97 protein-coding genes, 3 tRNA genes and 1 pseudogene (2 of these 101 cut by a window edge) are annotated in these 115,343 nt (G+C 70.7%); 48 read left to right on the forward strand and 53 right to left on the reverse strand.

Annotated elements, in window-relative coordinates:
* The 3 genes from EV375_RS17505 to EV375_RS17515 all read left to right on the forward strand — a co-directional run.
* Window positions 1–171, forward strand: partial view of a response regulator transcription factor gene (locus EV375_RS17505; RefSeq protein ID WP_130300257.1) — the final stretch only. Its footprint begins 681 nt before the window's first position; the window shows 171 of its 852 coding nt (coding positions 682–852); the start codon falls outside the window, past its left edge; its stop codon occupies window positions 169–171.
* A gap of 121 nt (window positions 172–292) precedes the next feature.
* Complete coding sequence (locus EV375_RS17510) at window positions 293–1,843, forward strand: sensor histidine kinase (RefSeq protein WP_130301922.1); 1,551 nt, start codon at window positions 293–295, stop codon at window positions 1,841–1,843.
* Between the two features lie 60 nt (window positions 1,844–1,903).
* Window positions 1,904–2,428 carry a hypothetical protein gene (locus tag EV375_RS17515; protein ID WP_207228151.1) on the forward strand — a complete coding sequence of 175 codons (525 nt, stop codon included), beginning with the start codon at window positions 1,904–1,906 and terminating at the stop codon, window positions 2,426–2,428.
* A 235-nt stretch (window positions 2,429–2,663) separates the two neighbouring features.
* Here EV375_RS17515 and EV375_RS17520 read toward each other — a convergent pair whose 3' ends face one another.
* On the reverse strand, window positions 2,664–5,009 hold the full coding sequence (locus EV375_RS17520; protein ID WP_130301923.1) for a terpene synthase family protein: 2,346 nt from the start codon (window positions 5,007–5,009) through the stop codon (window positions 2,664–2,666).
* A gap of 442 nt (window positions 5,010–5,451) precedes the next feature.
* On the opposite strand from EV375_RS17520, the gene EV375_RS17525 reads away from it, so the two are divergent.
* The 5 genes from EV375_RS17525 to EV375_RS17545 all read left to right on the forward strand — a co-directional run bounded on the left by EV375_RS17525 (window position 5,452) and on the right by EV375_RS17545 (window position 11,499).
* Window positions 5,452–6,546, forward strand: coding sequence for a tetratricopeptide repeat protein (locus EV375_RS17525; protein ID WP_130300258.1), 1,095 nt, complete (start codon window positions 5,452–5,454; stop codon window positions 6,544–6,546).
* 402 nt (window positions 6,547–6,948) lie between these two features.
* The gene (locus tag EV375_RS17530) at window positions 6,949–8,130 is read left to right on the forward strand and encodes an acyltransferase family protein (protein ID WP_130300259.1); all 1,182 of its coding nucleotides are present in this window, start codon (window positions 6,949–6,951) and stop codon (window positions 8,128–8,130) included.
* A gap of 412 nt (window positions 8,131–8,542) precedes the next feature.
* Complete coding sequence (locus EV375_RS17535; RefSeq protein ID WP_486588543.1) at window positions 8,543–10,144, forward strand: M28 family metallopeptidase; 1,602 nt, start codon at window positions 8,543–8,545, stop codon at window positions 10,142–10,144.
* Window positions 10,145–10,428: 284 nt separating this feature from the next.
* Window positions 10,429–10,725 (forward strand): type II toxin-antitoxin system VapB family antitoxin, encoded by a 297-nt coding sequence (locus EV375_RS17540; protein WP_031508611.1) that lies wholly within the window; start codon window positions 10,429–10,431, stop codon window positions 10,723–10,725.
* A gap of 96 nt (window positions 10,726–10,821) precedes the next feature.
* Window positions 10,822–11,499, forward strand: coding sequence for a LytR C-terminal domain-containing protein (locus tag EV375_RS17545; RefSeq protein WP_130300261.1), 678 nt, complete (start codon window positions 10,822–10,824; stop codon window positions 11,497–11,499).
* 173 nt (window positions 11,500–11,672) lie between these two features.
* Here EV375_RS17545 and upp read toward each other — a convergent pair whose 3' ends face one another.
* On the reverse strand, window positions 11,673–12,308 hold the full coding sequence (upp, locus tag EV375_RS17550; RefSeq protein ID WP_130300262.1) for a uracil phosphoribosyltransferase: 636 nt from the start codon (window positions 12,306–12,308) through the stop codon (window positions 11,673–11,675).
* Window positions 12,309–12,400: 92 nt separating this feature from the next.
* Between upp and EV375_RS17555 the strand changes: the two genes are divergently transcribed.
* The 4 genes from EV375_RS17555 (at window position 12,401) to EV375_RS17570 (ending at window position 14,269) form a co-directional block, all read left to right on the forward strand.
* Window positions 12,401–12,691: a hypothetical protein gene (locus tag EV375_RS17555; RefSeq protein WP_486588544.1), complete on the forward strand. Its 291-nt coding sequence runs from the start codon at window positions 12,401–12,403 to the stop codon at window positions 12,689–12,691.
* Window positions 12,692–12,937: 246 nt separating this feature from the next.
* Window positions 12,938–13,483, forward strand: coding sequence for a tRNA adenosine deaminase-associated protein (locus EV375_RS17560; protein WP_130300263.1), 546 nt, complete (start codon window positions 12,938–12,940; stop codon window positions 13,481–13,483).
* A gap of 34 nt (window positions 13,484–13,517) precedes the next feature.
* Window positions 13,518–14,015, forward strand: a complete 498-nt coding sequence (tadA, locus tag EV375_RS17565; protein ID WP_130300264.1) for a tRNA adenosine(34) deaminase TadA — start codon at window positions 13,518–13,520, stop codon at window positions 14,013–14,015.
* Window positions 14,016–14,184: 169 nt separating this feature from the next.
* Window positions 14,185–14,269 (forward strand) — tRNA-Ser (locus tag EV375_RS17570).
* Between the two features lie 96 nt (window positions 14,270–14,365).
* Here the strand turns inward: EV375_RS17570 and EV375_RS17575 are convergent.
* Window positions 14,366–15,184 (reverse strand): SigB/SigF/SigG family RNA polymerase sigma factor, encoded by an 819-nt coding sequence (locus EV375_RS17575; RefSeq protein WP_130300265.1) that lies wholly within the window; start codon window positions 15,182–15,184, stop codon window positions 14,366–14,368.
* Between the two features lie 506 nt (window positions 15,185–15,690).
* Here EV375_RS17575 and EV375_RS17580 point away from each other — a divergent pair.
* Window positions 15,691–16,317 carry a hemerythrin domain-containing protein gene (locus EV375_RS17580; protein ID WP_130300266.1) on the forward strand — a complete coding sequence of 209 codons (627 nt, stop codon included), beginning with the start codon at window positions 15,691–15,693 and terminating at the stop codon, window positions 16,315–16,317.
* Between the two features lie 225 nt (window positions 16,318–16,542).
* Window positions 16,543–17,412, forward strand: a complete 870-nt coding sequence (locus EV375_RS17585; protein ID WP_130300267.1) for an MBL fold metallo-hydrolase — start codon at window positions 16,543–16,545, stop codon at window positions 17,410–17,412.
* 100 nt (window positions 17,413–17,512) lie between these two features.
* Here the strand turns inward: EV375_RS17585 and EV375_RS17590 are convergent, their stop codons facing one another.
* From EV375_RS17590 to EV375_RS17625, 8 genes are all read right to left on the reverse strand, one after another.
* A complete protein-coding gene (locus EV375_RS17590) occupies window positions 17,513–18,559 on the reverse strand; it encodes an iron-containing redox enzyme family protein (protein WP_130300268.1) in 1,047 nt (348 codons plus the stop codon).
* Entirely contained in the window at window positions 18,556–20,004 is a 1,449-nt protein-coding gene (locus EV375_RS17595; RefSeq protein WP_165434763.1) for a glutamate--cysteine ligase, read from the reverse strand. The genes EV375_RS17590 and EV375_RS17595 overlap by 4 nt, the downstream gene beginning before the upstream one ends.
* 148 nt (window positions 20,005–20,152) lie before the next feature.
* Window positions 20,153–20,791, reverse strand: a complete 639-nt coding sequence (locus EV375_RS17600) for a class I SAM-dependent methyltransferase (protein WP_486588545.1) — start codon at window positions 20,789–20,791, stop codon at window positions 20,153–20,155.
* A 400-nt stretch (window positions 20,792–21,191) separates the two neighbouring features.
* Window positions 21,192–21,581 carry a TraR/DksA C4-type zinc finger protein gene (locus EV375_RS17605; protein WP_130300271.1) on the reverse strand — a complete coding sequence of 130 codons (390 nt, stop codon included), beginning with the start codon at window positions 21,579–21,581 and terminating at the stop codon, window positions 21,192–21,194.
* The gene (locus EV375_RS17610) at window positions 21,568–22,218 is read right to left on the reverse strand and encodes a DUF6098 family protein (RefSeq protein ID WP_486588546.1); all 651 of its coding nucleotides are present in this window, start codon (window positions 22,216–22,218) and stop codon (window positions 21,568–21,570) included. Before EV375_RS17610 ends, EV375_RS17605 begins: the two co-directional genes overlap by 14 nt.
* Before the next feature lie 305 nt (window positions 22,219–22,523).
* Window positions 22,524–22,805, reverse strand: coding sequence for a DUF6510 family protein (locus tag EV375_RS17615; protein WP_130300272.1), 282 nt, complete (start codon window positions 22,803–22,805; stop codon window positions 22,524–22,526).
* 1 nt (window position 22,806) lies between these two features.
* Window positions 22,807–23,586 (reverse strand): ferredoxin reductase, encoded by a 780-nt coding sequence (locus tag EV375_RS17620; protein ID WP_130300273.1) that lies wholly within the window; start codon window positions 23,584–23,586, stop codon window positions 22,807–22,809.
* Window positions 23,556–24,155, reverse strand: a complete 600-nt coding sequence (locus EV375_RS17625; RefSeq protein WP_130300274.1) for a sulfite oxidase-like oxidoreductase — start codon at window positions 24,153–24,155, stop codon at window positions 23,556–23,558. The genes EV375_RS17620 and EV375_RS17625 overlap by 31 nt, the downstream gene beginning before the upstream one ends.
* Window positions 24,156–24,571: 416 nt before the next feature.
* On the opposite strand from EV375_RS17625, the gene EV375_RS17630 reads away from it, so the two are divergent.
* The 4 genes from EV375_RS17630 to EV375_RS17640 all read left to right on the forward strand — a co-directional run bounded on the left by EV375_RS17630 (window position 24,572) and on the right by EV375_RS17640 (window position 27,921).
* On the forward strand, window positions 24,572–25,162 hold the full coding sequence (locus EV375_RS17630; protein WP_130300275.1) for a hemerythrin domain-containing protein: 591 nt from the start codon (window positions 24,572–24,574) through the stop codon (window positions 25,160–25,162).
* Between the two features lie 311 nt (window positions 25,163–25,473).
* Window positions 25,474–25,638, forward strand: coding sequence for a hypothetical protein (locus EV375_RS29185; RefSeq protein WP_165434764.1), 165 nt, complete (start codon window positions 25,474–25,476; stop codon window positions 25,636–25,638).
* 399 nt (window positions 25,639–26,037) lie between these two features.
* Window positions 26,038–26,829, forward strand: a complete 792-nt coding sequence (locus tag EV375_RS17635; RefSeq protein ID WP_130300276.1) for an RNA polymerase sigma factor SigF — start codon at window positions 26,038–26,040, stop codon at window positions 26,827–26,829.
* A 198-nt stretch (window positions 26,830–27,027) separates the two neighbouring features.
* Window positions 27,028–27,921 carry an RNA polymerase sigma factor SigF gene (locus EV375_RS17640; RefSeq protein WP_130300277.1) on the forward strand — a complete coding sequence of 298 codons (894 nt, stop codon included), beginning with the start codon at window positions 27,028–27,030 and terminating at the stop codon, window positions 27,919–27,921.
* Window positions 27,922–28,198: 277 nt separating this feature from the next.
* On the opposite strand, the gene EV375_RS17645 is transcribed toward EV375_RS17640, so the two are convergent.
* A complete protein-coding gene (locus EV375_RS17645; RefSeq protein WP_055484565.1) occupies window positions 28,199–28,423 on the reverse strand; it encodes a hypothetical protein in 225 nt (74 codons plus the stop codon).
* A 925-nt stretch (window positions 28,424–29,348) separates the two neighbouring features.
* On the opposite strand from EV375_RS17645, the gene EV375_RS17650 reads away from it, so the two are divergent.
* Both EV375_RS17650 and EV375_RS17655 read left to right on the forward strand, forming a co-directional pair.
* The gene (locus tag EV375_RS17650) at window positions 29,349–31,769 is read left to right on the forward strand and encodes an MFS transporter (RefSeq protein ID WP_130301925.1); all 2,421 of its coding nucleotides are present in this window, start codon (window positions 29,349–29,351) and stop codon (window positions 31,767–31,769) included.
* A 271-nt stretch (window positions 31,770–32,040) separates the two neighbouring features.
* Window positions 32,041–32,871 carry a YceI family protein gene (locus tag EV375_RS17655; protein ID WP_130300278.1) on the forward strand — a complete coding sequence of 277 codons (831 nt, stop codon included), beginning with the start codon at window positions 32,041–32,043 and terminating at the stop codon, window positions 32,869–32,871.
* Window positions 32,872–33,136: 265 nt separating this feature from the next.
* Here the strand turns inward: EV375_RS17655 and EV375_RS17660 are convergent.
* Window positions 33,137–34,213, reverse strand: a pseudogene (locus EV375_RS17660) (N-acetylmuramoyl-L-alanine amidase); the annotation flags it as partial.
* Between the two features lie 277 nt (window positions 34,214–34,490).
* Window positions 34,491–35,012, reverse strand: coding sequence for a M23 family metallopeptidase (locus EV375_RS17665; RefSeq protein WP_130300280.1), 522 nt, complete (start codon window positions 35,010–35,012; stop codon window positions 34,491–34,493).
* 420 nt (window positions 35,013–35,432) lie between these two features.
* On the opposite strand from EV375_RS17665, the gene EV375_RS17670 reads away from it, so the two are divergent.
* Complete coding sequence (locus tag EV375_RS17670; RefSeq protein WP_130300281.1) at window positions 35,433–36,086, forward strand: class I SAM-dependent methyltransferase; 654 nt, start codon at window positions 35,433–35,435, stop codon at window positions 36,084–36,086.
* Between the two features lie 99 nt (window positions 36,087–36,185).
* Here EV375_RS17670 and EV375_RS17675 read toward each other — a convergent pair whose 3' ends face one another.
* The 6 genes from EV375_RS17675 to EV375_RS17700 all read right to left on the reverse strand — a co-directional run bounded on the left by EV375_RS17675 (window position 36,186) and on the right by EV375_RS17700 (window position 41,438).
* A complete protein-coding gene (locus tag EV375_RS17675; RefSeq protein ID WP_486588547.1) occupies window positions 36,186–37,199 on the reverse strand; it encodes a quinone oxidoreductase family protein in 1,014 nt (337 codons plus the stop codon).
* 7 nt (window positions 37,200–37,206) lie between these two features.
* Complete coding sequence (locus EV375_RS17680; RefSeq protein WP_130300282.1) at window positions 37,207–37,566, reverse strand: hypothetical protein; 360 nt, start codon at window positions 37,564–37,566, stop codon at window positions 37,207–37,209.
* Complete coding sequence (locus EV375_RS17685) at window positions 37,563–38,426, reverse strand: DODA-type extradiol aromatic ring-opening family dioxygenase (RefSeq protein ID WP_130300283.1); 864 nt, start codon at window positions 38,424–38,426, stop codon at window positions 37,563–37,565. The genes EV375_RS17680 and EV375_RS17685 overlap by 4 nt, the downstream gene beginning before the upstream one ends.
* Window positions 38,427–38,445: 19 nt before the next feature.
* Complete coding sequence (locus EV375_RS17690) at window positions 38,446–39,267, reverse strand: citryl-CoA lyase (protein WP_130300284.1); 822 nt, start codon at window positions 39,265–39,267, stop codon at window positions 38,446–38,448.
* Window positions 39,268–39,302: 35 nt separating this feature from the next.
* Window positions 39,303–40,478 carry a CaiB/BaiF CoA transferase family protein gene (locus EV375_RS17695; RefSeq protein ID WP_486588747.1) on the reverse strand — a complete coding sequence of 392 codons (1,176 nt, stop codon included), beginning with the start codon at window positions 40,476–40,478 and terminating at the stop codon, window positions 39,303–39,305.
* A 147-nt stretch (window positions 40,479–40,625) separates the two neighbouring features.
* Window positions 40,626–41,438: an IclR family transcriptional regulator domain-containing protein gene (locus tag EV375_RS17700; protein ID WP_130300286.1), complete on the reverse strand. Its 813-nt coding sequence runs from the start codon at window positions 41,436–41,438 to the stop codon at window positions 40,626–40,628.
* A 195-nt stretch (window positions 41,439–41,633) separates the two neighbouring features.
* Between EV375_RS17700 and EV375_RS17705 the strand changes: the two genes are divergently transcribed.
* Window positions 41,634–42,899: an MFS transporter gene (locus tag EV375_RS17705; RefSeq protein WP_130300287.1), complete on the forward strand. Its 1,266-nt coding sequence runs from the start codon at window positions 41,634–41,636 to the stop codon at window positions 42,897–42,899.
* Window positions 42,900–42,934: 35 nt separating this feature from the next.
* Window positions 42,935–44,401, forward strand: coding sequence for an amidohydrolase family protein (locus tag EV375_RS17710; RefSeq protein ID WP_207228157.1), 1,467 nt, complete (start codon window positions 42,935–42,937; stop codon window positions 44,399–44,401).
* Between the two features lie 82 nt (window positions 44,402–44,483).
* On the opposite strand, the gene EV375_RS17715 is transcribed toward EV375_RS17710, so the two are convergent.
* Window positions 44,484–45,230, reverse strand: a complete 747-nt coding sequence (locus EV375_RS17715) for an alpha/beta hydrolase family protein (RefSeq protein ID WP_130300288.1) — start codon at window positions 45,228–45,230, stop codon at window positions 44,484–44,486.
* Between the two features lie 418 nt (window positions 45,231–45,648).
* On the opposite strand from EV375_RS17715, the gene EV375_RS17720 reads away from it, so the two are divergent.
* Complete coding sequence (locus tag EV375_RS17720) at window positions 45,649–46,293, forward strand: dihydrofolate reductase family protein (protein ID WP_130300289.1); 645 nt, start codon at window positions 45,649–45,651, stop codon at window positions 46,291–46,293.
* Between the two features lie 127 nt (window positions 46,294–46,420).
* On the opposite strand, the gene EV375_RS17725 is transcribed toward EV375_RS17720, so the two are convergent.
* The 3 genes from EV375_RS17725 to EV375_RS17735 all read right to left on the reverse strand — a co-directional run bounded on the left by EV375_RS17725 (window position 46,421) and on the right by EV375_RS17735 (window position 49,484).
* On the reverse strand, window positions 46,421–47,458 hold the full coding sequence (locus EV375_RS17725) for a uroporphyrinogen decarboxylase family protein (RefSeq protein WP_130300290.1): 1,038 nt from the start codon (window positions 47,456–47,458) through the stop codon (window positions 46,421–46,423).
* Window positions 47,459–47,672: 214 nt separating this feature from the next.
* Window positions 47,673–48,422, reverse strand: a complete 750-nt coding sequence (locus EV375_RS17730; protein ID WP_130300291.1) for an SDR family oxidoreductase — start codon at window positions 48,420–48,422, stop codon at window positions 47,673–47,675.
* A 156-nt stretch (window positions 48,423–48,578) separates the two neighbouring features.
* Complete coding sequence (locus EV375_RS17735) at window positions 48,579–49,484, reverse strand: AraC family transcriptional regulator (RefSeq protein ID WP_130300292.1); 906 nt, start codon at window positions 49,482–49,484, stop codon at window positions 48,579–48,581.
* 464 nt (window positions 49,485–49,948) lie between these two features.
* Here EV375_RS17735 and EV375_RS17740 point away from each other — a divergent pair, with 464 nt between their 5' ends.
* From EV375_RS17740 to EV375_RS17765, 6 genes are all read left to right on the forward strand, one after another.
* The gene (locus EV375_RS17740) at window positions 49,949–50,518 is read left to right on the forward strand and encodes a 2Fe-2S iron-sulfur cluster-binding protein (RefSeq protein ID WP_130300293.1); all 570 of its coding nucleotides are present in this window, start codon (window positions 49,949–49,951) and stop codon (window positions 50,516–50,518) included.
* Window positions 50,515–51,513: an FAD binding domain-containing protein gene (locus EV375_RS17745; protein WP_130300294.1), complete on the forward strand. Its 999-nt coding sequence runs from the start codon at window positions 50,515–50,517 to the stop codon at window positions 51,511–51,513. Before EV375_RS17740 ends, EV375_RS17745 begins: the two co-directional genes overlap by 4 nt.
* Window positions 51,510–53,738, forward strand: a complete 2,229-nt coding sequence (locus EV375_RS17750) for a xanthine dehydrogenase family protein molybdopterin-binding subunit (RefSeq protein WP_130300295.1) — start codon at window positions 51,510–51,512, stop codon at window positions 53,736–53,738. The genes EV375_RS17745 and EV375_RS17750 overlap by 4 nt, the downstream gene beginning before the upstream one ends.
* 290 nt (window positions 53,739–54,028) lie before the next feature.
* A complete protein-coding gene (locus EV375_RS17755) occupies window positions 54,029–55,024 on the forward strand; it encodes a hypothetical protein (protein ID WP_486588548.1) in 996 nt (331 codons plus the stop codon).
* Between the two features lie 316 nt (window positions 55,025–55,340).
* Window positions 55,341–55,676: an STAS domain-containing protein gene (locus EV375_RS17760; RefSeq protein WP_130300296.1), complete on the forward strand. Its 336-nt coding sequence runs from the start codon at window positions 55,341–55,343 to the stop codon at window positions 55,674–55,676.
* Between the two features lie 219 nt (window positions 55,677–55,895).
* Window positions 55,896–56,996, forward strand: coding sequence for a cation diffusion facilitator family transporter (locus EV375_RS17765; protein ID WP_130300297.1), 1,101 nt, complete (start codon window positions 55,896–55,898; stop codon window positions 56,994–56,996).
* Window positions 56,997–57,288: 292 nt separating this feature from the next.
* Here EV375_RS17765 and EV375_RS17770 read toward each other — a convergent pair.
* Together EV375_RS17770 and EV375_RS17775 are read right to left on the reverse strand one after the other, a co-directional pair.
* Window positions 57,289–57,361, reverse strand: a tRNA-Arg gene (locus tag EV375_RS17770).
* Between the two features lie 264 nt (window positions 57,362–57,625).
* A tRNA-Ser gene (locus tag EV375_RS17775) sits at window positions 57,626–57,716 on the reverse strand.
* A gap of 510 nt (window positions 57,717–58,226) precedes the next feature.
* Here EV375_RS17775 and EV375_RS17780 point away from each other — a divergent pair.
* Window positions 58,227–62,018, forward strand: a complete 3,792-nt coding sequence (locus EV375_RS17780) for a PAS domain-containing protein (RefSeq protein ID WP_130300298.1) — start codon at window positions 58,227–58,229, stop codon at window positions 62,016–62,018.
* Window positions 62,019–62,150: 132 nt separating this feature from the next.
* Here the strand turns inward: EV375_RS17780 and EV375_RS17785 are convergent, their stop codons facing one another.
* From EV375_RS17785 to EV375_RS17795, 3 genes are all read right to left on the reverse strand, one after another.
* Entirely contained in the window at window positions 62,151–63,803 is a 1,653-nt protein-coding gene (locus tag EV375_RS17785) for a long-chain fatty acid--CoA ligase (protein ID WP_130300299.1), read from the reverse strand.
* Between the two features lie 223 nt (window positions 63,804–64,026).
* Window positions 64,027–64,638 carry a SigE family RNA polymerase sigma factor gene (locus tag EV375_RS17790; RefSeq protein ID WP_130300300.1) on the reverse strand — a complete coding sequence of 204 codons (612 nt, stop codon included), beginning with the start codon at window positions 64,636–64,638 and terminating at the stop codon, window positions 64,027–64,029.
* 214 nt (window positions 64,639–64,852) lie between these two features.
* Window positions 64,853–65,518 carry a DUF1906 domain-containing protein gene (locus tag EV375_RS17795; RefSeq protein ID WP_486588549.1) on the reverse strand — a complete coding sequence of 222 codons (666 nt, stop codon included), beginning with the start codon at window positions 65,516–65,518 and terminating at the stop codon, window positions 64,853–64,855.
* Between EV375_RS17795 and EV375_RS29740 the strand changes: the two genes are divergently transcribed.
* Complete coding sequence (locus EV375_RS29740; RefSeq protein ID WP_486588550.1) at window positions 65,517–65,843, forward strand: hypothetical protein; 327 nt, start codon at window positions 65,517–65,519, stop codon at window positions 65,841–65,843. The two genes, EV375_RS17795 and EV375_RS29740, sit on opposite strands and share 2 nt — an antisense overlap.
* 378 nt (window positions 65,844–66,221) lie before the next feature.
* On the opposite strand, the gene EV375_RS17800 is transcribed toward EV375_RS29740, so the two are convergent.
* Entirely contained in the window at window positions 66,222–67,325 is a 1,104-nt protein-coding gene (locus EV375_RS17800) for a LacI family DNA-binding transcriptional regulator (protein ID WP_486588551.1), read from the reverse strand.
* A gap of 672 nt (window positions 67,326–67,997) precedes the next feature.
* Between EV375_RS17800 and EV375_RS17805 the strand changes: the two genes are divergently transcribed.
* The 5 genes from EV375_RS17805 (at window position 67,998) to EV375_RS17825 (ending at window position 74,762) form a co-directional block, all read left to right on the forward strand.
* Window positions 67,998–69,302, forward strand: a complete 1,305-nt coding sequence (locus tag EV375_RS17805; protein WP_486588552.1) for an ABC transporter substrate-binding protein — start codon at window positions 67,998–68,000, stop codon at window positions 69,300–69,302.
* A 14-nt stretch (window positions 69,303–69,316) separates the two neighbouring features.
* Window positions 69,317–70,390, forward strand: a complete 1,074-nt coding sequence (locus EV375_RS17810) for a carbohydrate ABC transporter permease (protein ID WP_207228159.1) — start codon at window positions 69,317–69,319, stop codon at window positions 70,388–70,390.
* A complete protein-coding gene (locus EV375_RS17815) occupies window positions 70,387–71,220 on the forward strand; it encodes a carbohydrate ABC transporter permease (RefSeq protein WP_130300302.1) in 834 nt (277 codons plus the stop codon). Before EV375_RS17810 ends, EV375_RS17815 begins: the two co-directional genes overlap by 4 nt.
* A 46-nt stretch (window positions 71,221–71,266) precedes the next feature.
* Window positions 71,267–72,907: a glycoside hydrolase family 13 protein gene (locus EV375_RS17820; protein WP_130300303.1), complete on the forward strand. Its 1,641-nt coding sequence runs from the start codon at window positions 71,267–71,269 to the stop codon at window positions 72,905–72,907.
* Between the two features lie 169 nt (window positions 72,908–73,076).
* On the forward strand, window positions 73,077–74,762 hold the full coding sequence (locus EV375_RS17825; protein WP_130300304.1) for a glycoside hydrolase family 13 protein: 1,686 nt from the start codon (window positions 73,077–73,079) through the stop codon (window positions 74,760–74,762).
* 656 nt (window positions 74,763–75,418) lie between these two features.
* Here the strand turns inward: EV375_RS17825 and EV375_RS17830 are convergent.
* From EV375_RS17830 to EV375_RS17855, 6 genes are all read right to left on the reverse strand, one after another.
* Window positions 75,419–76,441 carry a Gfo/Idh/MocA family protein gene (locus EV375_RS17830; protein WP_130300305.1) on the reverse strand — a complete coding sequence of 341 codons (1,023 nt, stop codon included), beginning with the start codon at window positions 76,439–76,441 and terminating at the stop codon, window positions 75,419–75,421.
* On the reverse strand, window positions 76,438–77,550 hold the full coding sequence (locus EV375_RS17835) for a Gfo/Idh/MocA family protein (RefSeq protein ID WP_130300306.1): 1,113 nt from the start codon (window positions 77,548–77,550) through the stop codon (window positions 76,438–76,440). The genes EV375_RS17830 and EV375_RS17835 overlap by 4 nt, the downstream gene beginning before the upstream one ends.
* A gap of 141 nt (window positions 77,551–77,691) precedes the next feature.
* Window positions 77,692–78,609, reverse strand: a complete 918-nt coding sequence (locus EV375_RS17840) for a carbohydrate ABC transporter permease (RefSeq protein ID WP_130300307.1) — start codon at window positions 78,607–78,609, stop codon at window positions 77,692–77,694.
* The gene (locus EV375_RS17845; protein ID WP_130300308.1) at window positions 78,602–79,612 is read right to left on the reverse strand and encodes a carbohydrate ABC transporter permease; all 1,011 of its coding nucleotides are present in this window, start codon (window positions 79,610–79,612) and stop codon (window positions 78,602–78,604) included. The genes EV375_RS17840 and EV375_RS17845 overlap by 8 nt, the downstream gene beginning before the upstream one ends.
* A 4-nt stretch (window positions 79,613–79,616) precedes the next feature.
* Window positions 79,617–80,885 carry an ABC transporter substrate-binding protein gene (locus EV375_RS17850; protein WP_130300309.1) on the reverse strand — a complete coding sequence of 423 codons (1,269 nt, stop codon included), beginning with the start codon at window positions 80,883–80,885 and terminating at the stop codon, window positions 79,617–79,619.
* Between the two features lie 121 nt (window positions 80,886–81,006).
* A complete protein-coding gene (locus EV375_RS17855; protein ID WP_130300310.1) occupies window positions 81,007–82,296 on the reverse strand; it encodes an ROK family transcriptional regulator in 1,290 nt (429 codons plus the stop codon).
* A 214-nt stretch (window positions 82,297–82,510) separates the two neighbouring features.
* Between EV375_RS17855 and EV375_RS17860 the strand changes: the two genes are divergently transcribed.
* Window positions 82,511–83,710, forward strand: a complete 1,200-nt coding sequence (locus tag EV375_RS17860) for a Gfo/Idh/MocA family protein (RefSeq protein ID WP_130300311.1) — start codon at window positions 82,511–82,513, stop codon at window positions 83,708–83,710.
* Between the two features lie 77 nt (window positions 83,711–83,787).
* Entirely contained in the window at window positions 83,788–84,378 is a 591-nt protein-coding gene (locus tag EV375_RS17865) for a GNAT family N-acetyltransferase (RefSeq protein WP_130300312.1), read from the forward strand.
* Window positions 84,379–84,556: 178 nt separating this feature from the next.
* On the opposite strand, the gene EV375_RS17870 is transcribed toward EV375_RS17865, so the two are convergent.
* The 5 genes from EV375_RS17870 to EV375_RS17890 all read right to left on the reverse strand — a co-directional run bounded on the left by EV375_RS17870 (window position 84,557) and on the right by EV375_RS17890 (window position 91,586).
* Window positions 84,557–85,864: a hydroxyacid-oxoacid transhydrogenase gene (locus tag EV375_RS17870; RefSeq protein WP_130300313.1), complete on the reverse strand. Its 1,308-nt coding sequence runs from the start codon at window positions 85,862–85,864 to the stop codon at window positions 84,557–84,559.
* 302 nt (window positions 85,865–86,166) lie between these two features.
* Window positions 86,167–86,781, reverse strand: a complete 615-nt coding sequence (locus EV375_RS17875) for a dihydrofolate reductase family protein (RefSeq protein ID WP_130300314.1) — start codon at window positions 86,779–86,781, stop codon at window positions 86,167–86,169.
* Between the two features lie 233 nt (window positions 86,782–87,014).
* The gene (locus tag EV375_RS17880; protein WP_130300315.1) at window positions 87,015–89,447 is read right to left on the reverse strand and encodes a SpoIIE family protein phosphatase; all 2,433 of its coding nucleotides are present in this window, start codon (window positions 89,445–89,447) and stop codon (window positions 87,015–87,017) included.
* A 435-nt stretch (window positions 89,448–89,882) separates the two neighbouring features.
* Entirely contained in the window at window positions 89,883–90,272 is a 390-nt protein-coding gene (locus EV375_RS17885) for a TraR/DksA family transcriptional regulator (RefSeq protein WP_486588553.1), read from the reverse strand.
* 408 nt (window positions 90,273–90,680) lie between these two features.
* Window positions 90,681–91,586 (reverse strand): SCO1860 family LAETG-anchored protein, encoded by a 906-nt coding sequence (locus EV375_RS17890; protein WP_130300317.1) that lies wholly within the window; start codon window positions 91,584–91,586, stop codon window positions 90,681–90,683.
* A 678-nt stretch (window positions 91,587–92,264) separates the two neighbouring features.
* Here EV375_RS17890 and EV375_RS17895 point away from each other — a divergent pair.
* Window positions 92,265–92,903, forward strand: a complete 639-nt coding sequence (locus tag EV375_RS17895) for a DUF4142 domain-containing protein (RefSeq protein ID WP_130300318.1) — start codon at window positions 92,265–92,267, stop codon at window positions 92,901–92,903.
* 60 nt (window positions 92,904–92,963) lie between these two features.
* On the opposite strand, the gene EV375_RS17900 is transcribed toward EV375_RS17895, so the two are convergent.
* Window positions 92,964–93,278, reverse strand: coding sequence for a hypothetical protein (locus EV375_RS17900; protein ID WP_130300319.1), 315 nt, complete (start codon window positions 93,276–93,278; stop codon window positions 92,964–92,966).
* 554 nt (window positions 93,279–93,832) lie between these two features.
* Window positions 93,833–94,213, reverse strand: a complete 381-nt coding sequence (locus EV375_RS17905; RefSeq protein ID WP_130300320.1) for a DUF6223 family protein — start codon at window positions 94,211–94,213, stop codon at window positions 93,833–93,835.
* Between the two features lie 218 nt (window positions 94,214–94,431).
* Between EV375_RS17905 and EV375_RS17910 the strand changes: the two genes are divergently transcribed.
* The 4 genes from EV375_RS17910 (at window position 94,432) to EV375_RS17925 (ending at window position 97,504) form a co-directional block, all read left to right on the forward strand.
* The gene (locus tag EV375_RS17910) at window positions 94,432–95,559 is read left to right on the forward strand and encodes a histidine kinase (protein WP_130300321.1); all 1,128 of its coding nucleotides are present in this window, start codon (window positions 94,432–94,434) and stop codon (window positions 95,557–95,559) included.
* On the forward strand, window positions 95,556–96,218 hold the full coding sequence (locus EV375_RS17915) for a response regulator transcription factor (protein ID WP_130300322.1): 663 nt from the start codon (window positions 95,556–95,558) through the stop codon (window positions 96,216–96,218). The genes EV375_RS17910 and EV375_RS17915 overlap by 4 nt, the downstream gene beginning before the upstream one ends.
* 111 nt (window positions 96,219–96,329) lie before the next feature.
* Window positions 96,330–96,635: a hypothetical protein gene (locus EV375_RS17920; RefSeq protein ID WP_130300323.1), complete on the forward strand. Its 306-nt coding sequence runs from the start codon at window positions 96,330–96,332 to the stop codon at window positions 96,633–96,635.
* A 203-nt stretch (window positions 96,636–96,838) separates the two neighbouring features.
* Complete coding sequence (locus EV375_RS17925) at window positions 96,839–97,504, forward strand: class I SAM-dependent methyltransferase (protein WP_130300324.1); 666 nt, start codon at window positions 96,839–96,841, stop codon at window positions 97,502–97,504.
* A 178-nt stretch (window positions 97,505–97,682) separates the two neighbouring features.
* On the opposite strand, the gene EV375_RS17930 is transcribed toward EV375_RS17925, so the two are convergent.
* Window positions 97,683–98,270 (reverse strand): DM13 domain-containing protein, encoded by a 588-nt coding sequence (locus EV375_RS17930; protein ID WP_130300325.1) that lies wholly within the window; start codon window positions 98,268–98,270, stop codon window positions 97,683–97,685.
* Here EV375_RS17930 and EV375_RS17935 point away from each other — a divergent pair.
* The gene (locus EV375_RS17935; RefSeq protein ID WP_165434765.1) at window positions 98,246–99,001 is read left to right on the forward strand and encodes an FAD-dependent oxidoreductase; all 756 of its coding nucleotides are present in this window, start codon (window positions 98,246–98,248) and stop codon (window positions 98,999–99,001) included. The two genes, EV375_RS17930 and EV375_RS17935, sit on opposite strands and share 25 nt — an antisense overlap.
* Before the next feature lie 82 nt (window positions 99,002–99,083).
* On the opposite strand, the gene EV375_RS17940 is transcribed toward EV375_RS17935, so the two are convergent.
* From EV375_RS17940 to cmdF, 4 genes are read right to left on the reverse strand one after another with little or no spacing between them, the layout of a single operon-like run.
* Window positions 99,084–100,127, reverse strand: coding sequence for an alcohol dehydrogenase catalytic domain-containing protein (locus tag EV375_RS17940; protein ID WP_130300327.1), 1,044 nt, complete (start codon window positions 100,125–100,127; stop codon window positions 99,084–99,086).
* A 14-nt stretch (window positions 100,128–100,141) separates the two neighbouring features.
* Window positions 100,142–101,560 carry an aldehyde dehydrogenase family protein gene (locus EV375_RS17945; protein WP_130300328.1) on the reverse strand — a complete coding sequence of 473 codons (1,419 nt, stop codon included), beginning with the start codon at window positions 101,558–101,560 and terminating at the stop codon, window positions 100,142–100,144.
* On the reverse strand, window positions 101,560–102,660 hold the full coding sequence (locus EV375_RS17950; RefSeq protein WP_130300329.1) for an AMP-binding protein: 1,101 nt from the start codon (window positions 102,658–102,660) through the stop codon (window positions 101,560–101,562). The genes EV375_RS17945 and EV375_RS17950 overlap by 1 nt, the downstream gene beginning before the upstream one ends.
* A gap of 49 nt (window positions 102,661–102,709) precedes the next feature.
* Window positions 102,710–104,317: a tyrosine 2,3-aminomutase gene (gene cmdF / locus EV375_RS17955; protein ID WP_130300330.1), complete on the reverse strand. Its 1,608-nt coding sequence runs from the start codon at window positions 104,315–104,317 to the stop codon at window positions 102,710–102,712.
* 546 nt (window positions 104,318–104,863) lie between these two features.
* On the opposite strand from cmdF, the gene EV375_RS17960 reads away from it, so the two are divergent.
* Window positions 104,864–105,766 carry a phytanoyl-CoA dioxygenase family protein gene (locus EV375_RS17960; protein WP_130300331.1) on the forward strand — a complete coding sequence of 301 codons (903 nt, stop codon included), beginning with the start codon at window positions 104,864–104,866 and terminating at the stop codon, window positions 105,764–105,766.
* A gap of 123 nt (window positions 105,767–105,889) precedes the next feature.
* Window positions 105,890–106,888, forward strand: coding sequence for a methyltransferase (locus tag EV375_RS17965; RefSeq protein ID WP_130300332.1), 999 nt, complete (start codon window positions 105,890–105,892; stop codon window positions 106,886–106,888).
* A gap of 533 nt (window positions 106,889–107,421) precedes the next feature.
* On the opposite strand, the gene EV375_RS17970 is transcribed toward EV375_RS17965, so the two are convergent.
* From EV375_RS17970 to EV375_RS17995, 4 genes are all read right to left on the reverse strand, one after another.
* Window positions 107,422–108,057, reverse strand: a complete 636-nt coding sequence (locus EV375_RS17970) for a helix-turn-helix transcriptional regulator (protein WP_486588748.1) — start codon at window positions 108,055–108,057, stop codon at window positions 107,422–107,424.
* Window positions 108,058–109,389: 1,332 nt separating this feature from the next.
* On the reverse strand, window positions 109,390–110,583 hold the full coding sequence (locus tag EV375_RS17975) for a right-handed parallel beta-helix repeat-containing protein (RefSeq protein ID WP_165434767.1): 1,194 nt from the start codon (window positions 110,581–110,583) through the stop codon (window positions 109,390–109,392).
* Window positions 110,584–112,246: 1,663 nt separating this feature from the next.
* Window positions 112,247–112,657, reverse strand: coding sequence for a MerR family transcriptional regulator (locus EV375_RS17990; RefSeq protein WP_130300336.1), 411 nt, complete (start codon window positions 112,655–112,657; stop codon window positions 112,247–112,249).
* Window positions 112,658–112,906: 249 nt separating this feature from the next.
* Complete coding sequence (locus tag EV375_RS17995; protein WP_207228161.1) at window positions 112,907–113,320, reverse strand: MerR family transcriptional regulator; 414 nt, start codon at window positions 113,318–113,320, stop codon at window positions 112,907–112,909.
* Between the two features lie 74 nt (window positions 113,321–113,394).
* Between EV375_RS17995 and EV375_RS18000 the strand changes: the two genes are divergently transcribed.
* Window positions 113,395–113,895, forward strand: coding sequence for a DUF1772 domain-containing protein (locus tag EV375_RS18000; RefSeq protein ID WP_130300337.1), 501 nt, complete (start codon window positions 113,395–113,397; stop codon window positions 113,893–113,895).
* A 1,047-nt stretch (window positions 113,896–114,942) separates the two neighbouring features.
* Here EV375_RS18000 and EV375_RS18010 read toward each other — a convergent pair.
* Window positions 114,943–115,343 carry the 3' portion of a type I restriction-modification system subunit M/S gene (locus EV375_RS18010; RefSeq protein WP_130300338.1) on the reverse strand. It continues 1,918 nt past the right edge of the window, so 401 of the gene's 2,319 nt are visible here — the last part of the coding sequence; its start codon lies beyond the right edge, outside the window; the stop codon is at window positions 114,943–114,945.

Here is a 115,343-nt window from a genome sequence, read left to right on the forward strand (position 1 = left end):
CTGACCAGGGACCAGCTGCTGGAGCGCGTCTGGGGCTACGACTTCGAGGTGCGCACGGACGCCGTCGACACCTTCGTCAGCTATCTGCGCCGCAAGACCGAGAGCGGTGGACGGCCGCGGCTGCTGCAGACCGTGCGGGGCGTCGGCTTCGTACTTCGCGAGGAGAAGTGAGAAGCCGCGAAGCGAAGCAGGAAGCACGCGCGGAGAAGCAGGAAAGCAGGAGCCGGGAAAGAAGGAACAAGGAGCCGGAAAGCAAGAAAGAGGGCAGGAAGCGAGGGGCAGGCCCGTGAAGATGAAGCTCTCCACACGCATCGCGCTGGCGGTCGGCCTGACCGTGCCGCTGCTCGTGCTCGCCTCCGGCTGGCTGCTGTTCGCGCTGGTCTCGCGCGACCTGCACGCCGAACAGGACGCACATCTGCGCGAACGCGCAGCCGTGGTGAAGAAGGACGCCCGGCGGCTGCTGCGCGTGACCGCGTCGGACAAGCCGCGCGCCGCACAGGTCCGGGAACGGCGGCTCTACGCGGCCGCGCTGGACGTGGGCATCCGCGTCGTCGGCCCGCAGAGCACGTTCTCCGGGGGTCCGCAGCCCGATGCCCGTACGCGCCTGCCCAAGGCCGCGCCGCGTCCCGTCACCGTGCGGGAGCGGGGCAGCGGCACGCCGGAGGGCATGCCGGGCAAGCGCAGGGTGGACAGCTGGCGAGTGCTCTCGGTGCCGGTGCAGGGCAGGCGGGCCGGAGTCGACGGGACGCTGTGGCTGTTCTCCCCCGACACCACCGGCAGGGACCGACTCGCCCTCGTGCGGCGGCGGGTGGTGGGCGTCGCGATCGTCGCCGCCCCCGTCTCCGCGCTGCTGGCGTGGGCCGCGGCCTCCCGCGCCAGCCGGCCGCTGCGCAGGCTGCAACGGCGCACCAGCGGACTGGACCCGCGCTCCGACACCTCGCGCCTCGAACACGCCCCGACGGGCATCACCGAGGTCGACGACCTCGCGGAGACGCTGCGCACGGTGCTGGCGCGCTACGACGAGCAAGCAGGACGCACGCAACAGGCCCTGGCCACGGCCCGCTCCTTCTCCTCGGCGGCCGCGCACGAACTGCGCACTCCCCTGATGAGCATGCAGACCAATCTGGAGATCCTCTCCGCACACCCCGAACTGGCGGGCCAGGACCGCGACGAGTTGCTGGAGGACCTGCGACGGGAGCACTCCCGGCTGCTGGGCCTGCTCGTGATGCTGCGGGAGCTGGGGCAGGGCGACCTCGTCGAGGCGGACGCGTTCGGGCCGCTGGACCTGGGCGAGGTGGCAGAGGCGGCCGTCGCGGACGCCCGGCGGCGTGACCGTACGGCGCCGGTGAGCCTCGCCGCCGCCGAACCCGGGCTGACAGTGCACGGGTGGGAGCCCGGTCTGCGCTCACTGCTCGACAACCTCATCGGCAACGCGCTGACGCACGGGCGCCGGCGCCGGGACGGCGGAGCGCCGGGCAGGGTCGAGGTGGCGGTGCGGCCGTACGCCTCGCCGGCCGGCCCCGTCGCGATCCTCACCGTCGACGACGAGGGGCCGGGCATCCCCGAGGAGCAGCGCTCGGCGGTCTTCCAGCGTTTCCGGCGCGGCGCTGACAGCGGCGGTTCGGGGCTCGGCCTGACGCTCGTCGCGCAGCAGGCGGCGCTGCACCGGGCGACGGTCGAAATACGGGAGCGGCCGGACGGCGGGGAGGGCACGCGCGTCGAGGTGCGCATCCCCCTGTCACCTCGCGAGGAGACCGCTGCCGGACCGCGCCTTCCGGAGCAGCGCGACTGGCTGATCGGAACGGCACCCGGATCACAGGGAATTCACAAAGACGGCCTCTAACGTCCGGGACCGCGCGGGCGATCCGCACTCGTGCCGTTCCGACAAGGAGGAGAGTCCGTCATGAGGAAAACGAAGAGCACCGTCGTCGCCCTGTCCACCGTCGCGGCGCTGGTCGCGACGGGCGGCGCCGCCGCGGCCGTCGCCGGCAGCGACGCGAGTCCGGTGTCCGCCGACACCTCGCAGTCGCAGGCACAGACGCAGGCGCAGAGCGCGAAGGACCACAAGGACCGCCACCACAAGGCCAAGAAGCGGCTGGCGAAGCACGCGCCGAAGGGCGACGGGTCGAAGGCCCTGTGCAAGCGCGCCCCGAAGATCGACAAGCGGATCGACCGCGTCCAGAACCGGCTCGACGGGGGTCTGCGCACGCGCGGGTCCATCGACCGCCTGGAGAAGCGCATCGAGAACGCGAAGGCCGCCGGCCACGGCGTCATCGCCGACTTCCTGGGCGACCGGCTCGACGACCGCCGCGAACTCAAGGTCAGGCTGAAGGATCGCGAGGAGGGCCTGAAGAAGGTCCGCGCCTGGTGTGCCACTCAGGACGACGGCAAGAGCGAGAAGAACAGCAGCGGCGAGAGCGACAGCTGACGCCCGGACCGGGGGCAGGCGCCCGTCCACGCCACGGGGGGCGGACGGGCGCCTGCCCCCGGCACCGTCGCGGACGCACGCCAGATTCGTTCTCAGCGCATCTGAGCCGGCCGCAGCCCTTCATGGGTCACGGGGACAACGCTCGGGCCGGGCCCGGGCCTTGTGACGGCGAGGACCCGGATGCTCCGGTACGACAGCGTGGCCGGGCCCGCCGGGCGGGCCTCGGGCGACACGACTAGCGCCCGCGGCGGCCTGCCGCCTGGGGGATGCGCGCCGCCGAGGTGCCGAGCCCCGTCGGGGTGCCCGGGCGGCCCAGCGGTCCGTGGGCCTGCCGGAGGTCCTCCTCGCGGTAGCGGCGGCAGCCCTCGTGCCAGACCTTGATGCCCGACAGCCAGTTCTCCAGGTCCTCCACGTAGGAGGCGAGGGTGCGGCGCGCATCGTCGTCGAGCCCGAAGTCGTCGCAGAGCACGGGAAGTTCATGGGCCACCACGTGCTGGAACTGACGCATCCGCGAGGTCAGCAGATCGTGGACGATGCCGAGTGCCTCCGGGTAACCGCAGTCGAAGAAGTTCTGCACGACGAGGATGCCGTTGTGGATCTCGCCCTCGTACTCGATCTCCTTCTGGTACGAGAAGACGTCGTTGAGCAGGGCCGCGTAGTCGGCCGCGGCGTTCTCCAGGGAACGCATGGGACCGCTGCGGTACACCTCCGGCGGGATGCTCTCGCTGTGCGCCAGGCGGCACAGGCTCATCGTCAGGTCCGAGCCGAAGGTCAGGCGGCGCGTCTCGATGTAGTCGACGGGGTCGGGGATGCGGTTCTGTGCCTGGTTGGCCAGTTCCCACAGCCAGCTTCCCGTCATGTCCTCGACGGCCCGGCGCAGGGTGCGGCGGGCGTCCGGGGCCATCGGTCCTGCCGTACGGGCCCACAGGTCGGCGAGGGCGCGTTCCAGCGCGGTGGCCGGCGGCGGCGTCGCGCACGGGTCGTCGAGCGGCATGAACGCGGCGAGCCGCTCGGTGGCGGCCCTGGCGCCGGCAAGGTCACGGGGGCGTCCGTAGACGACGGGGTAGTAGTCGTCGCCGTACGTGCCCCAGGCCAACCAGGCGGAGCTCAGGTCGAGTTCGTCGGGCGAGGCGTCGGGGTGGATGCCGGCGGCGCACAGCGGCAGATCGATGTCGGTCAGCCGGCGCTGATCCCACACGTGCGAGAAGGGGACTCCGGGCTGCGGCTGGAGGATGCCCGTCCGGTGGGCCCACTCGACGACGTTGTGCCGGGCACGCTCCAGATGCGGGCTGAGCCGTGCCGTGAACGGCATGCAGAACTCCGGCAGTCGGGAGGGCCCCACCCGTTCGTACGGGATGTGGGTGAAGCTGCGGGCGCGGGCCGACTCGGCCCGCGGGGTGGTGCGCACGCTGCTCGCCGTGAGCGGCCCGGCCGCCGAGGTGCCCAGCGGTGGCGCCGCGCCCGGTCCGGACGCCGGCGTGCCCAGCCCGGTCGGCCGCAGCCACGGCTCGGGCAGCGGGCGGGGCGGCCCGGGCAGCAGCGTGCTGCCGCCCGTGGCACTGCCGCCCGCCGCACCGCCGCTGCCCACCGCACCCGTTCCGGCTCCGGCTCCGGCTCCGGCTCCGGCGTCGTTCATGTAGCGGCTGGAGCGCATGTGCCACTCGTGGCCGCCCGACTGCCAGTCCTGAAGCCCCTTGACGTACGCGAGCACACCCGCGCACGCCTGCGGATCGAGCCCCGACTCGGCGCAGAGCGGCGCGAGTTCGGTCAGCGCCGTGTTCTCGAACTGCTGGAGCCGCGAGGTCAGCAGGTCGTTGACGGCGTCGGCCGCCTCCTGCGTGGTGCACCCGAGGAAGCGCTCGAGCACGAGCACGCCGTTGCTGTTCTCCCCCTCGTCCTCGACCTCCCGCTGGTACGAGAAGAGGTCGTTGCGCAGATGGACGGCGTCGGAGAAGGCGTCGCGCAGCACGCGCATCGGCCGTGACGCGGCGATCGCCGCGGGCACTTCGGCGCCCGTCACGTACTCGACGAGCCCGGCGGACCAGGGCGCGCCGCCGACCTTGCGCCGCATCTCGATGTACTCGACGGGGTTGGGTACGCGGTGCGCGCCGATGTTGGACAGCTCCCACAGGGACTCGCGCAGCAGGTTCTCCGTGCTCTCCGCGAACCGTGCCCGCCAGCCGTCCGGCATGCGTGGCACCGTACGGGCCCACAGGTCCGCGAGGCCCGCCTCGACGGGGTTCTCCGGCTCGGGCATCGCGGCGGAGCGGTCCGCGGGCATGAACCGGGCGAGCCTGTCGAGGTGTTGCTTGCCGCCCTCACGGTCGGGGGTCCGCTTGAACTTCTCCAGGAAGTGGTCGTCGAAGAAGAAGACCCACACGTACCAGTCGGTGACGAGGCAGAGGTCTTCGGCGGGGGCGTCGGGATGTGTGCAGGCGCACAGCAGCGCGTAGTCGTGGGCTTCGAGGTCGCGCAGGTCCCAGATGCCGGAGCCCTCCAGCATCCCCATCCCGCGTGCCCACGCGGTGGAGTGCTTCCGTGCGAGGTCCAGATGCGGGTTGAGCCGCGCCGGATACGGCATGTAGAAGTCCGGCAGTTCGAAGGGGTTGCCCGCTGCTGTCACTGATCCGCCCCGGCCTTTCTCACGTGGTCTCCCGCGCCGTACGAGGCTGTACGAGGCGGCACGGCACCCTGCCGGAACGGCACGCCAAAGCCCCTGAGGCCCGGCTGCCGTGCGCCGCCGCGGCCGCCCCCGCCCCCGCCCCCGGTCGGGCTCAGCACTACCCGACGCCCCGGTGCCCTATCCATGACGGAAAACAGTCATATGAGCCCACGTACTGCTGCTGAAGGGAGTGCCAGAGCAGTCGACAGTTCCCGCCTCAACACCCGTGCCCCGCTTCGGAATTCACTTCCGCACCACTCAACCCGTCCGCCCCGCAGCGCGTCTATGCACGCGATGTATACACCCTGTGCATAGCAGGGACCACGATCAGGCCCCGCACGGGACCGTGGAAGGGACGGGCATGTACGGCAAGGCATTCGCGCCCGAGTACCAGGGCACCCTCGAGTCGCTGTCGGTCAACTCCTCGCTCGCGGACGTACTCGTCCGCGCGACCGAGCAGTTGCGCACCGCCGAACGGGAAGGCACCCGGCAGGATGCGGCACGCTGCCGGCTCGCCGTCGCCGAGGCGCACCGGCGGCTCGGCAACACGGTCGAGGCGGACCGGGCGTGGAAGGCGAGCTACCGGACGGCCCGCGGCGCCGGTGACGCGGGCGCGATGGCCTGGGCGGCATGGAGCGGAGGCACCCTCGCCCGCCAGCGCGGCGCGATGCCGCTCGCCCGCAGACTGCTCGCCCTCTCCGCCGAACTGGCCGAGCGCGGCGGCGACTTGCTCGCCCGCGGCTACGCTCTCGCCGGCCTGGCGGAGACCGGCCGCATCCAGGGCGACTACGAGGCCGTCGACGCGCTGCACGAGCAACTGCTAGCCGAGGCACGCGAACGCGGCGAGTCCCGCCACATGGTGTGGGCGCTGGAGGGCATAGCGCAGATGCGGCGCAACACCGGCGCCCACGACTCCGCGCTGGCGATGTTCGAGGAGGCGGCGGCGATCGCCGAGGCGTCGGACGACCGGCGCGGCCGCGCATGGGCGCTCCGCGGCGTCGCCGACATCGTCTCCCTGCGCGACGGCGACACGGAGCGCGCGCTCGCGCTGCTCTCCGAGGCCGCCGGGCTGTGCCGCGCCATGGACCTCGCGAGCGCGCTCGCCTACAACCACAAGATGCGCGGCAACGTCCTCTACCGGGCCCGCCGTTACGCCGAGGCCCGCGTGATGTACGAGCGGGCGCGGTCGGAGTTCCTCGCCATCGGCGAGCCGAGGGGCGAGGCGCTGGCGCGTCTGGGGCTGGTCAAGTCGCTCTCACGGCTCGGCCGTGAGTCCGCCCTCACCTCCGCCGACCTCGACGAGCTGCGACGCGCCCTGGAGGCGATCGGACTGCGTCACGCACGCCGGCTGACGGACGACGCCCGCAGGGAGCTCGGCCTCGCACCCGCCGCGACCGACGGCGCGGCACAGGAGCCGGAGGACGGGAACCCGGCGGACCCGGCGGTGGCCGCCTGAGGCGAACCCCCGAGGAGTGCTTCGGGCCGGGACGTCCGAGCGGTATCCGAGCGGCAAGAGCATCGGCGGGGACGGGGGAGCAAGGGACGGACGGACGCAGCCGCGCAGAACGGGGAGGCACGGAACCGGCGTTCGTGGGAACACGTATTCCATGACTCTGACACGAGTGCGACGAACCCCCGAACTCCGGAAGAGACGCACCCGGCCCGTCCCCGTCCGCCCCTTCCACGATCCGGCCGGCAACGCGAAAACTGACGCGACAGAACCTTCGCCGCGTCAGAATCCGTCCTGGCAGGGCGAATTTGCGAGCTCAGGCAGCACCATTACAGTGAAGCCGATGCTCCTCCGCTCCCCCCTCACCGCTCCGGCCCGCTTTCCCGCACGGCCTCCCAGGGAGGTCCCGTGAGACAGGAACTCCACCCGGGCACCGCTGCCCGAACGCCCCTCCCCCCGGCCGAAGGCGCCGTAACCTCCCGTCCGGAGGGCGGCGAGAAACGGCACGGGCCGGAAGGCGGCCGGCCTCCCCAACCGGCCGCGCCGAAACAGCCGAAGCAGAAGCAGCGCGACCCGTACTTCGACAACGCCAAGTACCTGGCGATCGTGCTCGTCGCGCTCGGCCACTCCTGGGAGCCGCTGCGGGACGGCTCGCGTGCCGCGGGTGCCCTCTACATCTTCGTCTACACCTTCCACATGCCGGCGTTCATGGTGATCTCCGGTTACTTCTCACGCAGCTTCCAGGGCAAACCGCACCAGCTCAAGCGGCTGTTGACGGGCGTGGCCGTGCCGTACGTCCTCTTCGAGGTCGCCTACACCTTCTTCAAGCGCTGGGCGGACGACGACCCCTCGTACCCGATCAGCCTGCTCGACCCCTGGTATCTGACCTGGTTCCTGGGCGCGTTGTTCATCTGGCGCCTGACGACGCCGCTGTGGAAGACGGTGCGCTGGCCCGTCGCGCTCGCCCTTGCGGTCGCCGTCCTCGCGTCCGTCTCGCCCGACATCGGCGACGACATGGACCTTCAACGCGTGCTGCAGTTCCTGCCGTTCTTCGTCATCGGACTCTTCCTCAAGCCCGAGCACTTCGACCTGGTGCGCGGCCGCCGGGCACGACTGCTGTCGCTGCCCGTACTGGCCGTGGCGCTGGTCGTGGCGTACTGGGCGGTCGAGCGCATGAACGCCGCGTGGTTCTACCACTACAACAGCGCCCAGGAGATGGGCGCCCCGTGGTGGATCGGCGTCATCATGACCTTCGCGCTCTTCGGCTGCTCCATGGTGCTCACCGCGTGCTTCCTGGCGTGGGTCCCGCGCCGCAACCTGTGGTTCACGGCCCTGGGCGCCGGCACGCTGTACGGCTACCTGCTCCACGGCTTCGTCGCCAAGGGGTCCCGCTTCGGGGACTGGTACGAAGTCGACTGGGTGCACACGCCGTTGGGCGCGATCGGCGTGACCTGCATCGCGGCCGCGCTGATCACCGCGCTGTGCACACCGCCGGTCCAGCGGGTCTTCCGCTTCGCGATGGAGCCGAAGATGAAGTGGGCCTTCAAGGAGGACGCGGCTGCGGCCGCCCGCACGCGCGCGAAAACCTGACGCGGCGGCGGACGGACACAACCACCCGAGGCCCGTGGAGCGCAGACCGCGCCACGGGCCTCGTCCGTCAGCGGGGGCGCCGGGACGCCGGGAGGCCGGGACGCCGGGACGCCGGGACGCTGCCCGGAGGACCAGGGCCGCACGGCCGTCTGCGGGACGCGTGCGGGACGCGTGCGGGACGCGTCCCGCTGCCGGTGCTGCGGCCCGGAGCAGGAGCGCGGGGCGCGTCCGTCCGGCCCTACGGGCGACGCAGCGGATCAGGGCCAAGTGCCGCACATGCGTTCCCTGTTGGCGCCGCGCCCGCTAGCTTTCGGTACGACACGTCCGCAACCCGGACATGGCGCACATCGGACCGGACGCCTCGGGCCGGGGTGTGCCGCCTGCCGCCGTACGCACCGGAAGGACCCCGACTGTGCACGTACCGCCTCGAACAGCCGGTTCGCCCGCGAGACCCCTCTCCGGGCCGGGCCGACGACTCGGACGCCGCTCCCTCGCCGCACTGGCCGCCACCGCCCTGGCCACGCCGCTGCTGCTGACCGCCGCCGCCTCACCCGCGGCGGCGGACCCGTCCGCGGCGGACGCGGCCGCCTTCGCCGCCGACGGGTCCGCCGCCGCGAAGGCCGCCGCGTCCAAGGAGGGCGACCGCCTGGCGAAGAAGCTCGTCCGCCGGACGGGCGCCAAGGGCGCAATGAAGCACCTCAAGGCCCTCCAGGCCATCGCACGCCACAGCGACGGACACCGCGCCGCCGGTTCGAAGGGGCATGAACTCTCCGCGAAGTACGCCGGCACGCTGCTCAAGGCCGCCGGCTACGAAGTCACCTACCAGAGCCTGGACTTCATCTACCGCGAGACCCTCGCGGAGAAGATGACGGTCACCTCGCCCGACGAGCGCGACGTGCCGGTCAAGCTGATGACGTACACCAAGAGCACCCCCGAGGGCGGCACGGAGGCCGCCGTGGTCCCGGCCCCCGAGGACGAGGACGGGAGCTCGGGCTGCACGGCGGACGACTACGCCTCCGGCGACTTCGACGGCAGGATCGCACTGATCCAGCGCGGCGGCTGCACCTTCGCGGAGAAGCAGAAGGCGGCCGCCGGAGCGGGCGCGGTCGCGGCGGTCATCTACAACAACACCGACGGCGAACTGAACGGCACCCTCGGAGACCCGGCCGAAGGCGTCATCCCGACCGGCGGCATCAGCAAGGAGGACGGCGAGGCGCTCGCCGCCGAGGCCGGCTCGGGCGAGGTCACGGCGAACGTCGAACTGCGTGAGTTCCAGGAGAAGCGCAGCACCCCCAACGTCATCGCGGAGACCCCGGGCGGCGACGAGAACCACGTGGCGATGTTCGGCGCGCACCTCGACTCGGTGAGCGAGGGTCCCGGCATCAACGACAACGCCTCGGGCTCGGCCGGGATCCTGGAGACCGCCCTCCAGTTCGCCGCCGCCGGGGGAACCAGGACCGGAGGCGGTCACGGCCACGAAGGCAACAAGGTGCGGTTCGCGCTGTGGACGGCTGAGGAGGTCGGCCTCCAGGGCGCCGAGCACTACGTCTCCGAACTCTCCGACGCCGAACGCGACAAGATCGCCCTCTACCTGAACTTCGACATGATCGCCTCTCCGAACTACGGCCTGTTCGTCTACGACGGCGACGACTCCGACGGCGAGGGCAGCGGCCCCGGCCCTGAGGGCTCCGGCCAACTGGAGAGCGACATCGTCGACTTCATCGAGTCGCGGGGCGAGGAGGCAAGGGGCGCCGACTTCGACGGCCGCTCCGACTACGGCCCCTTCATCGAGGCGGGCATCGCGGCGGGCGGCTCGAAGACCGGTGCCGAGGGCATCAAGTCCGCGGAGGAGCAGGAACTGTGGGGCGGCGAGGCCGGCGCCGCGTACGACGGCTGCTACCACCAGAAGTGCGACGACCTCGACAACATCGACAAGAAGGCCTTCGACCTGAACATCAAGGTGATCGCCAACGCCGTCGGCCACTACTCACGGGACGTCGGCGACCTGCCCTGACGGAGCTGACACAGAAGCACGGGCGCACCGGGGCCCTTCCCCGGCGCGCCCGTGCACTTCGCGGCCTCCGCCGCCCCGTGCCCGCCCGTGCGATACCTCGTAACCCTTCGCGCGGCGCGGGCACCGGGCGCGTGCGCCCCGCACTGCTCCGGCGCCGCCGCCCGTTCCCGCCCCCGGCAGGCCTCGCGTCACCCCGTACCGGCGCAGCCCACGGCCCCGCCACGTGCACCTGTAAGAACCAGAGGAAGCTGCGCCCGGAGCGGATGGGCCGGTAGGCTTTCCGTGTGATCTTCAAGCGAATCGGAAACGGGCGGCCGTACCCCGACCACGGCCGGGAAAGCACCCGCCAGTGGGCGGACGTCGCCCCACGACCGGTGCGCCTCGACCAGCTCGTCACCACGAAGGGGCAACTCGACCTCGAGACCCTGCTGGCGGAGGATTCGACGTTCTACGGGGATCTCTTCGCGCACGTCGTGAAGTGGAACGGCGATCTCTACCTGGAGGACGGGCTGCACCGCGCGGTCCGCGCCGCCCTGCAACAGCGACAAGTGCTCCACGCCCGCGTGTTGGAACTTGACTGAAACGCGCACCCCCGTCGCTAGCCCTTTCAGGGCCATCACGTCACAACCATTGATCATCTAGTAGGCATCGCCTTCGTCCCGCACTACTCTGCGCCCATGAGCATGCTGACTCCCCCCGGCATGGGCGGAAAGTACCGCATCACGGGAAATCGCTACCCCCGGATGCGCCGCCCCCGAAACCGTCGCAGGATCGTGCTCGCCTCACTCACCTCCGTCTGCGTCCTCTCACTCGGCGGGTGGGGAACGCTTCAACTCATCGACATCTTCTCGGGCGGCGCCTCCGCGAACGCCGCAGGCAGCAGCGGCAAGGGCAAGGAAGGCGCGAACTGCGCCCCCGAAACGAAGGCGGACGGGCAGAGCCCCGAGATCGACGGCAAGAAGGCCGAACTCCCCCAGCCCGGCTCGATCGAGGTCAACGTACTCAACGCCACGGACCGCAGCGGTCTCGCCAAGTCCATCGCCGACGAACTGAAGAAGCGCGGCTTCAAGATCGGCGAGGTGAAGAACGCGCCGGCCGAGTTCGACAAGAAGGTCGAGAACACCGGAATCCTGATGGGGGCCCAGGGGGAGGACGGCGACGCCCGTCTGAAGGTGCTGGGCACCCAGTTCAAGGAGGACCCCGACACCCGGTTCGACGACCGCAAGGGCGAAGCCGTCGACTTCATCATCGGCAAGAAGTACGAAAAGCTCGTCAAGGAGAAGGAAGCCGATGCCGCGCTGACGGCTCTGTACGACCCGAAGCCGTCGCCTTCCCGCAGCCACTGCAAGGACTGACGCCGCGGCCGTCGCACCGGCGGCCCGTCGGCGGAGCCGTCGCCTCGGCGGCCGGCCGGCGGCGGGAGGTGAAGCGTCCGGACGCAGAGCCGAGCCGGGAGGCCGGGCCTCCGGCCGACGCCCGGCCGGGGAACCGAAGCCGCCCCGAGCCTTGCGCGCAGGTCCCGGCAGCGTCAGCCGGCGGTTCCGTACATCCGGTCACCCGCGTCGCCGAGTCCCGGAACGATGTAGCCGTTCTCGTTGAGACGTTCGTCGATCGAGGCCGTCACGACGGTCACGGGAGTCCCCGACAGCTCGCGCTCCATGAGACGGACGCCCTCGGGCGCGGCCAGCAGGCAGATCGCCGTCACGTCGTCGGCGCCGCGCCGGATCAGCTCGTCTATCGCGGCGACGAGCGTCCCGCCGGTCGCCAGCATCGGGTCGAGCACGTACACCTGCCGTCCCGAGAGGTCGTCCGGCATCCGGTTGGCGTAGGTGGACGCCTGAAGGGTCTCCTCGTCGCGGATCATGCCGAGGAAGCCGACCTCGGCGGTCGGCAGCAGCCGCACCATGCCGTCGAGCATCCCCAGACCGGCCCGAAGGATCGGCACGACGAGGGGCCGCGGGTGCGACAGGCGCACACCGGTGGTGGCGGTGACGGGGGTGGTGAGGTCGACCGTCTCGGTGCGCACGTCCCTCGTCGCCTCGTACGCGAGGAGCGTGACCAACTCGTCGGCGAGGCGCCGGAACGTCGGTGAGTCGGTGCGCTCGTCGCGCAGCGTGGAGAGCTTGTGTGCCACCAGCGGGTGGTCGACGGCGTGGATCCGCATGCGCCCGACACTAGCGGAGGCATGAGTACGGCTCGCACTGGCGTACCCCCGTGCGACGGGGGAAAGTGGTCAGGTATGCCGGAGGTGTACAGATGTCCGACTCGCAGAATCCAGGTGGTACCAGCAACTCCCGCCCGACCGGTGACCCCGGGAACGCCCGCGCCCGGAGGGTGAGCGTGGTCCGCAACACGGCCAAGTCCCGCGGCAGCGACGCCGCCGAGGATCCGCCGGCCAAGGAGCCGGACGCGGAGCGGCTGCGCCGCCGGGCCCGCTTCCTGCGCGAACGGAACGAGGCGAAAGAGCTGCGCGACCGCGTGCAGCCGCGCCGCAGCCGCACCGCACGCATGCGCCAGGCAATGCGGATGCGCACGTTCCGTTGGTAGAGCGATGATGTGCAGACCGTGAAACCCCACGGGTACAGACGCGACCAAATCGCAACACCTGGTCCGGAATCGGTCACGCAGGGTTCTCATCACACGGTCCGCACAAGAGATCTGCGCAAACACCCGCACGACGCACTGTCGAAGACCCTTCGCACAGCCGCGGTTTCTGCCACGATGCCGATTGGGGCGGGGCGAAGTCCTCGTCAGCAGCCATCGGGCACCTCAGAAACCAGTGGGAGAGTCACGGTGTATTTCGCCGCACTGCTCGCGCGCACCGAAGACGGGTGGGAAGCGAGCGACACGGAGCTCGACGATGTGGAGACCCTGGCCGACCTGGCCGACCTGGCCCGGGAGGCCGCAACCGACGACGAGCCTGTGCTGGTCTGCATCGAGCAGGAAGGTGCATGGTTCGGAGTCGTAAGAATCGAGGGCGAGGACGACCCGCGCGTCTTCGTCTCCAACGCGGCCGCTGCCATGCGCAGCTCGTACGGCGAGATCCTCCTCTCGGACGAGCTCCTCGGCCGCGAGCCGGAAAACCCCGACGCGCTGGACCAGCTCGTGGACCTGGACGGCACCGAGGACGGTGAACCGGAGACCAAGGACACGGCCGACGGCGACGAGAGCGACCCGGAGGCGTCGGAAGGGACCCCCATCGGTCCGCTGGGCGACACCGGCCTGCTCGCCGACCTCGGAATGGAGGACAAGGCCCTGCTCTCCCTCGCTCCCGAGGACGCACTGAGCGAGATCGCGGACGTGCTGGGCTGCACCGACGTACTGGAGGCAGTGCGGTAGCCCCGGCCTCGCGGGGCGGTAGGAAACTGGCTGCATGACCGACCCCTCTTCCGTGCCCGACCCCGTCCGCGACCGCTGGCGGGAGCCGATGCGCCGCGCCCTCGACGAGGCCGAACGGGCACGGGAGAGCGGCGACGTACCGGTGGGAGCGGTCGTACTCGGCCCCGGCGGCGACGTGATCGGAAGCGGTCACAACGCACGCGAGGCCTGGGGCGACCCCACGGCCCACGCGGAGATCGTCGCGATCCGCGCCGCGGCGGCCACCCTGCACGGCGAATGGCGGCTGGAGGGCTGCACCCTCCTCGTCACGCTGGAGCCGTGCACGATGTGCGCGGGCGCGGCCGTGCTCTCGCGCCTGGAGCGAGTCGTCTACGGCGCGGTGGACCCCAAGGCCGGCGCGGCCGGCTCACTGTGGGACGTCGTACGCGATCGCCGGCTCAATCACCGGCCGGAGGTGATCCACGGCGTGCTGGCCGACGAATGCGCGGCACTGCTCAAGGACTTCTTCCGCGGCTCCCCCGGCCCCTGTTGAGGGCCCGCTGCCCGGCGACCCGGACGGCAAGGCTCTCGGTACCGATCTCGGCACGGATCTCAGCACGGATCTCAGCACGGAAGTCGGCACGGAAGTCGGCATCGACCCCCCGCGCTCCTGTCCCGAACGGATTTCGGCACACGGCCACCATTGGGCTAGAGTGCGTCTCGGTAGCGTGTCCGAGCGGCCGAAGGAGCTCGCCTCGAAAGCGAGTGAGGGGCAACCCTCCGTGGGTTCAAATCCCACCGCTACCGCAGGTCAGAAGGGCCGGATCCCGGTTGGGGTCCGGCCCTTCTGCGTGGGCGCCCGGTTGATGGGCACCCTTCCGTCCCGCGGTTCCCCGCAGGGAGTCAGGCTGCGGCGAGTTCCCGTTCGCGCCGGGGTTCGAGGTCGGCGTCGACCTCCTCACGGAGCCGGCGGCAGGTGCGGCTGAGCAGCCGGGAGACGTGCATCTGTGAGACGCCGAGCTGGTCGGCGATCTTCGTCTGCGTCATGTCGCAGAAGAAGCGCATGTACAGGATGCGGCGCTCCCGTTCGGGCAGCCGCTTCAGCCGTGGCTTGACCGCCTCACGGAAGACGACGCGGTCGAAGCCGGGCTCGGCGCGGCCGAGGGCGTCGGCGAGGGTGTATCCGTCGTCGGAGCCCGGCAGTTCGGCGTCCAGGGAAAGGGTGGAGTAGCTCTCCAGCGCCTCCAGCCCGACCAGTACGTCCTCCTCGGACATGCGGGCGTGCTCGGCGATCTGCGCGACGGTGGGGCTGCGGTCGCCCATCTCCAGGCTCAGCTCGCGGCGGCTCGTACGGACGCGGTTGCGCAACTCCTGTACCCGGCGCGGCACATGCAGCCCCCACGTGTGATCACGGAAGTGACGCTTGAGTTCGCCGACGATGGTGGGGATCGCGAAGCTCTCGAAGGCGCACCCGCGAGCGGGGTCGTAGCGGTCGACGGCCTTGACCAGACCCAGCGAGGCGACCTGTTGCAAGTCCTCCAGTGTCTCACCGCGGTTGCGGAACCGCTGCGCGAGCCGCTCCGCCATCGGCATCCATGCCTCGACCACCTGCTGCTTGAGCCTTACCTTCTCCGGCCCTTCGGGGAGCGCCACGATGCGGCTGAAGTCCGCGGTGGTGTCAGGAGCGTCATGGTGGGGGTGACGGGCTCGCCGAGTGCGCATCTCTACAGGTGACATCGTCCTTGTGTCCTCTTCCCTCCGGTGTACTGCGTCCGAGCGGACACCGCGGGAGAAGGACACGAGCGGGCCGGACCGCTTCACGGTCCGGGACGGGACAGAGTCCCGCTCCCGCGGATGTGCCTTCTTGCCGAAGCACTGCTGGCCGCCGTGTGCCCGGGTCCGTCACCGGCAAACGTCAGCGATTCGAATTCGCGTTGCCGGAACATCTCCCCCTGGTCGGGCGGGTGTTGGGCCCTTGCCTCGTCCTGCACGGTCCTGGACGGGCACTCCACGAGTGCTACGGCGACGACCGGTTCCGCGACTGCCTCCAAGGGCTGGAACCGGCGGTGCGGGGCGGGGATTCGGCCAGATCGCGGTCCGCCGCGCGCGATCGGTTTCCGCTGAGTCGGGTGAGTCACTCGAAGGTTCTCAACCGGCCTGTCGAGGACGGGTGTTGTGCGGTCCCGAAACAGGCCAACAGGCCAACAGGACGAACCAAGGGGGTACTCGTGAGCGACGCGGCCCAGGAACGCGCGGAAGCGGCGCTGCTTCCGGAGGACGACATCATCGGGATTCTGCTGAGCCAGCATGCCCGGATCCGGGACCTGTTCACCGAGGTGCACAGGGCGCAGGGCGAGGCGAAGAAGGCGAAGTTCGACGAGCTGCGGGCGCTGCTGGCCGTCCACGAGACGGCCGAGGAGATGATCCTGCGCCCGGTCGCCGAGATGGAGGCCGGCGAGAAGGAGGCGGACGCCCGCAACGAGGAGGAGGCGGAAGCGAACAGGGTTCTGGCCGAGCTGGAGCGGGTGGACATCGCGGGCCCTCAGTTCGAGTCGAAGCTGGGCGAGTTGGAGAAGTCCGTCGGCGAACACGCCGATCGCGAGGAGCACGAGGAGTTCCCGCCCCTCCGCGCCCGGTGTTCGGCCGAGCAGTTGCGGAGCATGGGCAGGAGGCTGCTGACGGCGGAGAAGGCCGCCCCGACGCACCCGCACCCGGCAGCGGCGGGTTCTCCCGTCGCCCAGTGGACCGTCGGCCCGTTCGCCTCGCTGCTGGACCGGGCCAGGGACGCGCTCTCGTCGCCGGCCGAGGGCCTGATGGGTACGGGCCCGGCCGCGCTCGGCCGGCAGGACCGCTGACCGGCCCACGGGGAACGGCGTGGTCCGGGCCCGGCCCATGAGGAACGCCGTGGGCCGGGCCCGCGAAATCCGTCCCGCGATTGCGCGGGCCCGGGGCCCCGCGCACGCCTGATGCCGGTCTCCCGTGGTACCCGGAGGCTCTCCTGCGGCGCCGAGTCGTGGAGGCAGTCCACCGGCCAGGAGCGGTCCGGGCCGGCGTCCGCGGGCCGGACGAAGGAGGGTGTCATGACAGTGCCCGTGCCGCACGGCGCGGCGGAGATCCACTTCGTGGGCAACGCGACCCTGCTGCTGCGCTACGGACCCTTCACCCTGCTGACCGACCCGAACTTCCTGCACCGCGGGCAGTTCGCCCACCTCGGGTACGGGCTGGTCTCACGGCGCGTGAAGGAACCGGTCGCCCCGGCCGGCGGCATCCCGGCCCGTCCGGATGCCGTCGTCCTCTCCCACCTGCACGGCGACCACTGGGACCGGGTGGCGAGGCGGCGCCTGGACCGCGGCGTCCCCGTCGTCACCACTCCCCACGCCTCACGACGCCTCCAGGGGCTGCACGGCTTCCACCGTGCGGTCGGCCTGGACCAGTGGCAGGGCCACGACCTGCTCAAGGACGGGGCGCTGGTCCGCATCACCGCGGTGCCCGGCATCCACGCGGGAAGTGCTGCGCTGCGGCGGCTGCTTCCGCCCGTCATGGGAAGCATCCTCGAATTCGGCTCCCCCGACGGGGAGATCGGCTTGCGCGTCTACGTGTCGGGGGACACCCTCCCCTTCGACGGACTGCGCGAGATCAGCGAGCGCTACCCCGACATCCACCTCGCCGTCGTCCATCTCGGCGGTACGCAGCTGCCCGGCGGCTTCGTCGTCACCATGGACGGACGGCAGGGCGGCGAACTGCTCGACCTGCTCGACCCCGCTCTGGCCATGCCCGTGCACTACGACGACTACACCGTGATGAAGTCGCCGCTCTCCTCGTTCCTCCGAGAGGCCGACAGGCGGGGGTTCGGCCGCCGGCTGCTGCACTGCCCCCGCGGATCGCATGTCACGGTCGGGCCGGGAGCGCGCGTCGTGGAGGCGGCCGGGAGCGAGCGGTACGCACGCTGAGGTTCCGGGGCCGGTCCGGACGGTTCCCGGGGCGGGTCCGTCCAGCCGGGAGGCCCCGCCCACATGTGTCCTCGGCGGACAGGGGCCTCCCTCACGTCGTTCACCCGTCCAAGGGGCGCAGCAGCGAGGTGGTGTTCCGGTCCCAGGCGGTGTCGAGGTGACGGGCCAGCCGGTCCTCGAGGAGGCCGGTGGCCTGGATGCCCAGGACGACGTCCGGCGCGAGTTCGGGCTCGTCGTCGAGGAGACCGCCGATCACGTCCCGGCGCATCACCTGCTCGTGTACCGCGTCGGCCTCTATGTGCTCGCTGTAGAAGTGGACGCAGGCGGGGTCGGCCCGCATCCTCTCCAGGGCCTGGACCATGCGCCGCGAACTCGGCGCCGTGGTGGTCTCCGCCGCTGCGAAGTGGCCGACGAGGGCGCCCCGCAGCCCGCGGTGCAGACCGAACATCGACATCATGTTGACGATCGCGATCGCCGGCGCCGGAACGTCGTCGAGGTGGTGCAGATAGCCCGGTTCGAGTCCTGCGGCCCTGAGGAGATCGACGAAGAGCTGGGCGTGCACCTGCTCCGCACGCCCGGCGCCGAACTCGTCGTACTCGACGGCGACCAGCGAGGCCTTGGCCCGTCCGTGCAGCCGGGGGATCACCAGGGCGTGGGGGTCGGCTTCCTTGTGGTGGTAGACGGACCGGTGGACGAAGTACTCCCGCATCTGCCACCACTCACCGCGCTCGGCGAGGCGGCGCGAGGTTCCGGTCCCGCCCACGGGTTCGACCAGCAGATCGTCGAGCTCGCGCGGGACGTCGTCCCCTCCGGCGGCGTCCGTGCGCAGCCCGTCCATGAACTCCTGCTCCAACCGGGCGCGCAGCCGCAGCAGTTCGGGGTCCCACTCCCATGCGGTCGCGACGCCGCGCAGTCCTCGGTAGTGCAGCTCGTAGCAGAGGTGCAGGGCGAGGTGCAGATCTTCGCTGTAGGGGCCCACCCCGGCGACCGCCGGCCACTCCTCGGGGTGCGCGGAGCCGGGTGTGCGGCGCAGCGCATCGAGTACGGCCGCGGAGAGCGGGCCCCGCGGCCCGGGCAGGGCTGCGGGCCCGTGCAGTCGGGCGGGCACGTGCAGTCGGGCGGGCTCGGGGACGGCGCATGCGGTCATGAAGTCCTCCGGGTCGTCGCGGAAGTGTCCGGCGACCGGGTCTGTGCGCGGTGCGACCGGACGGCTTCGGGCGGCCGTACGGTCTGCCCGGCGAGATGTCCGAGGACGGCGTCCGTGCCTTCGGCCGTGGCGGCGTGGGCCCGCTGCCGCTGTGCTCCGGTTCCCTGGTTCGCCAGGAGGCGCAACTGATGCCGTACGTACGGCAGGTCGCCGCGCTCCTCCAGGGCCGGGGTCACGTGGCCCAGGAGCTCGTCGACGAGAGCGAGCGCCGGCATCCTGCGTTCCCGCTGCGGATGGACACCGGGGCCGTCGAGTCCGTGGCGGGCCGCCGACCAGACGGCTGCCGCCGCGACCTGGTCCGGCACGTTCACCGCCGTCCTCCCCCGGGCCAGGTCCGTCAGCGCGGTGTGCACCAGCGCGCGCGAGAGCGCGGCCTGCAGGGCGGCCTCGTCCACGGTGGTGGCGGCGTCCGCGACGCGGAACTCCACCGTCGGAAAGGCGGGCGAGGGGCGGGCCAGCCAGAAGCTCTGCCTTCCGTCGGCGAGGGTGCCGCACTCGACGAGCTGCTCGACCTGCTTGCGGCAGGCCGCCGCGGACGGGAAGTACGGCGGCACGCCCGAGCCGGGAAAGCGCGACTGAAGCACCATGCGCCAGCTCGCGTAGCCGGTGTCCCGCCCGGCGTGGAACGGGGAGTTGGCCGACAGGGCGAGCAGGGACGGAAGCCATGGGCGCAGGTGGTTGACCACCGCCACGGCCGTCTCCTCGTCGGGGACGCCCACGTGCACATGGCACCCGCACGCCTCGTAGTCGTTGAGAAGTCCGCCGTACAGGCGCCCGATCTGCTCGTAGCGCTCTCCGGTCGTGAGGGTCGCCCGGTCGCTCTCGTGCACGGGAGTCCCTGCGGAGACGAGCCTTCGGCCGGTACGGCGCGCAGCGTCGGCCAGGAGCCGTCTGCCCGCGCTCAGCTGTTCCGCCAACGCGGGAAGGCCCTCGCAGACGCCGGACGTCAACTCGACCTGGCCGGCGAGCAGTTCGGGCTTGATCCGCGCGCCGTCCGGCAGTGCGGGCCCGTTGCCCGCTTCGGCGATGACTTCGGCGCCGGCGGGCACCGAGCGGCCGGTCACCTCGTCGACGATGAGGAACTCCTCCTCCACACCGATCGTGAGAGCACCCGGCGCGGGAAGGGTCTTCGCGGACGGCGACGGGTTCGCGGGCCGACCGGGGGTGGAACGGTCGCGCTCCCCGCCGGCGTCGCCGTCGCGTGCGGCGCCCTGCCGCTGGTGGGGGCGGCGGCGGTGACTGGTGTCGCACCAGGGGTAGTTGCGGCTGCGCCGGCAGGCGCACAGCGCCACGAGGAAACGGTCCGAGACAGCCGTCCGGCCCTGGCCGAGGTCCACCTCGACGGGCCCCTCGACCAGGACCGGACCGCCCTGGTCGATCACCACGCGCCGCGGCTTCTGCCCGCTGCGGGGAGCGGGCTCGGACTCGGGTCCGGGTTCGGACTGGGGTCCGGGCCCCGGTTCGGACTCGGGTCCGGGCCCGGGACGAGGTTCCGGACGATCTGCCGGATGAGGTGCCGGTGCATGCACGGGATCAGGCTCCGGGTGAGACGAGATCGGCACGTATGACCACCAGTTCCTCTTCTCGCTGACCGGGAGCTGTCAGCCCCCGGTGCTCCAGCCACGGCGCACGCCGGCGCAGGACCGGACCGAACGGCTGGCATCTGCGGGAGACGACGGACGCCTTCAGCCCGGCTTCATGGAGCAGTCCGACCGTCCGTCCGGTGTCGCAGATGTCCGAATGAACCATCAGCAGCACACCGCCCTCGGCCAGCAGGCCGGGCGCAGCGCGGCACAGGCGGTCGATGCAGTCCCGGCCGTCGTCACCGGCGTCCCAGGCACGGTCCTTGCGTTTACCGGGCGGTGCCGTGGAGGCGGTGGGGACGTAGGGCGGATTGGCCGTCACCACGTCGAAACGCCCCTCGGTCCGCTCGAGGAAGTCACCGCGGTGGACGGTGAGGGGAAGCCGACGGATCCGGGCGTTCCACCGGGCGGTCAGCGTCGCGCGGAGCGAAAGGTCCACGGCGTGCACCTCGGACGCACCGAGCCGGACGCCACCGAAGGCCACCACGCCGGTGCCCGTGCACACGTCCAGCATGCGCGCCCCCGGCGGGACGGGAGCATGCTGGAGCGCTTCCAGCAACAGTTCGGAATCGCCCTGCGGGGCGTACACCCCTGGCGGTCTCGGCAACCACACGGCGACCGTGTTTCTCGAACGCCCCGCCCCAAACAGCTCACCCCCGGCGTCCTGGCAGCCCGGAGTGCGCTGAGCAGCGGAAACGGCGCCCCGGTGATACCGGCACCACGGTGGGTGGGGCAACCTGCGCCGAGTGCCGCCGGGCGGCCGCACACGTGCGGTAGCTATCCGGCGTGACAACGCGCGGCGGGCACCCCGGCCCCCGAGCGGCGCGGCACCGGCGTGCCCCGCCGGTCCGGTCCCCCGCTGCGGTCCGGACGCCGGCGCCCGCGGGAGAGCACGCCGCGCGAGCACGTCCACGCCCGTCCGGGAGAGTCCCGGGGTCCCCACTCACGGGCGAGGACCCGAGGATCCGAGGACCCGGTGAACCCGGTGGTCACCCCTCCGGCCGGCCGCCCTCCTCGCTGACGGACTTGCAGGCGACACAGAGTTCTGCCGTCGGGATCGCCGCAAGACGCTCTCTTCCCACAGGGTGTGAGCAGTGCGCGCACACGCCGAAAGAACCATCCGCCAGGCGCGCGAGTGCGCGTTCCGCGCGCACGAGTTGTTGCCGCGCCCGCTCCACCTGCGTTTGGAGCCGGTCCTCGGAGCCCCTCGTGGCGGCGGCGTCCGCGACGTCCAGCTCACAGTCGACGTGAAGGTGCGACCCGGAAGCCTCGCAAGCCGCGATCTCGGCCCGCAGCTCCCGTGCCTGCCGGGTCAGCCTGGCGGTGAGAACCTCCCGCTCGTCGGGCCCTGGCAGCTCACTGCACTCACGGTCCTTCACCGGCGCGCCCCTCGGTCCCTCGGCTGTCCCCTCGGCTGTTCCCTCGGCTGTTCCCTCGGCTGTTCCCTCGGCTGTTCCCTCGGCTGTCCCCTTGCCGCTCTCGTTCCGATGTTCCGGGCGCGGCACCGGGCGGCGCTGTGCCGCTCAGGGTGTTCCCCGGCGCCGTCCGCGGCGGGGAGGCTCCCTCGGAGAAGGCGGACGGCCTTCGCATGGGTCCCCAGCGCCCCTGCTGACGGGCGACCTCGGCCTCGGCGTCGGTGATCACGCTGCCCGCGATCCACGCGACGGGGCGAATGCGCCGCACGAGGGGTTCGTTGTCGGGCCCGCGCCCTGCCTCGTCGCCCACCAGCACCCATGGGCTGATGCCCGGGCCCTTGTCCTGGCGCAGATGGCTGTAGTCGTACAACCGTCGCGCCACCCACAGCGCCGTCGGCCGGTCTCCCCACCAGGGTTCCGGCCACAACGGGTTCGCGGACAGCCCGGGAAGCTCCGTCCCGGTGAGCTCGTCCCTGCTCCCGGAGCTGAGCAGACGGTCCGCGTACGGGCCCCGGGACCAGCGGACGTAGACCGGATCGCCACGTTCGACGAGCTGGACCAGCTGGTCCAGCGAGGTGTAGGTGGGCAGCTCGTCACGCACCCGGCCCGACTACCCCGCCCCGTCCCTCGCAGTCCGATCCCCGTCCTCGCGGGCCGCGGCGACGAGCCGGCGCCGACGGACCGTGCCCCGCGGTCGCGGTCGCGGCCGCGACCGCGCCGGTCCGGCTCAGGGGCGGGGTCTGGGAACGGTTCCCCACGGGACGGCCCGCCGCGTGACGCAACCGGCTCGACGGCGGCGGTGCGGCCGGCCCGATCAGGGCCCGAGGATCGGTGGCCGGTGGCCGAGCATGCTCCGCCGGTGGCCGGTTACCGAGGCGTCGTCGTCGTGCCACGTCACCGGTCCGTTCAGGACGGCAGAGGGATGCGCAGAACCGTGGTGCCGCGCAGGTCGAGCCACGCGTCGTCCGGGGAGCGCATCATGCGGAACACGACGTGGCCGCAGTGGGGGCACCGTCCGACCAGTCCGGGTGCCCGGCTGTAGACGCGCAGCCGGGCCACCGGCTCGGTGGCGCCGCAGTTCGCGCAGCGGCCGAGCGCGCCGGTCATGTCGACGGCGAAGATCTCGGAGAGCGGGCCGGCCAGCGCGTTGCCGTCCTGGTGTTCGTCGCCGTCGGGTTGCTGGTTCATGTCAGCCTCCACTGGGGCCGAATCGTTCGGTGCGGATGCGGTCGGGGTCGTGACCCAGGTCGAGGAGCAGATCCGCCGCGGCCTCGACGAACCCGGTGGGGCCGCAGACGTAGCACATCGGCGACGTCTCCGGCGGCCACGCGAAGGCGCTGATGTCCTCCCTGCCGATCCGGCCGGGCCGGCGTGCCCGTCCGTCCGGAGAGGTCCGTGTGTAGAGGAACTCCGTCTCCAGGCCGGGGTCGCCGCGCGCCAGTTCGGACATGAAGTACCGGTCGTCCGGCCCGCGGACGGAGTGCAGCAGGCGGAACGGCGCCGGGTCGGCGGCCGCACGCCTGGCCCGGATCATGGACATGAGCGGCACGACGCCGGAGCCGCCGCCCAGCAGCAGGACGGACCCGGCCTGCCCGGGGGACCACACGAACCAGCCCCCGACCGGTCCGCGCAGTTCCATCGGGTCACCGACCGCGAGCTGGTCGACCAGGTACGGGGAGACTTCGCCGTCGGCGACCCGCTGCACGGTGATCTCGACATGGCGCCCGCCGGGTGCCGAGGCCAGCGAGTAGCTTCGCTGGGCGCTGTAGCCGTCCTCCGCGGTCAGCCGCACGTCGACGTGCTGTCCGGCGAGGTGACCGGGCCAGTCCGGCACGTCCAGCACCAGCGTGCTCGCCGTCCCGTTCTCCGCCCTACGCTCCAGGAGCGTGGCGACCCGCCAGCGCAGGCGGGTGCCCACGTCCTGTCCCGGGCCCCGTCCTAGTCGCCCTGGTACCGCTGCTCGCGCCATGGGTCTCCGTAGTCGTGGTAGCCGAGGCTCTCCCAGAAACCGGGCTCGTCCTGCGTGAGCAGGCGGATGCCGTCCACCCACTTCGCCGACTTCCAGAAGTACAGGTGGGGGACCAGCAGCCGGGCGGGACCGCCGTGCTCCGGCGGGATGTCGTCGCCCTCGTAGCCGTAGGCGATCCAGGCCCGGCCGTCCAGCAGGTCCTCCAGCGGCAGATCGGCCGTGTAGCCGCCGTAGGAGGTGACCATGGCGAAGTCCGCGGCGGTCTCCACGTCCGCCAGCAGCACGTCCAGGGAGGCGCCCTGCCAAGTCGTGCCGAACTTCGACCACTTCGTCACGCAGTGCAGGTCCACCGTGGGGTTCTCGGCGGGCAGCGCGGTCAGTTCGGCCCAGTTCCAGGAGTGCCGGTCGCCTGTCTCCGTGGTCACGGTGAACTCCCAGTCCTCCTTTGCGATCCGCGGCGTCGGCCCGGCCGAGAGCACGGGAAAGTCGTGCGTCTCGTACTGTCCCGGCGGCAGCCGTCGCGACGACTCGCGCGCCCGGCCCCGGAAACCGGGGGAAACGACGCCCATGCGGACTCCTCCTTCCGTCCCCGGCGAAGCGGGACGCGGCACCGTCGGCGACGGCGTGCTCATCACCGGCGGGGACGAATGATCGAGCTCCCAGGAACGTACGATCCGGCGATCAGTGCCGCGACCGGAGGAGCCGTTCGGCGCAGCCCGGACGAGCGGCCCGGCTCGGCGGGCACGCACGGCGGCGGCGACCCGGCGACCGGCACCCGGGCGGGCGGCGGCGGCGACCGGCGACCGGCACCCGGGCGGGCGGCGGCCTGCCCCGGCCTCCGGCCCCCGGCCCCCGGCCCCCGGCGGTGTTTGCGCGGGCGGGGCGAGGTGACCCGAAACGCGAGCGAGACGATTGCCGCCGCGCGGCACTCCGGCACGGCACGGAACGACGGCGCGAAGCCGGCGGCGGACGGAGGGTGGTCCCCGTGAGCAACGCAGCACTTGAACGCGCAGAGGCGGCGAAGCTCCCGCAGGACGACATCATCGGCATCCTGTTGACCCAACACGCCCGAATCCGGGAGCTGTTGGCAGAGGTGCACGTGACGCTGGGCGACGCGAAGCGAACGAAGTTCGGTGAACTCAGGGCCCTGTTGGCCGTGCACGAGGCGGCCGAGGAGATGATCCTGCGGCCCGTCGCGCGGAGAACCGCGGGGGAGGACGAAGCGGCGGCCCGCAACGCGGAGGAGAGGGAGGCCGAGCGGATCCTCGCCGGGCTGGAGCAGATGAACCCGGGACGTTCCCAATTCGAGGCGAAGCTCACGGAGTTCGAGAAGGCCTTCCGCGATCACGCGGACAGTGAGGAGCTGGAGGAGTTCCCCGCAGTACGCGACGGCTGCTCGCAGGATCAGCGGCAGAAGATGGGCAGGAGGCTGCTGAGGGCGGAGAGGACCGCGCCCACGCATCCGCATCCCGCCACGGCGGGAGCGGCGGCGGCGCAGTGGGCGGCCGCCCCCTTCGAGTCGCTCGTGGACCGGGCCAGGGACGCGCTGAGCGGCAGCCGGCCCCGCCGTCGCTGACACGGGGCGCGCCGGGCCGGCCGCCCCGCCCGGCGGCTCCCCCGCGGGAGGCCAGTGGAGCACCAGACGTGACGCGGGCGGCCGCGGAGACGCACACGGCGCGGAGCCCGTCGGCGCACGTCTCCGGCCCCCCTCGGACGGGCACGGCATGTGAACCCGGTGCAACGATCGGGGAACGACGCGTGCAGCTCTGGTCAAAGAGCCCTGATTACGGCCGCTTTGCCGCCGTACGTATGGATCGTGCCGCCCGCACCGGTGGTTAGACTCACCCGACTGCTAAGAGGGGGACGGGCAGCCCAGGGAGGAGCTGGATGGTGCAGGCGAAGAAGGTCGCGATCTACGTCCTCACCGTGTTCGCTCTGTATACGATCATCACCTCCCCCGCAAGGGCCGCGGATCTCGTCCAGATCGGCTTCGAGGGGATATCCAGCGCCGCTCAGGGAGTGGGCAACTTCATGACCGAGGTGATCAGGTAGCGCCCTGAGGGCGCAACCGCTCCCGTTTCACCGCAGCCCCCAGGTCCCGCAGCCACAGCGGCCCCCCACGGACGGGCATGCCGCCGGCGCAGTGCAGGTGCCCCGCGGGCACGGGCACGCCTGGACGTGCCGACGGCTTTCGGCATTCGGCCCTCGCCCGTCACCGATGCGAGCGCCCATCTCCCCGCGCTCCCGCAGGGCCGGGCGCCGCGCGCCCCCGCGCGCCGTACGCGCATCCGCGCTCGGCAGTCCGTACAGGCACCGGTGAAATTGCTCAACTCCGCACCAACACGGCAATTTACGGTGCTTGCGCACGTTGCACATGTCTTGTGATGCTATGACCGCTTTTGGCCGATGCGTGGATCAAAACAGACCCGGACCCGAAGAGGTGGTGGCTGAGTGGCGGCGACCCAGACCCGCGAGAGTCGCAGCGCGGAGGCCCGGGCGCTGACCCAGGAGCTCTTCGAGCAGCTGGCCGACCAGAAACCCGGCACCGCCGGACACGAACGAGTGCGCACCGCACTCATCGAGGCCAATCTTCCCCTGGTGCGCTACGTCGCGGCACGCTTCCGCAGCCGCAACGAGCCCATGGAGGACGTCGTCCAGGTCGGCACCATCGGACTCATCAACGCCATCGACCGCTTCGACGCCGACCGCGGCGTGCAGTTCCCGACGTTCGCCATGCCGACGATCATCGGGGAGATCCGGCGGTACTTCCGCGACAACGTCCGCACGGTGCACGTGCCGAGACGCCTGCACGAGATGTGGGTGCAGGTCAGCAGCGCCACGGAGGACCTGACCACGGCGATGGGACGCTCGCCCACCACCGCCGAGATCGCGGAGCGCCTGAAGCTCACCGAGGAGGAGGTGCTCGCCTGCATCGAGGCCGGACGCTCCTACCGCGCAACGTCGTTGGAGGCGGCGCAGGAACGTGAGGACGGCCTGCCGGGCCTGCTCGACCGCCTCGGCTACGAGGACCCGGAACTGGACGGTGTCGAACACCGCGACCTCGTACGGCACCTGCTCGTCCAGCTGCCGGAGCGCGAACAGCGCATCCTGCTCCTGCGCTACTACCGGAACCTGACGCAGTCACAGATCAGCGCCGAGTTGGGTGTGTCCCAAATGCACGTGTCGCGACTTCTGTCACGCAGCTTCGCCCGGCTCCGGGCCGCAAATCGAATCGAGGCATAACCGAGCAGAATGAGGCAAGTTGGCGACCCAACTTCCTCAGCTGTGCAGTTTTATCGACATGGGGCTACGTCGCGTTGCCTACTTGTGACATTCTGCAAGAGCTGCGTTTGACGCGACGGCGCTTCCGGTATGCAGGGGGAGGTGCCTCCCTCACACGAGGGCGCCGCTGCGAACCGTCCGCGACCTCAAGGGGGTGGCATGTCCGTAGAACTGGGCAGCTCGAAGGTGCTCACCGAGAACACGACCGACGACGTCGACGCCTTGGGAGCCCCCGAGGCCCCCGCAGACCACGATGCCATCGACACGCGCACCCTCTCGCGCTCGCTCTTCCTGCGGCTCGCCACGCTCTCGAAGGCTTCCCCTGAGCCAGGCGGCTCGGGAGATGCCCCCAGCCTCGAGCGCACGTACGTGCGCGACACGCTCATCGAGCTCAACCTCCCCCTGGTGAGGTATGCCGCGGCGCGCTTCCGCAGCCGCAACGAGCCCATGGAGGACATCGTCCAGGTCGGCACGATCGGCCTGATCAAGGCGATCGACCGCTTCGACGCCGAGCGGGGCGTGGAGTTCCCGACGTTCGCCATGCCGACGGTGGTCGGCGAGATCAAGCGCTTCTTCCGCGACACATCCTGGTCGGTGCGGGTCCCGCGGCGGCTTCAGGAGCTGCGCCTGGCGCTCACGAAGGCGAGCGACGAGCTGTCGCAGACGCTGGACCGCTCCCCGACCGTCCCCGAACTCGCCCACGCCCTCGGGGTGTCGGAGGAGGACGTCGTCGACGGGCTGGCCGTCGGAAACGCCTACACCGCCTCCTCCCTGGACTCCCCCGCACTGGAGGAGGACGGCGGCGAGGGCTCGCTCGCGGACCGGCTCGGCTACGAGGACAGCGCGCTGGAGGGCGTGGAGTACCGCGAGTCGCTCAAGCCGCTGCTCGCCAAACTCCCCCCGCGCGAGCGGCAGATCATCATGCTGCGCTTCTTCGCCAACATGACGCAGTCACAGATCGGCGAGGAGGTCGGCATCTCGCAGATGCACGTCTCGCGGCTGCTGACGCGCACGCTGGCGCAGCTGCGTGAGGGGCTGATCGCGGAGGAGTGAGCGCCGGCGTGTGCGCTCCGCCCGTACGCGCCGGTGACGTACGGGCCTCCCTTCGTGCCACTCGCCGGGTGGAAGGGCCCGGCGTGCGGCACGTCCCGACGACACCGGCCGGCACCGGGTGCGTTCCAGGACGGGTGCCCGGGGCCGGGCCCGCTCCGCACGCGATTGCGGCGCAGGCATGGCGTGGCCGGCGCAAGCATGGCGTGGCCACGGCGCGACTGCGCGAGTACGAAAGGAACGCGCACAAGGGACGCGGGTACGGAAGGAACGGGCTCCGTCAGGCCACGGCCAGGTAGACCGCGGCCGCGACAACCGCGATACCGGCGACGACAGCGAGGACGATGCCCATCCGGGGGCCGGAGGAGGACATCTCCGGTGCGCCGTGTCGCTGTGCGCCCGCGCCGCCGCTCTCCTCGTCGACGAACGCGCGGAACATCTGTGTGCTGCCGGCCGCGTCCTGGGACGGGTCCGGGCCTTGCGGTGCATGCGGGTTGTGAGCCATGGGGCAGGACGATAGCGAACGTCCTGAGGGCGGGGACAGCCCCGGCCCGGCGGTCAGGACCGGAGCCGGGCCGCGGAAACCACGGCTCTTTGCTGATTCTTTGCCTCCGCTTGCGTCCTGATCATTTGCGTACGGCAACTGCCGCAAATTATAGTTGCCCAAAGCAACGAATTGTCGACGACGATGTCCGTACGGGCCGCACCAGCGGATATGAGGGACCGGCCCGGAAACCGGACCGGCGCCGGCTTCGTCCGGCGGAAGCCCGTGCGGGGCCGCCGGACGTCCGACCGGCCGTCCCCGCCGCGGTGTTGACGCATCTTCACACCGGACGAGATGCGTATGGGTCGTCTCGCGGAGCCGATGGCGGTAGACATGTCTGTCACCAGTCGCCACGTCGCACACGGTGGAGCGTGGGTGGAGCGAGCGCGCCCGGCCCGCGGGGACGGACGCGCCCGGCTGCCGCGCCTCACCGAGCGGGGCGCCCGACAACTGGACACGCTCTCCGAGGCCACGACCGGGACCCTGGAGGGCTTCTTCACGACCGGACCGAGGACACCGGGGAGGACATCGCACGCTGAAGGAGATGCCGGGACGCCCGCGGGGAGGCTTCGAAGACCGCCGAGCCCCGGTCGCGACGGGGCGGCACCCGCCGGGCCGGCCGGCCCGGACGACGGAGCCCGGGGACGGCGCGACCGGCCCGGCCCGTACAGCCACCGACCGCAGCGAGCAGAGCGACGGCATCGACCGCAGCTGTCGCGGCGACCACAGCAGACGAAGAGTTACTGCACCGCACTGAGGAAGAGTTAGGGAAAGAATGGCCACGACCACACCATCCGGTGTGCAGGGCGCCGGCTCCGGAGGCGGGGTGGGCGACGCTTCGCAGGACCACGCGTCAGCCTCCTCCGGACCGGGGGGCGCCGTGCCCATGACGCACCGGCAGATCATGGAGGCGCTGTCCGGGCTGCTGCTCGGCATGTTCGTCGCCATCCTGTCCTCGACGATCGTCGCCAACGCCCTCCCCAAGATCGTCTCGGATCTCGGGGGCGGGCAGAGTTCGTACACCTGGGTGGTGACGGCGTCGCTGCTGACCATGACCGCGTCGACCCCGCTGTGGGGCAAGCTCGCGGACCTGTTCAGCAAGAAGGCGCTGATACAGACGGCCATCGTCGTCTTCGTGCTCGCCTCGGCCAGCGCCGGTCTCGCGCAGAACACGGGCATGCTGATCGCCTCGCGTGCCGTGCAGGGCATAGGCATGGGCGGCATCTCCGCCCTGACCCAGACCGTGATCGCCGCGATGATCTCCCCGAGGGAGCGCGGCCGTTACACCGGCTACATCGGTGCGTCCTTCGCCGTCGCGATGGTGAGCGGGCCGCTTCTGGGCGGCGTCATCACCGACACCGACTGGCTGGGCTGGCGCTGGTGCTTCTACGCGGGCATCCCGTTCGCCGTCATCGCGCTGCTGCTGCTGCAGAAGACGCTGCATCTGCCGGTGATCAAGCGCAAGGTGAAGATCGACTGGGGCGGCGCCCTCCTCGTCGCGTCGGCCGCCTCCCTGCTGCTGGTCTGGGTGACATTCGCCGGCGACAAGTACGCCTGGCTGTCGTGGGAGAGCTACGCGATGGTCGGCGGCTCGCTGCTGCTGACCCTGCTGTTCGTCCTCGTCGAGTCCAGGGCGAAGGAACCGATCATCCCGCTCAGGCTCTTCCGCAACCGCACCATCGCACTGACGTCGCTGGCCTCCATGTTCGTCGGCATCGCGATGTTCGGCGCGACGGTCTACCTCAGCCAGTACTTCCAGCTGGCGCGCGGCGAATCGCCCACGATGGCGGGCGTCATGACGATCCCGATGATTCTCGGGATGTTCCTCTCCACGACCCTCTCCGGGCTGGTCATCAGCCGTACGGGCAAGTGGAAGATCTGGCTCTGCTCCGGCGGTGTGCTGCTGACCGCGGGCCTCGGCCTGCTGGGCACGATGCGGCACGACACCGAGTACTGGCATCTGGCGCTCTTCATGGGCGGAGTGGGCGTCGGCGTCGGCATGATGATGCAGAACCTCGTCCTCGCCACCCAGAACCAGGTGGAGGCCACGGACCTGGGCGCGGCCAGCTCGTCGGTGAACTTCTTCCGCTCGCTCGGCGGTGCCGTGGGTGTCTCCGTGCTCGGCGCGGTCCTCGCCCACCGCATCTCGGACTACGTCGACGACGGCCTGGACAAGCTGGGCGTGCAGCACGGCGGCCCGACGGGCGGCGCCGGCAGCGAGATCCCCGACCTCGCGAAGCTTCCCGCACCGGTACGCGACGTCATCGAGTCCGCGTACGGGCACGGCATAGGCGACATCTACCTGTATGCGGCGCCCGTGGCACTGCTGGGCCTGCTGCTGGTGCTGTGCGTGAAGGAGGTGCCGCTCAAGACGAAGCCGGGCATGAGCCAGGGCGACGCCGCCGCGGCCGGACTCCGGCAGCAGGACGACGCGTTCGCGGGCGGAACGGCCCCCCAGGGCGACGCCGGCGACTTCATTCCGCCTGGGTACCAGCCCGCGGAGCCCGGCCCGACCGAGGCCGACGAGCCCCTGGCCGGCACCCGGCACTGCGTGCTCGGCACCGTCCGGAACGCGGAGGGCAACGGGGTGCCGCGTGCCGCCGTGACGCTCATCTCGCTGAGCGGGCGTCAACTCGGCCGGTCGGTGGCACGAGCGGACGGCCGCTACGGCATGGACACCCCCGGGCCCGGGACCTACGTTCTGATCGCCGCCGCCGACGGCCACCAGCCGCAGGCGACGACGCTCACCGTCGGCGACGAGCCGCTCAGCCACGACGTGCTGCTGGCGGCCACCAGCGGACTCGCGGGGCGTGTACGCGGCTCGGGCGACGGGCAGCCGGTGCGCTCGGCGATGGTCGTCGTCACGGACGAGCGCGGCGAGGTGCTGGCCACCGGACGCACCGGTGAGCGCGGCGAGTTCGCCTTCGACGAGCTGGTCACCGGGACGTTCACACTGGCGGTCAACGCGCCCGGTTTCCGGCCCGTCGCACGGCCCGTGGACATCGAGGGGCAGGGCATCACCCGCGTCGACGTCGAGCTGAAGGCGGGCGCCCGCGTGCAGGGCGTCATCCGAGCCGGTGTCGACGCCAGTCCGCTCGCGGACGCGCGGGTGACGCTCGTCGACGCGGCGGGGAACGTGGTCGCCACCGCCACGACCGGTGAGGACGGCGCGTACGGCTTCACGGACCTCGACGCGGGCGAGTACTCGATCATCGCCAGCGGCTACCCGCCGGTGGCCCGCGCGCTGAGCGTCGACAGCAGCGGTCCGGACTCCCACGACATCGAGCTGCACCACCCGGACGAGTGATACCCGTCCCGTCGTCCGGGCGCCCCTGAGCGGTTCGCGGGGTGCCCGGGCGGCCGGAAGCGGCGCGGAAGGGACACAAAGCGGACGCCGCCCGCGCACGGGACCAAGAGGTGCGCGGAGCCGAACCGGAAGATCCCGCAACGCACTTCCCGCGTCGGCGACGCGGAAGGAAGACTGGGCCGGGGCGCCGGGCGGGACGCCCCCGGTTCCCGGGTTCGTCACGGGGCGGGCCGGACAGACCGGGCCCGAGCGAGAAGGAGCGAATCGACAGATGGCAGGCGCAGGCGTACGGGCGCAGATCCACACCCGTGAAGGGTGGCCGGTACAGCACGCCGTGCTGACCGTCACCGACATGACGGGAGTTCAGGTCCTCCGTGTGGAAGCCGACGAGGACGGCCTCGCACAGAGCGAGGAGGCACTGCCCGCGGGCCCGTACACGGTGATCGCCACCGCTCTCGGCTATGCGCCCGCCGCGGCCACGGCGCTCGTCACCGCCTCCGGCAGAGCGGACCTGGGGGTGCTCCTACTCGTACGGCAGGGAGGCACCGAACTGCCGCCGCCCGGCCCGTGGACCGTGGACCCCGTCCACTCGACGGTGGGTGCCACGGCACAGCACCTGGGGATATCCAGCGTGCACGGCCGCTTCACCGACTTCCAGGCCCGCATCGAGATCGACGAGGAGCCCGAGAAGTCCTCGGTGGAGGCCGTCATCCAGGCCGCGAGCATCGATACGGGCAACAGCATCCGCGACGCGCATCTGCGCTCGGAGGACTTCCTGAACGTCGAGCGTCACCCGCAGCTGACCTACCGCAGCCACGCCATCGAGCCGGCGGGCACCGACCGCTGGACGGTGCACGGCTGGCTCGCGATGCACGGAGTCGTACGGGACGTCTCGCTGAACCTGACGTACCTGGGATACGGGCCCGACCCGTGGGGAGGCACACGGGCCGCCTTCCGCGCGACGGCTGAGCTGAAGCGCGAGGAGTTCGCGATGAACTACAACCAGATCCTGGCGGCCGGGATCGCGGCGATCGGCACGAAGCTCAGGATCGAGCTGGACGTGCAGGCGGTGCAGGGCGAGGAGCTGCCGGACCTCGCGTAGGGGCGGGCCACAAGGGCTGAGCTGCTGAGAACGGCCGCGGCCCGAGAACGGCCGCGGCCCAAGAAAGCCGGCGGACCCGGCGACGGTTCAGGCCCGGGAACGAGAACGCCGCGGCCCGGGAACGGCTGAGGGCCCCCGGGCTCCGGGCCCGGCTCCCGGAGTGCCCCCGGGGGCCCTCGTATGGACGACTCGGCGGCCCGGCGGTCGGCCGGGTCACCGAGTCACGGTTCGGCGGCGCCGCGGCGCCGCTCGTCCGTCAGCTGTTCACGTAGCCCATGTACGTGTCCCAGTTCCAGTTGGGACCGGGGTCCGTGTGGTCGTTTCCGGGAACCTCGTTGTGGCCCACGATGTGCGCACGGTCCTTCGGGATGCCGTGCTTGTCGCACAGGTGCTTCGTCAGCGCCGCCGAGGAGCGGTACATGGCGTCGGTGAACCACGACGGGTCGTCGACGAAGCCCTCGTGCTCGATGCCGATGCCGGAGGCGTTGCCGCTCCTGGCGTGCCATGCGGTGTCGGCGTCGCGCACCATCTGCGTGATCTCGCCGTCGGAGGAGCGCACCACGTAGTGTGCGCTGACCTCGGCCTCGGGGTTCTTGAACCAGCTGATCGTGCCGGCGTACGCGCCCTGGGTCACGTGGACGATGACCTGGGAGATCGCGGCGCTCCGGCCGGTGTTGTAGTTCGCCGGGTCGGCCGGGTTCCAGATCGCCGGCGGGTAGTCGTCGCTCTTGGTGCCGGTGCCGGGGGCCGCGGCCTTCGCGAGCTTGCCGCGCTCGGGCGTGACCTTCTCCGCGGACATGCGGACCTCGGTGCCCTTGGCCGGGATGCCCTTGCTGACGAAGTCGTAGGCGGCGTCGGCGTACAGGCGCTTGAGCGAGGCGCTCTCGGCACCGCCGTAGGCCGCGACCGCCGGGTACCAGGCCTCGACGCGCTTGCGGTCGGCGGCCTTCAGGCCGGCCTTGTCGGCCTTGGCGCGGAGGACGGCGGCGCCGCCGCGGATGTTGGCGGCGTCGTTCTTCTTCAGATCGGCCTTCGATTCGCCGGTGACCTCGGCGGCCTGCTCGAGGGTCTTCCGCTCGGGGTTGCTGACCAGGTGCATGACGCCGAAACCGTTGTCCTGGCTGGGCTTGCCCTTGTGACCGTCGAGGTGTGTCTCGGCGTAGCCCACGGAGACGAGGAGGCTGCGCGGCACGTCGAACTCCTCGGCCGCCAGCGTGAACGCCTCGTTCATCGTGGGTTCTTCGGCGGGGGGCGCGGCAGTGGCCTGCTGCGTCGCCACCGCCAGGCTCGCCACGAGCGCGCCGCCGACGGCCGCTGCCAGGACTCTCTTCCGTGTGTTCATCGGCTCTGTTGCCTCTCTGGATCCAACTCCGGCGCGTGGTGGGGGGATTGAAGCTCCTGCCGCCGGCCGGCGCGCCGGGTCCGGCCGGTGACGGGGGGGGTGGCGTGGTACGCCCGTACGCCGTTCACGGCACGCGTGGTGGTGCCGGGAGAGCTTCGGCGTCTTTCCTGGGTGACCGGGGTCCGGGACCGGGGTCCGGGACCGGGGTCCGGGACCGGGGCGGCACGTCGCCGCCGTCGGCCGGAACACCCGGTCAGGACATCGGGGGGTCAGGGCCTCAGGGCTTGCAGGGGAGGGAGACACCGCGCTCGGACATGTACGCGAGCGGGTCGTCGCCGACGCCCGTGCCGCCGTCGAGGTGCACCTCGAAGTGCAGGTGCGGGCCGGTCGACTGGCCCTCGTTGCCGACGGACGCGATCCGGGCGCCGCCCTCCACGGTGTCGCCGACCTGGACGAACCGCTCGTTCATGTGCCCGTATTCGGTGACGGAGCCGTCGGGGTGCTTGATGCGCACCCACTGGCCGTAGCCGGAGGCGGGACCGGACTCGGTGACCTCTCCCGGGCCGGCGGCGAAGATCGGCGTGCCGATCGGGGCGGCGAGGTCCACGCCGTCATGGCCCTCGTGATGCCCCTGGCTTATCTCGGCGTCGACCGGGCAGGAGGCTTGGTAGGCGGCCTTCGCGCCGTCGCTGGTGCCGGCGCTGGCCGGCACGGCCACGAATGTCGCGAGTGCGCAGCCGCCGGCGACGGCGAGTGCGATCAGGGAGCGCTTGTTGCGGCTGCTCCGGGGACGGTGCATGGGGGGTTCCTTCCACGGACGGAGACGGATTCCGTGCGACCGCCAGTAGACGCAGGGGGCCATGTACGCGACAACCCCGTTCGAGCAACACGTGACACTTTCTGTGTCACGTGAAGGAAATCGGGTGTACGTACCGGCCCAACTCCCGTGAATCCGGGCTCGTTCTTCTCCGGTCCGACCTCTGGAAGAAAGTGCCGTCTCACGTTGTGGACGAACTGACCTGTCCCCGCAGGGGTGTTGAGGTACGAAATCCGCAGCGGTACGGGAGCGGTCCGAGGAGAGCCGGCGTTCGCGCTCCGGCTTCGCCCCGGGCGGTGTTCCAACTTCCCTGCAGAACGGGCTGGTTCGTGTCCGTGCCGCGCAGGTCGGCTCAAGGCCGTGTCCTGGTCTGTCAGTTCCCTGGCTTCTAGGGTCGCCCGCATGGCAGAGCCCTCCTTCCTGACCGCCGCGCGCGAGTCGTACGACACGGTCGCCGCTGATTACGTCGAACGCGTCCCGCCTCCCGCCGAGATGGACCCGCTGTCACGCGCGATGCTGGCCGGGTTCGCCGAGCTCGTGCGGACGGCCGGCCTGGGGCCGGTCGCGGACCTGGGGTGCGGCCCCGGCCGGGTGACGGCGCACCTGGCCGGGCTGGGGGTGTCCGCCTTCGGCGTCGATCTGTCGCCGAAGATGATCGCGCTGGCCCGGGCCGCATATCCGAACCTGCACTTCACCGAGGGCTCGATGACCGCGCTGGAGACGAGGGACGACGAACTCGGCGGCGTCCTGGCCTGGTACTCCACCCACCACACGCCCCCGCAGTGGCTGCCGACGGTGTTCGCCGAGTTCCACCGCACACTCGCGCCCGGCGGCTGCCTGCTCTGGGGAGACTACGTCGGCGACGAACGGCTGCAGCCGACCCAGGGCTATGGCCGTCCGGTGTCCTACGAGTCGTACCTCCTGCCTCTGGACCGTACGGCCGGCCTGCTGGAGCAGGCGGGACTCGTCGTCACCGCGAGGCTGGAGCAGGAGCCCGGCGGACGGGCGAACAGACCGCACGCCTGCCTGCTGGCCCGCAAGCCCGAAAGGGCCTGATGGGCTTGTTCCTGCGGCGAGGCCGCTCGTACCGGATCGCCGTCGGTCACGGCGCGGCGCACAGCCGGGCGCCCTCCGGCGGCCCGGTGACGACCCCGCTCACGACCCGCCGGGCCCCCCGTCCCCGTCCTGCGCCGTGAGGTCCACGACGATGCGCCGTTCGGCAAGTCCGTGTGCCTGTCGCTCCCATGCGTCGGGGAGCCGGTCGAGAGGAACGACCTCGTGGTCGACCAGGAGGCGTCCCGCCACGGCGTGCTGGAGCAGGGCCCGCAGCGCCTCGCCCTTCTGCGCTGTGCTGATCTCGTTGTTCGTATAGCCGAGGAGCTGGGCCGAACGGCTGCGGAGGGTGGCGGAGGTGAACGTCGCGCTGTCACCGGCCGAGCTGCCGAGGTTGACGAACCTTCCGCCGGGCGCCAGGAGTTGGAGCGCCGCCGTGGCCGGCACACCGCACAGGGGGTCGATCACGACGTCGGCGTCACCTGCGCACGCGTTGGTGAGGCTCGCGGCCAGCTCGTCGGGCTCGTCGTCGTCGCGCAGCGCCACGACGGCGTCCGCGCCGCACGTCCTCGCCCGCTCCTGCGCGCGGCTCGAACGGGACGCCGCCACGACCCGGCCCGCGCCGGAAAGCCGGGCGGCCTGGATGGCGACCTGGCCGACGACGCTGCCTCCACCGAGGACGAGGACCTTCTCACCGGGCTGCAGCCCGGCCTTCCAGGTCAGGGCCGCCCAGGCGGCGATGGCGGACAGCCCCAGCGCCGCCACCAGCGTGTCCTCGACGCCGTCCGGGAGCGCCACGAGTTCGGCCTCGGGCAGGAGCACCTGCTGGGCCATGCTGCCGTCGCCCGGCGCCATGCCGGCGGACGTGGGGAACCAGACCCGGGTCCCGCCGGGCACGCCCCGGGCGTCCTGGACGACACCGACGCCCTGGACGCCTGGCACGTAGGGAAGCTGTGGCGGGCCGAAGTACGACGTGCCCGTGGCACACAGGACGTCGAGCGGTGTGATCGGAGCCGCCGTCGTGCTGACCAGCGCATGTGCCTCGGCTCCTGCGGGCGGGAGACGTTCCCCGATCGCGGGTGCCGTGCCGTGGCGTTCGATGACGGCTGCTCGCACTGCTGCCTCAGGTCGCGTAGTCGGGGTAGGGCAGCTCGAAGTGCGCCAGCCGGCGGGCGTATTCCTTCTGGAACCCCAGTGGCTCGTGGTCCCGCTCGAACATGGCGATGAACAGGGTGAGCGTGAGGAAGGGATGGGCGCCGAGCTCGAACAGCTTCGGGTAGTCGTGCGCGGCCAGCGCCTCGCGCTCCACGGGCTCGAACTTCAGCCACGTCGTGGTCTCGGCCCGTACGCAGTTGAGAATGCTTCCCGCGTGCTCTGCTTCCCACCACTCGACGGTCCCGCGCGGATCGTCCCGGTAGCGCTCGACCAGTTCGGGATCGCGGTCGACGGTGTAGAGGAACTTGTCGACCAGGTACTTGCTCATGCCGGTGCTCCGTTCGGATACCAGGTGAAGTAGGCCTCCATCGTGTGGAAGAGGTCAAGGCTGTCGACGTGGTCGGCCTTGGCGTTCTCACCGGCGACGCCCATCATCAGCATGAAGTCCATGAATCCGTGAGTGGCGTTCCCGGGAGCGTGCAGGCTCTCGAGGCTCACCTCGCTCAGGCAGCCCTCGAGGTCGCCGTTGGCGATCCAGTCGACGGCCTTCCGGTCGAACTCGGGGTCGGGCCCGTGTTCGCCGAACTGGCGCGGACCTCCCAGCTCCAGTGACAGGTGACCGGTGCCGATGATCGCCACCCGCTGCTGCGAGGGCCAGGACTCCACGATCTCCCTTATTGCCCGGCCCAGTTGGACGAAGCGCTTCGGCTGCGGGAGGGGCGGAGCGAAGATGTTCGTGTATATGGGCACGATCGGCAGGTCCGCCTCGGGCCGCAGCGTGATGATCGGGCACGTGACGCTGTGGTCGATGCGCAGCTCTTCGCTGAAGGCCAGGTCGAATCCGGCGTCCAGTCCCTGCCGGAGGATGTGCCCCGAGAGTTCCCGATGCCCGTCGAGCAGCATCCGGGGCAGCCCGAACTCACGCTCCTCGTTGTAGAAGTTCCCGTCGTAGAAGGGCGCCTTGCCGACGAGGAACTGAGGCATGTTGTCCAGCCACAGCTGATGGAAGTGGTCGCTGCCCACCATGACCAGCACGTCGGGGCGCGCTCGGGTCAGCGTCTCGCGGAAGCGTTCGATCTTCGCCACCCACTCGTCGGCGAAGGGCGGCCGCTCGTCCCCGGTGGACGTGCTCGCCCGGTAGTAGAAGGGGTGATGCGTGGAGGCGATCACCGCGACGACCTCGGCCATGGCTGCTCCTTCGGTTCGGTCAGGCTGTCTCCGGGGGCACGGAGACCGCGTTGCGGTCCACGGACATGTAGATGTCGCCGGCGACGGGCCGGCGGGTCTCCTCAGCCAGCTGCCCGAGCAGCCCGGCGGTGCGGGCGAGGAGCGCGAACCCCCGCAGCAGGCCGACCGGCAGACCCAGGTCGGCCAGCGCCGCACCGCACACGCCGGCGCCGTTGAGCGGCAGGCGCCTGCCCAGTACGTCGGGGTGGACCCGGCCGATGGCCTCGAACAGCCGCAGGTGCGGGCCCTTCAGGCCCTCCTCCGCCGCGATGGCCAGGAGCCTCGCGGTGCGCGGGTCCCGCTCCTTGTGCACGGGATGACCGAGACCGGGAACGATGCTGCGGGCCTCCCGGGCCCTGAGCACCGCGGCCCGCGCCGGCGCGTCCCACCCGGCCTCGTCCTCCGGGTCCTGGGGAAGCCCGTCCCGGTGCTCCTCCAGGGCGCGGGCCAGGAAACCGCCGCAGTCCTCGGTCACGCCGAGGAACCGGGACCCGCCGCCGAGAAGACCCGCCGCCAGCGCGCCCTGCACCGAGTCCGGGGCCGAGAGGTAGGTCAGGCGCGCGGCGATGGCGGTCGGGGTGAATCCGTGGTCGGCGAGCGCCACCAGCACCGCCTCGAAGAGTCGGACCTGGCCGGGCGTCGGCCGCTGCTGCGTCACCAGCCACATGGCCAGCTCGCCGAAGCCGACGCTGCCCATCAGCTCGGTGGCCAGGTCGTGCCCGAGCAGCGAGATCGTCTCGGCGTCCGACGTGCCCAGCGACGTCGGATACGACGGTGTGCCGGGAGGTGAGCCGTTGTCCACTCCGGGAGCTCCTCGAGGGTGTTGGTGTCCTGCTGTCAGCGGCGGGGCCCGGTGAGCCAGGCCCGCAGCTCCGCGCCGTGCTCGTCGAGGGCGGGAGGCGGAAGGTCGTAGCGCGCGGGGCTTTCGGAGAAAGTGACCGGGTTGCGCACGGAGGGGACCGCGCTGTCGCCCTCTCCGACGTGTACGACCGGGTCCAGGCCCAACTGCTCGGCGAACGCGACGCCTTCCTCGACGGAGTTGATGGGCCCGCAGGGGACGCCGGCGTCGAGGAGTTCACGGAACCAGTCCATCCGCCCCCTTGTCCGCAGGCGTTCGACCAGAAGCGGACGGAGTTGGTCGCGGTTGGCGGTGCGTTCCTGGTTGGTGCCGAACCTCGGGTCCTCGGCCAGCTCCGGCACACCCAGCACCTTGCACAGCGTGGCGAACTGCCCGTTGTTGCCTGCCGTGATGATCAGATCGCCGTCGGCCGTGGGCAGGGGCTCGTACGGGAAGAGGCTGGGGTGGGCGTTGCCCATGCGGTGCGGGACGACGCCCCCGGCGACGTAGGCGCTGGTGTGGTTCACCATCCCGGACAGGGCCGTGGCGAGCAGGTTGACCTCGACGTGCTGCCCGCGGCCGGTGTGGTTGCGGTGCTGAAGTGCCGCCAGGACTCCGATCGTCGCCTGCATGCCGGACATCACGTCGAACACGGAGATCCCGGAGCGGAACGGTGGCCCGTCGGGGTCGCCCGTCAGGCTCATCAGGCCCGATATGGCCTGCACGATGAGGTCGTAGCCGGGTAGCGCGGCGCCGCCGCCCGAGCCGAACCCGCTGATGGAGGCGTAGACGACGGCGGGGTTCGCGGCAGCGACGCTGTCGTAGTCCAGGCCGAACTTGACGAGGCCGCCCGGGCGGAAGTTCTCCAGCACGATGTCGGCCCGTGCCGCCAGCTCCTGCGCGAGCGCCCGGTCGTCCGAGTCGCGGAAGTCGAGTGCGATGGACCGCTTGTTCCGGTTCATGCCGAGGTAGTACGTCGCGACGCCGTCGCGCAGCGGGGGCGACCACGTCCGGGTGTCGTCGCCGTCGGGGCCCTCCACCTTGACGACGTCGGCGCCCATGTCGGCCAGCAGCATGCTCGCGTACGGGCCGGCGAGGATGCGCGAGAAGTCGGCGACGAGCAGCCCTGCGAGGGGCCGGTTCCCTCGGCCCTGCTCCGGACGTGCGTCATCCACCGAGACACCCACCGAGACATCCACCAAGAGAGTTCCCTCCCTGCCCGCTCTACGGACAACTGTCCGGACTCGGCTCAGCATCGGCACATGCACTGCCGATGTCAAGAGCGGCAAGAGCGGCAAGAGCGGCCTGCGGGCCGGGAGCGGTCAGGAGACCTCGGACTCGACCACCGTGCGCGGCAGGGCGTCATGCAGCGCCAGCTCGGCGCTCACGGCGCTCGCCGTCTCCCGCAGCAGGGGGAGGTACTCCCCGGTGAGGGTCTCCACCGACGTCTCGGCAGCGTGCACGGTGACGTTCATGGCGGCGACGACCCTGCCGGTGCCGTCACGCAGCGGCGCCGCGATCGACCGGATGCCGGCGGCGAGGTCCTCGTCGGTCAGGGCCCAGCCACGCGCCCGAACCTGGCGCAACGCGGCGTCCAGCTCGGCCCGTTCGGGCTGCCACTTCGCGACGACTCCCGCGCGGCTCGGCTCGGCGAGCGTGCGCTCCAGTTCGTCGTCGCCGAGGTCGGCCAGCAGGATCTTCCCCAGCGACGTGGCGGGCGCCGGGAATCGCGTGCCGATCTGGACGGCAAGCGTGATGATCTTCGGTACGGCGACGCGGCCCACGTAGACGATGTCGGAGCCGTCCAGCTGCGCGATGGAACTCGACTCGTGGGTCTGCGCCACGAGCTTCTCCATGTGGGGGCGCACCACCTCCCACAGCCCCATGCCCTGCACGTACGTCAGCCCGAGTTCGAGAACCCGCGGCGTCAGGGCGAAACCGGCGTCCACCGTACGCACGTAACCGAGCGACTCCAGGGTACGCAGGATCCGCCGAGCCGTCGGACGCGCCAACCGGGCGGCCGCGGCGACCTCGCTCAGCGACATCACCGGCCGGTGCTGGTCGAACGCCTTGATCACGTCGAAGCCCCGAGCGATCGACTCGATGAAGTCGGGGTCAGGGTCGCGGCGGGGCATCGGCACTCCTGCGGCTGGCTGCATCTCCGGACGGCACGTTTCCGGGCTCCGACGCGCGGTCGCGAGCCTCGCGGACCTTTCAGTCAACCACGCGGCACGTCGTCGCAGTGCCGTGACCTTGACACCGTGCGGGCCCGCTCTTACTTTACTGCTCCACGGACGACTGTCCGCACACCGGACACCGAGGAGTACGCCGTGACGAGCGTTCCGCAGCAGCAGGTGGAGACCGGGAACACGCCGGGAGGGTCCGGCAGCGCACGGAGAGTGGTCGTCGTCGGCTTCGGCGTCCTCTGTCTCTCGTACATGCTCAACGCGATGGACCGGCAGATCTTCTATCCGCTGCTGCCCGACATCAGCGGCGAGTTCGGGTTCAGCCTGGAACAGGGCGGCACGCTCGCCACCGGGTTCACGCTGGGTCTGGCGGCCGCCGGCCTCCTCGGCGGCTTCCTCGTGGACCGGCTCTCGCGGCGGAACATCCTCGTGATCGCCGTGCTGATGTACTCGGCCGGCACCGTCGGCGTCCCGCTGGCCGGCGGATTCGTGGACATGAGCGCCTACCGGCTGCTTTCAGGCATCGGAGAGGGCATTCACGCCGCGGCCCTTTACGCGGTCGTCGGGGCGTTCTTCTTCCACAGGCGGGCGGTGGCCGCCGGGGTCGTGGGCGTCTCGTTCGGCCTGGGCATCTTCCTCGGCCCGCTCGTCGGAACGCAGATCGTCTCCGCATGGGGTGACTGGCGCGGGCCGTTCTACGTCTTCGCCGCGATCGGCGTGGTCATGTCGCTGCTCATCGTGGTGTCGGTCTCGAAGAGGCTGACCGAGGCGGTCGGCACACCGGGCGCCGCATCGCAGAGCTACGACCACGTGCCCGCGAACCCGCTCAACCGCAACACCGTGGGACTGGGAGTGGCCTGCGTCGTCTCCGGGCTGGTCTTCTACGGGTTCCTCGGCCTCTACCCCACGTTCCTCGCGAAGGAGCTCGGATTCTCCGCCGGTGAGGCGGCGTTCGCGCTGTCCATGGCCGGCTTCGGCGCCATGATGGCCCTGCCGGCCGGCTGGCTCGGCGACCGCTACGACCAGCGCATGCTGCTGGCCGTCGGTTTCGTCGGAGCCGCCGGCTGCACCTTCCTCGCCTACCAGGTCGTGACCTCACCGGCGGCGCACTACGTGCTGGCCTTCCTCATCGGCACCTTCGCAAGCGGCGTGCTGTTCACGAACTGCACCACCGCCATGCAGCGGGCGGTCCGGCCCGAGCACGTCGGACGCGGGGCCGGGATGTTCATGCTCACCTACTACGTCGGCGCCGCCTTCTCGGGCCTGATCTTCGCCTGGCTGGTCGGCCGGCTCGGATGGCAGGGCGCCGGACTGTGGCAGCTGACGCTGCTGCCCGTCCTCGGGATCGCCGGACTGAGCGTGGTGCGCACGTCGCGGATGCTCGTGCCCTACGCCTCTCCGAAGAAGTAGCCACCCGTACGTGCACAAGAGTGGAGGGGACGAACATGACAATCGGCGGTTCGCCTCAGTGGATGTCCGGGCCGGAACGTGCCGTCGTCCTCCGGAACGGCACCGTTCTCACGATGGACGACCGCAGGTCGGTGCTCACCGACGCGGACGTGCTCGTGACCGGTCAGCGCATCGAGGCCGTCGGAAGGCGCCTGGAAGTCCCCGAGGGCACCGTCGAGATCGACGCCACCGACGGCATCGTGATGCCCGGCATGGTCGACACCCACCGGCACATGTGGCAGACGGCGATGCGCGGGTACGGCGCCGACTGGACGCTGACGCAGTACTTCGTCTGGTACTACCTCGAACACGGCAAACTCTTCCGTCCCGAGGACATCCACGCGGGGAACCTGCTGTCGGCAGTGGAAGCGCTCGACGCCGGGGTGACCACCACCGTCGACTGGTCGCACGGACTGCAGACGACGGACCACGCCGAGGCCGCCGTCGACGCCTTGGAGGCCGTGCCCGGGAGGTTCGTCCTGGCCTACGGCAACATCCAGGCCGCGCCGTGGGAGTGGTCGGCAAGGCCGGAGTTCCGCGCGTTCGTCGAGAGGCGCTTCACGGGCAGCGACATGCTGGGCTTCCAGATGGCCTTCGACGTGACCGGCGATCCGGAGTTCCCCGAGCGGGCCGCGTTCGAGGTGGCGCGCGACCTCGGCGCCCCGGTCACGACGCACGCCGGCGTGTGGGGTGCGACCAACGACGACAGCATCCGCCTGATGCACGACCACGGCTTCATGACGCCCGGGACCGTCTACGTGCACGCGACGACGCTGAACGCCGACTCCTACAACCGCATCGCGGCCACCGGAGGAACGGTGTCGGTGTCGACCGAGAGCGAGCAGAGCTGCGGTCAGGGCTACCCGCCCACGTGGGTGCTGAGGACGCACGGCATACCCGTCGCGCTCTCCATGGACACCAGCGCCTGGTGGAGCGGCGACCTCTTCTCGGCGATGCGCTCGACGCTCGGAGCCGACCGCGCGCGCGAGCACCTGGAAGCGCACGCCGCCGGCGACACGGTGACCCACTGCCGACTGCGTGCCGACCAGGTCGTCGAGTGGGCGACCCGCGGCGGGGCGAAGGCCCTCGGCCTGGACGGCAGGATCGGCAGTCTCGAGGCCGGCAAGAAGGCCGACATCGTGCTGATCAAGAACGACGCCTCGCCCGCGATGTTCCCGGTCCTCAACCCGTACGGGCACGTCGCGTTCCAGGCCCAGCGGGCCGACGTGCACACGGTCATGGTCGACGGCCGGGTGGTCAAGCACGACCACAGGCTCGTCGACGTCGACCTCCCGGCCGTCCGCCGTACCGTCGAGGCCACCGTCGATCACCTGCGCGGGGCCCTCGGGGACGAGGCATGGCGGCAGGGCATGAACCCTGACATCCCCGAGACCGAGGTGCTCGACAACCCGTACACGTACACCGGGTTCCGCACCGCAGCCACGCACAAGGCCGCGGACTGACCGCACCCTGAACTCCGGCCGTGCAGAACGGTGTTCGCCGAACACGCCGGCCGGGAGCGGATCCCGGCCGGCGCCTCGCGCGCTACGGGCGGCGGTCCGTGCCGAGGTGACGGGCGAAGAACCGCAGCGTGCTCTCCAGCTCGAACGGCGGGATGTCCCCGTGCCTGCCGGCATTGGCGTGCAGCGTCTTCTCGGCAGAGGCCAAGGCGTCGAACAGCTCCAGACTCCTCTCACGCGGCACCCGTTCGTCGTCCCACTGCACCAGGAACTCCACCGGGACGGTGATCCGCGCGGCGGCCCCGGCCAGTTCCGGCGCCCCGCCCAGGCCCAGAACCGCCGCACGGACACGGGGTTCGGCGGCGACGAACGGAACGCCGAGGCCGCATCCCAGCGACACGCCCCAGTATCCGACGGGGCCCACGCCGACGTGGCCGACTTGTTGGACCGCGTCCAGGACCGCCCGCCATTCCGGGACGGTCTGCCGAGCCACGCGCGCCTGGAACTCGGCGATCAGCGGGGCGAGTTCCTCTCCTGAATCCGCACGCACCCGGTTCGCGCTCGCGATCCTGTCGTACTCCTCGTCCTTGGGCCGGTCGCCGTGGCCGGGCACGTCGACGGCTACGGCAGCGAAACCGCATTCGGCCACGAACCGGGTGGCACGGGCAACGATGCCGGGCGCCTTCTTGTGCCGGCCGCCGCCGTGTCCCAGCAGGACGAGGGGACGAGTACCGACGGCGCCTTCCGGCGTCCACAGCGCGCCGGGAATCCCGTCAAGGGTGAAGAGCTGTTCGCGGACGCCTTCGGACGACGTCTCAGAGGTGAAGTGCATTGCGTCGCAAGCCTTTCGGGATGCCTACCGCGGGCACTCCCTCAAGTCGTGCGACGGAGGGAGTCCCGACCTGTCAGAGCGTTGATCGGTCTCACCTCCTCGGTCGCAGCAGCGCACGGCGACGCCGAAAGTATCACGAGGACCTCACCCCTGCCGCCGCGCCGAGACGTCCCCGGGCCGAACACCCCGCCCCTCGGCGCCTCTCGAATCCTGGCCGCACAAGGCGGGGAACACGCCCAGGAGTACGCGGCGGGAAACGTATCCGAAGGGAGGCCCCTCCCCGCTCACGCGGCCTGATCAGTCCCTGCGAACCTCCCGTGCGGGCAAAGCAGTTGGCCCGGTTCGGCCGGTCACGGACGCGATGAGTTTCCGCGGCCCGGAGAGTCTCACCACCATTGTCGACTGCACAGGAGGGCAGATGGCTCAGCTGCTGAGGGTCCAGAACTTCAACGTCTCGAGCGACGGAATCGGCGCCGGCGAGGACCAGAGCTTCAAGAGGCCGTTCGGCCTTGACGGTGCCGAGAGGCTGTTCGCCTGGGCCGGCGCCACCGCGAGCTGGCCCAATCGCACGGAACCCGGCGGGAGCCGGGGCCTGGACGACTACTTCACGCGGGACTTCGCGCACAACATCGGCGCTGAGATCATGGGCCGCAACAAGTTCGGGCCCCAGCGCGGGCCGTGGCAGGACCACGACTGGCGCGGCTGGTGGGGAGACGAGCCCCCGTTCCACACCCCGGTCTTCGTCCTGACCCACCACGGGCGCCCGTCGTTCACGCTCTCCGACACCACCTTCCACTTCGTCGGCGGCGACCCCGTCACGGTGCTCGAGCAGGCCCGGGAGGCAGCACAGGGCAAGGACGTCCGGCTCGGCGGCGGGGTCACCACCATCCGGCAGTTCCTCGACGCCGGCCTCGTCGACACCATGCATGTGGCGGTCTCACCGGTGAAGCTCGGGTCCGGACTACGGCTCTGGCAGTCCCCCGACGAGCTGCTCGACCGGTACCACCTCGAGGTCGTGCCCAGCACGAGCGGAGTGACACACCACATCTTCTGGCGCAGGTGACACAGGGGCAGATGGCACAGGGGCCCGCCGGGGGGTGTAAGCCCAGCCGGCGGACCTGCCGCGAACCACGCTGCGCCGCAGCCGCTGCCCCCTCCCACCGACCCGGCGGACCTTCCCGGTCAGAGCGCTATCCGCCGACCTCGGCACGCAGGATTTCCGCGGCCTCGGCCATCGCACGGAGCTTGCCCTCGGCGGACTGCCTGGGCAGATACTTCATGCCGCAGTCCGTCGCGACGACGATGCGCTCCGGGTCCACGTACGGCAGCGCGCGCCTGATCCTGGCCGCCACGGTCCCGGCGGTCTCCACGGCGTGATCGGAGAGGTCGATGACGCCGAGGATCACCGTCTTGCCCGGCAGGTGCTTGAGCACCGAGGTGTCGAGACCGGACTGTGCGGTCTCGATCGAGACCTGATCGCAGGCGCAGTCGGCCAGTTCGGGAAGGAAGGAGTAACCCGAGGGCCGCTCGTGGATGATCGCGGCGTAGCCGAAGCAGATGTGCACCGCGGTGGTTCCCGGAGCCCCCTCCAGCGCCCGGTTCAGCGCCTTCAGGCCGAACTCCCGTGCCGCTTCGGGGCGTGCCTGCATGTAGGGCTCGTCGAGCTGCACGATGTCGGCGCCGGCGGCGAAGAGATCGTGCACCTCGGCGTTGACCGCCTCGGCGTATGCCATCGCCAGAGCCTCGGGGCTGCCGAAGTGGTCGTCCTGCGCCTGCTGCGACATCGTGAACGGGCCGGGCACGGTGACCTTGACGACGCGGTCGGTGTTGGCGCGCAGGAATCTCACGTCGCCGGCCTGGACCGGCTCGGGCCGGCTGATCGGGCCCACGACACGCGGCACGGGGTTCGGGTGGCCGCTCCGGTCCAGCGCCTCACCGGGGTTGTCGATGTCGACGCCTTCCAGCGCGGTGGCGAAGTGGTTGGAGTAGCTCTCCCTGCGCATCTCGCCGTCGGTGACGACGTCGAGTCCCGCTCGCTCCTGCGCCCGGATGGCGAGCAGCGTGGCGTCGTCCTGTGCCTCCGCCAGGTGCTCCTGGTCCGGCCGCCACAGCTCACGCGCGCGGACCCGGGGAGGGAACCGGTCGGCCAGTCTCGCCCGGTCGATGAGCCACTCGGGCTGCGCATAGCTGCCGACCAACGACGCGGGGAAGAGAGGAAGGTTCCGCATGGGGCGAACTGTGCAGGACTTCGCCGGGTCAGGCAATACGCCTCCCACGATGCCGTCTTCCGGTTCGCGAACGGCGGGGCGTCCCCGGCCGGCTCCGTGAAGGCCGAGGCGTCGCAACCCCCAGGGCATCCGGCCCTGGGGGTCCCGGCCGGGTCCCCGCCGTCGATGTTCCCGTCGGTCGATGTTCCCGCCGGTCGATGTTCCCGCCGGTCGATCACTTCGCCTGGGCGAGCCGCACCGCGTCGGGGCCGGCGGGGAATCGAAGCTGGCCCGTCGTGTCGTGCACGGCACGCCACACCGTCTCGGCGACGTCGCTCTCCTTGGTGAACAGATCCTGGTTCATGAATCCGCCCATGGTCTTCTCCGCCCACGCGAGGTAGGGCTCCGGGACCGACTCCTCCAGGGACGGGCCGTCCAGTGCCGTCTCGCCGAAGTTCGTCGTCAGGCAGGCACCCGGTTCGACGGTCTTCGCCCGCACGCCGAAGGGCTCGAGTTCGAGCGCGAGGGAGGCGGTGAATCCCTCGACGGCCATCTTGCTCGCCTTGTAGACGGCCGTGAGCGGCACGTGGCCCAGCACCACGCTGGACGTCACGTTGACCACCACGCCGGAACCGCGCTCGCGGAACTGGGGCAGCACTGCCTGCGTCGTGGCCATCACGCCGAACGTGTTGGTCTCGAAGACCTCTCGTACCCGGGCCATGGGCGTCGCCTCGAACACGCCGATCGAGGGAATGCCCGCGTTGTTGACCAGGGCGTCGAGGTGCCCTGCCGCCTGGATCGCCCCGGTGATGGTCTCGGGCTTGGTCACATCGAGTTCGACGACGCGGAGCCGGTCCGACTCGGGCAGCACGCCGGCACGCGGTGTGCGCATCGTCGCGACGACGTTCCACCCCTGCCCGTGGAAGTGGAGAGCGGTCTCCCGACCGTAGCCGGAGGAGGTGCCGGTGATCAGAACGGTCTTCATGGTGTGATCCTCACGATGTTTCGGGACCCGCGGAGCTATCCGTTTTCCTGCTCCCAGGAGAATTCGTGATTCCATCGAAGCGCTCTGACCTGCATGAACGTTAGATACATCCTCCCCGTGTCTTGCACGATCCTCTCGTTGCCCCGCACCGGCCGGTCAGGTCAGCGCGCCTGCGGGGGTACGCGCGGCGCCGCGCAGACGGACCGCGTGCCGGCTCGGGGGTTCGCCGAACTGGCGGCGGTACTCGCGGCTGAACTGTGAGGCGTTGTCGTAGCCGACACGGTGGCCGACTCCCGTGACGTCGCCCGGGTGGGTGACGAGCAGCAGCCGGGCCTCCTGGAGCCGGATCTGCTTCTGGAACTGGATGGGGCTCATCGCGGTCACCGCCTGGAAGTTGCGGTAGAAGGCGGAGACGCTCATGCCGGACAGTCGTGCCACGTCCTCGACCCGGAAGGGCTCGGCGTAGTGCTCGCGGATCCAGCGCACCGCACGGGAGATGTGGCTGAGGCCGCTGTCGGCGAGGCCGAGCTGCCGCACCGCCGCGCCCTGTTCGCCGCTCATCAGGCGCCACAGGATCTCACGCTTGATCAGAGGCGCCAGTACGGCGCGGTCGCGGGGTTCGTCCAGCAGGCGCAGCAGCCGAACCACCGCGTCGAGCATCGCGGGCGGTGCGTCGCTGACGGCGATCCCCGACGGCGCACCGGTGCCGGTTCGGGGCGCGTCTCCGGGACCGGCCTGAAGCAGCAGCTCGGCGACGGCGGACGGCTCCAGCATCAGGCCGAACCCCAGCGCGGGCTCCTCGGGGTCGGCCCGGGTGAACTGCCCCGTGACGGGCAGGTCGACGGAGGCGACCAGGTACTGCCCGGCGCCGTATTCGTAGACCCGGTCGCCCAGGGCGAGGTGCTTGGCGCCCTGGGCGATGACGGCGAGAACGGTGCCGGACATCGACGGCACGGGGGGATCCGCCCGGTCGACCTTGGAGATCAGGACACCGTCGATGGCAGTGGTCCAGTCGGGGCGGGCATGCCGGGCCAGCAGGGTGCGAAGCTCTTCGAGTGGCATGCGTCCATTGCAGCACGATTCGGCCTCTGCTCCCGGAGCCGAGACGATCGTGCAAGCACCTGCGAGCATTGTTCTAGTGTTTCAGCAGGTCAGCCTGCCAGCTGGTCTCGTTGGAGCTCCTCATTCCATCGACCGGAAAATAGGCGCCGGCGACCGCCGGCCCCTGTCCACGCCGCCCCGGCCGCCGGGTCCGGCATGGCGGCAGCCTCACCGACCCCGTCGCTGACCGGTCCGGACGAAGACCCTCCCGGTGCGGGGGAACACCGCGCCGCTCACCTCGCCCGTCTCACCCACCTCGCCCGACGTTCCGCGTCCGCGCCCGGGCCCGGGCCCGGCTCTCGTCCACGTCACACGCCAGGGCCCCGGAACTCCGTGGAGCACACCGGCACCCCGGTCCTGCTCGGCGTGGCAGCACCGCCGTGGCTCAACCCCCGCCCGATGATCGCCGAGGAAGGTGGGCTGCGATGAACGAATCAGGAACGAACGGCGCGGAGCAGGGCCAGGGCAACGGGGACAGCACCTCCGCGATCAAGCTGAGCGTCAACGACCAGGTGCGGCAGCTCGATGTGGACCCGCGCACGTCGCTCCTGGACGCGCTCCGCGAGCATCTGCGACTGGGCGGGACCAAGAAGGGCTGCGATCACGGACAGTGCGGCGCCTGCACGGTGCTGATCAACGGCCGGCGCGTGTACTCCTGTCTGACGCTGGCCGTGATGCACGAGGACGACGAGATCACCACGATCGAAGGCCTGGACGGCGTCAAGGGCCTGCACCCCATGCAGCGGGCCTTCGTCGAACACGACGGCTTCCAATGCGGGTACTGCACGCCCGGCCAGATCTGCTCTGCAGTCGGCATGCTCTCGGAAGTGGAGGCGGGCTGGCCCAGCCACGCGACCGCTGACGTGGCGTCGCCCCAGGTCGAGCTGAGCGACGAGGAGATCCGGGAGCGCATGAGCGGCAACATCTGCCGGTGCGCCGCCTATCCGAACATCGTCGCGGCCATCCGCGACGCCGCGGAGGGAGGTTCGGCATGAGGTCGTTCACCTACGAAAGAGCGATGACCGCGCAGGCCGCCGTCGACGCGGTCTCCAGGGCCGACGCGAAGTTCATCAGCGGCGGCACCAACCTCCTCGACCTGATGAAGCTCGACATCGAGAAGCCCGGCCACCTCGTCGACATCAGCCGGCTTCCACTGCGGGACGTCGAGGAACTCCCCGACGGCGGACTGCGCGTCGGCGCCCAGACGGCGAATTCCGATCTGGCCGCCCACACCCGGGTGCGCACCCGCTACGAGGTGCTGTCGCAGGCGCTGCTCGCCGGCGCGTCGGGACAGTTGCGGAACAAGGCCTCCACCGGCGGCAACCTGCTGCAGCGCACGCGCTGCCCGTACTTCTACGACACCGCCGCGGACTGCAACAAGAGGAACCCCGGCTCCGGGTGTTCGGCGATCGGCGGGTTCAACCGGATCCACGCGATCCTCGGCGCCGGCAGCTCCTGCATCGCCACCCACCCCTCGGACATGGCCGTCGCGCTGGCCGCGCTCGACGCGGAGGTCGAACTGCTCGACGCCGAGCAGACCGTGCGCCGCGTGCCCGTCACGGACTTCCACAGACTGCCGGGCGACACCCCGCACATCGAGACGGTGCTGCGGCCCGGCGAGATGATCACCGCCGTGCTTCTGCCCCCGCCCCCTCCGGGCCGGCAGATCTACCGCAAGGTGCGCGACCGGGCGTCGTACGAATTCGCGCTGGTCTCCGTGGCGGCCGTCCTCTCCACCGAGAACGGAACGATCAGCCACGCGCGGGTGGCATTCGGCGGCGTGGCCCACAAGCCGTGGCGATCCGTGGAGGCCGAGGACGCGCTGACGGGCCGTCCCGCGACGATGGCCACCTATCGCGCGGCCGCCGAGACGGCGATGCGGGACGCGGTGGGACGGGGACGGAACGACTTCAAGATCGAACTGGCCAGGCGCACGCTGTGCCGCACGCTTGCGCAAGCTGCCCAGGCAGGCGGAGGAGACGCGAGATGATCGGACAGGCCCTGAACCGCGTCGACGGCCCGTTGAAGGTCGCGGGCCGCGCCACGTACGCCTACGAGCACTGGGTGGAGACCCCGCCGCTGTACGGGTTCATCGTCGGGGCGACCATCGGCAAGGGCCGGGTCGCGCGGATCGACGCCGGAGGCGCCGAGGGCGCCCCCGGCGTCCACATGGTGATGACCCATCACAACGCACCGGCCCAGGGCACCCGCGACGAGTCCGATCCTGTCGAGTACTGGCGCGCCAAGCCGGTACTGACCGGTCCGGAGATCCACCACTACGGTGAGCCGGTGGCGCTGGTCGTCGCCGCAACCTTGGAGCAGGCACGGGCGGCGGCCGAGCTGGTCGACGTGGAATACGCCGCCGAGCCGGGACGATTCGACTTCTCCGCCCACAAGGACGAGGGGTACGCCCCGGCATCGGTCCCACCCGGTATCCCCGCCGATACCACCGTCGGTGACTTCGACGCGGCGTTCGACGGTTCGGCCGTGAAGGTCGACGAGGTCTACACGACTCCCTACGAGCTGTCCATGCCGATGGAGCCACACGCGTGTCTGGTCGAGCCGCGCGGCGAGGACCTGACGGTCCACGTCAGTTCCCAGATCGTCGACGCCGCACAGGCCTCGCTCGCCGCCACGCTCGATATCGACCCGGCGCGCATCCACATCGTTGCCCCCTACATCGGCGGAGGATTCGGCTCCAAGCTGAACATCCACTCGGAGACGATCCTGGCGGCGCTCGCCGCTCGCGCCCTGGACCGGCCGGTCAAGGTCGCACAGACGCGGCAGCAGATGTTCCACCTCACCGGCCTTCGCCCCACATCCAGCCAGCGGGTGCGGCTGGGCGCTGCGTACGACGGGCGGCTGGAGGCGATCGCCCACGACGTCACGATGCACACCAGAGCCGACAGGGAGTTCGGGGAGCCGACGGCCGGCACCACCCGCAGCCTCTACGCCGCGCCCAACCGGTCCACGACCCATCGCGTGACGCCGCTCGACCTGCCCCAGGGATCGGACGTCCGCGCTCCGGGCGAAGCCCCGGGTCTGCTCGCGGTGGAGTCCGCGATGGACGAGCTGGCCCACCAGCTCGGGATGGATCCCGTGGAGCTGCGGATCCGCAACGAGCCCACCGTCGATCCCGAGCGGGGCGTGCCGTTCAGCGAACGGCGCTTGGTCGAGTGCCTTCGTGAAGGGGCGCGCCGGTTCGGCTGGGAACGCCGCCCCACGACGCCCGCGAGTGTCCGCGAGGGACGGTGGCTGGTCGGCTATGGCATGGCCGCCGCCATCCGCGGGCACTTCCAGGTACCGACAGCGGTGCGTGCGCGGATGGAGACCGACGGGACCGTCGTCGTGCAGTCGGACATGACCGACCTCGGTACGGGCACCTACACCATCCTCACCCAAGTAGCAGCGGAGGCAATGGGACTGACGCCCGATCAGGTGCGCGTCGAACTCGGGCACTCCGACTTTCCCGTCAGCGCGGGTTCCGGCGGTTCTTGGGGCGCCTCCAATTCGAGCACCGCGCTCCACCGCGCGTGTCAGGCCCTGCGCGAGAAGCTGCTGTCGACGGCGTGCGGCGACGCCCGGTCCCCGCTGGACGGCATGGACCCGGCGGACGCGCTGTTCTCGGACGGTGAGTTGAGGATCGCCGGGCGGTCCGAGCCGATGAGGGAGATCGTCGCGCGCAACCACCCCGACGGCGTGGAGGCAGAGGGCGAGATTCCGTTGATGACCGATGAGCCGAACTACACGGACTACTCGATCCACAGCTACGGTGCCCACTTCGCCGAGGTCGGCGTCGACGCCGACACCGCGGAGATCCGGCTGCGCAGGATGCTGGGCGTCTTCTCCGTGGGCCGCGTCCTCAACGCCAAGACCGTCCGCTCGCAGCTGATCGGCGGCATGATCTGGGGCGTCGGCGCGGCTCTCGAGGAGGACGCCTTCGTGGACCCCCGCTCGGGCGCCATCACCACCCGGGATCTCGCGCAGTACCTCGTGCCGGTCCACGCCGACATTCCCGACGTCGACGTCACCGTGCTCGACGGGTACGACGAGAAGGCCAACGTCCTGGGTGCGAAGGGCGCCGGGGAAGTGGGCATCTGCGGAGCCGGCGCGGCCGTCGCGAACGCGGTCTTCAACGCCACGGGAACACGCGTGCGCGACTTCCCCATCACGCTCGAAAAGGTGCTGCCCGGCCTCCCGCCGATGGAAGCGTGAACGGACGCCGTCCGGTGAGCTCGGCACCATGCCGGGCCGCGGAGTTGAACCGGACGTTCACGCTCCTCTCCCGCGGTGCCGAGGTGCGACGTGTGCACGTGCACGAACTGCGCCGCCCGCCTTGTGCGCCGCCACTCCATGCACAGGCTGTGGACGGCAACGGAGCTCCACGCGGCGGCGCATGACCGGCTCATCGCAGCCGCGTCACCGCCGCCGCGACCCACGCAGGAGTGCTGTCGGAGCCGAGCCGTATGCTGCCCGGGACGTTCGCCCAGGGGGAGGGGAAGCACGTGAGCCAGGTCGACAAGATGCTGCGCGAAATGGCCGCCGCGCCGACCGTGCAGGTCGTCAGCAGGACAGGGAGGGTCACCGGGTTGGCCCGACTGGTGCTGGTCGCCGAGCAGTTCGGCTTCATGTACGGGGACACGCACCAGACCGGTGGGCGGGCGCCCAAGGTGGTGCTGACCATCCACCGCGACCCGGCCCCGGAGGCGCAGCGCCGCGCGGCGGACAACCACGCACGGTTCCCGCAGGCGGGCAACGGCGGCGATCTGCCGGGGATGCAGCCGGGCGGGAAGCTCAATCCGCTTCCGGACGCCGCCCCCCATCTGGAACTCCTCAAGGCCCGGATCAACTTCGACCTCACCGGCAAGAGTGCCGAGAAGCGCATGCTCATGGCCGGGATCGGGCTGACCGCCGGATGCGCCGTCCTGGTGCTGCGCAACCTGTCCGCCGGGACGAGCCCGGTCGTCGGCATCGTGGTCTGCGTACTGCTTCTGCTGACACTCGGCGGCGGCTTCTTGTGGAACCGCAAGCGGAACGCCCGTTTCGAGAACGTCCTCCGCCAGGCCGGCCTCACTCCAGTGCGGGACGAGAACGGCCGCACACGCTATCTGCCGCCCGGCGGCCAACTGCCCGGCCGGCAGAATCAGTTCGGCGGGCAGTTCGGCGGGCAGGGCTTCGGCTTCCCCCAGCAGGCTCCCGGCGCTCCGGCCGCACAGCCGGCGCAGGCCCCTGTAACGGGGGCCGGTCAGCCGCAGCAACCTCCCGCGCCGCACTGGCAGTTCCCGCCTCCGCAGCCGGCAACGCAGGGGCCGTACGGCCACGGTGGACATGCACACCAACAGGCACATCAGCCGCCGCCGGCTCCCCCGGGGCAGGCACCGCCTCAGCAGTACGGGCAGCCGGCTCCGCCCCCGCAGTCCGCTCCCCAGCCCCAGTACGGGCCCCCGCAGCAACCGGGTCCGCCTCCGTACCAGCAGGGTCAGTACGGGCAGCAGGGATAGAGGACGAGGCGGGAAGGGTGACCACGGTGCCGGAGGCGTTCCCGCGGCGCCCGTGGTGGCAGAACCGCTGAAAGTGGCGAACGCAGGGCCGATGGCGATCAGAGGAAGCAGCCCGAGATTGGCCCGGCGGCGAGATCCGCGGCCACGGCGAGCCCTATGGCGATGTACGGCAGCAGGAACAGAACAAGACCGCCGTCGCGCGAAACTACTGAGCCCCTCGTGCCCCGACCGGTACGTATCCTGGATTCAAGGTCTCCTCAGAGACATCCAGATCCTTCAGGCGGTCAGTGCAATGCCGCAAGGAAGTCCCAGCCCAGTGAATCGTCCGACCGAGGACAGTTCACCACTCACCGTCACCGTACTGGCTGGGGTACAGGGCGATGAAGGCATTCTCCTGCTCAAGGGACGACTCGATGTCCGGACCATGTATACGCTCCGTGACTACGTTTGGTACTGCCTCAGTCACAATCAACGCCGTATCCGCTTGGACATGGCCGGCATAAGTCAATGCGAATGCGGCGCGCTGCACGGGGTGGCCGGCCTGCAAGACGGCCTGAGTGCCGCCGGCGGATATCTGCGTATTGCCAGTGCGAGCGAATCCGTGCGCGAAGCACGCAAAGCCGTCAGTCTTCCTCACGACATTTTTGGGTGAGCGGCGCAGTAGCCGACGGGCCGACGTGGCGGTCCAGGCCCGCAGCGAGCCGCCGCTCAGCAGCAAGATCGAACAGGTGGTCACAGAACTCGGGCACACTCCGTCGGCGGTCAAGGCGCACTGATACCCCCCAAGGGTAATTGCGACTGTATCGCAGCTGGTCAAGACGGGTATGACGGCTGTAGCTGCAATGGAATCCCTGTGCCACGGTGGTCTGTCATGGAGGGGAAACAGCACGACCACACCACCGACCACGACAACGATCACGGGCAGGGGCACGGGCACGAGTCCCGAACAGCGGGACTCCGGCATCGGCTCGCGCACCTCGTCACACCGCACAGCCATGAGGCGGGCGACAAGGTGGACGCGGCGATGGAGACCTCCCGGGAGGGGATGCGCACGCTGTGGATCTCCCTCGCCGCCCTCGGTCTCACCACCGTGATTCAAGCGGTCATCGTCGCCCTGTCCGGCTCGGTCGCCCTGCTCGGCGACACGATCCACAACGCCGCGGACGCACTGACCGCCGTGCCGCTGGCGATCGCGTTCATGCTCGGGAGGCGAGCGGCCAACCGCCGCTACACCTACGGCTACGGCCGGGCCGAGGACCTGGCCGGCATCCTCATCGTCGTCACCATCGCCGCCTCGGCGGCCCTCGCCGCATGGGCGGCGCTGGACCGGCTGCTCCACCCTCGCGACATCACCCACCTGTGGGCGGTCGCCGCCGCTGCCGTGACGGGATTCCTGGGCAATGAATGGGTCGCCCGGTACCGCATCCGCACCGGGCGACGGATCGGTTCAGCCGCTCTGGTTGCTGACGGACTGCACGCCCGCACCGACGGCTTCACCTCCCTCGCCGTTCTCTTCGGCGCCGGCGGCGCTGCGCTCGGCTGGCGCTACGCGGACCCGGTCATCGGTCTGCTCATCACCGTGGCCATCCTCTTCGTCCTGAAGGACGCGGCACGTGAGGTGTATCGGCGCCTGATGGACTCCGTCGACCCGCAGTTGGTGGAGCAAGCCGAGGACGCGCTGCGTGACGTCGACGGCGTTCGAGGTGTGGGCCAGGTGCGAATGCGCTGGATCGGTCACGCACTGCGTGCGGAGGCGGACATCATCGTCGACCCGCACCTGACCGTCGTGACCGCGCACCAGCTGGCCGTCGAAGCCGAACACGCCCTGATCCACGCCGTGCCGCGGCTGACCGCCGCGACAGTGCACACCGACCACACCCCAACCGGCACCGACCCGCACGCGCCCCTCAGGCACCACGCTCCCGCTGATCGGCCGGCGGCGACACGGAGAGGTGCTGTCAGTGCCCGATGACACGATCAGCCCGATGAGCCGGTCGCCCGCTGGTCCTGGAGCAGTACACAGCGCCTGAGCCCGGCCTCAGAAAAGCAGGACTTGGCCCCAGACGCCCCATGCGGCTCGATCAAGGTTCAGCCATCACGCTTCGTGTGTACGCACGAGCGACCCTGACCCGCTCCGCCGACATCGCGGACCCCATCGCGCAGCTGCTGAACGACGGTTGCGAGCACGCCTGTTGGCACAGGCGCCACCAAGCACAACGAAAGGGCCCGGTTCCCAGACTTGGGAACCGGGCCCTGACTTGCTGCGCGCTCGGCAGGATTCGAACCTGCAACCTTCTGATCCGTAGTCAGATGCTCTATCCGTTAAGCTACGAGCGCTTGCCGCGTGGGCTGTTGATCAACCCTGCGATGTTGCGGGAACAACATTACATGAACGGCACCCAGAGGCGAAATCGGTAAGCCGTACCCCTTCTGAACTGCGGAAACACCCTCGCGAACGCCTTCTGTCACGCGCTTCGGCGACCTTCTGTGACGCGTCTCGGAAAGCGTGAGCAGACCCGGTGGCGGACACACGAAACCCCGGCCTCGGGAGCCGGGGTTCGGTGATCTTGGAGATCGGCTGCGGCCCCTGGGGACCGGAAGCGGAGGCTGAGGGATTTGAACCCTCGATGGGGGGTTATCCCCAAACCGCATTAGCAGTGCGGCGCCATAGACCAGACTAGGCGAAGCCTCCAGGCACGTCCGCCGTCGCCGACGGGCCGGTGCGTGCTGATGATGGCACAGCCTCACCGGCTGTCTCCAATCGGCCCCTACCGTACTCGGTTCCGATGCCGCCCGGCAAAGCGATTCGCGGCACCTACCGCCGATGACCGGGAACGTTCCGCAGGTTGACGCGGGACGCTGACGGCCGCCGCCCGCGCGGTGCGTTGGAGCAGTGGAACAACCTCCGCGCGGTGCCTCCATGCGACGCCCTCGGCCGCTCCCGGCTCTCGTCACCGGATACACCCGCCCGGGGCCCCGCGGGCGGGCCCCGGGCGACGGTCGCGGCCCGGCGGAGGGCGGGCGGCGGGCCTCGCCGCCGTCTTGTGCACTCCGCACAGCACTGGCCGCCGGAACGGCCTCTGCCCGTAGACTTCCCTCTGGTGGCATGCCCGGGGTCAGCGGCACACTGGCAGCCGTGACCGGACGGACAGGACCGGGCGACCGGTCACCGGCACCGTGTTAGCAGGGAGGAAATTCCGTCGTGAGCAGCCGGCCATCCCGAGGCGCTGCTCGTCTCGCCGCCATACTCGACGCACTGCCTGACGCGCTGCTGCTGGTCAACTGCAACGGCACGGTGGTGAACGCCAACACCATCGCGCTCGAAGCGTTCGAGGCCCCCGGCACCGCGCTGGTGGGGCGAGGGCTGCTCGATCTGCTGCCCGAATTCGACTCGAAACGGATTCCGGGTTCGATGCGCAGGCCGGACGAGGCCGCCGCCGAACTCGAGCAGCGCCAGCGCCCGACGCGCATGGTCGCGAGGCGCACCGACGGCAGCGAGTTCTACGTCGAGGTCACGAGCGCCAACCTGGAGGACGGGCGCACGCCGTACGCCTCCGCCTTCGAGGCGGCCTTCGCCGACCACGGCCCCGGCCACTCGTACACGGGCGACGAGCTGCTGATGCTCGTCGTACGCGATCTCACCGGCACCCTCGACACGGAGGCAGAACTCGCCCGCCAGCAGCGCCAGACGGAGATGATCCTGCGCGCCGCGTCGGAGGGCGTCCTCGGCGTGGACACCGAGGGGCTGATCGTCCTCGTCAATCCTGCGGCGGCGCAGATCCTCGGCTACCGCGCCGGGGACCTCGGCGGTCAGGAGCTGCACTCGCTGCTGCTGCACTCCCGCCCCGACGGCAGTCCGCTGCCGTACGAGGAGACCACTCTCAGCGACACCCTCAAATCGGGGCGCAAGCACCGCGTGCGTGCCGGCACGGTCCTGTGGGCGAAGGACGGGCATGCGGTGCCCGTCGACATCACGACGGCTCCGGTGCGCGACGGGGACCAGCTCGTCGGGGCCGTGGTCACCTTCAGCGACCGCCGCGCCCAGGAGGCGCTGGCCTCCCGGCACGAGCAGCTGCTGGCCGTGCTGCAGGACTCGCTGCGCGGGCCGCTGGACCGGCTGCGGGACGAGCTGTCGGGGCTGGCAGCCGACCCGGCCGGGCAGCTCTGGCCCGAGGCCAACCAGATCCTCCACCACCTCGCGGCCGGTTACGCGCGCATGACGACGCTCGTGGACAACGTGCTCGGCTACCAGCGCCTCGACGCGGGCCGGGAGAAGCTGCGCCGGGAGATGACGTCACTGGACTCGGTCGTGGCGAACGGCGTCGAGGGCGCCGTCGAGCTGATCGGGCCGGGCCGCGCCCAGTTCGCGGTGCACGCGCCGCCGATCGAGGCGGAGGTGGACGGGGAGCGGCTGACGACGGCACTGGCGCATCTGATCGCGGACGTGGCCGGAGTGGACGCGACGGGCAACACCACCGTGGTGACGCCCGGGCTCGACACGACGATCGTGGTCGCCGCGGCGCAGCGTGGGGACGTCGTACGGATCGAGGTGCGCGGGCCCTACGGCGGGGGCAACCCGGTCCATCTGCCCATCGTCCGCGGCACGGTGGAGCGGCACGGCGGTGTGCTGCAGACGCACGAGGTGCCCGGCGCGGGCGGCAGCGCGTATGTGCTGGAAGTGCCTCTCAAGGCGGACGCCGGGGGCGGCGCCGCCGAGACGTCCGCCGGTGGTGACCGGGCCGGTGCCACGGGCGGCGGGTCCGACCGGCGAGGCCGCGACGGGCAAGAGACGACGGTGATGCCGGTGCCCGCGCAGCCCGTGCGCGGCACGGAGGCGCCGGCGGCGGAGCAGGCCGCGGGGGCGTGGACGGGTACGGGGGACGTCTCGGACATGCCGCCGGCCGCGGGCATCCCCGACCAGTTCCAGGCACGGAACGCGCAGGAGCAGCAGCAGGCCTCGGACGGAGGGGCGCCGACCGGCCGTCGCCGTGGCCGCCCCAGCGCGGCCGAGGAGCAGCACCAGCAGCAGGCCGCCGCCGCACCGGGCGGGGCCCTTCCTCAACTGCCTGCCGCCGCCGGTGACTCCGCCGACGCCGCGGAGCAGGCCGGTGTGGCCGTGCCGCAGCAGGCGGGCGCGGGCCGGCGGTCGCGGCGGACGCTCTCGCCGCCGCCACCCGGTACGGACGGCGCCGGCGTGCAGGCTCACGCCGCGGAGGGCGAAGACGCCGCGGGCGCACAGCCGTTGCCCGCGCAGCAGCAGTCTCAGCCGGGCACGGGACGGAGGGGGCGCCGTCCCGTGCAGGAGCAGCCGGGCCAGGCGCCGCCCGCGGAGGCGCAGCCCGTACAGCCGCAGCAGGCTCAGCAGGCACAGCAGGCACAGTCCGGTCAGGGCGACGAAGGCGCCGCCGCGCAGTCCGGGGGCCGCAGGGCGCGCAGGCTGGCGCGGGCGCACACCGACGGCGAAGCGGTCCCGCAGGGCGCGCAGTACGCTGCCGCGCCCGGCCGGCCGCAGCCCGGGAGCAACGGCGCGGGTGCCGTTGTCGAGGAGGCGGTGCCGGCCGGGCAGCAGAACGGTGCCGTGCCGCAGCAGGTGCCCGCCCAACAGGTGCCCGCCCAGCAGGTGCCTGCCCAGCAGGTGCCCGCGCAGCAGAGCGCCCCGCCGCCGGAGCAGGAGCCCGAACAGCCCGAACAGCCCGAACAGCAGCCGGTGGAGCACTCGGTGGTGGCCGCCAGTCCGATCCTCGGCGGCGGCCCGCTCCCGCAGAACATTCCGCAGCAGCCGCGGGGGCTGCCGATGCCCGGCGCCCCGAGCGCCGACGAGCAGGCGTCCTACGAGACCGGCCACCACCGTGTGCAGACGCTCGGCCAGGGTGTCCCCGTCACGCCGGGAATGACGGAGAGGCCCGGCGGGCCGCAGTCCTACGGGCATTCCGTGCCCCGCCCGGTGCCCTCGCCCCACCAGGGGCACACGCCCGCGCCGGGGACGGCCATACCGTCCACTCCGTCGACGCCGCCCGGTTCCGGCAGGCGCCGCAAGCTGGCGGAGCCCGCGCGGGATGGCGGGCAGCAGCCCGCCGGGCGGCCGGGGCAGGGCCGCCGGGGGCCGGCGCCCGGTCGCGGAAACCAGCCTCCGGCGCGCGAGTTCACGATCGGCGCTCCGGCGGCGGGCTCGGCCGAGGGGCCGGAGCCGCTGGACGGGCCGAACAGTCCCGTCGAGATGAGCGACGGGCGTGGTGTTCCCGTTCCCGCCCAGGGCGTGGACGACGAGCTGCCGCCGGAGCCGCTGGACAATCCGCGGCGGCTGCTGGTGTGGCCCGAGCCGGACGCCGCGACTCAGCAGGCGCTCTCCGCGCACGGCTACCGTCCCGTCGTCGTGCATTCGCGCGAGGAGGTCGCGGCGCAGATCGCGGCCCGCCCTGCCGCGCTGTTCGTCGACCCGCTCACCGGCCCGATCACCCGTACCGCGCTCCAGTCGCTGCGTACGGCGGCCGTCGCGGCCGAGGTGCCCGTCATGGTCACCTCGGGCCTCGGGCAGGCGACGCGGGAAGCCGCGTACGGCGCCGACCCGGCGGTGCTGCTGAAGGCCCTCGCCCCGCGCGACAGCGAGCAGCACCCCCCGCGTGTGCTGCTGGTCGAGGAACGCCCGCCGATCGCGGGCGCGTTGGCGGCTTCCCTGGAGAGGCGCGGAATCCAGGTCGCGCACGCGCAGACGGACGAGGTCGCGGTGAACGTGGCGGCGCAGATGCGGCCGAACCTCGTGGTGATGGACGCGATGCAGGTGAGCACGCGGCGTGCCGGGATCATCGACTGGCTGCGCGTGAACGGGCTGCTGAGCCGCACGCCCTTCGTCATCTACACGTCGGCCGACATGAATCCTGCGGACCTGCCGCGGCTGGCCACGGGCGAGACGGTCCTCTTCCTCGCGGAGCGGTCGACGAGCGACGCGGTCCAGCAGCGCATCGTGGACATGCTGAGGAAGATCGGCGCTCAATGAGCGTCCCGCCCGGAGCATGATCTTCGCGCGTCGACCCGGGCGGGCACGGCCACTTCGCCGTGGTGCCCGCCCCGGCGCCGGACCTGGCGGGACGGGGCCGGCCTGCCGCGCCGGCCCCGTTCCGTCCCCTCCTCACATCCGGGTGACGTCCAGCTCTCCCGCCGCGTACTGCCGCCGCAGCACCTTCTTGTCGAACTTGCCGACGCTCGTCTTCGGCACCGCCGGGATGACCGCCCACCGCTCGGGCAGCTGCCACCGCGCGATGCGCTCGGCGAGGAAGTCACGCAGCTGCTCGTAACCCACGCCTTCCACGCCCTCCTTGAGGACGACGGTCGCCAGCGGCCGCTCCCCCCACTTCTCGTCCGGCACCGCCACGACCGCCGCCTCGGCGACGGCCTCGTGCGCCATGAGCGCGTTCTCCAGTTCGACGGAGGAGATCCACTCGCCGCCGGACTTGATGACGTCCTTGGCGCGGTCGGTGAGCGTCAGATAGCCGTTCGGGGTGATCACGCCGACGTCGCCGGTGCGCAGCCAGCCGTCGGGGCTGAACTTGTCCTCGGGGCGCAGGGGTTCGCCGTCGGCGCCGCCGTAGTAGGCGCCGGTGATCCACGGGCCGCGCACCTCCAGTTCGCCCGGCGACCGGCCGTCCCAGGGGGCGAAGGTGCCGTCCGGCGCGGCGAGCCGGGGCTCGACGGAGGCGGGGAAGCGCCCCTGACTGATGCGGTAGGGCCACTCCTCCTCCGCGCTGAGCCCCGCCGGCGGGTGGCCGAAGCTGCCGAGGGGCGAGGTCTCCGTCATGCCCCAGGCGTGGCAGACGCGCACGCCGTGCTCCTCCTCGAAGGCGCGCATCATCGCGGGCGGGCAGGCCGAGCCCCCGATGGTGACCATGCGCAGGCACGAGATGTCCCGCGGTTTCTCGGCGAGTTCGGTGAGCAGTCCCTGCCAGATGGTCGGGACGGCGGCGGCGTACGTGGGTCGTTCGGCGTCGATCATCTCGGCGATCGGGCCGGGCTGGAGAAAGCGGTCCGGCATCAGCATGTTCACGCCGGTCATGAAGGTCGCGTGGGGAAGTCCCCAGGCGTTGACGTGGAACATCGGCACGACCGGCAATGCGGTGTCCGCGTCCGTGAGGCCCATGGACTGCGTCATGTTGACCTGCATGCTGTGCAGGTACATGGAGCGGTGGGAGAAGAGGACGCCCTTCGGATCTCCGGTGGTGCCGGAGGTGTAGCACATGGCGGCGGCCTCGCGCTCGTCCAGCTCGGGCCAGTCGTAGGTGGTGGGGCGGCCCTCCAGAAGCTGCTCGTAGTCGTGCACGGGCTGGCGGCAGCCCTCGAGCACCGAGGTGTCACCGGGCCCCACGACGACGATGTGCTCCACCGTCTCCAGGGAGGGCAGCAGCGGGGCGAGCAGCGGCAGCAGGGAGCCGTTGACCACGATGACGCGGTCAGCGGCGTGGTTGATGATCCACACCAACTGGTCCGCGGGGAGGCGGAGGTTCAGCGTGTGCAGCACCGCCCCCATCGAGGGGACGGCGAAGTACGCCTCCACGTGCTCGGCGTTGTTCCACATGAGGGTGCCTATTCGGTCCTCGCGCACGACGCCCAGTTCGTCGCGGAGCGCGTGGGCGAGCCGGGCGGCGCGCTCACCCGTCTCCCCGAAGCTCTGCCTGCGCGGCTCCCCCTCCCCCGTCCAGGTCGTGATCCGTGATTCGGCGTGAACGGTCGATCCATGACGGAGGATGCGGGAAACGAGCAGGGGTACGTCCTGCATTGTGCTGAGCACCTGGGGCCTCCCCGAGTTACGGACGGGTACTGTGCTGCGATTCTGGACGCATACCGCGCGGTACGTCACTACTCGGAGGCGAGAACTTCAAGGCAGGGCGCGGTCCTTCCGCGGCCGGGGGAGCGCCGCGAGCGTCCCCTCGCCGCCGGCGTGAGCTCCCGCGTCTCCGGTGTGGACGTCCCCGCGTCTCCGGCGTGGGCGGGCTCGCCAAGACCCCTTTCCGTCAGGCCGCCGCGGCGGCCTCCTGGACGGGCTCCGCGGTACGGGCGGGACCGTCGGTCTCTCCGCCCAGGACGTCCGCCGCGAGCTGCGGGTCCTCCCGGAGCTTCGCGAGCGCACGGGAGACGGCGCTCTTGACCGTCCCCACGGAGACTCCGAGCACCGCGGCCGTCTGCACCTCGCTCAGGTCCTCGTAGAAGCGGAGCACGACCATCGCCCGCTGCCGGGCGGGCAGCCTGAGAACGGCGTGCCACAGCGCGTCGCGCACGGCCTGCGCCTCGGCGGGGTCGGGTCCCTGCTGCGGCTCGGGCTCGGGCAGTTCGTCGCAGACGAACTCGTCGACGCGGCGCTTGCGCCACTGCGAGGTGCGCGTGTTCACCAGGGCCCTGCGCACGTAGCCGTCGAGGGCCCGGTGGTCCTCGATCCGCTCCCAGGCCAGGTACGTCTTGGTGAGCGCCGTCTGGAGCAGGTCCTCGGCATCGCAGGGGTTGGCCGTGAGCGAGCGCGCGGTGCGCAGCAGCACCGGCCCGCGGGCACGCACGTACGACGTGAACGTCAGCGGCGTCACGGACGGAGAGTCGCTGCCGGCCCTCCCGGCTGTACCAGGCGTGGTCATGGTCCAAAGCTAGGAGCGGGCGGCCCGCGGCGGATCGCCCCGAGGTCCCGAAGCCGCCTCCCCCTCTGGGGGAGAGGCGGTGCCGGATTCACCTCCGCAGGGTGGACTCGGGAGTACGCGGGGGTCGGGGTGCGTCAGGGGCGCGACTCCGGGTTCCGGGCGCCCCGCCGTCGTGCGGGTTGGGACAGCGGTGCAGGACGGTGTTCAGCCGGGCTCAGGGGACGACGGCGACGGGGGCGTCCACGAGATTGCGGTCGATGCTGAGGCGCCGGCCGCCGTAGGTGCGGGTCACGTTGCCGTCGTGCTGGTGGATGCGGCGGTGCGGGTGCCAGGCTCCCGCGTCGAGGTACTTGTTGTGGCCCACGGACGCCGGTGCCTTCCAGTCCGCGAACCACACTGCCTCCGGAAGGTCCTTCCTGCCTGCTTTGCGCGCTCCGTTCATGTGCGCGATGCCGGAGTTCGCGCTGCTGTAGAAGCCCGGGTGGTAGCCGGCCTTCCGCACCGCACGGTTCCATCCCTGGACGAAGCGGAGCGTGGTGGCCGCGCACCGGGTCGAGGAGTTGTCGTAGGACTCCATGTCGAGGTAGATGGCGCTGTGCCCGGCCATGCCCAGCTTCTTGGCCGCGGCCACCGCGTCGCGTCCCTCGCGTTGTCCGCGCTGTCCGGGCGCCTTGTGGCTCATCGCGTACTGGCGCTTGCGCGCGGCTTCGACGCAGGGCGACTGCGAACCGACGTAGATGGGCAGCACCTTCCAGCCCATGCGGTCCACGGAGCGCACCCAGGAGCTGGTGAGGTTCGGCTGGTCCGGGCATGCGCGGCCACGGCCGCCGATGTAGACGCCGACCGCACCGAACGGGGATGTGCCGTGCCATGCGCGCATGAGGGAGGACGAAGGGGTGTGGCAGGTGTCGAAGGCCTCGCCCTGGAAGATCTCGGCACCTGACAGGCGCGGGTCGCGCCTCAGCCGCCTGTCCGAGCCCGAACCGGTGCGGGTCCCCGGAGTGCCGGTCGCGGTGACCGTCGGGGCGGAGGCGCGGGCCGGAGTGGAGGACGGGACGGAGGCCGAAGCCGAAGTCGAGGCCGGGATCGAGGGCGAGGCAGGCGACTGTCCGCTCGCGGCGTGCGCGGCGGTCTGGTCGGCACCGGCGAGGCCGGTGAGCACGGTGATCGAGGCGAAGGAGACGGCAGCTCTACGAATGATGTGATTTTTATGCCACATGGGCCGAGTGAACGGGCTCCCGTCGGCGGCGCCGGTCAGGCTCGCCGCGTCCGCGGCGGTTTCGCCCGACTGGGCCGCCCCTGGCCGCCGCGGTGCGCGGCCTGCCGCGCGAACGGGCCGGGCGGTCGGGCCCGTTGCCGTCCTCCGGTCTTGCGGGTGCGCTCCGCGTCCGCTCGTACCACTACTGCAACTCCGGTGACTACGAAGGCGGTTCGCTGCACGACCCGTGGACGAGCACTGGGCCGAGGATGCAATACCGGTACACGACCAGCGGTTCCGGCCCGGCCGTCGTCGTACGCGACGTGAACCTGGGCCGGGTCTTCGTGCTCCGCGTTTCGCCTCGCCCCCCTTGGCCGACCAGCCGTCAGGGGCCGTCGTCGGAGTGACCGGGGGACTCCGCGTCAGATGGGTCCGCGCCGCCATGGGGCGACAGCGTCTCCTCGCGCGGCAACGGCGCCGTACTGGCCCGCAGGATCAGACGTGTGGGCAGGACGATGTGCTGGCCCTGGTCGGCATCGGGGTCGTTGACGAGTGAACGAGCCAGTTCGCCGGCGACACGTCCGATGTCCGAGGGCGACTGGGCGATCGTGGACAGGTCCGACCAACGGGCGACATCGTGGTCGTCGAAGCCGAGTACGGACATCTGCTCGGGGACGTCGATGCCGCTCTTGCGCAGGGTCCAGAGGACCGAGACGGCAGCCTGGTCCTGTTCGGCGAAGATCGCGGTGGGCGGCTGCCGCAGGCTGAGCAGCTGCCCGACCGCCTCCACGACTCTTCGCTTGTCGCCGAAGCTGGAGGCGGTGACCACGAGATCGTCGTCCAGGGGGATTCCTGCTTCGGTGAGCGCCTGCCGGTAGCCGGTCAGCCGTTCGTTGGAGCTGAAGCTGAACCCGCTGGGACCCATCGTTTTCACGAAGGCGATACGGCGGTGTCCGAGGTTGAGCAGATACTGGGTCCCTCGACGCCCCCCGGCCACATCGTCGATGTACACGCTCGCTCGTCCCTCGGCGTGCTGGCTCACGTAGATGACCGGAATCTCCAGGTCGTCCAGACGCGCACCCTCCTCCTCGGTGAGGTCGAAGGAGAACACCAGCAGGGCGTCGGCGTTCCGCCGGGCCGGGAGACGTTCGAAGAAGTCGGCGCGTTCGGTCATGTCCGGCGTGACGTAGATGAGCAGATCCATGCCCGCCGCGCGCAGTATCGGCGCCAGGCTGTCCAGCGCCGAGCCCATGAACCACGAATTGAGAACGGGCGTGAGCACGGCCACCACCCCCGTCTTGCCGGTGGCCAGGCTGGCGGCCTGGCGGGAGACCGCGAAGTTCAGTTCGCGGGCTGCCCGTTCGACCCGGACGCGGACTTCGGGCGAGACGGTGGAGAGTCCGCGCAGCGTGCGGGAGACGGTGGAAGGGGAGACCCCGGCCCGTTCGGCGACGTCAACCATTGTGGGGTGCCGTTGTGCTGGTGGCATGACGGGGACGCTAGCACGGGAAGCCCCTTGCAGCGGCAGCTGATGACAGCGCTGCCACGGAAGCCAACGACAGTTCAACCTTTGAATGCTGGGCTTTTCTCACATCAAAACGGACATTTCGTAGCAGAGATCTAAGAGATCCCTGCGTGACACCCATTGACTTCCCGCATATGCATCCATACGTTGAACGCGCTGTCTTGAAGTAGTCAACGCCATGCACGCATGGCGTGCGTCTTCACGGCTTTGACCTGCAGTTCGGTCGTTCAATTCGTCTATGACAGCGCCTCTATCGGGTGTTTGAGCGTCCATGCACACCGTCTGAAAGTGCGGCCGGTGAAGGGATGAGATTCGCATGGCTGCTGCGAGTTCCGAGAAGGTCACCCGGTGCTGTCCCTGGAGTGACCCTTCGGCTGTCGATGGCCGGTATCCGGACGTTGCCGATGGAGAGTTCCTTGCCCAGGCCTACGCCTACGTGACCCGCCGGGGCAACCGTGACGACGGGACAGATGTCGTCATCGCTGCGTCCATCCGCAGAGTTCGCCCCTCCGAGGACCGGCGGACGACTGTGCGCCTTCGTCCCAACGGGGAGTAAGCCCTCGTTCGCCGAAACGGGTCGGCGGCTGCGCGCCGGAACGATTCGCCCGATTCGGTTCCACCGTTAGGAGAGACAACGTGAAGACCAGTGCTACCAGGGCGGTTCAGTGCTCGGCCGTCGTTCTCGCCGGCCTCATGGCCACCGCCTGCGGATCGTCCGGCGGCGATGACGCCGCTCAGAAGAACCCCACGTTCAAGGGCCGCGGCCCCATCAAGTACGTGGCAGGCAAGGACGCCGGCGGGTCCGTTCAGAAGGTGATCGACAAATGGAACAAGGCGCACCCTAAGGAGAAGGTGACCTTCGTCGAACTGCCCACGGACGCCGACGCGCAGCGTCAGCAGATGATCCAGAACGCGCAGACGAAGTCCGACGCGTACACGGTGCTGTCCCTCGACGTCGTGTGGACTTCGGAGTTCGCAGCCCATCAGTGGATCGACCGGCTGCCCGCGGACAAGTTCCCGCTGGACAAGATGATGAAGCCCGTCGTGGAGACGGGGAAGTACCGGGGCGGGCAGTACTCGATCCCGCACGCCTCGGACGGCGGTCTTCTCTACTACCGCGACGACCTGCTGAAGAAGGCCGGCGTCGACAAGGCCCCGACCACCTGGGCGGAGATGAAGGACGCCTGTGACAAGGTCAAGAAGCTCCCCGAGGGGAAGAAAATGTCCTGCTACGCGGGGCAGCACCAGAAGTACGAGGGTCTGACGGTCAACTTCTCCGAGGCCGTGAACTCCGCGGGCGGCGACGTGCTCGACGCGAAGGGCAAGCCGAACCTCGACACCCCCGAGGCGAAGAAGGGCCTGGACTTCCTCGCCGAGTCCGTCAAGGACAAGACGATCCCCAAGGAAGCCACCACCTACCAGGAGGAGGAAGGCCGACAGGCCTTCCAGAGCGGCAAGTTGATCTTCATGCGGAACTGGCCGTACGTGCACTCCCTCGCATCGAAGGACGACGGTTCCAGCAAGGTCGCGGGGAAGTTCGATGTGGCCCCTCTGCCCGGCCTGAAGGGGCCCGGCACCTCCAGCCTCGGCGGCCACAATCTCGCCCTGTCGTCCTCGGCGAAGAACAAGGCCACGGCGATCGACTTCATCAAGTTCTTCACCAGTGAGGAGAAGGCCCGCTTCGCCCTCGAAGAGGCTTCTCTCGCCCCGCCTTACGAGAGCCTCTACACCGACGAGGAGATGGTGAAGAAGTTCCCGTACCTGCCCACGCTCAAGAAGTCGATCCTGACTGCCCAGCCGCGTCCCCGCGTCGTCAACTACGGCGACGCGAGCAGCGCGATGCAGAAGGAGGCCTACGCCGCCATGACGGGCACCAAGAGCAGTGCGGAGGCCCTGAAGGACCTCCAGAAGGCCCTTCAGAAGCCCACGGCGCAGCAGTAAGGAGCGGCGGGCTCATGGTGGAAACGCATAACCCCGGCGGCAGTGCGACAGCCAGTGCGGATCGGTCGTCGCACGACCGCTCGGGCGGCAGTTCGCCCAGCGGGCCGCCGGCGCCGGCCAAGCGCCGGCGCCGGCGGCCCGGGGCGACGTCGGGATCGGCGCGGATGGCCGCGCTGCTGGTCTCCCCCACGCTGCTGGTGCTGGCGATCGTCGTGCTCTACCCCACGATCCTGGCGTTGAGGGACTCGCTCTACGGCACCGCGGGTCTGGACCCGAAGACGGGGTTCGTCAGCAAGACGGAACCGTTCGTGGGCCTGTCCAACTACGCCGACATCTTCGGGGAGGCGGGCTCCCGGTTCTGGAACGCCTTCTGGAACACCTCGTTCTTCACCGTCACCACGGTCATGCTGGAGACGGTGATCGGTGTGGGTATGGCGCTGATCATGCACAAGGCCTTCAAGGGCCGGGCGCTGGTCCGTGCCAGCATCCTGATCCCTTGGGCGATCCCCACCGCCATCTCCGCAATCCTGTGGCGCTGGATATTCAACAGCAACGGCGTGGCCAACAAGATCATCGGCGAACAGGTCCTGTGGACCACGGAGGGATTCCAGTCCCAGGTCGCGGTCATCATCGCCGAGGTGTGGAAGACCGCGCCGTTCATCGGTCTGCTCGTGCTGGCCGGCCTCCAGGTGATCCCCAAGGAGGTCTACGAAGCCGCCCGGATCGACGGCGCCACCGCTCTGCGCCAGTTCTGGAACATCACCCTGCCCCTGGTGAAGCCCGCGCTGCTGGTGGCCGTGCTGTTCCGGACGCTGGACGCACTGCGGATGTTCGAACTTCCCTACGTCCTCATCGGCGCGAAGAAGGCATCGGTGGAGACGTTGTCCATGCTGGCTCAGGACGAGGCGTCGAATGTGCGGTTCGGGCCGGCTGCGGCATACGCGGTGATCCTCTTCATCTATGTCTTCCTGATCGCGCTCGCTTTCGTCCGGTTGCTGGGTACAGATCTCGTCCGTGACGACGACGGCCCCGCCCCCAAGCGCCGCCGCCGGTGGCTGACACGACGTCGCACGGAGGTCTCGGCATGAGTATCCCGGCAAAGATCCGCAGGTGGCTTCCGTATGCGGGTGTCGCCGTCGTGGTCGCCTACTGCCTGGCCCCGTTCTACTGGATGGTGGTCTCCAGCCTGCGTCGTACCTCGGACATCTTCGAGATCTCGGCGCTGCCCAGCCACCCGTCCATCGAGAACTACATCGCGGTCTTCGACCCGTCCCAGGCGTTCACCAGGGCGATGCTCAACAGCATCGTCGTGGCCGGCGTCACCACGTCCGTGGCTCTGGTTCTGGCCACCTTCACCGCCTACGCCATGGCACGGCTCCGGTTCCGCTTCAAGCGCGTCGTGCTCACGGTGATCATCGCGACTTCGATGTTTCCCGTGGTGGCGATCGTGGTCCCGCTGCTGAAGCTGTTCACGGACCTGGGCTGGATCAACACCTATCAGGCGTTGATCGCGCCCAGCTTGTCCTTCGCGCTGCCACTCGCGGTATGGAACCTCACCACCTTCTTCCGGCAGATGCCGGAGGAACTCGAGCACTCGGCCATGGTCGACGGCTGCACGCGAGGCCAGGCGTTCCGCAAGATCATCATTCCGCTGGCCGCGCCCGGCCTGTTCACCACCGCGATCATCGTCTTCATCATCGCCTGGAACGAATTCCTCATCGCCGTGACGATGACGAACAGGGAAGACATGCAGACCGCGCCTGTCTCCGTCTCCAAGTTCACCGGCGCCTCCGAGTTCGAGGTCCCGTTCGGCAGCCAGATGGCGGCGGGCGTTCTCGTCACCATCCCGCTCGTCGTCCTGGTGATCGTCTTCCAGCGTCGCATCGTTTCCGGCCTCACCTCCGGTTCGGCGAAGTAGCCCGGTCCTCTCCGCGAATCACTTACCCGAAGGAGCATGCAGCAGCATGTCAAGCACCGCACCCTGGTGGCGCAGTGCCGTCATCTACCAGGTGTACATCCGCAGCTTCGCCGACGGGAACGGCGACGGAGTCGGAGACATCGCGGGCATTCGCTCTCGCTTGCCGTATCTCAAGTCGCTCGGCGTCGACGCCATTTGGATCAACCCGTGGTACAAGTCGCCGATGGCCGACCACGGCTACGACGTGGCGGACTTCCGTGAGATCGACCCGCAGTTCGGCACCGTGGCCGAGGCCGAGCAACTCATCGAGGAGGCGCACGAGTACGGCCTCCGCGTCATCCCCGACATCGTGCCGAACCACACCTCCGACCAGCACGAGTGGTTCCGGGCCGCGCTGCACGGCCGGCCGGGCGGCCCCGAACGGGAACGCTACATATTCCGGGCCGGCCGCGGCCCCGAAGGCGCCGAGCCGCCCAACGACTGGAGGTCGGTCTTCGGCGGCCCGGCCTGGACCCGGATGCCCGACGGACAGTGGTATCTGCATCTGTTCGCCCCCGAGCAGCCGGACCTCAACTGGGAACACCCGGAGGTCAGAGCGGAGTTCGAGGACATCCTGCGGTTCTGGTTCAGCCGCGGAGTGGACGGATTCCGCATCGATGTGGCGCACGGCCTGATCAAGCACCCCGAGCTGCCCGATCTGCCGCCCCGCGTCGACCCGGACGGCCCGGAGCCCCGGGAACGGGTGCCTCACCCGCACTGGGACCGCGACGAGGTGCACGACATCTACCGCGCATGGCGTCGGGTCGCCGATGAGTTTCCCGGCGACCGGTCGTTCGTCGCCGAAGCGTGGGCGGAGACCCCCGAGCGGCTCGCCGCCTACGTACGTCGGGACGGTCTGCACACGACGTTCAACTTCGATTTCCTGATGGCCAGTTGGAGCCCCAAACAGCTGCGGGCGGTCATCGACGACTCACTCGCCACGCTCGGCTCGGTCGGCGCACCGGCCACCTGGGTGCTCTCCAACCACGACGTCGCGCGCCCCCCGAGCCGTTTCGGCCGCGAGCAGGTGAAGAAGTGGGTGGCCAACGAGCGCTTCCGGCCCGAAGGCGCCCTGGACCTCGAACTCGGAACGCGGCGGGCCCGCGCGGCCGCCCTGCTGATGCTCTCCCTCCCCGGCGGCGCCTACATCTACCAGGGTGAGGAACTGGGCCTGCCGGAGGTCGAGGACCTGCCCGAACACGCCTTGCAGGACCCGATGTGGGAGCGGTCCGGGCACACCGACCGCGGACGTGACGGCTGCCGCGTGCCCATCCCGTGGTCCGGGGAGACCGCGCCGTTCGGCTTCAGCCCCGAAGACGCCACCGGAGAGCCCTGGCTGCCCCAACCTGCGTACTGGAAGGAGCACAGCGTCGAGATCCAGACCGGTGACGACGCATCGATGCTGGAGCTCTACCGCAGCGCCCTGCAACTGCGCCGCGACCACCCCGGACTCGGTGAGGGCAGCCTGACCTGGCGGGACGCACCCGAGGGAGTGCTCGCCTTCAACCGCGACCCGGGCTTCGCGTGCGTCGTCAACTTCTCGGCCGAGCCTTATCGGCTGCCGCAGCACGACAAGGTGCTGCTCGCGAGTCGAGAGCTCGACGACGGCTGCCTGGCTCCGGACGCCGCGGTGTGGCTCGCACTGTAAGCGCCCCGTCCGTACGGCTTTCGGGGCCCGGGCGCCCCCGAGCGCGGGACGCCGTCCAGGTCGTCGGCGGCTCTCCTTCGACGACTCCGCGAGTCCCTGAGCCACCGAGCCCCCGCCCCATCGACACCAGACCGCTGATCCGCACAGGACCGCATGAGCGAGGACTGACGTGACCGACCGCACCGCAACCACACCGCACCGCCAGGACGGCCCCGACTGGTGGAGGCAGGCCGCCGTCTACCAGATCTACCCCCGCAGCTTCGCCGACTCCGACGGCGACGGCCTGGGCGACATACCCGGCATCACCTCCCGGATGCCGTACCTGTCCGAACTCGGGGTCGACGCGGTCTGGCTGAGCCCCTTCTACCCGTCCGCGCTGGCGGACGGCGGCTACGACGTCGCCGACTACCGCAACGTCGACCCGCGTCTGGGCACGCTGGAGGACTTCGACGCGATGGTCGCCGAGGCTCACCACTTCGGCATCAAGGTGATCATCGACATCGTGCCCAACCACACCTCGGAGGACCACGAGTGGTTCCAGCAGGCGCTGCGTGCCGAGCCCGGATCGCCCGAGCGGCAGCGCTACGTCTTCCGCCAGGGCAAGGGCGAGAACGGTGAACTGCCGCCCGCCGACTGGGAGTCCGCGTTCGGCGGACCGGCGTGGACCCGGCTGCCCGACGGCTGGTGGTACCTGCACCTCTTCGCGCCGGAGCAGCCGGACCTCAACTGGGAGAACCCGGAGGTGCGCGAGGACTTCCGCAAGACCCTGCGCTTCTGGTCGGACCGCGGCGTCGACGGCTACCGGATCGACGTGGCCAACGCCCTGATGAAGGACCTCGAGGACCCGCTGCGCGACCTGGGCCCGCGACCGTACGACGAGCAGATGGCGGAGATGGAGGACGGCAGCCACCCGTTCTGGGACCGCGACGAGGTCCACGAGATCTACCGGGACTGGCGCGAGATCTTCAACGAGTACGACCCGCCCCGCGTCGGCATCGCCGAGGCGTGGGTGAAGAACCACCGCCTGGTGCTCTACGCACGTCCCGAGGGCCTCGGCCAGGCCTTCAACTTCAACTACCTGAAGACCGGCTGGGACGCCCGGGAGCTCCGTGAGGTCATCGACGTCTCGCTGCGCACGGCCCAGGAGGCCGGGGCTTCCGCGACCTGGGTGCTCTCCAACCACGACGTCGTCAGGCACGCTTCGCGCTTCGCGCTCCCCGACGGCGCCGACAGCAACGAGTGGCTGCTCAGCGGCGGCACGCAGCCGCAGGCCGACGCCGAGCGCGGGCTGCGGCGGGCGAAGGCCGCCACCATGCTGGAGCTCGCGCTGCCCGGGTCGGCGTACATGTACCAGGGCGAAGAGCTGGGACTGCCCGAGGTCGCCTCCCTCACCGAGGAGGACCTCCAGGACCCGACGTGGGAGCGCAGCTCGCACACCCGCAAGGGCCGCGACGGCTGCCGCGTACCGCTTCCGTGGACGCGTACGGGCGCCTCGTTCGGCTTCGGCGGCGAGAACCCGTGGCTGCCGCAGCCCGCCGGTTTCGGCGAGCTGTCCGTGGAGGCACAGGAGGGCGAGGAGGGCTCCACGCTGGAGCTCTACCGCGAGGCGCTGCGGCTGCGGCACAAGCTCGTCGGCACCGACGAGACGCTGACGTGGTGCGGCGACGAGCCGACGGAGCGGGACGGCCTGCTGCACTTCGTGCGTCCCGACGGATGGCACTGCCTGACCAACTTCGGCACGGACACCAAGCCCCTGCCCGAGGGTGAAGTCCTGCTGAGCAGCGGCCCGTTGACCGGGGACGGCATCCCCGGGGAGACGACGGTGTGGCTGCGGGACGGCGCCGCCGAGGGCTGAGAGCCCGGGGGCTGAGCCGGAGCGGAGCCGGAGGGCTGAGCCGGAGGGCTGAGCCGGAGGGGAGCCAGGCGTACCGGCAGGGCCCCCGGAGCCGAGGCGGAGGCCGAGGCCAAGGTCCCGCCTCCGCCGAGCCTCAGGGATGGGGCCCGGCTCCGCCTCGGTGGAACGGCATGAACGGCACGGCGGCACACCCCGGGTGACCGGGGGCCGCCGTGCCGCTTCCGTTGCGGCGCTGCTTTCCGCCAGTCGCGCTGCTGCCGTTGCGGCGCTGCTGCCATCCCGTCCGTCGGCTGGGACCGGTGGCCGCCGTGCCGCTTCCGTTGCGGCGCTGCTTCCCGCCAGTCGCGCTGCTGCCGTTGCGGCGCTGCTGCCGTCCCGTCCGTCGGCTGCCTCGGCTGCGCCCGGCGCTCCCTGACCGGTTTCCGTGCGGGCCGGGATGCGGCCGGCAGGGGGCTCAGCCGGCTCAGCACCTCGCTGATGACGGACGGGGGTCTGCGCGCGGTCCTGCGCGACAGGACCCGCCGCGCGACCGTACCGGCGGTCGTGGCCGTCGCGTCGGTACTGGTGACCACGCTCCGCCCCCGCCCGGGTGCCCGGTCACAACCCGGGCGCCCGGGCGGGAAGTTCGGCCGGTGAGTTCGCCCGGCGGGGCGCGCTCAGCCTTCCAGGCGCACCGGCTGCCCCGAGCGGGCCGAGGCGTAGCCCGCCAGGGCGATGCGCAGTGAGCGGAGGCCCGCCTCGCCGTCGGCGACCTGGACCGCGGACCCGGACCGCGTCCCGTGGAGGAACGCCCGCACCATCGCACCGTCGAGGTCGTTCCCCCACGGCAGCAGCACGCCCTCGCGCCGCGAATCGTCGAATCCGGAGACGACCTGCCCGAAGGCGTCCATCTCCACCGTGGCGCGCTCACCGACGAGTTGAAGCTCGAGACCGCCCCACGTGGGGTGGTGGTCGGGATGGCTCCAGCTGCAGTCGATGGTGGCGACGGCGCCGTTGTCGTAGCGGACCGTCACGAGGCCGGCGGTCTCCACCTCCACGCCGTCGGCCGCGTACATGACGTTGTTCGTCTGGGCGTAGACCTCCTCGGCGCGGGCCCCGCCGAACAGGTCGTCCAGCAGATCCGCGATGTGCACCGTGTGGTCCATCAGCGCGCCGCCGCCCGCCAGCAGGGGATCCGTGAACCAGGCGCGGGCGTCCGCCGGGAGCCGTCCGTTGTTCGCCCCGGCGACCGTCAGGACGCGGCCGGTTCCGCCGCTGCGCACCGCCTCCCGCAGCGCCGCGTACGCGTGGCTGAAGCGCACGGGGTAGGCCACGCCCAGCCGTACTCCCGCCTCGCGGCAGGCCGCGACCATGGCCTCGCCGTCCTCGACCGTCGTTGCCAGCGGCTTCTCGCAGAGCACGTCCACGCCGTGCTTGGCGGCGAGTTCGACGAGCGGACGGTGCCGGGAGTTCTCCGAGGCGACGATGACCGCGTCGGGACCCCAGTCGAAGACCTCCTGGCAAGTGGCGGCGTACGGGACCCCGAGCTGCCCGGCCAGCGCGCTGCCGCGCACCTCGCCCGCGGGTGCCGATCCGGCGTCCGGGTCGCTGGTGAGGAGTTCGACGCCGTCCATGCCGCTGAGCAGCTTCGCGTAGCCCGCCGCGTGTACGTGGGCGAACGAGAGCACGCCGACCTTCATCGGGCCACCTCCCCTGTCTCGTGGTCCTGTTGGTCCTCCTGGACCGCTCGGACCTGTTGAACCACCTCGTGATGCTTCCGGGCTTCCCGGGCTCCGACGGCTTCGTCGTTCCCGCCGCCCGTGTCGACCGCCCGCCCCGTGCGCGCCGATTCGGCCGCGGCGAGGGCGATGCGTACCGCCGCCAGGCCGTCGTGTGCGCTCACGCGTGGTGCGGGGCCGCCGCGGACCGCTTGCGCGAACTCCCGCAGCTCGGTGAGGAACGGGCTCTCGGTGAGGTTCGTCGCCGGAATGCCCTCGCCCTCGGTGGCCCGGCCCTGCGAGATCACGCGGAACGCCTTGGTCTGCGCGGAGTCGTGGTGGAGCACTCCCCGGCGTCCGGCGATGCGGAAGGTCGTGCGGAACTGCGCGTCGGGCAGCCCCCATACGCCGTGCACGTGGCTGACCGCGCCCGACGCGTGGGTGAGCACGGCGGTGCCCGCGGCGACGCAGCCGGCGAGCGCGGGCGCCTCCTGATGCCCCCGTACGTGCGCGTGCACCCGGGCCACATCGCCCGCCAGCAGCCTCGCGAAGTCGAAGTCGTGGATCATCTGGTCCACGAGCAGGCCGCCGGAGAGCGACGGGTCGGCGAACCAGGGCGACCACACCGGGTAGGTGCCCGTCCGCGTGAACCGCAGCACCGCCGGCTCCCCGACCGCACCTCCGGCGACGGCCTCCGCCATGGCCGCGTACTCGGGGAAGTACCGCACCACGTGGGCCGGGAAGAGCAGTACGCCCGCGCGTTCCGCCTCCGCGATCATCTCCTCGACGTCCTCCACGGTGAGCGCGAGGGGCTTCTCGCACGCGACGTGACGCCCGGCCCGCAGCGCGGTGAGGGCGACCTCCCGGTGGGTGTGCGTGGGCGTGCAGACGTCGACGGCCTCGGCCTCGTCCAGGAGTTCGCCGAGGCTGCTCGCCGCCCGTACGCCCTGCTGCGCGTACTCCGCGGCGAGCTTCGCTCCGCTGTCGTCGGGGGTGAACACGGTGACGCGCGCTCCCAGTTCGAGCCACGCGGGCAGATGGGCGCGGGCGATGCCGCCCGCGCCGATGAGCCCCACTGCGAGTTCCGGCATAGGGGACTGCCTTCCTTGTCGGGGTGTGCGGATGGCGGGTGTGCACAGGGGAGTCGGGTGACTCGGCGGCCGTACGGACTGCGCTGACCGGAGGGCCGGGGCCGCTTCGGCCCGCCTCCGGCCGTTCAACCCTGGGAGCCGTCAGCCCTTCGAGCCGCTGAGCGCGATTCCCTGGACGAAGTGGCGCTGGAGCAGCACGTAGAGGAGAAGCATGGGGAGACTGGCGATGACCGACCCGGCCATCATCACGGGGTAGTTCGTCATGAACTGCCCCTCCAGGGAGATCAGTCCGGCGCTGACCGGCGCCTTCGCCGGGTCGGTGTTGACAACCAGCGGCCACAGCAGGTCGTTCCACGACCACATCGCCGTGATGACGGCGAGAGCCGCGAGCGCGGGCCGTACGAGCGGAAGCATGATGCTCCAGAAGATCCGGAAGGGACCGGCCCCGTCGATGCGGGCGGCCTCCTCCAGCTCCTTCGGCAGCGCGAGGAAGAACTGCCGCAGCAGGAACGTGCCGAACGCGCTGAACATGCCGGGCAGGAAGAGCGCCGGGGCGCTGTTGAGCAGCCCCAGCTTCGTCATGATCTCGTGCTGCGGAAGCACGAGAAGCTGCGGCGGCACCATCAGCACCGACAGGAACAGGGCGAACAGCAGGTTCCTGCCGCGGAACTGGAGCCGCGCGAAGGCGTAGGCGGCCAGGGAGCAGAAGACCAGCTGCCCGAGTGTCCGGCCGGCGGTGTTCAGGAGGCTGTTGGTGAGCATCTCCCCGAACGGCACGGCCGTGAAGACCTGTTGGAAAGCCGCCCAGTTCCATGCCTCCGGCAGGAACGTCGGAGGTACGCGCACCGCCTCCGGCATGGTCTTGAAAGCGGTCAGCAGCTGCCACAGGAAGGGGAAGACCATGGCCAGCGCGCCCAGCGAGAGGACCGCATGGGTGGCGACGGAGCCGGGGTCGATCCGCCGGCCGCGCGCCGGGTGCCCGGACGCGGGGGCCGCCGGGTCGGGCGTGGTCGCGGCGGTCGCCGCGGCGGCCGTTGTCACGGGGGCCGGTTCAGGCATAGTGCACCCACCTCTTCTGGAACCGGAACTGCAGGTACGTGAGGGCCGCTATCAGCAGCATGAGGAGGAAGGCGAGGGCCGCGGCCGCGCCCTGGGCGTTCTCGTCGAAGGCCCACTTGAAGAAGAGCGTCACGACGGACTGCGTCTCGCCGAGCGCCGGGTTCTCGGGGCTCATCATCACGAAGATCAGGTCGAACTGCTGAAGGGAGTTGATGACGCAGATGACGGACGCGAAGAAGATGCTCGGGCTCAGCAGCGGCAGCGTGATGCGGAAGAAGCGCCGCACGGGACCGGCACCGTCGATCTCGGCGGCCTCGTAGCACTCCCGCGGGATGGCCTTGATGCCGGCTGTGAAAATGATCAGGTAGTAGCCGATGTGGGACCAGATCATCACGACGCCGATCGCGTACACGGCGGTGGAGGGGTCGGAGACCCAGTACCGTCCGTCGACGCCGATCCACGACAGCGCCTCGTTGACCATGCCGAAGTCGCCGTTGTAGAGCCAGTTCCAGACCAGGCCGACGGCGGCCGGAAGCGTCACGAACGGCATGAAGTACAGCGCCCGGTAGACGGGGACGCCGCGCAGCCCGCGCCGGTTCATCAGCTCGGCCAGCACGATGGCGACGGGCAGCGTCATCAGCCCCATCACCATGTACAGCAGCGTGTTGCCGAGTGCCTTGCCGACGGTGACGTCCCGCACCACCCGTTCGTAGTTCTCGCCGCCCACCCAGGAGTTGCCGCCGAAGGCCCCGAACGAGGTGAAGCTGAACCAGAGGGTCTCCAGCAGCGGCCAGATGTAGAAGACGAGGAAGCCCAGCGCGAGGGGCGCGATGAACAGGTACGCGGCCCGCTGCGAGCGGCGGCCCGGCCCCTTGGCACCGGCGCCCGTCGCCGGGGAACGCGTGCCGTCGCCGCCGCGCCCGCGCCCTCGTTCGCGGAATCGCCGTTCGCGGAATCGCCGTTCGGCCTGCCGGGCCCCGGCCGTGGAGGGAAAGACAGCCATCTCGTCACTTCTCCTGTTCCAGGGCGAGGTCCATCTGGCGGGCCAGGGTGCGAGAGGCGCCCTCGATGCCGCCCTTGCCGGTGAACGGGCCGCCGAGCAGCTGCGGTTGGAGGTTCTCCCACACCGTCGTGCGCTTGGAGGCGGGATAGGGGACGGCGTAGTCGAGCATGTCGGTGAAGACCTTCAGGTCGAACTCCGGCATGGACTTCACCCACGCCTCCTGCGTGCCTTCGTACGAGGAGATCGTCACGCCCTCGCGCGCCTGGATCTCGGCGGCCTTCCGCGAGCCCAGGAACTTCACGAACTGCCAGGCGGCCTCGGCGTTGGGGCTCTTGCCGGACATGGCCGCGGCCAGGCCGTGGATCGTGGTGGCGCGCCTGCGCCCCTTGGGCAGCACGGCGACTCCGCCGTGGTCCTTGATGGCGGGCTCCGCGTACATCTGGGAGGCCATCGCGGAGAGGTCGTAGTTCATGGCGACCTTCTCCGACAGATACAGCTGGCGGCCCCTCGTGTCGGTCATCGCGCTCTGCGACGGGGAGTGGCCGCGGTCGATCAGGTCGGTCCAGAAGCGCAGGCCCTCGATGGTGCGCGGGTCGCCGAAGCCGGAACGGCCGTCCCGGATGACGTAACCCCCCGCCTGGGCAATGGTGTTGTAGAAGGTGTACTGCCTGCTCATCTCCGCGGCGATGCCGTGGACGCCCGCGCGGGGGTCGGTGAGTTCGGCCGCCGCGTCACGGACCGTGTCCCAGGTCCAGCTCTCGTCCGGGTACTTGATGCCGGCCTTGTCGAAGAGCTCCTTGTTGTACCAGAGCCCGATCGTGTCGAAGTCCTTCGGCATCCCGTAGTGCGTGCCCTCGTAGGTGTACATCCGCAGCAGTTCCTCCGGATGAACGCCCATGTCGAATCCGTCGCGCTCGATGAAGGGATCCAGGGGCCGCAGCACGCCCTCCGACGCGTACAGCTGGAGGTTCACCGCGTTCATCCAGAACACGTCCGGGGCGGAGCCGCCGCGCATCGCGGTCTTGAGGGTCGTCCAGTACGAGGTGAAGGGCGTGACCTGGATGTCGACGGAGATCCTCGGATGTTCCGCCTCGAACGCCTTGATGATCTTCTCCATGCCGGCGACCTGGAGCGGGTCCCACATCCCGTACGAGATGGTGGTGCGGCCGCCGGAAGTGCGCGCGGACGCGCCTCCCGCGGAACAGCCCGTGGCCGCGCCGGCGGCGGCAGGCGCGGCGGCCAGCGCTCCGGCGAGCAGTGTTCTCCTTCGCATCGGCGACTCCCGGGGGACGGTGTGAGCACGGGGAGGGGACGGGGATGGGGGACGACGGTGGTGGGGTGAGAGGTCCGGACGGGTCCGGTGGTGAACGGCGGCCGCGCTCTGCGGGACCGCCTCAGCGGGTCGGGGACGGCGGCACGGAGGGCAGCGGACCGGTGGCGTCGGAGAGCAGGGCTTCGACGCTGTCGAGCGCCTTGCGCACGGCGCCCAGCGCCACGCCCTGCTCGCCCAGCGTGCTGACGGCGATGCGCGGCACGTGCAGCGGCACGTCCAGCGCGACATCCCGCAGATGCCTTGTGAGCAGCGGGGTCAGCGCCTCCCCGACGGGGGTCATCCCGCCCGAGAGAACGACGAGTTCGGGATCGACGGCGAGGAGGAGCGCGCCGATGCCGGGCGCGAGGCGGGCCGCGTAGCGGTCGAGGACGTCGAGCGCCTCCGGATTCCCCTCGCCGGCGGCGCGGGCGAGGGCGGCGATGTCGGACCCTTCCCCTGCCTCCGGCGGGGAGACCCCAACTGCCTTCGGCGGGGAGACCGCAACTGCCTCCGACGGGCCGGCCCCGGCCTCCTCCGGCGCGGAGGTCGCGACCGCCTTCGGCGGGGAGGTCCCAAGTCGCCGTTCGCCCCGCCAGGACAGCTCCTCATGGGCGTCGGACAGTCCGAGCCGGCGGTGCAGCCCGAGTTCGCCGGCCCAGCCGCGGTGACCGCGGTGGAGCCGGCCGCCGAGCATCACGCCGCAGGACGAGCGGTGGCCGATCAGCAGACACACGACGTCGTCGGCGAGTTGTGCGGCGCCCTGCCAGTGTTCGGCGAGGGTTGCCAGGTTGACGTCGTTCTCGGCGAGTATCCGGCACGGGAAGGATTCGCCGAGCCTCCGCGCCAGTTCGAAGTCCGACCACTCCGGCACGATCACGGAAGTGATGCGGCCCGTCTCGCCGACGACGCCCGGCACCCCGACGCACAGGGCCCAGAGTTCCTCCTGGGGCACCTTCTGGTCGTCGAGGAAGCGCTCGATGCGGGCCCGGAGGAAGGCCAGGCGTTCCGCACCGCCCATGTCCGGGTCCATCTCCTCGCGATGGCTCGCCGTGATGTCGCCGGCGAGGTCGGAGAGCAGCAGCACGACCTTGTGCAGACCGATGTCGACGCCGACGACCCGTCCCGCCTCGCCCCGGAACCGGAAGCGCCGGGCCGGACGGCCGGAGCGTCCCGCCGCGGGGTCGGACGCCTCGGTGAGCCAGCCCTGCGCGGTCAGCTCCTCGACGACCTGGTCGACGGTGGGCCGGGAGAGCCCTGTGGCGGCGGCGAGCTGACTGAGCGACTGCGGGCGGCCCGGACCCTGGGAGCGCAGGAAGCGCAGCACGGCGATGGTGTTCAACCGCCGCAGAGCGGCCAGATCGTGACCTCGCACCCTGTGCTCCCCTCTTCCCGTTCCGCCGGTTCCGGCGCCCGCGTCCCCGTCCCCGTCCCCGTCCCCGTCCGGCAACGGAGGATCGTCCGGCGCCGAAAGATCCGTACTGCTTGTACGACTGATTGATTGAGGACTGTTGCATAAATATGAGCGGGCGTGAAGGCTTCGGAACGAGCAATTACGAAGGAGTCCTGAATATGAGCGAGTTCGGACCATGACGGGCGACGTCCTGACGGGCGACGACCTGCGGATCGGAGTCGTCGGCGTCGGTGAGCGGGCGACGCTGGCATCACACGCCCACCGCCCCGGTGCCGGGGCACGGGTCGTGGCCTGCGCCGACCCGCATCCGCGCGGGCAGCAGGCGGCACGGAGACTCTTCGGCCCCGAAGTGCGCCTGCACCAGGGGCACGAGGAGATGCTGGCGGCCGGCGGACTCGACGCGGTCATGGTCCTCTCCCCCGACCACCTCCACGCGCGGTGCGCGCTCGACGCACTGCGCGCCGGCACCGCCGTCTTCGTCGAGAAGCCGCTCGCCGTCACCACCGAGGACTGCGACCTGGTCCTGCACACCGCGAGAACGACCGGCACCCGCCTGTACGTCGGCCACAACCTCCGGCATGCGCCGTTCGTCCGCCGCATGCGGCAGCTCGTCCTGGACGGGGCGATCGGCCGGGTCCGGGCCGTGTGGTGCCGCCACTTCGTCGGCCACGGAGGCGACTTCTACTTCAAGGACTGGCACGCGGAACGGCGCAACACCACAAGTCTGCTGCTCCAGAAGGGCGCTCACGACCTGGACGTCATCCACTGGCTCGCCGGGGATTCGCTGCGCCGGGTGACCGCCGTCGGCGAACTCGCCGTCTTCGGAGGCATATCCGACCGGCGCGACCGCGGCGGCGAGCGCATGTCGGAGTGGAACGACCCCGAAGCGAACTGGCCGCCGACCGCGCTGCGCGGCCTCAATCCGGTCGTCGACGTGGAGGACATCAGCATGCTGCACGGCCTCACCGGCAACGGTGTGCTCGTCAGCTACGAGCAGTGCCACTTCACACCCGACTACTGGCGCAACTACACGGTGATCGGCGACCACGGGCGCCTGGAGAACTTCGGAGACCTCGACGGAGCGGTCATCAAGGTCTGGAACTCCCGCCGTTCCGGCTACCGCGACGACGCCGACCTCACCGTCCCCGTACCGCGGTCGGAGGAGATGCACGGCGGGGCCGACCGCCTGCTCGTCGAGGAATTCCTCCGCTTCGCCGCCGAAGGCGGGCCGACACAGACGTCGCCGCTCGCGGCGCGCGAGGCGGTCGCTGCGGGGCACGCGGCCACGAAGTCGCTCCGCTCCGGGAACGTCCCTGTCGAAGTCCCCTCGCTCTCACAGGAGTTGGTCTCGTACTACACACGGGGACAGCAGTGAGAGGGACAACTGAGAGAGCAACTGGCCTCGCACGCAATCGAGTTGTGGACCGGTCCGCACCGGGGAATGATCCCCGCATGAACCGACCCGCGGAGCGGCTCCGCCATGACCGCGTCGAGCTGCGCCGCTGGCGGTGCCGGGACGCCGACGTGCACTACCGGGTGGTCACCGAGTCGCTGGCGCACCTTGTGCCGTGGATGCCGTGGGCCCACGACGACTACAGCCCTGACGCGTCCCTCGAGTTCGTGACCCGGTGCGAGCGTGAATGGGCCGAGGGCAAGGCGTACAACTACGCGGTGTCGGTGGACGGTTCGACGGTGGGAAGCTGCGGCCTGATGCGCCGCATCGGCCCCGGCGGACTGGAGATCGGTTACTGGATCCACCCTTCGTGGACGCGGCAGGGCCTGGCGACCGCCGCCGCGGCGGCCCTGCTGCGCGAGGCGTTCTCCCTGCCCGGGATCGACGTTGTGGAGATCCACAACGACGAGGCCAACGAGGCCAGCGGCGGAGTGCCGGTGCGCCTCGGCTTCACCGAGGTCGAGCGGCGGCCCGCCATGGAGGGCCCGACCGCGCCGGGCGAGTCGGGCATCGAGGTCGTCTGGCGGGCCCTGCGCGGCCGCACGCCCCTGCCGCCCCGGGCCGCCGCCCGTCAGGTCGAGGCCGGCTGAGGGGCGGGCGAGACGGAAGCCCCGGACGGGACGGAAGTTCCCGGACGGGACGGAGGTTCCCGGACGGCGACAGGACAACGGCGGTCGAGGACCGGGCGCGGCGGGGCAGCGGTGCGACGGGTCGGCGACCGGGCGGCGGCGCGGGCAACGGACAGGGCGGACGACGGACGGGGCGGAGCTACCAGTTCTGCACGGAGCGCAGCAGAATGCGCTCGATCTCCTCCTCGCCCACGGGGCGGGGGCAGGTGGACAGCAGCCGCTGCTGCTTCATCGTCCCCGGCACCAGATCCGGCACGTCGCTCTCGCCGTACCCCACGGCGCCGATGCCGTTGGGGATGCCGATGTCGCGCATCAACTCGACCAGCACGTGCGGCAGCTGCTCGACGGGATCGGGAAGCATGTCCGTCTGCGGCGCCAGCAGCTCCGCGGCCCTCAGATGCCGCTCGGGAGCGGAGGGGAAGCTGAACCGGAACGCCTCCGGCGCCGTCAGCGAGACCGACTGTCCGTGCGGAACCATCGGTTCGTCCTGCGGGTAGCCGGCGGGACGGTAGTCCTTCACCATGCCCGCGATCGGATAGCCGTTGGCGTGCGGAATGTGCACCCCGGCGTTGCCGAAGCCCATGCCCGCGAAGGTCGCCGCCATCATCATGTCCGTACGCGCCTCGACGTCCTCGGCCCCGCTGTGCACGGCCCGGCGGAACGACTTCGCGATCAGGCCCATCGCCCTCTCGCACCACAGGTCGGAGACCGGGTTCGAACCGCAGTACGTCACCCGCTCCTCCGGCCTGCGCCGGCCGGAGTCGGCGTACCACTTCGCCGTATACGACTCGACCGCGTGGCAGACGATGTCCATGCCCGCCGACGCGGTCACCTCGGGCGGAAGGGTCATCGTCAGCAGCGGGTCGACCACCGCGAGCGCGGGACGCAGCCGCCAGTGGCTGATGCCCGTCTTGACCTTCATCGACAGGATGTCCAGCACGCACATGGCGGTGCTCTCGGCGCCCGTACCGGCGGTCGTCGGCACTGCGACGAGCGGCTTGAGCTGGTGCGAGGGCGTCTCGGCCCGGCCGATCGGCTTGTTGACGTAGTGCATCAGCTCGCCGGAGCAGGACGTGAGCAGGTTGACCGCCTTCGCGGTGTCGATGGCCGAGCCTCCGCCGACCGCCACGAAACCGTCCCAGGGCCCCCGGGCCCGCGCGTACTCCACGGCTGCCTCGAAGGCGGCGTCGGTGGGTTCGATGTGCACGCCGTCGAAGACCTCGGCGGTGATGCCGTAGCGCTTCATGTTCTCGGCCACGCGCTGCGGAATCCCGAGAGCGGCGATCCCCGGATCGGTCAGTACGAGAACGCGTTCCGCCCCGAACTGCGCCATGTCGAATCCGATTTCGTCGGCGGCGCCTGCTCCGAACTTCAGCGGGGGCGCGCCCCAGGTGAATATCGTCTCCTCGGCCGTGTCCACCGGGTCCACGTCGCTGCCACTGCTCATCGGATGTCCGCCTCCACGCTCGCCGTGCGGAATGAACCCGCCATTCCGGTCTCTGGACTGCGGGTGCCCCCGTGCGACCACCGCGACACGGACCCTCCGCTCCGTCCTCGCTCCACCGGAGGCCCGGGCCGCAAGGTGTGCGCTCTGCCGGACTCCGCGCAGCACGCGGGCAGTTCGTCGTGGAACGCCGTTCGGCGATGCCGTCCCGCCCGTGCCGCGGACCGGGCGGAAACGGAAGACCCGGGCGCGACTCGCGGGAGTTGCCGCTGCTGTGGCCGCTGCTCTGGCCGCTTCCGTGGCCGCTACTGCTCGCCCTGCGGCAAGTGCCCCTTGGCGTCCTCGTACGTGGCGTCGCCGACCGTCGCGTCAGGCGCGTAGACAAGGTTCAGCACGCCCGTGCGGAACGTCTCCCACGAGATCAGCCTCAGCGGGAGCGGCGTCTCGGCCTCGTCGAACAGGCGCATGCCCTTGCGGACCGCGATCGGGTGCACCAGGAGATGCAGCTCGTCCAGCAGCCCGGCGGCCAGCAGCTGGCGGACGACCGAGACGGAACCGCTCATGGCGATGTCGCCGCCCGGCTCGTTCTTCAACGCCGCGACGGCTTCGGTGAGTTCGCCCGTCAGCTGCTCGGAGTTCCGCCAGCTGAAGTGGAGCTTCTGGTTCGATACGACGATCTTGCGTGCGTCACCGAGCTTCTTCGCGAAGGCGGCGTCCTCACCGCCCGCCGCCTCACGCTCCGGCCATGCGCCGGCGAAGCTGTCATAGGTCCTGCGACCGAGGAGGAGGGTGTCGGCCGAGCCGAGTGTCGCATCGACGGCGGCGCCCATCTCGTCGTTGAAGTAAGGGAAATGCCACTGGTCGGGCGCCTCCACCACTCCGTCCAGCGCGATGAACAACCCAGCAGCGATCTTCCTCATGATGTCCTCCGGGACGGCTTGTCGGTGACCCTTCCCCAGTCGGACGGGTCGGCCGGGGAAAACTCATCGGAGGCTTACGGCCTGTCCGGCGGACAGCCCCTGGCGGCCGACCGTCGTCACCGCCCTGCCACCGTCACAGGACTGCCACCGTCACAGGCCTGCCACCGTCACGGGCTCGGGTCCGTCTGCGCCGCGCGGCGTCCGCACGGGACGGCGGACATCACCGGGCCCCGTCACATCGCCAGGGGCGGCGGATGGTCGCCCGGCGAGCTCTGTTCCGCCCAGATCGTCTTGCCCTGCGCGCCGTACCGCACGCCCCAGCGCCGGCACAGCTGGGCGACGAGGAGCAGGCCGCGCCCGCCCTCGTCCATGAGACCGGCGGGACGCAGGTGCGGGGCGGCGATGCCGGTGTCGGAGACCTCGCAGATCAGTTCCCGGTCGTGGATCAGCCGCAGCCGGATCGGCGACCGGCCGTAGCGGATCGCGTTGGTGACGAGCTCGCTGACCACCAGCTCGGTGCTGAACGCCAGTTCGTCCAGCTCCCAGCGGCTCATCTGGCAGGCGACGTCTTCGCGGATCCGCGCGACGACCGCCGGATCCGCCGGAAGGTCCCAGGTGGCCACCTGTGCCTGGCTCAGCTCGCGGGTGCGGGCGAGCAGGAGCGCGGCGTCGTCACGGGGAGGATCGCGGAGCAGCGTCGCGACGACGTGGTTGCACGCCGCTTCGAGGGACTGGGACGTTCCGGCGAGCGTCCGGCGGAACAGTTCGAGCCCCTCGTCCATGTCACGGTCACGCGTCTCGATCAGGCCGTTGGTGTAGAAGGCCAGCACGCTGCCTTCCGGCAGCTCCCGCTCGGACGCCTCGAACGGCATGCCGCCGACGCCCAGCGGGGGCCCGGTGGGAAGACCGACGATCTCCACATCCCCCGACGGTCCCACCACGAGAGGCAAGGGGTGGCCGGCGCATGCCGCGGTGCAGAGCCGGGAGACCGGGTCGTACACGGCGTACAGGCATGTCGCGCCGATGTACTTCGCGCCCGCCGCACCGTCCTCGTCCGACAGGCGCGTGACCATGTCGTCGAGGCGGGTGAGCAGCTCGTCCGGCGGCAGACCCATGTCCGCCAGGGCCCGTACGGCCGTGCGGAACCGGGCCATCGCCCCCGAGGCCTGAAGGCCGTGCCCCACGACGTCGCCGACGACGAGAGCGACGCGCGCGCTGGACAGCGGAATCACGTCGAACCAGTCGCCGCCCACACCCGCCTGCTCCCGGGCGGGCAGGTAGCGGGCGGCCGTCTCGACCGCGGTCAGCTCCGGCAGCCGCTGCGGCAGCAGGTCACGTTGCAGGGTCTCGGCCCTGTTGCGCTCCGCGATGTAGCGCCGCGCGTTGTCGAGCGACACCCCCGCGCGGGCCGTGAGCTCCTCGGCCAGCAGCATGTCGTCCTCGCTGAACGGCTCCGGGCGCCGGTGCCGCATGAAGACGGTGACACCGAGGAGCAGGCCGCGGGCACGCATCGGCACGACCATCACGGAGTGGATCCCCTGCGAACGCAGCCGGGCGCACCGCTCGGGGTCATGAGGCGCCCACCTCGCGAGCAGGTCGCGGCTCGCATCCGCGCTGGTCGTCCTTCTCCCGTCCAGGGACTCGACGAGGGCCGACAGCTGCGGATAAGTGATCACGTCCCCCGGCACGACCAGATCCTCGGGCTTCCCGCCCGTCACGGACCGCTGGCCCGCGCGGCGCAGCACGACAGGCCCCGCGCGGGCACCGGGGGGCGGCTCCTCACCGCGTTCCAGGAACGTGAGCAGGTCGACGCTGACGAAGTCCGCGAACTCCGGGACGGCGACATCGGAAAGCTGCTGCGCGGTGCGGCTGATGTCGAGGGTGGTCCCGATGCGGGTTCCGGCCTTGTTCAGGACCAGCAGCCGCTGCTGTGCCGCGTACTGTTCCGTCTGGTCCTGCGCGCTGAAGCACACTCCCCGCAGCCGGCCGTTCTCGTCCTTCGAGGGCGCGACCCACACCGACCAGGCGTGCTCCCTGTCCTCGCCCGGCACCCACAGGAACATGCTCAGATGCCGGCGCTCGTCCTTCCGCATCGCCTCCCGCATCGCCTCCTCGACGCTGCCGGGTTCGGGCTGCGCCGAGAGCATCTCCGAGGGACGCAGCCCCTGAAGCAGTTCCTGGGTGAGGCCGACGGCGCGTTCCATGTCGGCGTTCGCCCTCACCAGCAGCAGATTCGTGTCGAAGAGCGCGAGGATGCAGGGGAACTCGCCGAATCCCCACCTCATCAGCGTCTCGTCCCGGTGCGGGGTCAGACGTGAGCCCGCGACCCGCACCACGAGCCATTCCGCTCCGGAGGGCGTCTCCCGGCGGCGCGCGAGCAGCCCCACGCGTACGTCGAAGCCGTTCCGGTGCCGCAGTACGACGTGCCCGCTCCAGCTTCGGCTGCCGGGGGCCGGACCGTCCGGCTGGTCGGCGTGCTCCGCCAGCAGCCCGGCGCCGTCCCGTCCGACGACGTCCTCCCGGCGGTGGCCGAGCAGGCGGCGGGCACCCTCGCTCCACGCGGTCACCCTGCCCCGCTCGTCGAGTACGGCCGTGGCAGGGGTCGCCGCGTCGTCGCTCTCCAAGGGCTCGTCGCGTCGCGAAGCCGCAATGTCTTGCCGCGTCATCACCGCCCTCTTCCCACGGCGCGGAGTGCGAGGCGGCAGGGCCCACCTCCGGGCCGCTGCTTCCAGCCTGCACCACCTCTGCGACAACGGCAGCCCGCACCGGAGGAAGCCCTTGGCCGCGCGGTGCCGGCTCCCCGACCGGGTCCGGGGCGGCGGCCGGGTTCGGGGCGGCGGCCGGGTCGGGGCGGCGGCCGGGTCGGGGCGGCGGCCGGGTCGGGCAGGGCGGCCGTACGGAGGGTGAGCGTCGCTCACCAGTGGCGACGGCCGCCGCCGGACGGCGTTCGCCCCGGGAGGACGGTCGCCCGGGAGGACGGTCGCCCCGGCGACCGGAGGCCCCCACTCAGAAGCCCCCGGTCCAGGAGGCCTCCGGCTCGGGATGCGCCCCGCGCAGGAGGCCCCCCGGCTCGGGATGCGCCCGGTCAGGAGGCCTCCGGCTCAGGAAGGCTTGGCCGCGCAGTCGATGCAGCGCCTGGCCGTCGGCCGTGCGGCGAGCCGTGCCACCGGGATGCGACGGCCGCAGAGTTCGCAGAGCCAGTACTCACCGGTGCGCAGCCGCTCGGCGGCCCTGTCGAGCTCCGCCAGATCGGCGCGTGCCTGCTTGAGCGCGTCCCGCAGCTGAGCACGTTCGAACGCGACCGTGGCCCCTTCGGGATCGTGCTCGTCGTCGATGTTGGCCTGGGCGGACGCTTCGACGACGCCCTCCCACAGGCGCGTCAGCGAGGCCACCAGCCGCTCGTTCCCCGACCTGGCCTCGTCGATCCGCTCGGCCGCCTCCCGCCGCTGCTGCGGCGAGGGACCCTCGGCGTTCTCAGGACGCTTCTCCACACGGGCGGAAGCAAATCTCCGCCGTGCGCTGTTCCCGCAGGCCACGGACCTGTCACGATCGCACCTGTCACGATCGGACCTGTCACGTTCGTGGCAGCTCGGTGGCATCCCGGTGGCAGCTTCTTTCCGGGAGGCGCCACCGTGACTCCCGGAGCGCCACCGTGACTCCCTGAGCAGCACTGTTCGTGCCCGCCCGCACACTTGGCAGCGAGCGACAGCGGCAAGCCCTCCGGACGTCCCCAGGGCCGGGCCCGACCCGGCATGCCGACCGGAGGGCCCGCACACGCACACCGAGGCCCACCGCACCTCGGGGGAGGGGTGCGGTGGGCCTCGGCGGGAAGGGGACCGGACGCCGCCCGGATTCGCTGAGCGCGCGGTCCGTGCGGTACGGCCGGTCCCGCCGGCTTGTCAGCTGCTGCGCGCGGCGCTGCGGCGGCGCATCAGGTACATCCCGCCACCACCGGCGACGAGGAGCGCGCCCACGCCGGCGATGATCGGCGTGGCGGAGTTGCCTCCGGTCTCGGCAAGGCCGCCGCCGTCGTCGTCACCGGTCTGCGGGCCGGGGTCGTTGCCGCCGGCTCCGCCGCCGTCGCCCTTGGGCGTCTCGCAGGTGGCCTCGGAGAGCACGATCTCACCGGCCGCCTTCACGATGTTGAGGTTGGCCGGGTTCACCTCGTACGACAGCTTCAGCGCCGTAGCGGCTCCCGACGCGGCCTTGGTGGTGGTCTCCTCCAGGGCGATGTCGACGGTTCCCACGCCGGGCACCTCGACCTTCTGGCTGCCGACGCCGTTGACCTCGACGGGCTTCCCGAGGACGGAGACGTTCTCCAGGTCGGCCTTGGCGGTGGGCTTCTCGCCCGCCTTGCACAGGGCGGTGGCGGTGAGAAGGTCGGCGCTCACCAGCGGCTTGGTCGGCAGGCCGGGCGCGAAGGCGCGGAGACCGGCGAGCTTGACGTGGCCCACGGACCGCTCGGTCCCGGCCTTGGCGCCGGAGTGAGCGACCTCGGCCTGGACCAGCTTCAGGGGCTGGCCCTTGTTGGCTCCGTTCACCTCGGCGGTCAGCAGCGTCTCGTCAGCGTCGCGCGGAGCGCTGACGGAGTTGAGGGAGGCCCGGACCGGAACCTTGGCGGCGTTCACGACCGAGACGTTCAGGTCGGCGCGGGCCGCGACGGCGGTGGCCTTGCCGTTCTTGCCGGAGTGCCCGTCCGCGGGGGCGGCGTGAGCCGGGGCGGAGATCATCGCGCCACCGACGAGGGTGGCGGTACCCAGGAGTGCTGCCCGGCGTGTCCGCCGGCTCAAGACATGCGTGATCAACTAGGGGAACCTTCCAGGGGACATGGAGCCGCCGAGGACGCTGAACTAGGGGGACAGCAGGGCCAGTCGGGGCTTGGTCCGGGGAACTATGCCGCTCCGGCGATCGCGGTGCAACTCCAGGTAACCCTATTTAGTGAAAGGCCGTCAGTAGTTTCGAAGCCCTCCCGGCCCTTCCATTTTCCCGACGCATACCGGTGCGGCCCCCGCCGGTTTTCTCCTTCGTTCCTCCACGGCTCGTACCGCGTCTCACCGGCCCCTGTTCGTCCTCGTGAGGCGCCTCCCGGAGCCGTCGGCCGGCCCACTGTCATCGACGGCACGGCCACCAAGTTCTGCTCGAATTTCCCGCGCTCGGCGACCGCGTTCCGGACCCGTTCACGGATCCTTACTGCCCCGCGCTGCCACGGGCACGATCCGCGGGGCCCGAACTCGCGGAGCGGTGACCGCGCAGGCCGCCCGCGGCGCCACACGCCGGAATCATCCCGGTGGAGCCGCGGACCGGCACGGCACGTCGGCACGGGCGCCCGGTCGTCCGTCCCGGAGCTCCTCCGATTCCCGTCCCGCATAGCAGCGTTGGACCCGGCGGAAACGGTTCTTGTCCGGTCGGGAGAATGCCCACCACATCCCCGCCCGCCTCGCTAATCTCAGTCGCACTGGAAGCCGTGCATCGAGAGGTGGCCGATGAAGTCCAGCATGCTGACGGGACGGGCGATCGGCACCGTCCTGATCGTGGTCGCACTCGGGGCGACGCTCGCCGCCCTGGTGATGCCCTCCAACTGGTTCGAGGGAAACCGTGCCACCGCGCTCGCCAGGGCCGGATGGCAGGACGACGGCAGGGGAACCTGGAAGTCGAAGTACGGGCCGCTGACGCCGATGGACCGCGACTTCATCCGCAAGGTCCGCTCCGCCGGCCTGTGGGAAGGACCTGCCGGCCGCTCCGCGCAGGAACGGGGAACCACGGAGTCGCTACGGATCGCGGGTGACCATCTCGTCGACGGGCACGAGGAGTTGGACAAGCGCGCCATCGCGTGCAGCCGTGCGATGAATGTTTCGCTGCCGAACCAGCCGACGGGCTCGCAGCGCAAGTACCTCAACGACATGGACACCGCCTCCGGCAAGGAGTTCGACAAGATCTTCGTCGCCCATACCCGGAAGCAGCACGGCGTCGTCTTCGGCCTCGTGGGCCTCGTACGCGACCAGACCCGCAACTCGATGGTGCGCTCGCTGGCCACCCGCGCCAACACCATCGTCCTCGACCACATCACGGTCCTGGAGGACACGGGCCTGGTGAAGTTCGAGGAACTGAACGACGTGAAGTGACGGGCGCGAGCCCGAGCAGCGGCAGCGTCGTACGGGTGGCAGGCGCAGAAGTCGCCGCGGTCACCGCGAGCGGAAAGCCGGCCGGCTCCTGACCGCGGCGACGACGAACACTGCGAGGACGGTGAAGGCGAGCAGGTAGGCCAGCACACCGGACGCCGCGTCGAGCGCCCGGGTCAGGACGGTGTCGGAGTAGAAGTCCGGCACCTCGGTGAGGGCGGCTATGCCGAGCATGGCGCCACTGACGACCATGCAGGCCGTACACAGCACCAGCCGCAGGAGCGTCCTGCTGCTGCGGAAGAACTCCAGCACGTACAGCAACATCAGGAACCCCACGATGTAGAACAACCACGCGCCGACGATGAGAAGTTGACTCAACACGGGGGCCTCCGGCGTCACGTCTGGGGGGAGGGCCCATACGGTAGCGCTTCCGCAGCGGAAGCGACCCCGGAGGTGGCCGCTACGTGCGCACCGGTGCGCACCGGTGCGAACCTGCCGCTCCGCGGGCCGCGCCCCCGCGGGCCCTTGTGTCCGCCGCCCAGCCGTCGTCCACCCCGCCCACGACGACGGCCCCGCTCTGCTCCTGCGACGAAGCCCGGACGACGGCGAGTCGCCCCGCCTGTGTCCTCAGAGGGCCAGCCGTGCGACGACCGCCGCCACCAGGGCGACGAGGACGCCGACGAACACTCCCGCATGACCCCGGACGCCCGGCCCCGACCGGCCCGCCCCGGCCCGGAAGGCCGAATCCCCCCGGACCGCGACCCCGATGAACTCCGGGCGGGTTGCCTGCGCCGCGCCGGCACGAGGGCATGCATTCCGTCCGAGGACCGGACCTCCACCGGCCCAGTGCGACGCCGTTCCCGGAGCGCCGGTGCTCCGCGTCGTCTGCTCGGTCCCGGGGCAGGCCTGACGCGTGCTCGTATCCGTTGCCGTCACCCCGTTCGGCGGGAGCGGGCCAGGGCCAGCCAGCCGAGGATCAGGCCGGTCAGCCCGAGCACCAGGGCCAGGGCGCCGGCGACGACTCCGTTCCCGGTGCCGGGACCGCCGTCGGCGACGGCCAGGTTCAGCGCGCCTCCGGCCAGAGCGATCAGCCCTGCCACCAGGGCCACTACGGCGCGGCTTCTCCCGCCGTCGCCGGTACGGCGGGCGGAACGGGCCAGCGCGAGCCCGCCGATGACGGCGCCGGCCAGCCCCAGCAACGCGACCGAGGTGGCCCAGAACCGCGCGGAGGTCAGGCCGTACACAGGGTCGGCGGCCGGCTGGACCGCGACATACCCGGCCGCCCGTGCGGCAAGCACAAATGAGACTGACATGAGGTGCTCCTTCTCCTGCTGCGGCTGGACTTCGTCCGATCGTGTCCGCCCGGCCCACCGCCGGTCGTCCGGCGGACGCAGACACTTCGGGCTGCCGCCCACGCGGTATCCGCCTGCCGCGGATACCGCACGCGCCGCGCGGATACCGCGTCCGCAGTAGGCGGCTGCTCGTCCGCGAGGGGGACTCGCCCGCGGCGGCACCCGGCTAGGGTGCGCGCATGACTGCAGGTGGGCCCGGTGTCCGGGCCGGTGTCATCGACTGGGCGATCGCAGTCGGCGTGACTGTGGCGCTCCTGGTCAGCGCGCTGTCCGGACGGCAGCCCGCCACGGATCTCGACCTGCTCGGGTACGCGCTGCTGACGGTCGGTGGGCTGGCGCTGGCCGCGCGCCGACGGGCTCCGGTTGCCGTCCTGGCCGTCACCGGACTGTGCGCTGTGGGATACCAGGCGGCCGGTTTCGAAGTGCCCGCTGTCGCGTACCTGTTCGCGGTGTACGCAGCCGTACGGGCCGGACATCACGCCGCTGCGGTGGCGGCGAGCGTGGTCATGCTGGCGTCGCTCCCGCTCGCGGCCCTGGCCTCGGGCCTGCACGACACGGGCGAGGCGTTCGCACAAGCCCGAGGCGCCCTGGAACTGGCCTGGCTGATCGCGGCAGGCGCCGCGGGTGAGGCGCTGCGGCAGGCCGAGCGGCGGGCGGACGAGGCCGAGCGCACCCGTGAGGAGACCGCGCGGCGCCGCGCGGACGAGGAGCGGCTGCACATCGCCCGGGAGCTCCACGACTCGCTCACCCATCAGATCTCGGTCGTCAAGGTGCAGGCCGAAGTCGCCGTCCACGTGGCCCGCAGGCGGGGTGAACAGGTACCCGAGGCCCTGCTGGCGATCCAGGAGGCCGGACGCGAGGCGAGCCGGGAGCTGCGCGCGACCCTGGAGGCGCTGCGCGACGACGGCACGGACCCGCCGCGCGGGCTCGGCGAGGTTCCGGAACTGGTGGAACGAGCGAGCAGGGCCGGCCTGGAGGCGACGCTGACGGTTGAGGGAGAGCGGCACCACGTGCCCGCCGCGGTGGGCCGGAGCGTCTACCGGATCGTTCAGGAGTCGCTGACCAACATCGCCCGTCACGCGGACGCCGGCACGGCGTCGGTCCTTATCGAATGCCGCCCGGACGTCCTCGCGATACGCATCGATGACGACGGCAAGGCCACACCGGTCACCACGCCGACGCCCGGAGTCGGGCTGCTGGGCATGCGCGAACGCGCCACCGCTCTCGGCGGCCGGCTGCGGGCGGAACCGCGCGACGAGGGCGGCTTCACCGTCCAGGCAGAACTGCCCCTGGACCGGACGTCGTGATCCGAGTCCTGCTGGTCGACGACCAGCCGCTCATCCGCAGCGGATTCCGTGCGCTCCTCGATCTCGAGGACGACATCGAGGTGGTGGCCGAAGCCGCCGACGGCAGCGAGGGCCTGGAACTCGCCAGGGAGCACGTGCCCGACGTTGCGCTCGTCGACATCCAGATGCCCGTCGTCGACGGCATCGAGGCGACCCGGCGCATCGCCGCGGACCCGGCTCTGGCCGGGGTGCACGTCGTCATCCTGACCAACTACGGCTTGGACGAATACGTCTTCGACGCGCTGCGCTCCGGCGCCGCCGGATTCCTGGTGAAGGACATCGTGCCGGGGGACTTCCTGCACGCCGTACGCGTCGCCGCGCGCGGCGACGCCCTGCTCGCACCCACGATCACGCGCAAGCTGATCAACCGGTACGTCACCCAGCCGCTCCGCACCTGCACCGGGACGGGGCTGGGGGAGCTGACCAGCCGCGAACGCGAGGCCGTCGCACTGGTCGCGCAGGGCCTGTCCAACGAAGAGATCGCGGGGCGTCTGGTCATCAGCCCGCTGACCGCGAAAACCCACATCAACCGGGCCATGACCAAGCTCCGGGCCCGCGACCGCGCCCAACTCGTCGTCCTCGCCTACGAATCCGGACTGGTGGCCCCGCGAAACCGCTGACCGCGCGCATCCCCTGACGGGCCCCGCCGTGTGACACCGCAACGCCGAAACCGCCGGCAGCGTGCCCGCGTCCTCACCCACAACCGCCACCCCACACGCAGGAGAACGACCATGACAGACAAGGACGTTGAGCAGACCGGCGAACTGGCACATCCCCAAGCCCCCTGGTGGGCGGGGCTCGGGACGCCGGGGGCCGTCACGCTGATCGTCCTCGGCGGAGTCGCGGCGGCCTGGACCTTCCTCGCCCCCGCCGCAGGGCTGTCATGGCTGCCCTTCACCCCGGACGAAGCGGCGGCCGGCTACTACCAGGCCGCCAAGGTGGTCGCCATCGGCCTGGTGATACTGGGAACCGCCCTGCTCGGCCGCCGCGGCCGGAGCGCGGCCGGCGAGGAGCCGGAGAAGTCACCACGCGACTGACGCCGCCGTCCACTTGGCGACGCCCGCCGCCCGCGTCCCGGCCAGGGCGTCGCACGGCACGTGGGGTGCTGAACAGTGCGCGTTCATGGGGGAAACCGGAGGGCTGACGCCCGGGTACCGGAGCCCGAGCTCTTGCAGCTCACCGTGGATCTAGGCTGGCCCACGACGACCGCGACGGAACGGGCGGCGAGAGAGGTGTGGGCATGTCGGACCACGGGCGCGAGTTGGCCCAGGCACAGCGCGAGCACTGGCAGCAGACCTACGGCGAACACCCCGGAATGTACGGCGCGGAGCCTTCCGGTCCTGCCGTGCACGCCGCCACGGTCTTCCGGGCCACCGGTGCCCAGGACGTGCTGGAACTGGGCGCCGGGCACGGCCGTGACACGCTGTACTTCGCCCGCGAGGGATTCACCGTACTGGCCACCGACTTCAGCCCGGTCGGCCTGGAGCAACTACGCGAATCCGCCGGCACCCGGCACCTGTCCGAGCGGGTCACCACGGCAGTGCACGACGTACGCGAACCGCTGCCGCTCGAGGATGCCTCCGTGGATGCCGTGTTCGCCCACATGCTGCTGTGCATGGCACTGTCCACCAGGGAGATCCACACGCTCGTCGCCGAGGTCCGCCGCGTGCTGCGACCGGGCGGCGCTTTCGTCTACACCGTCCGCCACACCGGCGACACCCACTACGGGACCGGTACGGGGCATGGCGACGACATCTTCGAGCACGGCGGCTTCGCCGTGCACTTCTTCCCCCGCGAACTGGTCGACGCACTCGCCGACGGGTGGACGCTCGACGAGGTGCACGCCTTCGAGGAGGGCGAACTGCCCCGCCGCCTGTGGCGCATCACGCAGACCCTTCCCCGGTGACCCGCGTTGAGATCTGCCGGCTCGTTCCGAAGGTCCCGAGTTCCCAAGGCACCGCGTGTGATCGGCACCGGAGAGGCAGTTGACTCAGGGGAACCAGTGGCACGGCGGGTTGCAGGGAAGACTTGATCCATCGAGCGGCGAAGAAGAACTGAACTGAACTGACGCCGTACCGGTGCGGTCAGGTACGCGACAGTTCGGCTGCTCCGAAGGAGACGTCGAAGCGGTCGCACCAGATCGTCACGCTGCTGTAGTCGTCCAGGTCCGCCCCTGCGGGCAACGTGTAGTTCTGGCTGCCCTTGTTGCCCTTGAGCCCGCCCAGACTGAGGTGCGCGCCGTCGTCGAAGACGTGCCAGCCGGGCTTGCCCGGCTTCACCTTCGCATCGGTGATCCAGACCTTCAGATCGGGGCCGTTGCTCGTGTCCAGGTCCTGCAGGCGGAGGACCCGGGACCCGTCCTGAAGCTCGACGACCTTCGCACGCCCGGTCGTCTCGTGTTCATGGGTGATGAACTCGCCCGAGGCCAGCGTCGTCGGCCCGGCCGGCTTCTCGCTCTTGCCCGGTCCTGCGGAATCACCGGGCTTCTTCGGCTCCGGCTGTCCGTCCGGCTTCCCGGGTGAGGCAGCGCCGGGAAGCGCCTCGTCGACCTTCTCGTCCGTCCACAGCTTCCACGGCTGGAACAGATACAGCCCCACGGCGACCGCCGCCAGGCCGACCACCAACACCCCTGTGAACAGTGGTTTCCGTGCCCATACAGACGTCCTGCGCACCGTGGCCTCCCTGCCTGCTCTGCCTGGTAGCCGGAATTCCACACCACGCAAGGTCCTTCTGTCCCCGTCGAAAGGGGCGAGGGGTCCTTACGATCCGCGAACGTCCAGCCGGCCGCACTCCCCAGGGCGGCCGGCGCACCCCGACAGGGTGTCCCAGGCCGCAGCGAGGGCATGGCCGAGGCTTCCCTTCTCCACCGCAAGTCCCGGCAGAACGTACGCACTTACTGTCCAGCGTTCGCCCCAAGCGGGTTCTGCTGTCCTGGTTCGCTCCAAGGCACATCCAGGACTTCGAGCCCGAGACGTTCCCGGTCTTCACCCGGCAGAGCGGGAGCGATTTCCTGTACGGCGCCCCCACCGCGGATCACGCGTCCGTGAAGGTGTGCGGGCTCCGGCCGTCGGACATCGACGACCCGGACCGGTTCGAACGCCGGCACGGGCCCGACGAACTCGCGAGCGCGGTCGAGCTGTTGCGGTCGCACGTCACGGGTCTTCACCCCGATCCGGTGCGGTCGGCGAGCTTCACCGACCTTTACTCCAGCGACGGCCACGGGATCACCGGACACCACCCGGAGAACCCGAACATCGTGCTGGCCGGCGCCTACTCCGGACGCGGCTTCAAGCTCGCCCCCGCCGTCGGAGACGCGGTCGCACGCCTCGCCGTCGGTGAGACCGTTCCCGAGATCGCGTTCATGGCCCCGGATCGTTTCGCCTCCGCCAGGGGCCACCGATGACCGGCGGAGCGGCGCCCCGGGAGTCGCCCGGCGACTCCCGGCGACTCCCGGCGACGGGGCCCGCCGCCGGGAGTCTTGCCCGTCAGGGGCGCAGGAGCGGTTTGACACAGCGCCGGGCGTCCATCGCGTGGAACGCTTTCGGCGCGTCGGTCAGCGGGAAGACCGCGTCGAAGACGCGCTCGGGCCGCAGGGTGCGGTCGAGTACGTCGCCGAGCAGTCCGGGCATCGTGGCGCGCACGTTCGCGCCACCGCCACTGAGGGAGAGGTTCTTGGCGAACAGCTCCCACAGCGGCAGCGTCACGTCCCAGGGCAGACCGACGTAGCCGATCCGGCCTCCCGGCCGTGCGCACCCGATCGCCTGCCGCACCGACTGGAGCGTGCCGACCGCCTCGATGACGTGTCCGGCGCCGCCGTCGAGCAGGTCGGCGACCTCCGCCGCGCCCTCCTCGCCCCGGCCGGCGACCACGTCGGTGGCCCCGTGGGCGCGGGCGAGTTCCTGCCGCCACGGGTCGCGCGACATGACCACGATCCGCCCGGCCCCGAGCCTGCGCGAGGCCAGGACCGCGCACTGCCCCACGGCGCCGTCCCCGACGACCACGACCGTGACTCCCCGGCCCACCCCCGCGTGCAGGGCGGCCTCGTGCCCCGTGGAGAGCACGTCGGTCAGGGCCAGCAGCGGCGGAACCAGGTCGTCGGGTGGCGGCTCCGGGACGGCCAGCAGGGTGGTGTCGGCCAGCGGCACCCGGACGAACTCGGCCTGCCCGCCGTCGAGCACGGAGCCGTCCGGCCCGAACTCGCCGAACAACCGGCCTTGTTCGCAGGCGATCGGCACCCCGCGGCGGCAGTGCGGGCAGCTGCCGTCGGAGGTGCTGAACGGGGCGAGGACGAACTGCCCCGGGCGCAGGCCGGCCACATGGACGCCGACCTCCTCGACGACCCCGACGAATTCGTGACCGCTCCGTACCGGCCGCGGCAGCGGCGAGAGGCCCCGCAGCACGGAAAGGTCCGATCCGCAGACGCCGGCCGCCACCACCCGCACCAGCGCGTCCGTCGGCTCCTCGACGCGGGGTTCGGGCACCTCCTCGACACGTACGTCGCCCGGGGCGTGAATGACCACGGCACGCACAGCGTGTCCTCCCTTCAGATACGGGTCAGCGCGGTGCTGCGCATGAGGAACTCGGCGAGGAACCCGTCGTGCGGCATCCCCGGCGGCAACCACCAGGTGGGACGGTCCAGCCCGTAGACATTGCGGACGGACGGATCCTCCAGCAGCGCCTCCACCAGTCCTGTGTCCTCGGTGGCGACGCCCGCTACGAGCGAACCGCGCAGCGGTGCCGCGCCCTGCTCAGGGGACCAGGGCGCAACCCAGGCACAGGGGAACGGCAGCTCCACGCCGGTCTGTTCGGCCATGGCGTCGTCCAGCAGGTGAACGGCGGGGCGCAGGGCGGCGCTGCCGTCCCCGAGGTCGTGCACGCCGCCGCCGAGCACGGGTTCCGCACCGGCCGCGCGGTGCCGCACGGCGTCCCCGACCGAGCGGGCCTCGGCGAGCGGCAGGCACGGGAGCCCGGCCTCCTCCCGCTCCGGCGGCAGCGGCCGCAGCTCCGTGAGCCGCTGCGCCAGGGCCTCGGCGAAGCCCCGGGCGTCACGTTCGACCAGCACCGCCGTGGCGTTGAGGCAGGAGACCCCTCCGAGTCCGCCGACGGAGTCGGCGATGACGTCGAGATGCGGCTCCCACCGCCCCGTGACCAGCACTTTGACCCTGCCGGGGCCCTGGGGCAGCACTGGTGTCCGGGACCAGCCGCCGGCGTACCGGTTCACCGTCTCGTCCCCACCGAAGACGATCGCGAGGTCGCCGCCGCGGACCAGCTCGTCGGCGGCGCCGTGATCGCACGGCAGCAGGAGCACGTCCTCGTCGGCGAACCCCGCCGACCGCAGGGCGAGCACCAGCCGGTGGGGCGTGAACGGGTCGCGGCGCGAGGGCCGCACCGCGACCCGGTATCCCAGCGCCAGGGCCTCCGGCCACAGCGAGTGGACCGCGGGGTGGTTGCCGGAGGCGTTGACGCTCAACAGCCGTCCCCGCCGGCGCCACACGACGGCGCCCTCGTCCGGCACGTCCCGCGGGCCCGGCGGCAGCGCCGATCGGGGGCGGGCCCGCTCGGTGGCGTCGACCGCGTTCGCCAGCACCCCGGCGATGGTCGCCGTCGCGTCGCGGACCACCGCCACCGGGACGCCCGTCGTACGGGCCACCCGCACATGGTGCTCCTCGGGCGTCAGCCCGCCGAGCGTGCCCGAGGCGAAGAGCGCGGCCGCCGCCCGTAGCCGCTCGGCGAGCTCGGGCCGGGGCCGGTCCGCCGCCTCGGCCGGCCGGTGCCGTGACCGGTCCAGGGTGCGGGCGACGAACAGGCCGGGGGCGAGCGTCAGTTCCGCGACCGGGTCGCCCGCCACGTCCCGGACGGTTTCCCGCCTGCCGGTGCGATACGTGCCGTCCGCAGTGAGTGCGTCGATGAAGTACGGTGCCGCGGCCCTCTGTTGAGCCGTCTCTTGCGCTACCACCGTCATCAGTAGGCTCCCGTGATCACGGGGACGCCGGTGAAGGTCTCCAGCGGGTGCACGTCGGCCACGGAGTGACCCGCGGAGCCGTCCGGCGCGCCCACCCGCCGCGCTGCGTCGCGTTCGCGGTTGTTGGGAAGCAGGGCCGACTTGCTCAGGTGGTGCATGACGACCTGGCCGGTCTCCCCCACCGCGACCGGCTTACCGGTGTCCGGGTCCACGACCGTGTACGAGACGTGCGGCGAGGGCGAGTCGAAGACGGAGTCGCCGTCATCGGTGGCGGTCCGCTCGAACGCGGCGCCGAGCGCCATCGTGCTGCCGTAGAGCCCGTACAGCGGGATGCCGGGGAATACCTCGTCGCGCAGCACATCCCGGGTGTCCCGGTCCATGCTGGCTCCGCACCAGGTGATCACCTCGACCTGGTCGCGCACCATGTCCACCATCCGCCCGTCCCGCGCCAGCCGTTCCAGCAGGGGCGGTGGCGCCTGTATCGCCCCGATCCGCTGACTGCTCAGCACGGTGGCGGTCTGGGCGAGCACGTGGTCCAGGTACCGCTCGGACTCCTCGGCCCGTCCGTCCCGCAGACACAGGCGCACCCAGCGGGGGTCGAAGTCGACGGCGAAGCGGACGCCGCCGCGGCGGCGCGCGTGCTGGCCGGTCAGTTCGGCGTAGTCGTGCGGGCCGCCGGGGCCCAGGGACAGCCAGTGCACCCCGTGCGGATAGCCCCGCTCGTCCATGGCACGCATGGCGTTCGCCATCTCGCGTTCCATCCAGTCCGCGAGGTACAGCACGCGCTTGGGGGCGCCGGTGGTGCCGCCGCTCTCGAAGACGCCGATCACCTCGGCTGTTCCGCCGTAGCCCCGGGGCAGCAGATCCTCCACCGGCACGTGCCGGAAGTCGTCGACGACCTGCGGGAACAGCAGCAGATCGTCGGTGGTGCGCACATCGGTGCGCGGGTCGAAGTCCAGCCGCTCCAGCCGGTCGAGCCAGAACGGCGTGCCCGTCTCCGGGGAGAAGTGCCACTCCATGGCCGCCCGGACGAGCTCGTCCGGGTCCACGTCCGCGTCAGGCGGTGCGTCCAGCACGGCCAGGGCGTCCGCCGAATTCATCCTGCCTCCCGTCCGCGGTGGGGATCCGTTGCCGAGTGCGTGTGCTCGGTCACCGCAGCGTGATCCCGGCCGAGTTGACCGCGCGCAGGAAGTCGCCGCGCTCGACGGCGCCGGCGACAGCCTCCAGTTCATCCGACATGTACCGGTCACGGTCGAGGGTCGGGGCCAGCGCGCGGACGGTGTCGTAGGTGGCCCGGCCCGCGGGGCCGAGCCGGTCGTAGCAGCGGTTCAGGTCCACGGCCTGGGCGGCCCCCAGGAACTCCACAGCGAGGATCTTGGTGTTGTTGGAGAGCACGCGGCGCGCGTTGCGCGCGGAGATCAGGCCCATGCTGACGATGTCCTGGTTGTCGCCGTTGGAGGGGACGCTCTGGGTGCTGGCCGGGCCGATGGTCCGATTCTCCGCGATCAGCGCGGTGGCCGGGTACTGCGCGCCTGCGAAGCCGCTGTTGAGGCCCGGTTCGCCGGCGACGAGGAACTCCGGAAGCCCGTAGCTGAGGTGCCGGTTGAAGAGGCGATTGCTCTGCCGCTCGGAGAGCACGCCGAGCTGGGTGAGGGCGATCGTGGTGAAGTCCATCGCGAACGCGACCGGCTGGCCGTGGTAGTTGCCGCCGTGGAAGACCTCCTTGCCCGGGAAGAACAGGGGGTTGTCGGTGGCGGAGTTGAGTTCGGTGTGCAGTGTGCCGGCCGCGTGCCGCAGGGTGTCCCGTACCGCTCCGAGCACCTGCGGTATGGCCCGCAGCGTGTACGCCTTCTGGAGGTAGACGTCGGTGCGGGTCACGTCGTCACCCGCCCGCTTGCTCTCCACCTCCCCGCGGAGCTCCGCGTGCGGGACGGCCAGCCCGCTGTCGGCCAGCAGCGCGCGCAGGTTGGCGGCCGAGTCGATCTGGCCGCTGTGCGGACGCGCGAGTTCGTGGCCCTCGGCGAGGAATGGGCTGGTGGAGCAGCTGAGAGCCTCCAGCAGCAGGGCGGAGACGATCTCCGCCTGGTGGAGCTGGTCGAGGGCGCGGCTGACCACGAGGGACCCCAGTCCGGTCATCCCGGACGTGCCGTTGATCAGCGCGAGGCCCTCCTTGAACCGCATCTCCAGCGGCTGGATGCCCCGTTCACGCAGCACCTCGCCGGTGGGCACCGGGACGCCGTCGCGCAGCACGTAGCCCTCGCCGATGACGGTGACGGCGATGTGGGAGAGGGTCGCGAGGTCGCCGCTGGCGCCGAGCGAGCCGATCTCGGGAATCGCGGGGATGATTCCCTCGTTGAGGTAGAGCGCCAGGCGCTCCAGTACCTCGGGCCGCACGGCGGAGTAGCCGCGTGAGAGGGCGTTGAGCCGGGCGGCCAGGATGGCGCGGGCCTCGTGCTCGGCGAACAGCGGTCCGACGCCCGCGCTGTGGCTGCGGATCAGGTTCGTCTGAAGCTCCACCTCCTTCGACGGCTCCACCTGCATGTAGATCATCTCGCCGTATCCAGTGGTCACCCCGTACACCGAGGCGCCCTGGCGGACGATGTCCTCGAACTGCTTCCGGCTCGCCGCGGCCCTGGTCAGCACCTCGGGATTCACGGAGCAGGAGACGTGCTCCTCCGCGATGCGGCGGACGTCATCGATGCCGAGGGTCTCCCCGTCGAAGGCAATGGCTTCCGTGGCCGTGTCGATCGTGGTCATGGCGTGCTTTCTCCCTGGAATCGGAATACGAAGGATCCGCTGATCCGTGCGTCGACGAAATCCCGACGGACGTGGCGTGCCACCGGTCGAGCGGAATTCTCGTGCCCGCCGATCCCATCACCGCAGCCACGGTCCCCGGAACAGACGCAAGGACACTTCGAAGTGACTTTCCGGCCCCGCCACTTCGGAGGAACGGGGACATGGATGTGACCGTCGGGGCACACCCGGGCGCCCGAAAGGACATGCACGCCGGGGCACTTCATCCGACCCGTTACCGGCTCTGACCTGTGAAGATATGCGCGCCCGTCACACGTGGACGGCATCCGCCCCGGTGGGATCCTCAATTTCCCGGTCTTTTTGCGGAGTCGGCAGCGGGCTAGCATGCGGCCGGGCTCACCTCAGCGGATATGACCCCGTGCAATTCGAATCCCGCAGCCGTCCGAATTCGCCCGGCGGAGTCTCTGCCGAAAGCTGACGGAAATCATCCGTGTGCCCGGGACTTCCCGCCGAAGCGGTCCCATTTCATCCACGACAGGGAGGACCACCGTGAAACCCCAAGTCACCGACCGGTTCGACAAGAACGCCGGTCTCGGCGACGTGATGCACAGCCTCCACGAGAACGGCTACGCCATCGTCGAGAACGTGCTGCCGCACGAGAAGGTGGACGCCCTGCTCAGCGAGATGGAGTCCTGGATCGAGGCCACACCGTTCGGCCCGGACGCGTTCGCCGGCCAGCGGACCAAGCGGACCGGCAGCCTCGTCGCGCGCTCGGCCACCGGCCGGGAGCTGATCACCCACCCGCTGTGCATGGACGTCGCGCGGGAGCTGCTGAAGTCCTCCACCGAGTTCCAGCTGTCCCAGACGCAGCTCATCAGCGCCTACCCGGGCTCCGTCGCACAGAAGATGCACAAGGACGAACTGGTCTGGGACTTCTTCCCGTTCGCGGCCGACCACCACGTGATGTGCCAGTTCTTCTGGGCACTCACCGACTTCACCGAGGAGAACGGCGCCACCCGCATGGTGCCCGGAAGCAACGCGCTCTCCCCCGATGAGGTGGGCGAGGAGGACTCCATACCCGCCGAAATGCCGAAGGGCTCGGTGCTGATCTTCACCGGGAAGGTCGTGCACGGCGGCGGCACCAACCACTCCGACGCCGTCCGGCAGGGTCTGATCCTCAGCTACTGCTCGGGCTGGGTCCGCCAGGAGGAGAACCAGTACCTCGTAGCTCCGCCGGAGCTGGCCCGCACGCTCCCCGAGGATCTGCTCAAGGTCATCGGCTACCAGCAGGGCTGCTTCGCCATGGGCTACGCCGGCGACATCGAGGAGCCGATGGACGTGCTCTTCGGCCGCAAGGCGGCCACCCCGATCGTCCCGTCGGAGGCCACGCGCAAGGCCGCCAACGAAACGGCACGCGAGTGGAGCCAGGACGTCGTCCATCGCACCGTCTGACACGCCCGACCGAACGAACGAACCCGCGGCCGGACGGAGTTACGGACGGGCCGGCCGCGACGAGACCCGCGCCGAGCCGAGAAGGTGACGATGACTGCTTCGCAGGAACAACCCGTATCCGTTATGCCGATCATGAATATGGTCTACGGACTGTGGGTGTCCCAGACCCTCGTGACCGCACACGAACGCGACGTGTTCGGGCACTTCGCCGAACGCCCCGGCACGACCCCGGCCCAACTGGCCGATGTCCTCGACCTGAAGGAGCGCCCGGTCGAGCAACTGGTCACCGCCTGCGCCGCGCTCGGCCTGCTGCGGCGCGACGGTGACGGGTACCGCAACACCGCGATGACCGACCGGTATCTGCTCCGCGGCGGCGAGCACTACGTCGGCGGCTGGGTGGAGATCGTCTCCCGCCACGACTACCCGGGCTGGCTGCGACTGGATGAGGCGCTGCGCACCAACCGTCCGACCACCTGGGACAGCGAGCAGCGCGACTCGCTGTTCGACGATGAGAACCCCGTGGTCGTGGAGTCGTTCTGGGAGGGCATGAGCGCGATCTCCCGGCCCACGGCCAGGGCCCTGGCGGAGACCGTCGACCTGTCGGGCGGGCTGTCACTGCTGGACGTGGGCGGCGGCGGGGGCGCCTACGCGACCGAACTGAGCCGCGCCTTCCCCTCCCTGCACACGACCGTCTTCGACTTGCCCTTCGTCTGCGACCTGACAGAAAAGAAGGTCGAGCAGGCCGGCCTCGCGGACCGCATCTCCTTCGCCTCGGGCGACTTCTTCACCGATCCCCTGCCCACGGGGCAGGACGTCGTACTGCTCTCGATGATCCTCCACGACTGGGACGTCGACCAGTGCCGCCACATCCTGCGCAGCTGCTACGACGCACTGGCCCCCGGCGGGCGCCTGCTGATCAGCGAACTCCTGGTGGCCGACACCAAGGACGGCCCTCTCGACGCCACCCTCATGAGCCTGTCCATGCTGGTGGAGACGTTCGGCCGGAACTACACCGGCGCCGAGTACCGCTCCTGGCTGCTGGATACAGGCTTCACGGACGTCGAGATCCGCCCCTTCGACGCCCCGGCCGCCAACGGCGTCGTCATCGGCCGGAAGCCGTGAGTACACGGGGGTAGGGGTCCGTTCCGTCGGGGCCGGCGTCCGCGATGTTGCGGTTGATGAAGCCGGTGTGCGGGCTGCGGGTCGGGGACTCCGTTCGCACGGTCGGGGCCCGGGCCGGTTCTCGCGGGCGGGTCCCCGACGAGACCTCGGCCGTCGGCCTGCTCCGCATCGCGGGCGCCCGGTGGGCGATCGAACCCCTCCTTCGGGGGTCCGTTGCCCGGGACCGCGGCCGGATGGAGCGAGCACGTGTCGCCCCTGCCCGCCTCGACGGCCGTCCACCGGTGGCCGGGAGCCGTGGTCCTCGCCTCGTCCTCGGCAACGTCAGCATCGCCGGCACGGTCAGCATCGCCGGCACCTCCGACCCGAACTCACCTGTTGTGCCGTCGACTTCGGCCGACGGATCCACGAGGTCCCCGGAATTCCGGTCCGGCGGTCCATCGCCGGAGGCACGGGGACGGCGCCCCTCAGAAGGGAGCCTCGGCCCATCACGGCACCGGCGTACGGGAGTTCACCAGCACGGCCACATATGCCCGTCAGATGTATCCCTGCCGCAGCGCGTAAGCCACCGCATGGGCGCGATTGCGCAGGTGGAGGCGGGTAGTGAGGCGGTGGATGACGTTCTTGACCGTGCGTTCGGAATAGGACAGGTTGGCGGCGATCTCGGCGGTGCCGAAGCCCTCGGCGATCAGGCGCAGGACGTCGACCTCACGGGCGCCGAGTACCGGGGCGGGGATGCCGGGCCGGCCCCCGCCGGTGGCGGTGCGGGACGACGGCGTTCCCATCTGGCGGATCAGGCGGCCGAGGAGGTCGGCGGGCAGGTGTCCGTCGCCTCGTGCGGTCGCCAGCACGGCCTGAACCAGGCTGTGCTGGGTGGCCTCGTGCCGCCAGACGACGGCGCCGACCCCGCACGCCACGACATCGTGGAACTCCTCCTCCCGCAGCTTCCCCACCACGAGAACCGCTCGTGCTCCCTGCCCGCGTACGGCCCGGCGCAGGCGCGTGAGCCCGGCCCGGTCGAGCACGTCGTCGACCAGGAGGGCCACGGTGCCCGGCCCGGGCTCCTCACGCAGTTCGATGTGCGGGTGCCGCCGGAGCTGACTCAGGGCGCCCTCCCGCGAGATGGGGTCCGGGGCGTGCACGGCCACGGGAACCGGCAACCCGGGCCGCACAACTGAGGAGTGCGCTGAATCTTCCGGTCCTGCGGGTTCTGTGATGCTCAAGCTGGACAAACGGTTCCTCCTCTCCGCGTAGAGATCCCTGTACGCGCCACCGACGAGAGACCGGGCACCGGACTTCCCCGACCCCCCGGCGGCCGGGCCGCCGACGAGCGCGAGCACGCCACCCGGCTGTGGGGTGTCCGGGCTCGCCCGCCGCCGGGGCGCCGCTGCTTCCGACCGTGGACGGCGCGCCGCCGGCAGAGACCGCCGACGCCACATGCCGTCCCGGATCTGCTCGTGGGCGCCTCACCGCTTTGTGCCCACGACCGGCTCCAGCGGTCCCGGTTCTCGGAACATTTCGACCTCCGACACCGGCTGCTCAATGAACGGAAAGACACGGAGGACCGTGCCGAACCGGATGTCGGAAAACGGATCTGCAACAGGCCGAAAATGCCGGCAGTGGCACTGGAAACAGCCGCGCGGGCCCACACGGCCACGGCTGGGGCACCGCGGCGCGAGAAACGGCAACCAAAGTACCTCCTGGTCTGGTCCTGCGAGGAGGCTACCCCCGCCTGCACAGCGATCCAAGCCGTTCCAGGAAAAGCAGGACGCTCACCGAGAGCCTGGCTGAAATCATCGCCTGGAAGGCCGCACCGAATATCCGTCTTCGACATCCAGGTTTATCTGCGGACTCGGGGAAACGTTTGCATGACCCTGGTGGATTGGAAATCCCCGGTTCGATGGATGGATCGGCCGGGGCGCCATCTCGGGCAGCAAACGGGCACTTGAACAGTGCCAACGGGCATGGCTGGCGCCCGAGCGGGCCCGGGGCCGACTCTTGTCGCGCCATTTTTCCGCCACTGCAGCACGCCGGAATCGCGGGACCGCAGGACGGAAAACTCCCTGCATTCTTCGAGAGGGAAGAAATCAGGCACCGCTGGACCGAACCGCCCGGGAACGGAATAATCCCGTGAACGCATGGTCGGCCAGAATTCAACAACCAGCCGCGCCTCCGGTTTCCCGATTCCCGGAGATATTCCTGCCGCCCCCGAAGGAGACACCGCCGGCCTCCTCCCCGACCGGCCCGTCTCCGCCGCCCCCGCGCGTTCCTCCCCGCCCGAAGGCCGGCGCTCTCCACCGAACCCATGCGGTGCGCCGGGGGATTGGACGGCGGCCGCGATTTCGGTGCTGTTCTCCAGCCGAGTCGTCAAGCCGAATTCCGATGGTGGGCCAGGGGAAGGCCGCCAACCGGCCGACGGGCGGCGGCTCGGGCGCCGCGGAACCGGGGCGGGTCCCTGCCGGCACGCCGGCAGGGACCCGCTGGAGTCCGAGGGCGCAGACCCTCTAGAAGCAGATGTCCGGCGGGTCGGCCTTCCGGCCGGCGTTGCCCGTCCAGGTGTTGTCCGTGCCGGCGGTGCCTCCGCCGATGGTGTCGTCGTTGCAGTCGAGGTTGACATTGGCGACGGCGGCGTTGCCCTGGATGTTGTTGTCCCCGTTGCCGGTTGCAAGGCTGATGCCGTCCTGCGCGTTGCTCCTGACAGAGTTCCGGGAGATGACGGACTGAGTGAGGGAGTTGGCCGCCGCACTGATGCCGTGGGAACTCGTAGAGCCCTGGATGGCGTTGCCACTGATGGTGATGTCGGTGTTTGCCGGACCGCCGAGGGCGGCGGCTCTCACGCCGCGGGCTGCCCCCACCACGCTGTTGCCGGTGACTCCCACCTCGGTGTTGCCGGGGCCGAGGAAGACGGCGGAACCGGTGTTGGCACGGGAGGCGTTTCCGGTCACGTTGACGTTGCTGGTAGTGAAGAGAGCCGCAAGGGAGTCGTCTTCCCGGGACTGGTTCGACCTCACCCTGACGTCGTCGACGTCCACCACCGAGCCCTCGAGTGTGATTCCGGACGTGTCGTGGTTGAACAGGGTGTTGCCTTCGATGTCCGCGTTCTCCAGGCCCAGGTCCGAGTAGACGCCGTTCCCGGTTGCGGTGCCCGCGGCGTTGTTCTCGCGGATGCAGTTCTGTTCGACGTCGGAGGGGCTGGTTCCGTTGGAGTTGAAATAGATCCCGAGCACGTTGCCCTGGACCCTGTTCTGGCGTACCTGGTAGCCCGAGTGTGCGGAGCTGGTCAGGATGCCCGCACCGCTGGTGTTCCCCAGAACGGTGAATCGCGAGAATCTGACACCGTCCGCGAGCAGTCTGACGGTGGCCGTCGCGTCGGGGTTCTCGATGATCGCCTGCGTGGCGGGATTCGGTGACCCCGCCTGGTTGCACGCTGTTCCCGAGGGGGCGGCAGCCGGACCGACCAACCGCAGATTCGGTTTGGTGTCGGGCACGTTGACGGTCTCGTTGTACTCACCGGCGCAGACCCTGATCTCGTCTCCCGCCGCGGCCGCGTCGATCGCGTCCTGGATGCTGGTGAAATCCGCGCCCGGGCACTGCACTCCGTCGTCATCGACGGTGAGCACGGTCTGTGCGTGACTGGGCCCCGCAGGCAGCACGGCGGCCGCTGCCGCGAACGCCGCAACAAGAATCAACTTCTTCATGATCTTCTCCTTGGTTTTCGGCAACGACCGCAGTTCCGTCATGCAGCCGCTCGGTCGGCGGGCTGGGCGTGAGCAGAGAGCCCGGGGGTTCGGATCGCCGTCGGCCGGCGAGGTTCCACCGGTTGCGCAAAGCAGAGGAAGAACGGGAAGCACAGCGAACGGGCGCACAGGAGATCCCGCGCCCGGAAACCGAAGTGCCGACGGGCAGGGGCACAGGCATGAGGCCGTGCCCACATTCGCCCGCCCCAGTGCACCCCGGGTTCGTACGGCCGGTTCCTGCAAACGCACCACACCCCGGATTTCGTACTGCCCCGGAGAAAATCGCCGGAGCCCGGAGCGCCACGGACGCGCAGGCGTTCGACGGACGGACCTTCCGTCGGCACGGACGGGACGCGACGCGGCCGGAAGCGGCTACGCGACAACGAGACCGCCGACAGGCCAGGTGGCCGCTGCCACTCAGCGCGGCGGCCCGGGGGGCGTATGCGCGCGTCGACAACTGTGGCGCTCGGCACCGCGGCGATCTTGGGCTTGCTGACCATCACGTGCACTCCCCTCTCCCTGGCAGATACGGGTCGTGTCTCTCGCGGATACGGTCGTGATCCGTCCGGCGAGCGCATAGGTACCCGGACCGTTCCGACCACCCGGGAAAGGCAGCCCGCTTTCACCCAAGTGCGCGGTGCAGCACCGCAGTTGGGTTGCCGAGAGGCCGCCGTGCGGCGGCACCGTGCACGTGAACGTCGGCCCCCGCCGTCGCCTACCAGGCCCATCCGAAACCCGGCCCAGGCCCTCAGCGCGCCGACACCCACGACCGCGTCCGCCACGACCGCATCGACACCACCGGCACCGTCACCCTCCGCGTGGCAGGCCGCCTACGCCACATCGGCATCGGACGAACCCACGCCCCATCCTGCTCATCCAGGACCTTCACGTCCGCGTCATCAACGCCGCCACCGGCGAACTCCTCCGCGAACTGACCATCGACCCCCACCCGCGACCACCAGCCCACCCGCCGACCACCCCACAGCAACGGCACATAACGGAACCCCCGAACCCCCAACCGTGAGTCCGGGAATTTCCGATGTCCTGAGACATCACACGGGACAGGTGGACCGGAGGAGGATGAAGACAGCAAACCGGAGTTTCCGGGCGCCAGGCTGTCAAAACCCTGCTCGGTTGCCAAAGCGCCCCCTGAAGATGAAGGTCGCGTGCCAGCCGGGCAACCCGCTCAGGAGAGATCCGGGGCGGGGTTTTCGGCGTTGCCGGGCGTTGCCGTGAGCGGTTGGCCGGTGATCCGCAGCTGTGGGCGGCCACGCTTTTCGACGAAATGTCGGGGTGCTCGGCTACCAGGGCGCGGACGCAACATTCACCCCGGGCACTTCGTCGCCATCAGATCCGGCCGCAATGCGGGTTCTGCATAGCGCGGGGGCTCCAGCCAATCAGCCACTGAGCGCAGCGAACGCGCCAGCCATCGCCGTGAGCGTCGTGGTCTGCGGGGTGCTTCGTCAGCTACGGGTGCGTTCGGCAAGGCAGAATTCGCCTCGCGCATCGCATTCACGATCATGGGGCCTTCGATGGGGATCATGCCCTCTCCTCCAAGCCGATGAAATGGGGTGGCGGCCCGGTCTGTGCCCGAACCATGAGTTCACAGCAGCCGTCGTCCTGTTCATGGCAAGTCCTTCCTCGGAGGCGGGTCCTCCCCGTTCTCGGCCGCCGTGTAGGCAGCCACCTTCCACTCGATGAGCTCGAGGTCGGCCTGAAGCTGACGCAGGTCCGCCCGTACGCGTTCGCCGTGGGAACGCAGCAGCGCCAGCCGAGCGGCCCTCGTGGCGTCGTTTCCGCTGCGTGCGTGCCTGCTGAACTCGCGCACGGACTCGATCGGCATCCCGGTGCGGCGCAGCGCGACCAGCACGTCCAGGAGTCCGAGGGCGTCGGCGTCGAAGCGGCGCCGCCCACCCGTGTCGCGGGGCAGCTCTCCGAGGAGACCCTCGCGGTCGTAGTAGCGCAGCGTGTCCACGGTCAGCCCCGACTGCCGCGCTGCCTCACCGATGCTCACGTATCTCTCGGACGTCGTCATGGCGGACACCTTGCAACCTGGAGTGCACACCAGGTCAAGGGCCGGGTTCGGCCAACGGCCCGCAGTGAACGGCCTGTCCGATGAATGGTGCTCTCAGGCTCACTCAGGACGGTGTGCTGATTCGCTCTCTCTTGAACAGCCGCGCCCAAGTTGGGGCAGTAGGGAAGACTCCGTCGACGTATCCCGCGCGACCATTCCTGGGTGCACCCTGCCGGACGACGCCACTGCAGCAGGCGCGGCCCTGGCAACTCAGGGACGGTCGGGGTCGAGCTGCTCGACGGGCAGGCCGGCCACTACCCGGTCCAAGGCTGCCGTCAGATCGGGGCAGTCGCGAGCCGGGTGCTCGGAGGGGCAGGCCAGGGCATGGCCCAGAAACCGCTTCGCCGCCTCCGCCCGCGCAAGGAGCTGATCCAGCTCCACGGCCTGCTCGCGCAGGACCCGGTGCCAGCGCCGGCCCGGCTCGTCCAGCACGGCCGCAGCAGCGTCCAGGCGGATGCCCAAGGACTGCGCAATCTTCAGGAAAGCCAGCCTGCGCAGCTCCTCCGGCCCGTACATGCGCCGCCCACCGCGACGCAGGGCGGGCCGGACCAAACCGCGCTCGTCGTAGTAGCGCAGCGCCGAGGTCCTCATACCGAGCCGCTCCGCGGCCTCACCGATGCCCATCAGCTCCACACCTCCAGTTGACTTCAAGGCCGCTTGAACCCGCAACGTGGGCAGCGGAGGGAAGGAGTGAACCGATGACCGACACCCTCGGCGTGCTCGCGGCCCTGCTGGCCACCGTCGTGATGGCCCCGGCCGTGGCGCACGCCCTCGAACTGCCGGGCAAGCTGCGCCTGAGCCGCGCCGAGTACACCGTGGTACAGCGCATCTACTATCCGGGCTTCACCAGAGCAGGCATCGCCGAGATTCCGGGAGTGCTGGTGGCAGCTGCCGCGCTGGCCGTGACGGATGCCGGGACGGCCGACTTCGTACTGCGGTCGGTCGCGCTCGCGGCCCTCTCCGGCGTGCAGGCGGTCTACTGGCTGCGGGTGCACCCGGCAAACCGGATCTGGCTCGAGGAGCAGGACCTGGACCGCCTCAGCACCGGGTTCTTCGCGCTCGCAAGCCGACATCGACCCGGCGGCGATGCGTCCTACGCAGCATGGGCGACACTGCGCAACCGCTGGGAGTCCGGCCACGTCCTGCGCGCGGCTCTCGCCACGATCGCTGTGACCAGCCTCGTCGTCGCGCTCGCCTGATCCTGCGGCCTGACCACGAGACACGTGCACGTCATGCCCGTCAGCCGGATGTCCTCTGCTACCTGGGCCTCCGTTACGTCGACAGACCACAGTCCCACGCCGGCATCGCACGAACCCACGCCAAAACCCACGTCTGCCTGCTCATCCAGGACCTCGACGTCCGCGTCATCAACGCCGCCACCGGCGAACTCCTCCGCGAGCTCACCATCGACACCACCCGCGACTACCAACCCACCGGCCGACCACCCGGCCCACAACGAAAATGACTCCGAACCCAAATCGTGGGTTCGGAGTCATTCCGATGTCCTGAGACATCACACAGCGCGGAGGCGGTGGGATTCGAACCCACGGTGAGGGGTTACCTCACGACGGTTTCAAGTGGGTCCCGCCGAGGGCCACCGTAGTGCTCTGACCTGCAACGCAGCGCCACGCTGGCGCTCAGCAGACACTCCTGGCCCACGCATGGCTCATGGATCCGCACCCGGACTGAACCCACGACCAGGTCATCCTGGCCTGCAACATCGTGAGGAAGAACGGCTGGTGCGGCTGGACGAACACCGACCCGCACGTCGCGGAGCTGTCGCAGTCCCTCCAGATGCTCCCATCCACGGCCCCTCCTCCCGCAACAAGACCTTCCGCAACGGCCGCGAGACCCACGACATGCCACCCAGCACCCCGGCCACACGGCAAGAAATGCAACGGCGGGCGATGGACAGCACGTCACCAATCCAGGGCTAGGTGCACCGGTCCCCACGACTCAGAGAAGGCTAGTCAGGGTGCCGGAGCAATTTCACTGCAGCCACGGCACCTACGCATAGGGTTGCTGAGGTGAGGTAGGTGCCGATCCCCGATAGGGCGGATTCGACGAGGCTGGCTCCGCTGAGGGCCTTGAGGATTCCAGTCACGAGAGCAATGACCAGGCAGGTGAGCGCCATCACCAGCAACCACGGCAGCCACGTACGGGAGACGGGCGGCGGAGGCTCAGCGTCGGAAGTCACGGCAGGTATCCCTTCATCGGATTGTGAAGCGGGCGGGGTGTGGGCGCGGTCAGTTGGCACGCGCCGGCGCTCCCATTAGGAACTCAGCAAGGGTTTCGCGACTGGCGGAGACGGTGTCCGCGAACCGGCGGTGTGCGGCGGCCTGTTCTTCAAGGGCGGCAAGCTGCTCGGCGATACGTCGCTGATCTTTGAGGGGCGGAAGGAGGACTGGCTGGTGGCCGAGTGCGGCGGCGCTGATGGTCGGCGCTGCGGTGGCCGCCGCCCTGTCGACTACCCAGGTCACGGCTTCGGGCCGCCTGAGGTAGTACGCCAAGTACTCCGGATCCACTGGTGCTTCCTCCAGCGGCCGCAGGCGCAGCAGGTTGGTGCTCATCAGCCAGCCAGCTTGCCCCTCGCTCACCAGCGCCGGCTGTCCGATCGCTCCGGTCCGGACACACACGAGGTCACCGG

Source organism: Streptomyces sp. CNZ301, assembly GCF_004217425.1.

Excerpts from the sequence above, each read along its gene's own strand:
- EV375_RS17510 (WP_130301922.1), top strand. The coding sequence starts at position 293 with ATGAAGCTCTCCACACGCATCGCGCTGGCGGTCGGCCTGACCGTGCCG.
- EV375_RS17515 (WP_207228151.1), top strand. The coding sequence starts at position 1,904 with ATGAGGAAAACGAAGAGCACCGTCGTCGCCCTGTCCACCGTCGCGGCG.
- EV375_RS17520 (WP_130301923.1), bottom strand. The coding sequence starts at position 5,009 with ATGCCGTATCCGGCGCGGCTCAACCCGCATCTGGACCTCGCACGGAAG.
- EV375_RS17525 (WP_130300258.1), top strand. The coding sequence starts at position 5,452 with ATGTACGGCAAGGCATTCGCGCCCGAGTACCAGGGCACCCTCGAGTCG.
- EV375_RS17545 (WP_130300261.1), top strand. The coding sequence starts at position 10,822 with ATGAGCATGCTGACTCCCCCCGGCATGGGCGGAAAGTACCGCATCACG.
- upp (WP_130300262.1), bottom strand. The coding sequence starts at position 12,308 with ATGCGGATCCACGCCGTCGACCACCCGCTGGTGGCACACAAGCTCTCC.
- EV375_RS17555 (WP_486588544.1), top strand. The coding sequence starts at position 12,401 with ATGTCCGACTCGCAGAATCCAGGTGGTACCAGCAACTCCCGCCCGACC.
- tadA (WP_130300264.1), top strand. The coding sequence starts at position 13,518 with ATGACCGACCCCTCTTCCGTGCCCGACCCCGTCCGCGACCGCTGGCGG.
- EV375_RS17575 (WP_130300265.1), bottom strand. The coding sequence starts at position 15,184 with ATGCGCACTCGGCGAGCCCGTCACCCCCACCATGACGCTCCTGACACC.
- EV375_RS17585 (WP_130300267.1), top strand. The coding sequence starts at position 16,543 with ATGACAGTGCCCGTGCCGCACGGCGCGGCGGAGATCCACTTCGTGGGC.
- EV375_RS17590 (WP_130300268.1), bottom strand. The coding sequence starts at position 18,559 with ATGACCGCATGCGCCGTCCCCGAGCCCGCCCGACTGCACGTGCCCGCC.
- EV375_RS17615 (WP_130300272.1), bottom strand. The coding sequence starts at position 22,805 with ATGAACCAGCAACCCGACGGCGACGAACACCAGGACGGCAACGCGCTG.
- EV375_RS17620 (WP_130300273.1), bottom strand. The coding sequence starts at position 23,586 with ATGGCGCGAGCAGCGGTACCAGGGCGACTAGGACGGGGCCCGGGACAG.
- EV375_RS17625 (WP_130300274.1), bottom strand. The coding sequence starts at position 24,155 with ATGGGCGTCGTTTCCCCCGGTTTCCGGGGCCGGGCGCGCGAGTCGTCG.
- EV375_RS29185 (WP_165434764.1), top strand. The coding sequence starts at position 25,474 with ATGGTGCAGGCGAAGAAGGTCGCGATCTACGTCCTCACCGTGTTCGCT.
- EV375_RS17640 (WP_130300277.1), top strand. The coding sequence starts at position 27,028 with ATGTCCGTAGAACTGGGCAGCTCGAAGGTGCTCACCGAGAACACGACC.
- EV375_RS17645 (WP_055484565.1), bottom strand. The coding sequence starts at position 28,423 with ATGGCTCACAACCCGCATGCACCGCAAGGCCCGGACCCGTCCCAGGAC.
- EV375_RS17650 (WP_130301925.1), top strand. The coding sequence starts at position 29,349 with ATGACGCACCGGCAGATCATGGAGGCGCTGTCCGGGCTGCTGCTCGGC.
- EV375_RS17655 (WP_130300278.1), top strand. The coding sequence starts at position 32,041 with ATGGCAGGCGCAGGCGTACGGGCGCAGATCCACACCCGTGAAGGGTGG.
- EV375_RS17665 (WP_130300280.1), bottom strand. The coding sequence starts at position 35,012 with ATGCACCGTCCCCGGAGCAGCCGCAACAAGCGCTCCCTGATCGCACTC.
- EV375_RS17670 (WP_130300281.1), top strand. The coding sequence starts at position 35,433 with ATGGCAGAGCCCTCCTTCCTGACCGCCGCGCGCGAGTCGTACGACACG.
- EV375_RS17680 (WP_130300282.1), bottom strand. The coding sequence starts at position 37,566 with ATGAGCAAGTACCTGGTCGACAAGTTCCTCTACACCGTCGACCGCGAT.
- EV375_RS17685 (WP_130300283.1), bottom strand. The coding sequence starts at position 38,426 with ATGGCCGAGGTCGTCGCGGTGATCGCCTCCACGCATCACCCCTTCTAC.
- EV375_RS17700 (WP_130300286.1), bottom strand. The coding sequence starts at position 41,438 with ATGCCCCGCCGCGACCCTGACCCCGACTTCATCGAGTCGATCGCTCGG.
- EV375_RS17710 (WP_207228157.1), top strand. The coding sequence starts at position 42,935 with ATGACAATCGGCGGTTCGCCTCAGTGGATGTCCGGGCCGGAACGTGCC.
- EV375_RS17715 (WP_130300288.1), bottom strand. The coding sequence starts at position 45,230 with ATGCACTTCACCTCTGAGACGTCGTCCGAAGGCGTCCGCGAACAGCTC.
- EV375_RS17720 (WP_130300289.1), top strand. The coding sequence starts at position 45,649 with ATGGCTCAGCTGCTGAGGGTCCAGAACTTCAACGTCTCGAGCGACGGA.
- EV375_RS17725 (WP_130300290.1), bottom strand. The coding sequence starts at position 47,458 with ATGCGGAACCTTCCTCTCTTCCCCGCGTCGTTGGTCGGCAGCTATGCG.
- EV375_RS17730 (WP_130300291.1), bottom strand. The coding sequence starts at position 48,422 with ATGAAGACCGTTCTGATCACCGGCACCTCCTCCGGCTACGGTCGGGAG.
- EV375_RS17735 (WP_130300292.1), bottom strand. The coding sequence starts at position 49,484 with ATGCCACTCGAAGAGCTTCGCACCCTGCTGGCCCGGCATGCCCGCCCC.
- EV375_RS17740 (WP_130300293.1), top strand. The coding sequence starts at position 49,949 with ATGAACGAATCAGGAACGAACGGCGCGGAGCAGGGCCAGGGCAACGGG.
- EV375_RS17745 (WP_130300294.1), top strand. The coding sequence starts at position 50,515 with ATGAGGTCGTTCACCTACGAAAGAGCGATGACCGCGCAGGCCGCCGTC.
- EV375_RS17750 (WP_130300295.1), top strand. The coding sequence starts at position 51,510 with ATGATCGGACAGGCCCTGAACCGCGTCGACGGCCCGTTGAAGGTCGCG.
- EV375_RS17765 (WP_130300297.1), top strand. The coding sequence starts at position 55,896 with ATGGAGGGGAAACAGCACGACCACACCACCGACCACGACAACGATCAC.
- EV375_RS17790 (WP_130300300.1), bottom strand. The coding sequence starts at position 64,638 with ATGACCACGCCTGGTACAGCCGGGAGGGCCGGCAGCGACTCTCCGTCC.
- EV375_RS29740 (WP_486588550.1), top strand. The coding sequence starts at position 65,517 with ATGAGGGAGGACGAAGGGGTGTGGCAGGTGTCGAAGGCCTCGCCCTGG.
- EV375_RS17795 (WP_486588549.1), bottom strand. The coding sequence starts at position 65,518 with ATGCGCGCATGGCACGGCACATCCCCGTTCGGTGCGGTCGGCGTCTAC.
- EV375_RS17800 (WP_486588551.1), bottom strand. The coding sequence starts at position 67,325 with ATGCCACCAGCACAACGGCACCCCACAATGGTTGACGTCGCCGAACGG.
- EV375_RS17810 (WP_207228159.1), top strand. The coding sequence starts at position 69,317 with ATGGTGGAAACGCATAACCCCGGCGGCAGTGCGACAGCCAGTGCGGAT.
- EV375_RS17815 (WP_130300302.1), top strand. The coding sequence starts at position 70,387 with ATGAGTATCCCGGCAAAGATCCGCAGGTGGCTTCCGTATGCGGGTGTC.
- EV375_RS17820 (WP_130300303.1), top strand. The coding sequence starts at position 71,267 with ATGTCAAGCACCGCACCCTGGTGGCGCAGTGCCGTCATCTACCAGGTG.
- EV375_RS17830 (WP_130300305.1), bottom strand. The coding sequence starts at position 76,441 with ATGAAGGTCGGCGTGCTCTCGTTCGCCCACGTACACGCGGCGGGCTAC.
- EV375_RS17835 (WP_130300306.1), bottom strand. The coding sequence starts at position 77,550 with ATGCCGGAACTCGCAGTGGGGCTCATCGGCGCGGGCGGCATCGCCCGC.
- EV375_RS17840 (WP_130300307.1), bottom strand. The coding sequence starts at position 78,609 with ATGCCTGAACCGGCCCCCGTGACAACGGCCGCCGCGGCGACCGCCGCG.
- EV375_RS17845 (WP_130300308.1), bottom strand. The coding sequence starts at position 79,612 with ATGGCTGTCTTTCCCTCCACGGCCGGGGCCCGGCAGGCCGAACGGCGA.
- EV375_RS17850 (WP_130300309.1), bottom strand. The coding sequence starts at position 80,885 with ATGCGAAGGAGAACACTGCTCGCCGGAGCGCTGGCCGCCGCGCCTGCC.
- EV375_RS17860 (WP_130300311.1), top strand. The coding sequence starts at position 82,511 with ATGACGGGCGACGTCCTGACGGGCGACGACCTGCGGATCGGAGTCGTC.
- EV375_RS17865 (WP_130300312.1), top strand. The coding sequence starts at position 83,788 with ATGAACCGACCCGCGGAGCGGCTCCGCCATGACCGCGTCGAGCTGCGC.
- EV375_RS17870 (WP_130300313.1), bottom strand. The coding sequence starts at position 85,864 with ATGAGCAGTGGCAGCGACGTGGACCCGGTGGACACGGCCGAGGAGACG.
- EV375_RS17875 (WP_130300314.1), bottom strand. The coding sequence starts at position 86,781 with ATGAGGAAGATCGCTGCTGGGTTGTTCATCGCGCTGGACGGAGTGGTG.
- EV375_RS17880 (WP_130300315.1), bottom strand. The coding sequence starts at position 89,447 with ATGACGCGGCAAGACATTGCGGCTTCGCGACGCGACGAGCCCTTGGAG.
- EV375_RS17895 (WP_130300318.1), top strand. The coding sequence starts at position 92,265 with ATGAAGTCCAGCATGCTGACGGGACGGGCGATCGGCACCGTCCTGATC.
- EV375_RS17905 (WP_130300320.1), bottom strand. The coding sequence starts at position 94,213 with ATGTCAGTCTCATTTGTGCTTGCCGCACGGGCGGCCGGGTATGTCGCG.
- EV375_RS17910 (WP_130300321.1), top strand. The coding sequence starts at position 94,432 with ATGACTGCAGGTGGGCCCGGTGTCCGGGCCGGTGTCATCGACTGGGCG.
- EV375_RS17920 (WP_130300323.1), top strand. The coding sequence starts at position 96,330 with ATGACAGACAAGGACGTTGAGCAGACCGGCGAACTGGCACATCCCCAA.
- EV375_RS17925 (WP_130300324.1), top strand. The coding sequence starts at position 96,839 with ATGTCGGACCACGGGCGCGAGTTGGCCCAGGCACAGCGCGAGCACTGG.
- EV375_RS17945 (WP_130300328.1), bottom strand. The coding sequence starts at position 101,560 with ATGACGGTGGTAGCGCAAGAGACGGCTCAACAGAGGGCCGCGGCACCG.
- EV375_RS17950 (WP_130300329.1), bottom strand. The coding sequence starts at position 102,660 with ATGAATTCGGCGGACGCCCTGGCCGTGCTGGACGCACCGCCTGACGCG.
- cmdF (WP_130300330.1), bottom strand. The coding sequence starts at position 104,317 with ATGACCACGATCGACACGGCCACGGAAGCCATTGCCTTCGACGGGGAG.
- EV375_RS17965 (WP_130300332.1), top strand. The coding sequence starts at position 105,890 with ATGCCGATCATGAATATGGTCTACGGACTGTGGGTGTCCCAGACCCTC.
- EV375_RS17975 (WP_165434767.1), bottom strand. The coding sequence starts at position 110,583 with ATGAAGAAGTTGATTCTTGTTGCGGCGTTCGCGGCAGCGGCCGCCGTG.
- EV375_RS17990 (WP_130300336.1), bottom strand. The coding sequence starts at position 112,657 with ATGACGACGTCCGAGAGATACGTGAGCATCGGTGAGGCAGCGCGGCAG.
- EV375_RS17995 (WP_207228161.1), bottom strand. The coding sequence starts at position 113,320 with ATGGGCATCGGTGAGGCCGCGGAGCGGCTCGGTATGAGGACCTCGGCG.
- EV375_RS18000 (WP_130300337.1), top strand. The coding sequence starts at position 113,395 with ATGACCGACACCCTCGGCGTGCTCGCGGCCCTGCTGGCCACCGTCGTG.